Origin of the sequence: Citrobacter sp. CK180, assembly GCF_030333655.1 — a bacterium.
Lineage (GTDB): Bacteria > Pseudomonadota > Gammaproteobacteria > Enterobacterales > Enterobacteriaceae > Citrobacter_B > Citrobacter_B koseri.
This window is the reverse complement of sequence record NZ_JAOWFM010000044.1, coordinates 1-115,343: the sequence shown is the minus strand read 5'-3', so window position 1 is coordinate 115,343 and position 115,343 is coordinate 1. Positions and strand designations below refer to the sequence as shown.

The 115,343-nt window shown below is 54.2% G+C and carries 103 protein-coding genes, 1 tRNA gene, 4 pseudogenes and 1 riboswitch (1 of these 109 running past the window's edge); of the genes and pseudogenes, 53 read left to right on the top strand and 55 right to left on the bottom strand.

The features are described from left to right. The 4 genes from OGV50_RS09505 to ebgR all read right to left on the bottom strand — a co-directional run. Positions 1 to 49, bottom strand: the 5' end (the start) of a protein-coding gene (locus tag OGV50_RS09505; RefSeq protein WP_049009425.1) for an amino acid permease. The gene continues 1,385 nt to the left of window position 1, outside the view; 49 of the gene's 1,434 nt are visible here — the first part of the coding sequence; the start codon lies at positions 47 to 49; its stop codon lies off the left edge, out of view. Between the two features lie 67 nt (positions 50 to 116). Further along, entirely contained in the window at positions 117 to 566 is a 450-nt protein-coding gene (locus OGV50_RS09500; protein ID WP_058668135.1) for a beta-galactosidase subunit beta, read from the bottom strand. After that, positions 563 to 3,655, bottom strand: coding sequence for a beta-galactosidase subunit alpha (ebgA, locus tag OGV50_RS09495; protein ID WP_286488517.1), 3,093 nt, complete (start codon positions 3,653 to 3,655; stop codon positions 563 to 565). The genes OGV50_RS09500 and ebgA overlap by 4 nt, the downstream gene beginning before the upstream one ends. A 207-nt stretch (positions 3,656 to 3,862) precedes the next feature. Next, on the bottom strand, positions 3,863 to 4,846 hold the full coding sequence (gene ebgR, locus OGV50_RS09490) for a transcriptional regulator EbgR (RefSeq protein ID WP_049009429.1): 984 nt from the start codon (positions 4,844 to 4,846) through the stop codon (positions 3,863 to 3,865). A 219-nt stretch (positions 4,847 to 5,065) separates the two neighbouring features. Between ebgR and OGV50_RS09485 the strand changes: the two genes are divergently transcribed. Further along, the gene (locus tag OGV50_RS09485) at positions 5,066 to 5,398 is read left to right on the top strand and encodes a tRNA-binding protein (protein WP_049009430.1); all 333 of its coding nucleotides are present in this window, start codon (positions 5,066 to 5,068) and stop codon (positions 5,396 to 5,398) included. A gap of 283 nt (positions 5,399 to 5,681) precedes the next feature. Here OGV50_RS09485 and ygjG read toward each other — a convergent pair whose 3' ends face one another. Further along, positions 5,682 to 7,061, bottom strand: a complete 1,380-nt coding sequence (ygjG, locus tag OGV50_RS09480; protein ID WP_111925746.1) for a putrescine aminotransferase — start codon at positions 7,059 to 7,061, stop codon at positions 5,682 to 5,684. A gap of 431 nt (positions 7,062 to 7,492) precedes the next feature. Here ygjG and OGV50_RS09475 point away from each other — a divergent pair, with 431 nt between their 5' ends. Together OGV50_RS09475 and OGV50_RS09470 are read left to right on the top strand one after the other, a co-directional pair. Next, positions 7,493 to 9,013: a methyl-accepting chemotaxis protein gene (locus tag OGV50_RS09475; RefSeq protein WP_049010696.1), complete on the top strand. Its 1,521-nt coding sequence runs from the start codon at positions 7,493 to 7,495 to the stop codon at positions 9,011 to 9,013. A 327-nt stretch (positions 9,014 to 9,340) separates the two neighbouring features. Next, positions 9,341 to 10,906 (top strand): methyl-accepting chemotaxis protein, encoded by a 1,566-nt coding sequence (locus OGV50_RS09470; RefSeq protein WP_286488516.1) that lies wholly within the window; start codon positions 9,341 to 9,343, stop codon positions 10,904 to 10,906. Here OGV50_RS09470 and OGV50_RS09465 read toward each other — a convergent pair. Continuing rightward, positions 10,903 to 11,463 carry a PadR family transcriptional regulator gene (locus tag OGV50_RS09465; RefSeq protein ID WP_286488515.1) on the bottom strand — a complete coding sequence of 187 codons (561 nt, stop codon included), beginning with the start codon at positions 11,461 to 11,463 and terminating at the stop codon, positions 10,903 to 10,905. The genes OGV50_RS09470 and OGV50_RS09465 overlap by 4 nt on opposite strands. A gap of 239 nt (positions 11,464 to 11,702) precedes the next feature. On the opposite strand from OGV50_RS09465, the gene OGV50_RS09460 reads away from it, so the two are divergent. After that, positions 11,703 to 12,479 carry a siderophore-interacting protein gene (locus OGV50_RS09460; RefSeq protein ID WP_047463900.1) on the top strand — a complete coding sequence of 259 codons (777 nt, stop codon included), beginning with the start codon at positions 11,703 to 11,705 and terminating at the stop codon, positions 12,477 to 12,479. A 59-nt stretch (positions 12,480 to 12,538) separates the two neighbouring features. Here OGV50_RS09460 and OGV50_RS09455 read toward each other — a convergent pair whose 3' ends face one another. Next, entirely contained in the window at positions 12,539 to 14,197 is a 1,659-nt protein-coding gene (locus tag OGV50_RS09455; protein WP_286488514.1) for a glycerone kinase, read from the bottom strand. 594 nt (positions 14,198 to 14,791) lie between these two features. On the opposite strand from OGV50_RS09455, the gene OGV50_RS09450 reads away from it, so the two are divergent. After that, a complete protein-coding gene (locus OGV50_RS09450; RefSeq protein ID WP_024130968.1) occupies positions 14,792 to 15,889 on the top strand; it encodes a glycerol dehydrogenase in 1,098 nt (365 codons plus the stop codon). Between the two features lie 105 nt (positions 15,890 to 15,994). Beyond that, positions 15,995 to 17,920: a dihydroxyacetone kinase operon transcriptional regulator DhaR gene (gene dhaR / locus OGV50_RS09445; protein ID WP_012135209.1), complete on the top strand. Its 1,926-nt coding sequence runs from the start codon at positions 15,995 to 15,997 to the stop codon at positions 17,918 to 17,920. 54 nt (positions 17,921 to 17,974) lie between these two features. On the opposite strand, the pseudogene OGV50_RS09440 reads toward dhaR, so the two are convergent. Further along, positions 17,975 to 18,073: pseudogene (locus tag OGV50_RS09440) on the bottom strand (hypothetical protein); the annotation flags it as partial. Between the two features lie 588 nt (positions 18,074 to 18,661). Here OGV50_RS09440 and OGV50_RS09435 point away from each other — a divergent pair. Continuing rightward, a complete protein-coding gene (locus tag OGV50_RS09435) occupies positions 18,662 to 18,961 on the top strand; it encodes a DUF1889 family protein (protein ID WP_024130967.1) in 300 nt (99 codons plus the stop codon). 115 nt (positions 18,962 to 19,076) lie between these two features. On the opposite strand, the gene OGV50_RS09430 is transcribed toward OGV50_RS09435, so the two are convergent. After that, positions 19,077 to 19,152, bottom strand: a tRNA-Ile gene (locus tag OGV50_RS09430). Between the two features lie 125 nt (positions 19,153 to 19,277). On the opposite strand from OGV50_RS09430, the gene mug reads away from it, so the two are divergent. Then, positions 19,278 to 19,784, top strand: coding sequence for a G/U mismatch-specific DNA glycosylase (gene mug / locus OGV50_RS09425; RefSeq protein WP_012135205.1), 507 nt, complete (start codon positions 19,278 to 19,280; stop codon positions 19,782 to 19,784). Between the two features lie 50 nt (positions 19,785 to 19,834). Here mug and rpoD read toward each other — a convergent pair whose 3' ends face one another. From rpoD to rpsU, 3 genes are all read right to left on the bottom strand, one after another. Next, a complete protein-coding gene (gene rpoD / locus OGV50_RS09420; protein WP_256372597.1) occupies positions 19,835 to 21,709 on the bottom strand; it encodes an RNA polymerase sigma factor RpoD in 1,875 nt (624 codons plus the stop codon). 200 nt (positions 21,710 to 21,909) lie between these two features. Continuing rightward, on the bottom strand, positions 21,910 to 23,655 hold the full coding sequence (dnaG, locus tag OGV50_RS09415) for a DNA primase (protein ID WP_012135203.1): 1,746 nt from the start codon (positions 23,653 to 23,655) through the stop codon (positions 21,910 to 21,912). Positions 23,656 to 23,819: 164 nt separating this feature from the next. Continuing rightward, positions 23,820 to 24,035, bottom strand: coding sequence for a 30S ribosomal protein S21 (gene rpsU / locus OGV50_RS09410; RefSeq protein ID WP_001144069.1), 216 nt, complete (start codon positions 24,033 to 24,035; stop codon positions 23,820 to 23,822). A gap of 237 nt (positions 24,036 to 24,272) precedes the next feature. Between rpsU and tsaD the strand changes: the two genes are divergently transcribed. Continuing rightward, a complete protein-coding gene (tsaD, locus tag OGV50_RS09405; protein WP_200029825.1) occupies positions 24,273 to 25,286 on the top strand; it encodes a tRNA (adenosine(37)-N6)-threonylcarbamoyltransferase complex transferase subunit TsaD in 1,014 nt (337 codons plus the stop codon). An 86-nt stretch (positions 25,287 to 25,372) separates the two neighbouring features. Here the strand turns inward: tsaD and ureG are convergent, their stop codons facing one another. From ureG to ttdA, 10 genes and pseudogenes are all read right to left on the bottom strand, one after another. Continuing rightward, complete coding sequence (gene ureG, locus OGV50_RS09400) at positions 25,373 to 25,990, bottom strand: urease accessory protein UreG (protein WP_286488513.1); 618 nt, start codon at positions 25,988 to 25,990, stop codon at positions 25,373 to 25,375. 9 nt (positions 25,991 to 25,999) lie between these two features. Then, positions 26,000 to 26,674, bottom strand: a pseudogene (locus tag OGV50_RS09395) (urease accessory protein UreF). Then, positions 26,674 to 27,132 carry an urease accessory protein UreE gene (gene ureE / locus OGV50_RS09390; RefSeq protein ID WP_286488512.1) on the bottom strand — a complete coding sequence of 153 codons (459 nt, stop codon included), beginning with the start codon at positions 27,130 to 27,132 and terminating at the stop codon, positions 26,674 to 26,676. Before ureE ends, OGV50_RS09395 begins: the two are co-directional and overlap by 1 nt. A gap of 9 nt (positions 27,133 to 27,141) precedes the next feature. Next, positions 27,142 to 28,845, bottom strand: a complete 1,704-nt coding sequence (ureC, locus tag OGV50_RS09385; protein WP_200092908.1) for an urease subunit alpha — start codon at positions 28,843 to 28,845, stop codon at positions 27,142 to 27,144. Next, positions 28,838 to 29,158, bottom strand: coding sequence for an urease subunit beta (locus tag OGV50_RS09380; RefSeq protein WP_012135195.1), 321 nt, complete (start codon positions 29,156 to 29,158; stop codon positions 28,838 to 28,840). The genes ureC and OGV50_RS09380 overlap by 8 nt, the downstream gene beginning before the upstream one ends. A gap of 10 nt (positions 29,159 to 29,168) precedes the next feature. Continuing rightward, positions 29,169 to 29,471, bottom strand: a complete 303-nt coding sequence (locus OGV50_RS09375; protein ID WP_042289336.1) for an urease subunit gamma — start codon at positions 29,469 to 29,471, stop codon at positions 29,169 to 29,171. Between the two features lie 10 nt (positions 29,472 to 29,481). Beyond that, positions 29,482 to 30,339, bottom strand: a complete 858-nt coding sequence (locus OGV50_RS09370; RefSeq protein ID WP_200024197.1) for an urease accessory protein UreD — start codon at positions 30,337 to 30,339, stop codon at positions 29,482 to 29,484. A gap of 89 nt (positions 30,340 to 30,428) precedes the next feature. Continuing rightward, complete coding sequence (locus OGV50_RS09365; RefSeq protein WP_058668123.1) at positions 30,429 to 31,892, bottom strand: anion permease; 1,464 nt, start codon at positions 31,890 to 31,892, stop codon at positions 30,429 to 30,431. A 48-nt stretch (positions 31,893 to 31,940) separates the two neighbouring features. Beyond that, positions 31,941 to 32,546 (bottom strand): L(+)-tartrate dehydratase subunit beta, encoded by a 606-nt coding sequence (ttdB, locus tag OGV50_RS09360; protein ID WP_286488511.1) that lies wholly within the window; start codon positions 32,544 to 32,546, stop codon positions 31,941 to 31,943. Continuing rightward, a complete protein-coding gene (gene ttdA, locus OGV50_RS09355; RefSeq protein WP_012135190.1) occupies positions 32,543 to 33,454 on the bottom strand; it encodes a L(+)-tartrate dehydratase subunit alpha in 912 nt (303 codons plus the stop codon). Before ttdA ends, ttdB begins: the two co-directional genes overlap by 4 nt. A gap of 210 nt (positions 33,455 to 33,664) precedes the next feature. Here ttdA and ttdR point away from each other — a divergent pair, with 210 nt between their 5' ends. Then, entirely contained in the window at positions 33,665 to 34,600 is a 936-nt protein-coding gene (ttdR, locus tag OGV50_RS09350) for an L-tartrate utilization transcriptional activator TtdR (protein WP_071257837.1), read from the top strand. Between the two features lie 103 nt (positions 34,601 to 34,703). On the opposite strand, the gene plsY is transcribed toward ttdR, so the two are convergent. Beyond that, the gene (plsY, locus tag OGV50_RS09345; RefSeq protein ID WP_012135188.1) at positions 34,704 to 35,321 is read right to left on the bottom strand and encodes a glycerol-3-phosphate 1-O-acyltransferase PlsY; all 618 of its coding nucleotides are present in this window, start codon (positions 35,319 to 35,321) and stop codon (positions 34,704 to 34,706) included. Between the two features lie 106 nt (positions 35,322 to 35,427). Between plsY and folB the strand changes: the two genes are divergently transcribed. Next, entirely contained in the window at positions 35,428 to 35,796 is a 369-nt protein-coding gene (gene folB, locus OGV50_RS09340; RefSeq protein ID WP_012135187.1) for a bifunctional dihydroneopterin aldolase/7,8-dihydroneopterin epimerase, read from the top strand. Positions 35,797 to 35,886: 90 nt separating this feature from the next. Next, a complete protein-coding gene (gene bacA / locus OGV50_RS09335; RefSeq protein ID WP_012135186.1) occupies positions 35,887 to 36,705 on the top strand; it encodes an undecaprenyl-diphosphate phosphatase in 819 nt (272 codons plus the stop codon). Positions 36,706 to 36,991: 286 nt separating this feature from the next. Here bacA and OGV50_RS23635 read toward each other — a convergent pair. From OGV50_RS23635 to OGV50_RS09325, 3 genes and pseudogenes are all read right to left on the bottom strand, one after another. Next, positions 36,992 to 37,105: pseudogene (locus tag OGV50_RS23635) on the bottom strand (hypothetical protein); the annotation flags it as partial. Beyond that, positions 37,101 to 38,342, bottom strand: a complete 1,242-nt coding sequence (locus OGV50_RS09330; RefSeq protein ID WP_115625923.1) for a multifunctional CCA addition/repair protein — start codon at positions 38,340 to 38,342, stop codon at positions 37,101 to 37,103. The pseudogene OGV50_RS23635 and the gene OGV50_RS09330, both read right to left, overlap by 5 nt. Positions 38,343 to 38,406: 64 nt before the next feature. After that, positions 38,407 to 39,027, bottom strand: coding sequence for a TIGR04211 family SH3 domain-containing protein (locus OGV50_RS09325; RefSeq protein WP_012135182.1), 621 nt, complete (start codon positions 39,025 to 39,027; stop codon positions 38,407 to 38,409). Between the two features lie 241 nt (positions 39,028 to 39,268). On the opposite strand from OGV50_RS09325, the gene OGV50_RS09320 reads away from it, so the two are divergent. The 4 genes from OGV50_RS09320 to glgS all read left to right on the top strand — a co-directional run bounded on the left by OGV50_RS09320 (position 39,269) and on the right by glgS (position 45,516). Further along, positions 39,269 to 40,570 (top strand): CYTH domain-containing protein, encoded by a 1,302-nt coding sequence (locus OGV50_RS09320; RefSeq protein WP_248623063.1) that lies wholly within the window; start codon positions 39,269 to 39,271, stop codon positions 40,568 to 40,570. A gap of 228 nt (positions 40,571 to 40,798) precedes the next feature. After that, positions 40,799 to 43,639, top strand: a complete 2,841-nt coding sequence (glnE, locus tag OGV50_RS09315; protein WP_286488510.1) for a bifunctional [glutamate--ammonia ligase]-adenylyl-L-tyrosine phosphorylase/[glutamate--ammonia-ligase] adenylyltransferase — start codon at positions 40,799 to 40,801, stop codon at positions 43,637 to 43,639. Positions 43,640 to 43,698: 59 nt separating this feature from the next. After that, positions 43,699 to 45,132 carry a bifunctional D-glycero-beta-D-manno-heptose-7-phosphate kinase/D-glycero-beta-D-manno-heptose 1-phosphate adenylyltransferase HldE gene (hldE, locus tag OGV50_RS09310; RefSeq protein WP_286488509.1) on the top strand — a complete coding sequence of 478 codons (1,434 nt, stop codon included), beginning with the start codon at positions 43,699 to 43,701 and terminating at the stop codon, positions 45,130 to 45,132. A gap of 174 nt (positions 45,133 to 45,306) precedes the next feature. After that, entirely contained in the window at positions 45,307 to 45,516 is a 210-nt protein-coding gene (gene glgS / locus OGV50_RS09305) for a cell surface composition regulator GlgS (protein WP_012135175.1), read from the top strand. A gap of 34 nt (positions 45,517 to 45,550) precedes the next feature. On the opposite strand, the gene ubiK is transcribed toward glgS, so the two are convergent. Beyond that, entirely contained in the window at positions 45,551 to 45,847 is a 297-nt protein-coding gene (gene ubiK, locus OGV50_RS09300; RefSeq protein WP_024130961.1) for a ubiquinone biosynthesis accessory factor UbiK, read from the bottom strand. 132 nt (positions 45,848 to 45,979) lie between these two features. Next, positions 45,980 to 46,185, top strand: a riboswitch (FMN riboswitch). Positions 46,186 to 46,290: 105 nt separating this feature from the next. Here ubiK and ribB point away from each other — a divergent pair. Further along, a complete protein-coding gene (gene ribB / locus OGV50_RS09295; RefSeq protein ID WP_012135173.1) occupies positions 46,291 to 46,944 on the top strand; it encodes a 3,4-dihydroxy-2-butanone-4-phosphate synthase in 654 nt (217 codons plus the stop codon). A gap of 293 nt (positions 46,945 to 47,237) precedes the next feature. Next, entirely contained in the window at positions 47,238 to 47,414 is a 177-nt protein-coding gene (locus OGV50_RS09290) for a hypothetical protein (RefSeq protein WP_012135172.1), read from the top strand. 19 nt (positions 47,415 to 47,433) lie between these two features. Here the strand turns inward: OGV50_RS09290 and zupT are convergent, their stop codons facing one another. Next, the gene (zupT, locus tag OGV50_RS09285; RefSeq protein WP_024130960.1) at positions 47,434 to 48,207 is read right to left on the bottom strand and encodes a zinc transporter ZupT; all 774 of its coding nucleotides are present in this window, start codon (positions 48,205 to 48,207) and stop codon (positions 47,434 to 47,436) included. 141 nt (positions 48,208 to 48,348) lie between these two features. Between zupT and ygiD the strand changes: the two genes are divergently transcribed. Continuing rightward, a complete protein-coding gene (gene ygiD, locus OGV50_RS09280) occupies positions 48,349 to 49,137 on the top strand; it encodes a 4,5-DOPA-extradiol-dioxygenase (protein ID WP_286488508.1) in 789 nt (262 codons plus the stop codon). An 85-nt stretch (positions 49,138 to 49,222) separates the two neighbouring features. Here ygiD and OGV50_RS09275 read toward each other — a convergent pair whose 3' ends face one another. The 3 genes from OGV50_RS09275 to tolC form a co-directional block, all read right to left on the bottom strand. Then, positions 49,223 to 50,383 (bottom strand): glutathionylspermidine synthase family protein, encoded by a 1,161-nt coding sequence (locus OGV50_RS09275; protein ID WP_012135169.1) that lies wholly within the window; start codon positions 50,381 to 50,383, stop codon positions 49,223 to 49,225. 5 nt (positions 50,384 to 50,388) lie between these two features. Next, positions 50,389 to 51,057, bottom strand: coding sequence for a DUF1190 family protein (locus OGV50_RS09270; protein ID WP_214143711.1), 669 nt, complete (start codon positions 51,055 to 51,057; stop codon positions 50,389 to 50,391). A 215-nt stretch (positions 51,058 to 51,272) separates the two neighbouring features. Continuing rightward, positions 51,273 to 52,742 (bottom strand): outer membrane channel protein TolC, encoded by a 1,470-nt coding sequence (tolC, locus tag OGV50_RS09265; protein WP_115608831.1) that lies wholly within the window; start codon positions 52,740 to 52,742, stop codon positions 51,273 to 51,275. Between the two features lie 205 nt (positions 52,743 to 52,947). Between tolC and nudF the strand changes: the two genes are divergently transcribed. The 5 genes from nudF to parE are packed head-to-tail and all read left to right on the top strand — an operon-like array spanning position 52,948 to position 57,353. Further along, on the top strand, positions 52,948 to 53,580 hold the full coding sequence (nudF, locus tag OGV50_RS09260) for an ADP-ribose diphosphatase (protein ID WP_024130957.1): 633 nt from the start codon (positions 52,948 to 52,950) through the stop codon (positions 53,578 to 53,580). After that, a complete protein-coding gene (locus OGV50_RS09255) occupies positions 53,577 to 53,999 on the top strand; it encodes a DUF1249 family protein (protein WP_012135164.1) in 423 nt (140 codons plus the stop codon). Before nudF ends, OGV50_RS09255 begins: the two co-directional genes overlap by 4 nt. A 24-nt stretch (positions 54,000 to 54,023) precedes the next feature. Beyond that, on the top strand, positions 54,024 to 54,851 hold the full coding sequence (cpdA, locus tag OGV50_RS09250; protein ID WP_286488507.1) for a 3',5'-cyclic-AMP phosphodiesterase: 828 nt from the start codon (positions 54,024 to 54,026) through the stop codon (positions 54,849 to 54,851). Then, entirely contained in the window at positions 54,851 to 55,432 is a 582-nt protein-coding gene (yqiA, locus tag OGV50_RS09245) for an esterase YqiA (RefSeq protein ID WP_012135162.1), read from the top strand. The genes cpdA and yqiA overlap by 1 nt, the downstream gene beginning before the upstream one ends. Before the next feature lie 28 nt (positions 55,433 to 55,460). Continuing rightward, positions 55,461 to 57,353 carry a DNA topoisomerase IV subunit B gene (gene parE / locus OGV50_RS09240; RefSeq protein WP_012135161.1) on the top strand — a complete coding sequence of 631 codons (1,893 nt, stop codon included), beginning with the start codon at positions 55,461 to 55,463 and terminating at the stop codon, positions 57,351 to 57,353. Between the two features lie 75 nt (positions 57,354 to 57,428). Here the strand turns inward: parE and OGV50_RS09235 are convergent, their stop codons facing one another. Beyond that, complete coding sequence (locus OGV50_RS09235; RefSeq protein ID WP_012135160.1) at positions 57,429 to 58,280, bottom strand: helix-turn-helix transcriptional regulator; 852 nt, start codon at positions 58,278 to 58,280, stop codon at positions 57,429 to 57,431. A 165-nt stretch (positions 58,281 to 58,445) separates the two neighbouring features. On the opposite strand from OGV50_RS09235, the gene OGV50_RS09230 reads away from it, so the two are divergent. The 3 genes from OGV50_RS09230 to OGV50_RS09220 are packed head-to-tail and all read left to right on the top strand — an operon-like array spanning position 58,446 to position 62,792. Further along, a complete protein-coding gene (locus OGV50_RS09230) occupies positions 58,446 to 60,266 on the top strand; it encodes a DUF2264 domain-containing protein (RefSeq protein WP_286488506.1) in 1,821 nt (606 codons plus the stop codon). Between the two features lie 32 nt (positions 60,267 to 60,298). After that, the gene (locus OGV50_RS09225; RefSeq protein WP_012135158.1) at positions 60,299 to 61,567 is read left to right on the top strand and encodes an oligosaccharide MFS transporter; all 1,269 of its coding nucleotides are present in this window, start codon (positions 60,299 to 60,301) and stop codon (positions 61,565 to 61,567) included. Between the two features lie 34 nt (positions 61,568 to 61,601). Next, entirely contained in the window at positions 61,602 to 62,792 is a 1,191-nt protein-coding gene (locus OGV50_RS09220) for a glycoside hydrolase family 88 protein (protein ID WP_047461167.1), read from the top strand. 117 nt (positions 62,793 to 62,909) lie between these two features. On the opposite strand, the gene OGV50_RS09215 is transcribed toward OGV50_RS09220, so the two are convergent. The 4 genes from OGV50_RS09215 to qseB all read right to left on the bottom strand — a co-directional run bounded on the left by OGV50_RS09215 (position 62,910) and on the right by qseB (position 65,951). After that, a complete protein-coding gene (locus tag OGV50_RS09215; protein ID WP_012135156.1) occupies positions 62,910 to 63,224 on the bottom strand; it encodes a putative quinol monooxygenase in 315 nt (104 codons plus the stop codon). A 30-nt stretch (positions 63,225 to 63,254) separates the two neighbouring features. Further along, entirely contained in the window at positions 63,255 to 63,836 is a 582-nt protein-coding gene (locus OGV50_RS09210) for an NAD(P)H-dependent oxidoreductase (RefSeq protein WP_047461170.1), read from the bottom strand. 109 nt (positions 63,837 to 63,945) lie between these two features. Next, positions 63,946 to 65,295 (bottom strand): quorum sensing histidine kinase QseC, encoded by a 1,350-nt coding sequence (gene qseC / locus OGV50_RS09205; RefSeq protein WP_049009955.1) that lies wholly within the window; start codon positions 65,293 to 65,295, stop codon positions 63,946 to 63,948. Next, a complete protein-coding gene (qseB, locus tag OGV50_RS09200) occupies positions 65,292 to 65,951 on the bottom strand; it encodes a quorum sensing response regulator transcription factor QseB (RefSeq protein ID WP_049009957.1) in 660 nt (219 codons plus the stop codon). Before qseB ends, qseC begins: the two co-directional genes overlap by 4 nt. Before the next feature lie 153 nt (positions 65,952 to 66,104). Between qseB and OGV50_RS09195 the strand changes: the two genes are divergently transcribed. From OGV50_RS09195 to OGV50_RS09175, 5 genes are all read left to right on the top strand, one after another. Next, positions 66,105 to 66,497, top strand: a complete 393-nt coding sequence (locus OGV50_RS09195) for a YgiW/YdeI family stress tolerance OB fold protein (protein WP_012135152.1) — start codon at positions 66,105 to 66,107, stop codon at positions 66,495 to 66,497. A 131-nt stretch (positions 66,498 to 66,628) separates the two neighbouring features. Then, complete coding sequence (gene parC / locus OGV50_RS09190; protein WP_286488505.1) at positions 66,629 to 68,887, top strand: DNA topoisomerase IV subunit A; 2,259 nt, start codon at positions 66,629 to 66,631, stop codon at positions 68,885 to 68,887. Positions 68,888 to 69,127: 240 nt separating this feature from the next. Beyond that, positions 69,128 to 69,865 carry a 1-acylglycerol-3-phosphate O-acyltransferase gene (gene plsC, locus OGV50_RS09185; protein WP_047461176.1) on the top strand — a complete coding sequence of 246 codons (738 nt, stop codon included), beginning with the start codon at positions 69,128 to 69,130 and terminating at the stop codon, positions 69,863 to 69,865. Between the two features lie 70 nt (positions 69,866 to 69,935). Beyond that, positions 69,936 to 71,348 (top strand): cell division protein FtsP, encoded by a 1,413-nt coding sequence (gene ftsP / locus OGV50_RS09180; RefSeq protein WP_012135149.1) that lies wholly within the window; start codon positions 69,936 to 69,938, stop codon positions 71,346 to 71,348. A gap of 104 nt (positions 71,349 to 71,452) precedes the next feature. Beyond that, complete coding sequence (locus OGV50_RS09175; RefSeq protein WP_012135148.1) at positions 71,453 to 73,624, top strand: YgiQ family radical SAM protein; 2,172 nt, start codon at positions 71,453 to 71,455, stop codon at positions 73,622 to 73,624. 57 nt (positions 73,625 to 73,681) lie between these two features. On the opposite strand, the gene OGV50_RS09170 is transcribed toward OGV50_RS09175, so the two are convergent. The 3 genes from OGV50_RS09170 to yqhD form a co-directional block, all read right to left on the bottom strand. Then, positions 73,682 to 74,143 carry an HIT family protein gene (locus tag OGV50_RS09170; protein ID WP_049009960.1) on the bottom strand — a complete coding sequence of 154 codons (462 nt, stop codon included), beginning with the start codon at positions 74,141 to 74,143 and terminating at the stop codon, positions 73,682 to 73,684. A 114-nt stretch (positions 74,144 to 74,257) separates the two neighbouring features. Next, the gene (dkgA, locus tag OGV50_RS09165; protein ID WP_012135146.1) at positions 74,258 to 75,085 is read right to left on the bottom strand and encodes a 2,5-didehydrogluconate reductase DkgA; all 828 of its coding nucleotides are present in this window, start codon (positions 75,083 to 75,085) and stop codon (positions 74,258 to 74,260) included. 103 nt (positions 75,086 to 75,188) lie between these two features. Further along, the gene (yqhD, locus tag OGV50_RS09160; RefSeq protein WP_286488504.1) at positions 75,189 to 76,352 is read right to left on the bottom strand and encodes an alcohol dehydrogenase; all 1,164 of its coding nucleotides are present in this window, start codon (positions 76,350 to 76,352) and stop codon (positions 75,189 to 75,191) included. Positions 76,353 to 76,523: 171 nt separating this feature from the next. Between yqhD and OGV50_RS09155 the strand changes: the two genes are divergently transcribed. After that, positions 76,524 to 77,423, top strand: a complete 900-nt coding sequence (locus tag OGV50_RS09155; protein ID WP_137675730.1) for an AraC family transcriptional regulator — start codon at positions 76,524 to 76,526, stop codon at positions 77,421 to 77,423. 47 nt (positions 77,424 to 77,470) lie between these two features. On the opposite strand, the gene yghB is transcribed toward OGV50_RS09155, so the two are convergent. Both yghB and metC read right to left on the bottom strand, forming a co-directional pair. Beyond that, complete coding sequence (yghB, locus tag OGV50_RS09150) at positions 77,471 to 78,130, bottom strand: DedA family general envelope maintenance protein YghB (protein WP_012135142.1); 660 nt, start codon at positions 78,128 to 78,130, stop codon at positions 77,471 to 77,473. 131 nt (positions 78,131 to 78,261) lie between these two features. Next, positions 78,262 to 79,449 (bottom strand): cystathionine beta-lyase, encoded by a 1,188-nt coding sequence (gene metC / locus OGV50_RS09145; protein ID WP_024130955.1) that lies wholly within the window; start codon positions 79,447 to 79,449, stop codon positions 78,262 to 78,264. A gap of 251 nt (positions 79,450 to 79,700) precedes the next feature. Between metC and exbB the strand changes: the two genes are divergently transcribed. Both exbB and exbD read left to right on the top strand, forming a co-directional pair. Next, positions 79,701 to 80,435, top strand: coding sequence for a tol-pal system-associated acyl-CoA thioesterase (gene exbB, locus OGV50_RS09140; RefSeq protein ID WP_024130953.1), 735 nt, complete (start codon positions 79,701 to 79,703; stop codon positions 80,433 to 80,435). Between the two features lie 6 nt (positions 80,436 to 80,441). Then, a complete protein-coding gene (gene exbD / locus OGV50_RS09135) occupies positions 80,442 to 80,867 on the top strand; it encodes a TonB system transport protein ExbD (protein WP_012135139.1) in 426 nt (141 codons plus the stop codon). A 122-nt stretch (positions 80,868 to 80,989) separates the two neighbouring features. Here exbD and OGV50_RS09130 read toward each other — a convergent pair whose 3' ends face one another. Further along, on the bottom strand, positions 80,990 to 81,412 hold the full coding sequence (locus tag OGV50_RS09130) for a hypothetical protein (protein ID WP_047461188.1): 423 nt from the start codon (positions 81,410 to 81,412) through the stop codon (positions 80,990 to 80,992). Between the two features lies 1 nt (position 81,413). Then, on the bottom strand, positions 81,414 to 81,818 hold the full coding sequence (locus tag OGV50_RS09125; RefSeq protein ID WP_012135137.1) for a hypothetical protein: 405 nt from the start codon (positions 81,816 to 81,818) through the stop codon (positions 81,414 to 81,416). 104 nt (positions 81,819 to 81,922) lie between these two features. On the opposite strand from OGV50_RS09125, the gene OGV50_RS09120 reads away from it, so the two are divergent. Continuing rightward, the gene (locus OGV50_RS09120) at positions 81,923 to 82,426 is read left to right on the top strand and encodes an ESA_00282 family adhesion-associated protein (RefSeq protein WP_012135136.1); all 504 of its coding nucleotides are present in this window, start codon (positions 81,923 to 81,925) and stop codon (positions 82,424 to 82,426) included. 63 nt (positions 82,427 to 82,489) lie between these two features. Here OGV50_RS09120 and OGV50_RS09115 read toward each other — a convergent pair whose 3' ends face one another. Continuing rightward, the gene (locus OGV50_RS09115) at positions 82,490 to 83,530 is read right to left on the bottom strand and encodes an aldo/keto reductase (RefSeq protein WP_286488503.1); all 1,041 of its coding nucleotides are present in this window, start codon (positions 83,528 to 83,530) and stop codon (positions 82,490 to 82,492) included. 156 nt (positions 83,531 to 83,686) lie between these two features. On the opposite strand from OGV50_RS09115, the gene yghX reads away from it, so the two are divergent. The 13 genes from yghX (at position 83,687) to OGV50_RS09050 (ending at position 95,358) form a co-directional block, all read left to right on the top strand. Further along, positions 83,687 to 84,574, top strand: a complete 888-nt coding sequence (yghX, locus tag OGV50_RS09110) for a YghX family hydrolase (protein ID WP_286488502.1) — start codon at positions 83,687 to 83,689, stop codon at positions 84,572 to 84,574. Positions 84,575 to 84,790: 216 nt separating this feature from the next. Next, the gene (locus OGV50_RS09105; protein ID WP_199976910.1) at positions 84,791 to 86,431 is read left to right on the top strand and encodes a methyl-accepting chemotaxis protein; all 1,641 of its coding nucleotides are present in this window, start codon (positions 84,791 to 84,793) and stop codon (positions 86,429 to 86,431) included. An 83-nt stretch (positions 86,432 to 86,514) separates the two neighbouring features. Continuing rightward, a complete protein-coding gene (locus tag OGV50_RS09100; RefSeq protein WP_012135131.1) occupies positions 86,515 to 86,802 on the top strand; it encodes a DUF2623 family protein in 288 nt (95 codons plus the stop codon). A 187-nt stretch (positions 86,803 to 86,989) separates the two neighbouring features. Further along, complete coding sequence (gene hybO, locus OGV50_RS09095; protein ID WP_012135130.1) at positions 86,990 to 88,108, top strand: hydrogenase 2 small subunit; 1,119 nt, start codon at positions 86,990 to 86,992, stop codon at positions 88,106 to 88,108. A 2-nt stretch (positions 88,109 to 88,110) separates the two neighbouring features. Next, positions 88,111 to 89,097 (top strand): hydrogenase 2 operon protein HybA, encoded by a 987-nt coding sequence (gene hybA, locus OGV50_RS09090; RefSeq protein ID WP_024130950.1) that lies wholly within the window; start codon positions 88,111 to 88,113, stop codon positions 89,095 to 89,097. Next, positions 89,087 to 90,265 (top strand): Ni/Fe-hydrogenase cytochrome b subunit, encoded by a 1,179-nt coding sequence (gene hybB, locus OGV50_RS09085; RefSeq protein WP_012135128.1) that lies wholly within the window; start codon positions 89,087 to 89,089, stop codon positions 90,263 to 90,265. The genes hybA and hybB overlap by 11 nt, the downstream gene beginning before the upstream one ends. Continuing rightward, the gene (gene hybC, locus OGV50_RS09080) at positions 90,262 to 91,965 is read left to right on the top strand and encodes a hydrogenase 2 large subunit (RefSeq protein ID WP_012135127.1); all 1,704 of its coding nucleotides are present in this window, start codon (positions 90,262 to 90,264) and stop codon (positions 91,963 to 91,965) included. Before hybB ends, hybC begins: the two co-directional genes overlap by 4 nt. Beyond that, the gene (locus tag OGV50_RS09075) at positions 91,965 to 92,459 is read left to right on the top strand and encodes a HyaD/HybD family hydrogenase maturation endopeptidase (RefSeq protein ID WP_012135126.1); all 495 of its coding nucleotides are present in this window, start codon (positions 91,965 to 91,967) and stop codon (positions 92,457 to 92,459) included. Before hybC ends, OGV50_RS09075 begins: the two co-directional genes overlap by 1 nt. Continuing rightward, entirely contained in the window at positions 92,452 to 92,943 is a 492-nt protein-coding gene (gene hybE / locus OGV50_RS09070) for a hydrogenase-2 assembly chaperone (RefSeq protein ID WP_114848337.1), read from the top strand. Before OGV50_RS09075 ends, hybE begins: the two co-directional genes overlap by 8 nt. Then, positions 92,936 to 93,277, top strand: coding sequence for a hydrogenase maturation nickel metallochaperone HypA (gene hypA / locus OGV50_RS09065; protein WP_012135124.1), 342 nt, complete (start codon positions 92,936 to 92,938; stop codon positions 93,275 to 93,277). The genes hybE and hypA overlap by 8 nt, the downstream gene beginning before the upstream one ends. 17 nt (positions 93,278 to 93,294) lie before the next feature. Continuing rightward, positions 93,295 to 93,543 carry a hydrogenase maturation factor HybG gene (gene hybG, locus OGV50_RS09060; protein ID WP_012135123.1) on the top strand — a complete coding sequence of 83 codons (249 nt, stop codon included), beginning with the start codon at positions 93,295 to 93,297 and terminating at the stop codon, positions 93,541 to 93,543. Positions 93,544 to 93,622: 79 nt separating this feature from the next. Beyond that, on the top strand, positions 93,623 to 94,675 hold the full coding sequence (locus OGV50_RS09055; RefSeq protein WP_104868186.1) for an ABC transporter substrate-binding protein: 1,053 nt from the start codon (positions 93,623 to 93,625) through the stop codon (positions 94,673 to 94,675). Next, complete coding sequence (locus OGV50_RS09050) at positions 94,675 to 95,358, top strand: molybdate ABC transporter substrate-binding protein (protein ID WP_200073968.1); 684 nt, start codon at positions 94,675 to 94,677, stop codon at positions 95,356 to 95,358. Before OGV50_RS09055 ends, OGV50_RS09050 begins: the two co-directional genes overlap by 1 nt. A gap of 97 nt (positions 95,359 to 95,455) precedes the next feature. Here OGV50_RS09050 and yghU read toward each other — a convergent pair whose 3' ends face one another. Continuing rightward, positions 95,456 to 96,325 (bottom strand): glutathione-dependent disulfide-bond oxidoreductase, encoded by an 870-nt coding sequence (yghU, locus tag OGV50_RS09045; RefSeq protein ID WP_049011849.1) that lies wholly within the window; start codon positions 96,323 to 96,325, stop codon positions 95,456 to 95,458. Between the two features lie 221 nt (positions 96,326 to 96,546). On the opposite strand from yghU, the gene OGV50_RS09040 reads away from it, so the two are divergent. From OGV50_RS09040 to OGV50_RS09030, 3 genes are all read left to right on the top strand, one after another. Continuing rightward, positions 96,547 to 98,847, top strand: a complete 2,301-nt coding sequence (locus OGV50_RS09040) for an FdhF/YdeP family oxidoreductase (RefSeq protein ID WP_200092867.1) — start codon at positions 96,547 to 96,549, stop codon at positions 98,845 to 98,847. A gap of 141 nt (positions 98,848 to 98,988) precedes the next feature. Then, positions 98,989 to 100,851, top strand: a complete 1,863-nt coding sequence (gene gss, locus OGV50_RS09035; protein ID WP_115625912.1) for a bifunctional glutathionylspermidine amidase/synthase — start codon at positions 98,989 to 98,991, stop codon at positions 100,849 to 100,851. A gap of 182 nt (positions 100,852 to 101,033) precedes the next feature. Continuing rightward, on the top strand, positions 101,034 to 102,089 hold the full coding sequence (locus tag OGV50_RS09030; RefSeq protein WP_012135116.1) for an NAD(P)-dependent alcohol dehydrogenase: 1,056 nt from the start codon (positions 101,034 to 101,036) through the stop codon (positions 102,087 to 102,089). A 51-nt stretch (positions 102,090 to 102,140) separates the two neighbouring features. Here OGV50_RS09030 and OGV50_RS09025 read toward each other — a convergent pair whose 3' ends face one another. Beyond that, entirely contained in the window at positions 102,141 to 103,118 is a 978-nt protein-coding gene (locus OGV50_RS09025) for an AraC family transcriptional regulator (protein WP_286488501.1), read from the bottom strand. 107 nt (positions 103,119 to 103,225) lie between these two features. Then, positions 103,226 to 104,056 (bottom strand): alpha/beta fold hydrolase, encoded by an 831-nt coding sequence (locus OGV50_RS09020; RefSeq protein ID WP_012135114.1) that lies wholly within the window; start codon positions 104,054 to 104,056, stop codon positions 103,226 to 103,228. Positions 104,057 to 104,244: 188 nt separating this feature from the next. On the opposite strand from OGV50_RS09020, the gene OGV50_RS09015 reads away from it, so the two are divergent. Continuing rightward, a complete protein-coding gene (locus OGV50_RS09015; RefSeq protein WP_112001555.1) occupies positions 104,245 to 104,670 on the top strand; it encodes a MerR family transcriptional regulator in 426 nt (141 codons plus the stop codon). A 54-nt stretch (positions 104,671 to 104,724) separates the two neighbouring features. Here the strand turns inward: OGV50_RS09015 and OGV50_RS09010 are convergent, their stop codons facing one another. The 8 genes and pseudogenes from OGV50_RS09010 to evgA form a co-directional block, all read right to left on the bottom strand. Continuing rightward, positions 104,725 to 105,765, bottom strand: coding sequence for a fimbrial protein (locus tag OGV50_RS09010; protein ID WP_012135112.1), 1,041 nt, complete (start codon positions 105,763 to 105,765; stop codon positions 104,725 to 104,727). After that, positions 105,756 to 105,983: a FimD/PapC C-terminal domain-containing protein gene (locus OGV50_RS09005; protein WP_286488532.1), complete on the bottom strand. Its 228-nt coding sequence runs from the start codon at positions 105,981 to 105,983 to the stop codon at positions 105,756 to 105,758. The genes OGV50_RS09010 and OGV50_RS09005 overlap by 10 nt, the downstream gene beginning before the upstream one ends. 42 nt (positions 105,984 to 106,025) lie before the next feature. After that, a pseudogene (locus OGV50_RS09000) lies at positions 106,026 to 108,257 on the bottom strand (fimbria/pilus outer membrane usher protein); the annotation flags it as partial. Between the two features lie 11 nt (positions 108,258 to 108,268). Beyond that, complete coding sequence (locus OGV50_RS08995) at positions 108,269 to 108,946, bottom strand: fimbrial biogenesis chaperone (RefSeq protein WP_115614417.1); 678 nt, start codon at positions 108,944 to 108,946, stop codon at positions 108,269 to 108,271. Between the two features lie 46 nt (positions 108,947 to 108,992). Further along, the gene (locus OGV50_RS08990; RefSeq protein ID WP_012135109.1) at positions 108,993 to 109,511 is read right to left on the bottom strand and encodes a fimbrial protein; all 519 of its coding nucleotides are present in this window, start codon (positions 109,509 to 109,511) and stop codon (positions 108,993 to 108,995) included. Between the two features lie 72 nt (positions 109,512 to 109,583). After that, the gene (locus OGV50_RS08985; protein ID WP_286488500.1) at positions 109,584 to 110,156 is read right to left on the bottom strand and encodes a helix-turn-helix transcriptional regulator; all 573 of its coding nucleotides are present in this window, start codon (positions 110,154 to 110,156) and stop codon (positions 109,584 to 109,586) included. Positions 110,157 to 110,612: 456 nt separating this feature from the next. Further along, complete coding sequence (locus OGV50_RS08980) at positions 110,613 to 113,771, bottom strand: response regulator (RefSeq protein ID WP_286488499.1); 3,159 nt, start codon at positions 113,769 to 113,771, stop codon at positions 110,613 to 110,615. 23 nt (positions 113,772 to 113,794) lie between these two features. Beyond that, the gene (gene evgA / locus OGV50_RS08975) at positions 113,795 to 114,418 is read right to left on the bottom strand and encodes an acid-sensing system DNA-binding response regulator EvgA (protein ID WP_369701093.1); all 624 of its coding nucleotides are present in this window, start codon (positions 114,416 to 114,418) and stop codon (positions 113,795 to 113,797) included. Between the last annotated feature and the right edge of the window lie 925 nt (positions 114,419 to 115,343).

Here is a 115,343-nt window from a genome sequence, read left to right as displayed (position 1 = left end):
GCGAGAGTAAGCCGAATTTGCCGATTGTATTACGTTTGGTATCAGACATAACACATCTCCGATTCCTGATTTTTGTAGGGTAGTCAGCGGCACATCACAGGTGCCGCCCGTTATTTTTATTTGTTATGAAAATAACCATCTTCAATGGTCACTTTGAGTACGACTTTTTTTACAGCGTGATTACAGATAAAACGGTAGGCTTCATGGTTGTCGCAAATCACCATCTGTCCTTCGTGAACCTCTACGGTGTTTCCGCAACCTTTCAGATATTCGCGATCGGTTTCATCGCGATAATATTCAACGACCTGCAACGTATCTTTGGCAGCATATTCAATTTTTTGTCGCCCTTGCAGGTAGTAATGCACTTCAACGTAACGGCGATGCCCGGTAAACAGCGCATCAGCGGCAGAGTTGGTTTCCACGCGATACGTCAGAGAATCCCCGATGGAGTGAGCGACGCCGGGCTGAATGTTGTCTATATTTTCAATCGCTTCAACGCAGCGCTGCCATTTCCGACCAGAGGCGTAGACCTGCCGGAATTGTTCTAAGTTATCGAGGAGCCTCATTTTTCATTCTCGCTATGCAAATTTGTGGAAAAGAAATCCGTGCCGAAGGCATGACTGGCGATAGCCTGGGCGGTCGCTTCGCCGCCGGACACCGGTAGCAACGTAAAGCCATAACGGAATGACCGGAACCAGACGCGCCAGGAATCGAGCACTTCGCTTCCCCAGGAGTTGGAACCCAGCCCAAGCAACTGATGATCCAGATTCAGGGTGATGTCGTCGCAGCGCTGCAACTCATTGCAGTGCTGCGCGGCAAAGAGGTTTTCTGGCGTGTAATGCCAGGCGCTGAAGTTGATGGGGCGTTGCGGCACCACCAGCAGGCCGTTGCCGTGGCGGTTGGTTAGCGTCGCCCAGCGTACATGCTGGCGATTACCGTTGTTCTGCGGGAACGGATAATTCTCAAACATGTCATCCACGGTGGAGCGCCAGATGTCGATGATGTTGGCCTGCTGACTGTCGGCATAGTTTTCTCCCGGGCCGCGACCATACCAGGCAACCTGATCGAAGGCGCCATTGATTCCCATCGTGAAGCCAATACACGGAATAATGTGCGGATATTCGCCGTAGGGTTCGCCGGAAAGCGCGACGTTTACCTGACCATCCATCGCAATGCGCCAGCGATACGTACAGCGCATGCCGAAATCAAATACCGGCGGAGCAACAAGGGTGTGGCTGGTAATCAGCACCGCATCTTCCGTTTGCTCGACGGTAAACGCCCGCAGATGCTCCTGCATGATGTGCAGATGGTTTGGTTGCCAGAGCCCGTCGAACTCCTGCTTGTGGTTATCAATTGTCGGCTTAAAGAAATTGATTTTTGGCGCGCGGGTCAGCAGCGCTTCACCATTAACGTTCCAGGCGGTTGGCTTCCCGTTCAGTTTTGAGAACGTCAGATGGAAGTTGTAGCCGCGCACGGTGCAACTCAGACGATCGTCTTCCAGCGTCAACGCGCGCGCGTTTGGCTGGCTAAACGGTACAGGAGGCGCCGTTCTGGCCTTCAGCGGGAACTGACAGGCGGCGATATGATGCCCTGCGTCGCTGTAGAGTGTGGGGGAGTCTTTGGTCACGGTGACGTTAAGAAACGTTTCTCGCCCATCCAGCGCTGGCAACGTGCAGTGCAGTAACGCCTCGCTATTCGGCGCGACGTCGCGCAGTTTGATCTGCTGCGTGGAGAGCGTCTCCCCTTCGGCACGAACGTCAATATGCAGGGTATAGTCGTCAAGGGAGGTGAACCACAGCTTGTTTTCTACTTTCAGTTCGCCACGTTCCAGATCCTGCGCGTGGATTTTTACAGGTGCAATGACCTGCTTGTACTCCTTCAGACCCGGGCCCGGCGTCTGGTCAGGGTAAATCAGACCATCAAGACAGAAGTTGTAGTTATTCGGGTAGTCGCCGTAATCGCCGCCAAATTTGTACCACACGTTGCCATCGTCGTCTTTCGCCTGAATACCGTGATCGCACCATTCCCAGACGTAGTGCCCCTGAATGCAGTCGTGCTGGTAAAAGACATTTTGATATTCGGTTAGCCCGCCGGGGCCGTTGCCCATCGCGTGGGCGTATTCGCAGATGATGCGCGGCTTCGGATGCGGGTACTCACCAAACTCGTTCATCAGCGGCACGCGGGTATACATGGTGGAGATGATATCCACCACTTCGGCGTCGCGGTCTTCTTCGTAGTGAATCAGGCGCGTGTCATCCAGCGCTTTGGCGGCGTGGTACATCGCGCGAATATTACAGCCGTACCCGGATTCGTTGCCCAGCGACCAGATGATGATAGAAGGGTGGTTTTTCTGCGCATGGATATGGCGCACGATGCGCTCGACGTAGACCGTTTCCCACGTCGGGTCGTCGGTGATGCGGCTGATATCGCCGATGTTAGCGAATCCGTGTGACTCGACGTCAGTTTCCGCCATCACAAACAGGCCGTAGATATCGCAGAGCTCGTAGAAACGTGGATCGTTAGGGTAGTGCGCGGTTCGTACCGAGTTGATGTTGTGTTGTTTCATTAACCGCAGATCTTTTTCAACGCGATCCATGCCGACAGCCCGACCTTTAAGATGATCGTTATCGTGGCGGTTGACGCCGTGCAGCATCACGTAGCGGTTGTTGATGTAAAACAGCCCGTCGCGAACCTGAATATCGCGAAAGCCCACGCGTTGCGGCACCACTTCAAGAGTATTGCCGTTAGCGTCTTTCAGGGTCATCACCAGGTGGTAGAGATACGGCGACTCAGAGGACCACTGGTGCGGAGCGTGAACGCCAACAGTAAAGTCGGTGCTGATGCGCTGGTCAATGGTCAGTGCGTTGATGGCGCCTGCATGTACAACATCCTCACCGTCAAACAGCGCATACTCCAGAGAAGCGATTGCCGGGTCGGCGGTCAGGTTTTCCAGAACCAGCTGACAGGAGAGGGTGGCATTGCGATAATCGTCGTCAAAATCGGTGCGAACGGTGAAGTCCTGAATGTGGACGGTGTGTTTACCAACCAGATAAACGTCGCGGAAGATGCCCGCCGACCACCACATATCCTGGTCTTCAACATAGGTGGAATCTGCCCATTGCATCACGCGGACGCATAACAGGTTGTCGCCCGTCTTCGAGACTGCGCTGATGTCGAACTCTGCCGTCAGGCGGCTACCTTTGCTGAATCCCACATAATGGCCGTTCACATAAACTTCGAAATACGTTTCGACGCCGTCGAATTTAATCAGCGTTTGCTTTCCTTGCCAGCCTTCGCTCAGCGTGAAAATGCGTTGATAAGCGCCGGTGGGGTTATCGCTGGGGACGTACGGCACATCGATCGGAAACGGGAAGCCTTCGTCGGTATATTGCAGCTTGCCGTGGCCTTCCATTTGCCACATCCCTGGAACGGTAATTGTTCCCCAGTCACGCATATACTCTGAGGTAAAGGCTTCCGGCACCTGAAGCGGGTGGTCGAAGAACTGAAAGTTCCACTGACCGCTTAGCGGCAAAAAATAGCTGCTGGTTTCGCGGGCGAATGTGCGAGCCTGAGCTATTGAGTCATAAGAAAAAAAGTAGGCGCGTGGCGCCAGTCTGTTTTCGTGGGTCAGCTGAATGTTTTCCCAGCGATTCATAATGCCTCCCTGTGGAGCGAAGTCGGAACCCTTCAAGGCGATGGTAAGTGTGCGTTATGGGAAATGATTTTAGTAAAATATTTACTAAAATGTAGTGGGTAAAATGATTTACTTTAACTGGATCACGAAAATAAGCAGTGAGAAGAAAAACGGCGAAAAGCGGAATGCGCCCGGCTATCAGGAAAACCGGGCGGTGGAAAAGGGGAGTTAGCGGCTGGTGCCGCGCAGTTTAAGTTTACTGGGAACGAAGACCAGCAGCGGCAGTGCACGCCCGTCACGGGCTTTTTCGTACACCAGATTTACGCCCTGGCTGCCCATCATTTCGGAATGAATGCGCACCGTGGAAAGCGGTGGGAAGGTGAATCGCGCCGTCGGAATGTCATTCACGCTTATCAGGGAGATGTCGCGTGGGATTTCAAGGCCATGCTCATGGATTGCGCGTAACACGCCAATGGCTATCGAGTCGGAGGCGACAAACAGCGCGCGCGGATAATCCGCTTTAGCCAGCATTTGTTTCGCCAGTTCGTAACCTGATGAACTGGAAAAACCACCGCGCCAGATATCGTCTTCACGCACGACCTGCTTCAGGCGGCCATATTCGACAAACGCGGCTTCGCGGATATCGGCTTTGCCGGGCTCATCCTCCCCGCCAATAAAACCAATACGGGTTGCGCCCTGAGCAATGAAAAAGTCGATGATCTCTTTGCTGATGCGGGACAAATCGATATCGACGGCATCGTATTCACTGCCTGATTCGTGAAAGTCGATAAAGCAGATATTGTCAGTCAGCGCGGCGGCGGCGTCGCGTAAGGCGGCTGAGGGCTTGCCGACAATGAGAATGCCGGTGATATTTTTAAGATCCGGCAACCCGCTGTGTTCGTAGCAGTTGGTCAGTTCAATCCCCAGTTTTTCACACTGTGTCTCAATCCCGTGGCGGATTGCCAGATAGTAGGGATCGTTAATTTCCAGCTCTTGCTGATAACTGTAGATGGCAAGAATGTGTTGCAGGCTGACCGTACTATTCTGGCTCTTACGGGCGCTGCTGGTTTTGTACTCCAGCTTTTCCGCGATTTCCAGAATGCGGTGTTTGGTCTCTTCTTTGACATTCAGCGTGGGGTCGTCGTTTAAGACCCGCGACACTGTCGCCAGGGATACGCCAGCTTCAATTGCGATATCTTTAAGTGTTGCCATGATTACCTTTTTCGACTTTCCCCTGAGTAGCCTTTTCATTGTAAAGGAAGTGCTTATCTATGCATCTGTTTTCAGTAAATAAAGCGCGTTTATTTGACGTGCCAGGGGTAAATTTCAGCTTAAAGAGTGTGATAAACGCAGCATTTCCCCTTTTTTAAGAACAGTGCCTGGAAAAATTATTGCTATGATTTAGTAAAATTTTACCAAAAGGAGAAAAAGATGGAGACGGTGGCCTTTGCGGATTTTGCCCGACTGGAGCTGCGTGTTGGAAAGATTGTACAGGTAAAGCGTCATGATAATGCCGATAAGCTTTACATTGTGCAGGTGGATGTGGGCGAGCGTACGCTGCAAACGGTAACCAGCCTCGTACCTTATTACCGAGAGGATGCGCTGATGGGGAAAACGGTGGTGGTACTGTGCAATCTGCAAAAAGCCAAAATGCGTGGTGAAACGTCAGAGTGCATGTTGCTGTGCGCCGAAACCGATGACGGCAGTGAAAGCGTATTGCTGACGCCGGAACGCGTAATGCCTGCGGGCGTGCGGGTTGTGTGAACTTGCCGGATGGCGATGCTTGCGCATCTTATCTGGCCTACAGGCGGGTATGCGGGCTGTGTGAACTTGCTGGATGGCGATGCTGGCGCGTCTTATCCGGCCTACAGGCGGGTGTGTGGGCTGTGTGAATATTGCTGGATGGCGATGCTGGCGCATCTTATCCGGTCTACAGGCGGGCGTGCGGGTTGTGTGAACTTGCCGGATGGCGATGCTGGCGCATCTTATCCGGCCTACGGATCGGATTCCTGTAGGCCGGATAAGCGTAGCGCCATCCGGCGATGTGTTATGTTTCCTCCACGCTCACCCGTAACGCCGCCAGAGCCTTGCGGGTCGCCTTTAACACCTGCTCACACTGCTCAATTGTTAATGTCAGCGGTGGTTCGATGCGAATCGTTTTCGAGTTGTTGAGCGTCCCGGCAACCAGTACCCGCTGGCGGAACATCTCGCTGGCGAAGTTGTAGCCGATTTCGTTGTCAACAAACTCAATCGCCATCAACATCCCTTTTCCGCGAGCGTCCTGCACCAGGTCAGGGTATTCCCTGGCAAGCTGGAGGAAGCCGTCCAGCAACATATCGCCTTTCTGCTCCGCCTGTGCCGGTAGATTCTGCTCCAGCAACACGTTAATGGTCGCTAATGCTGCCGCACAGGCCAGCGGGTTGCCGCCAAAGGTTGTGGTGTGCAGGAACGGATTATCGAACAGAACGGAGAACACCTCTTCGGTAGCGATGGTTGCCCCAACCGGCATCACGCCGCCGCCCAACGCTTTTGCCAGACATAAAATGTCAGGCTGCACGTTTTCATGTTCACAGGCGAACATCTTACCGGTGCGCCCCATGCCGGTCTGGACTTCATCCAGAATCATCAGGGCGCCAAACTCATCGCAGAGTTTACGCACGGCGGTCAGATAGCCCTGCGGCGGCAGGATCACGCCGCCCTCGCCCTGGATTGGTTCCAGAATGACGGCTGCTACATCGTCGCCGGTTTTTTTACACTCGCTAAGCGCAGTACGCATGGCCTCAATGTTGCCAAACGGTACATGGCGAAAGCCCGGCAGCAGCGGCATAAACGGCTTGCGGAACGTGGATTTCGCCGTGGCGGAAAGCGACCCCAGCGATTTACCGTGAAACGCGCCGCTGGTAGCGATAAAGGTAAACTTACCGCGCGGCGACTGATACGCCTTCGCCAGTTTCAGCGCCGCTTCTACCGATTCGGTGCCGCTGTTGCTGAAAAAACTGTACTTCAGTTTTCCAGGCGTAAGCGCTGCGAGCGTTTTAGCCAGCATGGCCCGGAGCGGGTCCAGTAACTCCTGGCTGTGCAGAGGTTGTTTTGCGAGTTGATTCTGTACGGCGGATACGACAACTGGATTACGGTGCCCCACGTTGAAAATGCCAAAACCACCCAGGCAATCAATAAACTCCTGTCCCTGGGTGTCGACAAGCGTATTCAGACTTCCCGCTTGCCACTCTACGGCTCCGTAATCCCCGCCAGCGGTCACAGATTTTCGATACTCTAAAAACCCCGGATTAACATGCTCTTTGAAGTAATCAATCACCTCTCGGTTCAGTGCTTTCATTTCCTCATGATCAAGCGTTCGCTTTTCAATGAGATTCAGTGCGTGTGCGCTACAGGCCAGGGCCGATGCGCTGGAAGGTAACCTGTTCAAAATATGCTCCCGGAACTCGCGTATCACATGATACTGAGTTAAGTATTGCAGGGATTGCGCCATATCGGCGCGGATCATGAAAATCGGGATAAACACCAGGGAAAATATCAAGTGTGCAATATTTAATCTCATTCATTAACAATTGGTGATGTTTTGCGCAGTGCGTGTGTGGGGACGCGGGGGCTGACGGGCGGGCCGTCGCACCAGAACAGTGCGGGCGGTGTGCGTATATGGGGCGGAAGTTATAGCAGAACTGAATAGTTACTTAACGAAAGTATTTTAAATCAATGAATTAGAAAACATACAAATATTACGGTTTAAACGCAAATTGCGATCTAAATCAAATTTAACAACTAAAGATAAACCAATTATCGCCGAAATAACATCTGACAGAAAAGTTAACATTCAAGTAACCTGCACAGGACGCAACCATGTCTTCTCATCCCTACGTCAGCCAGCATAATTATCCGCTGGATGATGATACAACCCTGATGTCCACAACTGACCTGCAAAGCTATATCACCCATGCAAATGATACCTTCGTTCAGGTAAGCGGCTTTACGCTGAATGAACTGCTTACGCAACCGCATAATCTGGTACGCCACCCGGACATGCCGAAAGCCGCGTTTGCGGATATGTGGTACACCCTCAGGCAGGGTGAGCCGTGGAGCGGCATCGTGAAAAACCGACGGAAGAATGGCGATCACTACTGGGTGCGGGCGAATGCGGTGCCGATGGTGCGGGAAGGGCGCGTGACCGGCTATATGTCGATTCGTACCCGCGCGACAGACGAAGAGATTGCTGCCGTTGAGCCTTTGTATAAGGCGCTGAATGAAGGCCGCAGCAACAAACGTATCCACAAAGGACTGGTGGTGCGTAAAGGCTGGCTGGGGAAACTGCCGGCAATCCCCATTCGCTGGCGTGTACGCAGCGTTATGGCGCTAACGGGCGTGGTGCTGATGGCGGCGATGGCGCAAATGGGCGTTGCGTGGCCAGCGCTATTCGTGAACGCCCTGCTGATGCTGGCGGGAACGGCGGTGTTTGAATGGCAGATTGTGCGTCCGATCGAAAATGTCGCCCGGCAGGCGTTGAAAGTCGCAACGGGCGAGCGTAATAGCGTATCGCATCTTAACCGTAGTGACGAACTGGGGCTGATGTTGCGCGCGGTAGGCCAGCTTGGGCTTATGTGCCGCTGGCTGATTAATGACGTCTCAAGCCAGGTCTCCAGCGTCAGAAACGGCAGCGAGACGCTAGCGAAAGGCAATGACGATCTGAATAAACACACCCGCCAGACGGTGGAGAATGTGCAGCAGACGGTGACGACCATGAACCAGATGGCGGAGTCCGTGAAGAAAAATTCCACCACCGCGTCCGCCGCCGATAAATTATCCAGCGCGGCCAGCAGTGCGGCGACGCAGGGCGGAGAGGCGATGGAAACCGTCATTAAAACGATGGATGACATCGCTGACAGCACGCAGCAGATTGGCACAATCACTACGCTGATTAACGACATTGCTTTCCAGACGAATATCCTGGCGCTGAACGCGGCGGTTGAAGCAGCGCGAGCGGGCGAGCAGGGTAAAGGATTTGCCGTTGTCGCCGGGGAGGTTCGCCATCTTGCCAGCCGAAGCGCCAGCGCGGCGAATGATATTCGTAAGCTCATTGACGCCAGCGCAAGCCGGGTACAGTCTGGTTCCGAACAGGTGCATGCGGCAGGACGCACGATGGATGATATTGTGGCCCAGGTGCAAAACGTCACTCAGCTTATTGCGCAAATCAGCCACTCGACGCTGGAACAGGCGGACGGACTCTCCAGCCTGACCCGCGCCGTGGATGAGTTAAACCATATCACGCAGAAAAATGCCGAGCTGGTGGAGGAGAGCGCTCAGGTTTCAGCGATGGTTAAACATCGCGCCAGCCGTCTGGAAGACGCGGTAACGGTTCTGCATTAAATCAAATTCCCTTTATTTCTGCCGACAAACGTTTATCGAAGCCGATAAGCGTTTTGTCATAATATTGGGCTAACAATGTTAAGCACATATTAAATATTTACCATTTCGAGCTATTTCCTTATTTAAACCCGCTGCGTTATTTTGTGTGATTCTTCATTTTCCCGAACCTGAAAAATGAATTGTACAACGATCGGTCTGCCGATATTCATCGTTGAAAACTATTTACTGTAATAACTTGAAATAAAAAACGATCAATATCATAAAGTTAGCGCAACCGTAACCGATAACGAACCCTGTATAGAGGAAAAACAATCTCCAGGGGGAAATATGCTTTTGCATAACATGAAGATCCGCTCGAAATTATTTATTGCGTTTGGTTTGTTTATTGTACTGATGATCGTGAGTTCTGGCCTTTCGTTGTTCAGCCTGGATCGAATGAATACCAGTATGCAGAACATCATTACTCACGATTATCCCACAACGGTGAAAGCCAACCTGCTGATCGATAATTTTCAGGATTTCGTTAGCACGCAGCAGCTGATGCTGCTGGATGAAGAAGGACGCTGGAGCCAGGAGTCGCAAAAGCAGCTGGATGCGATTAGCCAGCGCATTACGGTATTGCTCGATGAACTGTCCGCCAGCCGTCAGGACGAGGCTTCAAAGGCCATTATCGCCGGAATTCGCGATGTGCGTCAGCAGTATCTGGCCTCCCGGTTCCGTATTTTGCAGGAAATTCAGAACCATGATCGTCCGGCGGCGATACAGGAAATGATGACGACCACCGTCAACATACAGCAGGCGTATAAAGCCAAAGTACAGGAGCTGATCGCTATTGAAGATACGCTGATGCGTAATGCGGGCGCGTCGGTTGACCAGGATTTTCGCACCAACCGGGCACAGCTGATTCTCCTGGCGCTTATCAGCATTGCCGCCGGAGTGATAATGGGATGGTACATCGTACGTTCCATTACCCGACCGCTTAATGACGCCGTGCAGTTTGCCGGGGCGATTGCGGAGGGGGATTTGACCCGCACGATTCATATCGCGCAAAAGGATGAAACCGGCGTGCTGTTACAGGCGCTGATGGAGATGAAAAACCGTCTGTTGGTGATCGTGCAGGAAGTTCAGAACGGCTCTGAAAATATCTCCAGCGCGGCGGCGCAAATTGTCGCGGGCAACCAGGATCTGGCGGCGCGTACTGAAGAACAGGCCAGTTCTGTTGAGCAAACGGCGGCCTCTATGGAGCAGATTACCGCCACCGTCAAAAATACGGCGGACCACACCAGCGAAGCGACCCATCTTTCTGCCGATGCGGCCAGCGTGGTGAAAAATAACGGTGAGATGATGCGTCAGGTCACGCAAAAAATGCGCGTGATAAATGAGACCTCTAACCGCATGTCCGACATTATCAACCTGATTGATTCTATTGCCTTCCAGACCAACATTCTGGCGCTTAACGCCGCCGTGGAAGCCGCTCGCGCCGGGGAACACGGGCGTGGCTTCGCGGTCGTGGCGGGGGAAGTTCGTCAACTGGCGCAAAAAAGCGCGTCGTCGGCCAGTGAGATCCGCCACCTGATCGAAGACTCTACCAGCCAGACGCAAGAGGGGATGCAACTGGTGGAAAAAGCCAGTGCGTTGATTAATGGTATGGTGGATAACGTTGAAGAGATGGATGTGATTCTGCGTGAAATCGGCCAGGCCAGTCGCGAACAAACCGATGGGATTTCGCAAATCAACAGCGCGATTGGGCTGATTGACGCCACCACGCAACAGAACTCGTGTCTGGTTGAGGAGTCCGTTGCGGCAGCGGCGTCGCTGAATGAGCAGGCCCAGCACTTAAAAGAGATCGTGAAAGTATTCCGCATCCGTGCGGAGGACGTACTGCCTGCTTAATCCAGTTGGCTGATTTCCAGCGCCGCGCGATCGATAACGCCGATTATCTGCTTAAGCTGCGCGTCGCTGATCCCGCCCTGATTTACCCGCAGATCCAACACGGCTTTGAAGTTGTCCAGCGCCCGTTTCATCTGCGGGTTCTTACGCAGTTCAAAGCCGACGCAGCGCGCTTTCACTCGTTCGTGGATGTGCTCCAGGTGTTCACGGTTCTCTTCCAGCCACCGTTGCCCCTGCTCTGTAATGGTGATCTGCTTACGCCCGCCGTCCTCTTCTTTGATAGTGATAAATTCCTGATCCTGAAGAAAATCCAGCGTTGGGTAAATCACGCCTGGGCTTGGGGTGTAGTTGCCCAGCGTCAGGTTCTCGATGGCTTTAATCAATTCGTAACCGTGGCTGGCCTCGCGGGTTAAAATTTCCAGAATCACCAGGCGTAGTTCGCCGTGGCCAAAAAAGCGCTGGCGACGTCCGCCGCCGCTGCCCCGGCCATGACGGTGCTCGCAGCCATGTTCATGGCCGTGGTGATGTTCTCTCTCGCAACCTTCATGATGATGTCGCATGATGTACTCCTGTTTTATTTAGATATATCTAATTTATATCTAAAACTTGTAATCTTGCAAGTTGATCGATTTTTGTTTTATTTAATTTATTGATTTTAAAGTGATTAAAATTATTTTATATCGTGAGATATATCGAAGATTACTGTATCAAAAAAGTGCTTGCAATCTTCATAACTAACAATCATTATCATTTAAAATTTAATTTAGATATATCGTATTATCTGCATGAAGGCGAAAAAATGATAAATACATCCTCACGCTACCCACAGCGCGTTCGTAACGAACTGCGTTTTCGTGAACTTACCGTTCTGCGCGTCGAGCGTATTAGCGCCGGTTTTCAGCGCATTGTTCTTGGCGGTGAAGCGCTGGAAGGCTTTAGCTCGCGCGGCTTTGACGATCACACCAAAGTGTTTTTCCCTGAACCGGGCAGCCTGTTCGTTCCTCCGACGGTGACGGACGAAGGGATTGTCTGGGGAGAGGGCGTACGTCCTGCTTCCCGCGATTACACGCCCTTATATGATGAAGAGCGGCACGAGCTGGCGCTGGATTTCTTTATTCACGACGGCGGCGTGGCGAGCACATGGGCAGTAAACGCTCGCGAAGGCGACACGCTCACCATCGGTGGGCCGCGTGGATCGCTGGTGGTGCCGGAAGACTATGCATATCAGGTTTATGTCTGCGATGAGTCAGGGATGCCAGCGCTGCGCCGCCGCCTGGAAGCGCTCGATCGCTTGTCCGTTCGCCCGCATGTTACGGCGCTGGTCAGCGTACAGGATGCCGCATATCAGGATTATCTGGCGCATCTTGATGGCTTTGCCATTGAATGGGTGGTCGGACACGATGAGCAGGCGATTGATGAGCGACTGGCGCAATTAACGGTGCCGGAGGCGGATTATTTCATCTGGATCACGGGCGAAGGGAAAGTGGTTAAGCATCTGAGCCGTCGCTTTGAGACGGAACAGTTTGATCCGCAACGGGTGCGCGCCGCAGCATACTGGCATCGTAAGCCGGCTTAATCATTCCTTACAGGTGGAAGTTTAACCGGGCCACTGCGGGCCCGGTTTTCTGCTGACTATCAGGCGTTGTGACTTTCCGCCAGCGCTTTAAACACCATTGCCACGGCGTGTGCGCCAGGGTCCATATTGCCAAGCAGGCTTTCGCTGCTGAGGTAGGATGCGCGTCCGGCGTTGGCTTTGCTGGACTGACAGGTACGTTCTGCGCCATTTTGCGCGGCGGAAAAGGCCGCGTGCAGATCCTGTGGCTGCGCAAGCAGCGATGTCAGGGCCGGCTGTAAAGCGTCGATCATGGTACGATCGCCTTCATCCGCGCCACCGTAATACTTCATCTGCGCCAGACCGGTATTCAGCGCTTCCGCCACACTGGCGCCTTGCTCCAGTTTCTGCCCCGCAGCGGTAAAGAAAATGGACATCAGCACACCGCTGGAGCCACCCATGACGACGGTCAGGCGTTCGCCAATGAGTGCGAACAGCGTGGCGAGATGGTCGAGCGGCAACTGCTGGCGGTGTAGCAGGCCCGCGATTTCACGCGCGCCTGCCGCAAAGGTTGAGCCGGTATCGCCGTCGCCGACTTTGGCATCCAGCGCGTTAAGATCCATTTCCAGATCGGACAGCGTGCGGGTGACCAGCTCAACAATTCCGGCAACTAACGCGTTCTCTGAAGGCTGAAACTCTACCCGCGCGCTTTGCAGTGAGGATGGCATAGTGGTTATCTCACGCGGCGGCACCGGCGTTTGCCAACTGCTGGTTTCCACCCCGGAGAGCAACGCTTTTTCGATACTTTCTTCCAGCACCATTGCCGTCAGTGAAAAACCTTTCATATCCAGCGCAGTCACCAGTGAAGCCGGGCCGATAAGCCAGTCGATGCGTTTATGCAGCGGGCTGCGCGCCAGTTCACGCGTGATGATGGCCATTTCCGCGACGGAGACGCCGCCAAGGTTATTGACCATCACCGCCAGACGACCGGTTTCAGGCAGGGCGAAGAGGAGTTTGTCGGCCATCAGGCTCACAATCTGCGCGCTGTTTTGGGTATCAATGACTGATGCGCCGGGTTCACCGTGGATCCCCATGCCCAGCTCAGACTGATTAGGATGATGGCGTGGCGCGTTCTCCGTCTCCTGCGGCAGATGGCAACTGGAAATCGCAACGCCAAGACTCACGGTATTGTTGGCGGCGTACTGCGCTTCACGCAAGACGGTCGCCAGGTTGTAGCCGCGTTCGGCAAAATAGCCGGCGACTTTATGAACCAGAATGGTACCCGCGATACCACGTGGGTGCTTATTGTCTGGCAGCGAAATGTCATCCCCGACAATCAGCATTTCAACGTTGTAGCCCAGACGGCGCGCTTTCTCTGCCGCAAGGCCGAAGTTCAGACGATCGCCGGTATAGTTTTTTACGATTAACAGGCAGCCGGCGTCGCCAGTGACCGCCTGAATAGCGGTCAGCACTGCATCGACGCTGGGGGAGGCAAACAGATCGCCGCAGACGGCAGCGGTTAACATGCCTTTCCCGATGAAGCCAACGTGGGCAGGTTCGTGCCCGGAGCCGCCGCCGGAAATCACCGCGACGTTGTTACGGTTCAGATCGCGGCGAACCACGACACGAATCGCCGGATCGCTCTCCAGGCGCACCAGATTGTTCCACGGGCTGGAGATAATCGTTCCTTCAATGACGTCATTGACGAGATGGGGTCGCTGGTTAAAAAAGAATTGAGTCATAACGGTTCCTGGAGAGTGGGAAAAACACACCCCCGGCTGCACATTATGGTTGCGGAGGCGCTCATCATCGGGACGCTGCGGGGCAGGTCGGCGATGAGGAGATTCTGGCTGAGTTCATGAAGAAAAAAATTTGAGGAAAATGAGTTTCATTACGAAACGAAATTATTATTTTATGTTCCGTAATGAAACGTTTTCTGATGGAAAAAAGCCAAAATGCGAGCCGGAGCGCGCCTTTTTCCCGCTCATTCACGCAGAAAAGTTGGCCGGACAGAAAAATATTTTCCTGTCTTGTCGGCAATCGACGGCGAAAACCACGCATGATTCCCCTTTTTTCAGAGGCATTATGAGAAGGCTGAACGGATCGGGATCGCAATCCTGCCGTTTTTTAGGGTTTATTGTTCCACTATGAAACGTGATGAATTTTTCTGTGTTCCATTTCAGAACAAAAAGAGGAAAGATTTTTTTGGCGATGCCTCGTCCTACAGTGATTGCATCGCTCCGGTATCGCTCCGTTTTCGCCATTAACACAGGGCCAAACAGGATAACGCCAGGGCTCACCATGTAAATACATGCACTTATTTGAGGATGACAGGAATGCTAAAAGTTATTCAATCTCCAGCCAAATATCTCCAGGGACCTGATGCTTCTGTCTTATTCGGTCAATATGCCAAAGACCTGGCGGACAGCTTTTTCGTGATTGCAGATGACTTCGTCATGAAGCTGGCGGGAGAGAAGGTGCTGAATGGCCTGAATAGCCACGAAATCCGTTGCCACGCAGAACGTTTCAATGGCGAATGCAGCCATGTTGAAATCAACCGTCTGATGGCCATTTTGAAACAAAAAGGCTGCCGTGGCGTGGTGGGGATCGGCGGCGGGAAAACGCTTGATACGGCAAAAGCCATTGGTTACTACCAGAAACTGCCGGTCGTTATTATTCCGACTATTGCGTCCACCGATGCCCCGACCAGCGCATTGTCGGTTATCTATACCGAAGCGGGCGAGTTTGAAGAGTATCTGATCTACCCGAAAAACCCGGATATGGTGGTGATGGACACGGCAATCATCGCCAAAGCGCCGGTGCGTTTACTGGTGTCCGGGATGGGGGATGCGCTTTCCACCTGGTTTGAAGCGAAAGCCTGCTATGACGCCAGAGCGACCAGCATGGCGGGCGGGCAGTCTACGGCGGCGGCCTTGAGCCTGGCGCGCCTGTGTTATGATACATTGCTCGCAGAAGGTGAAAAAGCGCGTCTGGCGGCTCAGGCTGGCGTTGTGACTGATGCGCTGGAACGTATCGTTGAAGCCAACACCTATCTCAGCGGCATTGGCTTTGAGAGCAGCGGTCTGGCCGGGGCGCATGCGATTCACAACGGTTTCACTATTCTGGAAGAGTGCCACCATTTGTATCACGGCGAAAAAGTCGCGTTTGGCACGCTGGCGCAACTGGTATTACAGAACAGCCCGATGGAAGAGATCGAAACCGTTCTGGGGTTCTGCGAGAAAGTGGGGCTGCCGATTACCCTCGCGCAGATGGGCGTGAAAGACGGCATTGAAGGGAAAATTCAGGCGGTGGCGAAAGCGACCTGCGCGGAAGGCGAAACCATCCACAATATGCCGTTTGAGGTGACGCCGGACAGCGTTTATGCCGCGATTCTGACGGCGGATCTGTTAGGCCAGCAGTGGCTGGCGCGTTAATCCGCCTTTAGTTACGTTCTCTTCCCGAGATGAACAGGCAGTTTCTCCTCCCCTCTGACCGTTCCGGCCGGAGGGGTTGTCTATGGTAAAACAGCGGAAAAGGATATGACGGCTCAGACGCAGGACATCGGGAAGGAAGTATCTTCCGTCATCGCTCAGTCATGGCATCGTTGCAGCAAGTTTATGCAGCGAGAAACCTGGCAGACGCCGCACCAGGCGCAAGGGCTGACCTTTGAATCGATTTGCCGACGCAAAACGGCGTTGCTGACGATAGGCCAGGCTGCGCTGGAAGATGCCTGGGAGTTCATGGATGGACGACCTTGCGCGCTGTTTATCCTGGATGAATCCGCCTGTATCTTAAACCGCTGCGGCGACCCCGGGACGCTGGAGAAACTGGCGGAACTGGGCTTTCTCGACGGCAGCTACTGTGCGGAAAGCATCATCGGCAGCTGTGCGCTGTCGCTGGCAACCATGCCGGGGCAGCCAACCAAAACGGCCGGAGAGCAGCATTTTAAACAGGCGCTGCACCCGTGGTCATTCTGCTCAACCCCGGTATTTGATAATCACGGCCGCCTGTTTGGCTCCATTTCGCTCTGCTGTCTGGTGGAGCACCAGTCAGTCTCTGATTTATCGCTGACGCTGGCGATCGCCCGTGAAGTGGGAAATTCACTGTTAACCGATAGCCTGTTGGCCGAGTCTAATCGTCATCTGAATCAGATGTACGGGCTGCTGGAAAGCATGGATGATGGCGTTATGGCGTGGAACGAGCAGGGCGTGTTGCAGTTTCTCAACGCGCGGGCGGCCACGATGCTGCATCTGGATACGCAGGCCAGCCAGGGGAAAAACATCCATGATCTGGTCAATTTGCCTGCCTTGCTGCGTCGCGCCATTAAACACGCCCGCGGGTTGAGCCATGTCGAAGTGACTTTTGAAAGTCAGCATCAGTTTGTTGATGCCGTCATTACCCTGAAACCGATAGTTGAGGAGCAGGGCAACAGCTTTATTCTGCTGCTGCACCCGGTGGAGCAAATGCGCCAGTTGATGACCAGTCAACTGGGGAAAGTGAGCCATACCTTTGAACAGATGTCGACGGACGATCCAGAAACACGTCGGTTGATCCACTTTGGCCGCCAGGCGGCGAGGGGGAGCTTCCCGGTTCTGCTGTGTGGTGAAGAAGGGGTGGGCAAAGAGCTTCTCAGCCAGGCTATCCACAACGAAAGCGAGCGCGCGAGCGGGCCTTATATCGCCGTAAACTGCCAGCTCTATGCCAATAGCGTGCTGGGGCAGGATTTTATGGGCAGTGCGCCGACCGATGATGAAAATGGTCGTCTGAGTCGCCTTGAACTGGCGAGCGGTGGCACGCTGTTTCTGGAAAAAATTGAATATCTGGCGCCGGAGTTACAGTCTGCGCTGCTGCAAGTGATCAAGCAGGGCGTGTTAACCCGCCTTGACGCGCGACGTCTGATCCCGGTGGATGTGAAAGTGATCGCGACGACCACGGTTGATCTGGCGAATCTGGTCGAGCAGAACCGCTTTAGCCGTCAGCTTTACTATGCCCTGCATTCGTTTGAAATTATTATTCCTCCGCTGCGCGCGCGGCGTAACAGCATCCCTTCGCTGGTCTATAACCGGCTGAACGGCCTGAAAAAACGCTTTTCAACCAGCCTGAAGGTGGATGATGATGCGCTGGCGCAACTGGTGGCCTATTCCTGGCCGGGCAATGACTTTGAGCTGAACAGCGTCATCGAAAACATCGCTATCAGCAGCGATAACGGCCACATCCGCCTGAGTAATCTGCCGGAATATCTGTTTTCTGAACGCCCCGGCGTGGATACGACATCATCGCTGTTACCCGCCAGCCTGACGTTTACGGCTATCGAGAAAGAGGCGATTATCCATGCCGCCCGCGTCACCAGCGGACGGGTGCAGGAAATGTCTCATTTGCTGAACATTGGCCGCACTACGCTGTGGCGTAAGATGAAGCAGTACGACATCGACGCCAGCCAGTTCAAGCGCAAGCATCACGACTAGACCGGCTTTCGCCGGGGGCTCCCGGCGATATCCGCAAATTTTTCCGGGTTACAGCCCGCCCAACAGTTTGCAGCGTTCGCCCACAACCGAAATGGCATTGGGGCCGAAAAAGTTCACATTTGGCACCAGATAATCAAACATACGATAGCTCATAATAAGACCTTCCAGGGTTCGGATGAGCATTCAGAGAAACAGCGCAACGCAGTTTCTGCCAATAACATATCCTGCTACGACGTACAGGGCTGAGGCCGCGATGAATTATCGCGCGGTGGTAAATGTTTTATTTCGTGTTCTTTATTTTGTCGCTCTCAGGTATTAAGTCAACAGGATAAAAATTGCTCAATTGATAACGTAATTATCTTCCGAACGTATTCTTTGATTAATGTCATTCGACATGATCACACTTTTCTCTACAGACCATTATTTGTGTTTCATACTGAAACTCATATTTTTAGAGGCGTATCAAACTGGAGCGTAATTAATTTTGTTTTTTCTCTCGGTGAACCCGGCACTGACCGCCTCCTCACCAGGCGTCTAATCCCCCACACTTGCTGCGCTTGTTGTCTCCAGCCTTGCGGGCTATCTGGTTGATCTGTGGAGCAGAAGACGGATGGTGTTGTGACTCACCTCGAAACCTGGTTGAAAGAAAAGGATAAATTTAATGATTTCTTTGATATTAAGTTCAATCCAGGGGCATATTAGAGAGGTGTTTTTCAGATGGTTAATTTTAAGGATAAAAGTATGCCAGCAGTCATTGATAAAGCCTTAGATTTCATTAACGGTATGAATACATCTGCTTCAGTCCCACATCCAATGGATGAAAGTACAGCCAAGGGGATTTTTAAATATTTGAACGAGTTGGGGGTTCCGGCGAGAGCAGAAGATGTGGCAGCCCGAGGCGATCGGGAAGGGTGGAATGCCGGGTTTACGGAAAAATTGGTCGGGTGGGCTGAAAAAATTGCGTCAGGAGAACGGGTGCTTATTAAAAACCCTGAATATTTTTCTTTATATATGCGTGAGCAGCTTCGGGCACTGGTGTAAGCTGAGCGCGCACAAAAGATCTATCTGCCCCGATGCTCTCGCCTTCAATTCGGGAGCATCTATTCCGACCGCCCAGAAAAAAAGGACCTGCGATTTCTCGCAAGTCCTTGAAATTTGGTGGCCCCTGCTGGACTTGAACCAGCGACCAAGCGATTATGAGTCGCCTGCTCTAACCACTGAGCTAAGGGGCCGTGGCGGTGGATTATAAAGTAACTCCGTGTTGCAATCCAGCCATAACCGTACGGATGCTGTTTTTATAAACAACGTATTTTCAATCCGTTATACTTTCAGCCTGATGTATCGTTCAGGAGTTAATATGGTTAAGGACATACTGGCGCGGGAGCTGAGAGTGGTATTTTGCGGCATCAATCCCGGCCTCTCTTCTGCGGGGACAGGGTTCCCGTTCGCGCATCCTGCCAACCGTTTCTGGAAGGTAATCCACCTTGCCGGATTTACCGGGCGTCAACTGAAACCGGAAGAGGCGCAGCATCTGCTGGATTTCCGCTGTGGCGTTACCAAATTTGTCGACAGACCTACCGTACAGGCGAACGAAGTTAAGCTTCAGGAGATGCGTAGCGGCGGCCATAAGCTCATTGAGAAGATTGAGCACTATCAACCTGCGGCGTTGGCGATTCTGGGCAAGCAGGCGTTTGAGCAGGGATTTAGCCAGCGCGGCGCGCAGTGGGGAAAACAGACGATGACCATTGGCGATACGCAGATCTGGGTGTTGCCGAATCCCAGCGGCTTAAATCGCATCAGGACGGAAAAACTGGTGGAGGCGTATCGGGAACTTGATGAATCGCTGGTGGTTGATGGACTGTAAGCGGTAAAAAAACGCCACCTTGCGGTGGCGTTGATGCTTATGCGGCGAGATTAATCATCCAGGAAGCTACGCAGCACTTCAGAACGGCTCGGGTGACGCAGTTTACGCAGCGCCTTCGCTTCGATCTGACGGATACGTTCGCGGGTAACGTCAAACTGTTTACCCACTTCTTCCAGCGTATGGTCGGTGTTCATATCGATACCGAAACGCATACGCAGCACTTTTGCTTCACGCGCCGTCAGGCCAGCCAGCACGTCGTGCGTTGCGGCACGCAGGCTCTCGGTGGTGGCAGAGTCCAGCGGCAGCTCGAGGGTGGTATCCTCGATGAAATCCCCCAGATGCGAATCTTCATCGTCGCCGATCGGCGTTTCCATGGAGATAGGCTCTTTGGCGATCTTCAGCACTTTACGGATCTTGTCTTCCGGCATCAGCATGCGCTCGGCCAGCTCTTCTGGCGTCGGCTCGCGACCCATTTCTTGCAGCATCTGGCGGGAGATACGGTTGAGTTTGTTGATGGTCTCAATCATATGCACCGGAATACGGATGGTGCGCGCCTGATCCGCGATAGAGCGGGTGATCGCCTGACGAATCCACCAGGTGGCATAGGTGGAGAATTTGTAACCACGACGGTATTCGAACTTGTCTACCGCTTTCATCAGACCGATGTTGCCTTCCTGAATCAGATCCAGGAATTGCAGACCACGGTTGGTGTATTTTTTGGCGATAGAGATAACCAGACGCAAGTTCGCTTCAACCATCTCTTTCTTCGCACGGCGGGCTTTCGCTTCGCCGATGGACATGCGACGGTTGATGTCTTTTACCTGCTCGATGGTCAGGCCGGTTTCTTCTTCAATCTGTTGCAGTTTTTGCAGGCTGCGCTGAACGTCTTCAGTGACATCGTGCAGCTTTTCGGACCACGGCTTGTTCATCGCAATGGCGGCATTGAACCAGGTTTCGCTGGTTTCGTTGCCGGTGAACAGGGTGATGAAGTTTTTCTTCGGCATTTTGCACTGCTCAACACAGAGCTTCATGATCAGGCGTTCTTGCGTGCGAACGCGATCCATCATGACGCGCATGCTGTTCACCAGGTAGTCGAACTGCTTCGGCACCAGGCGGAACTGCTTAAACACTTCAGACAGCTTCAGAATTTCGGTCTGCGCATCGGCGTGGCTGCGACCTTTCGCTTTGATGGTGTCACGGGTGACTTCGTACTGCGTACGCAGCTCTGCGAATTTTTCGCGCGCCAGTTCCGGGTCGATGCTGTTGTCGTCATCGCTGCTGTCGTCGTCTTCTTCTTCGTCTTCATCATCGTCGTCGTCCATCTCTTCCTGAGAGAGTTCAGAACCGACGTGCGTGGCGGTAGGCGCCATATCTTCTTCAGCGTTCGGGTCAACAAAGCCGGTGATCAGATCTGACAGGCGAGCTTCTTCGGCTTCAACGCGATCGTACTGTTCAAGCAGATAAGTAATCGCTTCCGGGTATTCGGCAACGGAGCATTGAACCTGGTTGATCCCGTCTTCAATACGTTTAGCGATGTCGATTTCGCCTTCACGGGTTAACAGTTCAACCGTACCCATCTCACGCATGTACATGCGTACCGGGTCAGTGGTACGACCGATTTCAGATTCAACACTGGATAAAACTTGAGCAGCAGCTTCTTCCGCGTCTTCGTCGGTGTTGTTGGTGTTTTCAGCAAGCAGCAGATCATCGGCATCCGGTGCTTCTTCCATCACCTGAATACCCATGTCGTTGATCATTTGGATGATGTCTTCGATTTGATCTGAATCGACGATATCTTCCGGCAGATGGTCATTGACCTCGGCATAGGTCAGATAGCCTTGCTCCTTACCACGGGTGACAAGAAGCTTCAGCTGTGACTGCGGGTTTTGCTCCATAAGACGGTATCCACACTTATTTCGTTTGATTGGTGTCGGCGGTGTATCTGCCAACCTTTAAAGCGAGGGCGTACTTATATTTTTGCCGCTGCCTCTCAGTGCGGCTGTCGGGGGCTTCCCGATCGCTATTCGGCACTTAAGCCGTTAAATACGTCATCCTTCAAGTTGTCTCTGCGTTAGCTGCGTTCTCTTGCTGCCTTAATACAACTTGAATGGTTTTGTCTATCAATTCATTTTTTGGCCAGTTCCTGGTTCAGCGTCCAGAGTTCCCGGCGTTCTTCGTTGCTTAAACCGTGTGTGCGATCGCGAGCAATCAACTCTTCCTGGCGCAGCTTAAGCATCGAATCAAACATATGGTTGAGTGAGTCGGTGAAGGTTTTTTCAGCAATGTCCTTATCAGCTATATCGTCCCACATCGACAATTTTTCAAGGGTCGCAGCACTATTTGTGCCGCGATAATGTTCTAAAAGTTGGCCGGTGGTCAGACCTGGTTGAGACAAACAAGTGTTGACCAGTTCTTCAAATAAGCCAAGCCCGGGCAGCTTTTTTTGATCCAGACCGCCTAGCGGTGGTACTAACGGCGCCAAATCCGGGTTTTGTACCAGTAACCCTATAAGTATACGCATGGTCGTGCGTTTTAGCTGCGGAGCAGGGCGTACCGTGCCACTTTCTGCCTGTTTTGGCATTAAGCGGTCAAGCTGGCTATCGTCAAAGATGCCTAATTTCAGCCCCAGCATCTGTCGTAGCTGGATCCTGTGCGTATCTCCGGGAACCTGGTTAATCAGCGGCAGCGCCAGCGCGGCAAGCTGCGTACTTCCATCCGGTGTACTCAAATCAACCTGCGGCAAGAGGCTATTGAAGAGAAACAGAGAGAGCGGCAGAGCCTGCTCCATCCGTGCTTCGAATGCTTCTTTGCCCTCTTTACGCACCAGCGTATCCGGGTCTTCGCCATCAGGCAGGAACATAAAGCGCAACTGCCGTCCGTCGGTGATATAGGGCATTGCCGTTTCAAGCGCTCGCCATGCCGCATCGCGTCCGGCCCGATCGCCGTCATAACAGCAAATCACATTGTTAGTCGCCCGGAATAACATGTGGATATGGTCGGCTGTTGTCGATGTTCCCAACGATGCCACGGCGTAGTTAATGTCGTACTGCGCCAGCGCGACAACGTCCATATAGCCTTCAACAACAAGTAGTCGCTGCGGTTCAGCGTTATGTTGCTGAGCTTCATAAAGGCCATACAGCTGTCGACCTTTATGGAAAATATCGGTTTCCGGGGAGTTCAGGTATTTCGGCGTATCGTTACCGAGTACGCGACCACCAAAACCAATCACCCGTCCTCGTTTATCGCGAATCGGGAACATCACCCGATTACGGAAACGATCGTAGGTTCTGCCCTGGTCATTGTTGACCAGCATTCCGGCATCCAGTAACAGCGCTCTGTTGTCGCTATTATTACCGAAACGTTTTAATGCGTTATCCCAGCCTGGCGGAGCGAAACCAATCGCGAAGCGTTGAACGATTTCAGCGCTAAGGCCGCGTTTTTGCAAATATTGGCGCGCAGGCTCTGCTGTGGGGTGGGCGAGCGACTGTTGATAAAACGCATTCAGCCCGTCCATTAACTGATAGAGGTTTTGCCGTTGATGGCGCTCTATCTGGCTAAGACCTGTCCCTGCTTCGTAGGGAATTTCCAGGTTGTGCATTGCAGCCAGTTCTTCGACGGTTTCCACGAAATCGAGCTTGTCGTAGTTCATGAGGAAATCGATCGCGTTGCCGTGTGCGCCGCAGCCAAAGCAGTGGTAAAACTGTTTTTCACCGTTCACGGTGAAAGAGGGGGTTTTTTCGTTATGGAACGGACAGCACGCGTGAAAATTCTTGCCCTGCTTTTTCAGCTTCACCCGCGCATCGATCAGATCGATGATGTCGGTGCGTGCCAGCAGGTCATTGATAAATACGCGTGGGATTCGTCCAGCCATATGCCCCTTTTATACACTTCACCCTTCAGGCACCGCTTTGCCGCATCCTGAATGATTTTGTATATATGCCAATGCATAAACGAAAATAAGCCGCGCATTCCTTTCGGAAGCACGGCCTTACAACTACAACTCGGTCTGAATCGAGAGCTTACGCCCTCAACGCATTAGTACAGACGAGTGCGGCGTGCGTTTTCGCGAGCCAGTTTCTTCGCGTGACGTTTCACTGCTGAAGCTTTAGCGCGCTTACGTTCGGTAGTCGGTTTTTCATAGAACTCACGACGACGAACTTCCGCCAGAACACCTGCTTTCTCACAGGAACGCTTGAAGCGACGCAGAGCTACGTCGAACGGCTCGTTTTCACGTACTTTAATTACCGGCATGTGCCTCTCACCTTTGATTAAATCGGTTTGCCGCTGGCATCAGCGCCAGCTTATTTCAAAATGGTGCGGAATTTTACTGCAATTGCTGCTGCTTTGTAAAGCACCGACGCCTTTTTTGAAAGGGACTTTTATAAGGGTGAGGAGTATACACGAGGCTGTCGTCAGGGGCGAACAAAGTTTTACATCAACCCGCATTGGCCCTACACTGCGCGGTATCAGAGTGAGGTAAAACAAGTCATGCGTGTACTGGGTATTGAGACATCCTGCGATGAAACCGGCATCGCTATTTACGACGACGAAAAAGGTCTGTTAGCCAACCAATTGTATAGTCAGGTGAAATTGCACGCTGACTACGGCGGCGTAGTGCCTGAACTGGCCTCGCGCGACCACGTACGCAAGACCGTGCCGCTGATCCAGGCGGCGTTGAAAGAGTCGGGTCTGACGGCGAAAGAGATTGATGCCGTGGCCTATACCGCCGGGCCGGGTCTGGTGGGGGCGCTGCTGGTCGGCGCGACCGTTGGCCGTTCGCTGGCGTTTGCCTGGAATGTTCCGGCGATTCCGGTACACCATATGGAAGGGCACCTGCTGGCGCCGATGCTGGAAGACAATCCGCCGGAATTTCCGTTCGTGGCGCTGCTGGTCTCCGGCGGTCATACCCAACTTATCAGCGTGACCGGGATTGGTCAGTATGCGCTGTTAGGCGAATCCATTGACGATGCGGCCGGTGAAGCGTTTGATAAAACCGCCAAACTGCTGGGACTGGATTACCCTGGCGGCCCGATGCTGTCGAAAATGGCGGTGCAGGGCACCGCAGGGCGCTTTGTCTTCCCGCGTCCGATGACCGACCGTCCTGGGCTGGATTTCAGCTTCTCCGGGCTGAAAACGTTCGCCGCAAACACTATCCGCAGCAACGGTGATGATGAACAGACCCGCGCCGATATTGCCCGTGCGTTTGAAGATGCGGTGGTGGATACGCTGATGATCAAGTGTAAGCGAGCGCTGGATCAGACCGGCTTTAAGCGTCTGGTGATGGCGGGCGGGGTGAGCGCCAACCGCACGCTGCGTGCGAAGCTGGCGGAAATGATGCAAAAACGGCGTGGCGAAGTGTTCTACGCACGGCCAGAGTTTTGCACCGATAACGGCGCGATGATCGCCTACGCCGGTATGGTGCGCTTCAAAGCCGGCGCAACGGCGGATTTAGGCGTGAGCGTGCGTCCTCGCTGGCCGCTGGCGGAGTTGCCTGCGGCGTGATTTTTTGCCCGGTGGCGGCTTCGCTTACCGGGCTTACAATACCGTAGGCCGGGTCAGGCGAAGCCGCCTCCCGGCGATAAAAAACGCTATACCCGCAACATCCCTTTATCTTCCAGAAACGCAATAATCGTCGCCAGGCCGTCACCGGTTTTCAGGTTGGTAAACGCCCACGGCCGATCCCCGCGCATGCGCATTGTATCGCGCGCTATTACCTCCAGCGACGCGCCCACATACGGCGCCAGATCCGTTTTGTTGATCACCAGAAAATCGGATTTGGTAATCCCCGGCCCGCCTTTACGCGGGATCTTCTCGCCTTCGGCCACGTCGATCACATAGATCGTCAGATCGGCCAGCTCCGGGCTGAAGGTGGCGCTCAGGTTATCGCCGCCGCTCTCGACAAAGATCAGATCCAGGTTGCCGAATGTCTCGCTTAATGCTTCCACCGCCGCCAGGTTCATTGAGGCGTCTTCGCGAATGGCGGTATGCGGACAACCGCCGGTTTCCACGCCGACAATCCTTTCCGGCGCCAGCGCGCCCGCTTCGGTAAGAATGCGCTGATCCTCTTTGGTATAAATATCGTTAGTCACCACCGCCAGTTGATACGTATCGCGCATCGCTTTGCATAACGCTTCCAGCAGGGCGGTTTTACCGGAACCCACCGGACCGCCCACGCCGACGCGCAGGGGATGTTTATAGTCGTTCATCGTGTCTCCTCAGGAGCGAAATAATCGGCAATATTGTGTTTCGTGACGGGCAGAAGCGATGGCGGTCAGCGGCGTGGATGAGCCCAGATCCGCATCCGGGCGAGCCAGCGCCTGCGCCATACCCTGCGCGTAATGGTCGCAAAGTGAAAGAATGAGTTGCTGCGCCGCCTGTTGTCCGAAGGGCACCAGCTTCACCCCCGCCATCACCGCGCTTTCTAACCAGCTGTAGCCGAGGCTTAACGCCAGATCCGTCAGCGGGATGCGCTAGCGCACGCCCAGCCACGCCATACCGCAGAGCTGGCTGTCGGCAAAAAGCGGACGCCACGTCTGCGGGCAGTCCGGCACCCAGTCCACCACCAGGCGTGTAAACGCCGCCCCCCGGCTGCGCTCTTCTTCGCGCAGTTCCCGGGTTTCCCGACAGGCCAGCAGATATGCGCTCCAGCGGCGAGCGGCGGTAACGTCATTCCGTTCACAGGCGTGGTATAACCGGGCGAAAATCGGCAGGTCGACGGTAAAAAAGTTCTGCTCCAGCTGTTGCGTTTGCCAGTGCGCAAAGTCTTCCGCGTTTTTCACCCAGCCGATCTCCACCGCCCACTCCAGCCCCTGAGACCAGGTAAACGATCCCACCGGTAAACTGCTGCTGGCGAGCTGCATCAGGCGCAGCCGTTGTCTGGCGTCAGTCATCAGTGGGCGTGGCCGTGGTGATGGCCGTGAGATTCGCTGGCATATGCTCCCGCCTCCGGTTCAAAGGGCAGATGCGCGAAAGTCACCTCTAAGCTGAACTGGCGCAGCATGTCGTCGAGTACGTGATCGTGGTGATAGCGCAGTTCGTCAGGCAGAATTTGCAGCGGAACGTGGCGGTTGCCCAGGTGGTAGCAGGCTTTGGCGAGCAGGAACGGATCGGCGCAGCGCACGATCGAAACGGCTTCGTTTGCGGCGATGATCTCCACCACCTCTGCGCCATCTTCCGTACTCAGGCGATCGCCGCCGCGTAACAGCAAACCGCGCGGCAGCAGTAAACCGGCTTCGCGTCCGTCGCCCAGCACTACCTTCGCCCGGCTTTTGACGCGGACATCAATGGGGAGCGTCAGCGTTGCCGTGACGGCGGCGGGCGTTTCAATACGTTGCGTCAGATACAGCATGTCGTCTCCTCAAAATAAAAAATAACGCTGGGCCATCGGCAACACGTCTGCCGGTTCGCTGGTGATCGGCTCACCGTCAATGCGCACCTCGTAAGTCTGGGCGTCAACGGTGATGTTGGGTTGCAGGCTGTTGTGGATCATGTCGGCTTTTTTTACCGTCCGGCAGCCTTTCACGACGGCGGTGGCGCTGCGTAAGTTGAGCTGCTGCGCAATGCCGTTTTCAACCGCAGCCTGAGAAAGAAAGGTCAGGCGACAGTGATGACGCGCCGCGCTAAGCGCGCCAAACATCGGCCGGTAATGCACCGGTTGCGGGGTAGGAATCGAGGCGTTGATATCACCCATCGGCGCGCAGACAATCATCCCGCCTTTGATGAGTGTTGCGGGTTTTACGCCAAAAAAGGCCGGAGACCAGAGCACCAGATCCGCCAGCTTTCCGGCCTCAACAGAACCGACCTCATGGGCGATGCCGTGGGTTAGCGCCGGGTTTATCGTGTACTTGGCGATGTAGCGTTTTACGCGCTGGTTGTCGTTATCGCCCGTCTCCTCCGCTAACGGGCCGCGTTGTACTTTCATCCGGTGCGCCACCTGCCAGGTGCGCAGAATGACTTCGCCCACTCGTCCCATCGCCTGGGAATCCGATGAGGTCAGGGAAAAGGCGCCGAGATCGTGCAGCACATCTTCGGCGGCGATGGTTTCCCGACGAATACGCGACTCGGCAAACGCCACATCTTCGGCGATATCCGGGTCGAGATGGTGGCAGACCATCAGCATATCGAGGTGTTCGTCAATGGTGTTGACGGTATAAGGCAGCGTCGGGTTGGTGGAGGAGGGGAGAATATGGGGATGCGCGCAGGCGGTGATAATATCCGGGGCGTGACCGCCGCCCGCCCCTTCGGTATGAAAGGTATGGATCGTGCGATCGCCAATTGCCGCCAGCGTGTCCTCGACGAAACCGGACTCGTTTAACGTGTCGCTGTGCAGCGCGACCTGAATATCCATCTCTTCAGCCACGGTCAGCGCACAGTCGATCGCCGCAGGCGTCGCGCCCCAGTCCTCGTGGATCTTCAGGCCGATCGCGCCGGCGGCAATCTGCTCACGCAGCGCGTCCGGGTTCGAGCCATTCCCTTTGCCGAGAAAACCGATATTTACCGGCAGGCTGTCCGCCGCCTGCAACATACGGGCGATGTACCACGGGCCAGGCGTACAGGTGGTGGCATTGGTGCCCGCCGCCGGGCCGGTGCCGCCGCCAATCATGGTCGTCACGCCAGAGACCAGCGCCTCTTCCGCCTGCTGCGGGCAGATCCAGTGAATATGCGTGTCCACGCCGCCAGCGGTAACGATCTTTCCTTCACCGGCGATCGCCTCCGTGCCGACGCCAATCGGGATCGTCACGTTGGGCTGAATATCCGGGTTACCGGCTTTGCCGATGGCGAAGATCCTGCCGTCTTTGATGCCGATGTCCGCCTTGACGATCCCCCAGTGATCGACGATCAGCGCGTTGGTTATCACCAGATCCACACACGCGCGAGCACGCATTTGCCCCTGGCCCATACCGTCGCGGATCACTTTACCGCCGCCGAATTTCACCTCTTCGCCGTAGGTCGTGAGATCGTTTTCGACTTCGATCCACAGTTCGGTATCCGCCAGACGCACCCGGTCGCCGGTCGTCGGGCCAAACATGTCGGCATAAGCCTGCCGGGAAATCTCAGTCATTGTCTGCCTCCAGAGAGCCCATTACCTCGCCGCGAAAACCAAAAATACGCTGTGCCCCGGCGACGCGCACCAGTTCGACCTCGCGTTTTTGCCCCGGCTCAAAACGCACTGCCGTGCCTGCGGGGATGTTCAGGCGAAAACCGCGTGCGGCTTGCCTGTCAAAGCGTAATGCGGGATTGACCTCGTAAAAGTGATAGTGCGATCCGACCTGAACCGGGCGATCGCCATGATTCTCAACCACGATCGTGCAGGTTTCTCTGCCTGTATTGATCGCGATGTTTCCCGTGGAGATCCTGTATTCGCCTGGAATCATGGTTCCTCCTTTATACGATCGGGTTATGAACGGTGACCAGTTTCGAGCCGTCTGGAAAGGTGGCTTCAACCTGAATATCCGGGATCATTTCCGGCACGCCCTCCATCACCTGATCGCGGGTCAACACATGGCGACCGTCTTCCATCAGTGACGCCACGCTTTTGCCGTCGCGGGCGCCTTCCATAATGAAAGCGCTGATCAGCGCCACCGATTCCGGGTAGTTCAGCTTCAGTCCACGCGCCAGACGACGCTCCGCCACCAGCGCGGCGGTAAAGAGCAACAGCTTGTCTTTTTCTCTGGGAGTCAGTTCCATAGTGATTCTCTTATGTCTGCCAGATACGGGGCAGGAGTGGCGGTTTTTGGGTCAGTTGTGGTCGTAAGGATTGCCAGACGGCGCGCATAACGCGCTGGATAAGCAGGTTGTCGTGCCCGAGAAAGCGCAGGGCCAGCAGTGAATCAATCAGCGTCGCGCCAGCGTAGTCGCCGAGGGGGGCAATTTGCTCGCGTACGCCGTCCAGCATCTTTTCCGTGGCGGGATAACAGAGCAGCGTACCGCTCCAGGGATGTCTGGCGACGGTGTGCAGGTTTCCTCCCTCAAGGTGCAGCCTTTCTATTAATAGCGGCGTACCGTCCCGCCATACTTCCAGGCGGTTGCGCAGCGTGCCGTGGCTGAAAGTCTCCTGCATCACCGGTCGCCCCAGACAGAGCAGATCCCAGGCCAGCAGCCGGCTCTCTTGCGCCAGATGAAAGACCGACTGGATGTTAGCGTTCGCGCCGGGAAAAAGGATCGTATCCTGCGGCAGCCACTCCAGCGTGGCCTGCGGGGCGAGATAAAAATCCTGCCGCAACTGCGCCTGAGGGCCGCGACTGCGGTAAAACTTCCCTGCGCCAGGCTGGGTGATTAACGCATGGCTGTCTGTTGCAAGCGTGGCGGAAATCGTGAGTTCATCGCCCCCGACAATGCCGCCCGGCGGATGAAGCAAATAGAGGTGGCAAACGTCGTCTTCCGGGTAAAACGGACGCTGTACCGTCAGCGGGCCGACGTGTCGCGCCGAAGTGAGCACTGTTTTATGCGCGGCGCGGGTAAACCGCAGATCCAGTTCGGCCTGCCAGCCCCGTGTGAGAGTCTTGTGCGCAACGGTGTCCAGAGCGTTTCCCTTATCAGCGTGAGGGGAGTGCATACAAAAAAGTATGCCTCAGCGCATCGGGAAAACGGTCATACGAGAAGCTTATGGAAAAAAGAGGCGACGTCATGCCGCCCCAACGAGGTTTACAGCAAAACGAGAGGCATCCAGACAAGGCCGGTTATTACCAGCAGAACCAGGAAGATCAGGCCAAAAATAGCGCCCAACCGCCAGTAATCCACCGTCGGCAGATAACCGCTACCGTAGTAGATGGGGCTTGGGCCGGTCGCATAGGGGGTGAGAATGCTGCCCAGACCAATGGCGGCGCCGACCATCAGGCAAAACACCGGTAAGGGGATGTCCGGCATCGCCAGCGCGGCGGCAATCATCATCGGCGCCAGTGCGGAGGTATAAGCGGTGGCGCTGGCAAAAAAGTAGCGTAACAGATAAAACACCACGATGAGCGCGACCATCACCATCATCGGCGAATAGCCGCTTAGCCCGTTTGCCAGCAGTTTGCCAAACCAGGTGATAAAGCCAGTATTGTTCAGTCCGGTGGCGAGCGTAATCAGCGAAGCCAGCCAGAAGAAAACGTTCCATGCCGCTTTATTGCTGACGATGTCATCCCAGGAGATGATGCGTAATACCAGCATCAATGCCACCACGCTGTAACCGACCATTGCGGCATCAATGTAATCGCCGCCGAAGATCCACAGCACCAGCGCGCCGACCATCAGCACCAGCATCTTTTTCTCGCGTGAGCAGAGCGGGCCCATCTCCTTTAGCTCAGCTTCCGCCCAGCGCGGCACCTGGTCGCCCGATTTCAGCACCGGCGGATACAGCACGTAGGCCAGCCACGGAACCAGCAAGACCAGCAGAATGCTTAGCGGCAGCATTCCTGAGAACCAGTCGCCCCAGCTTAGCGCCGTATGGGATGCGCTTTTCATTAGGCCAATCAGCAACAGGTTAGGCGCCATCGCCGTCAGGAAAATGGCGCTGGTAACGCAGTCGGCGGTGATGCCCATCCACATAATATACGAGCCAATGGAGCGGGAACTGGCGTCGTTAGGCTGCGAGTTATAGAGCGGCGGCAGGTTGCGGATAATCGGGTAGATGATCCCGGCGCCGCGCGCGGAGTTAGACGGCGTGACCGGGGCGAGAATCAACTCGGAAAACATCACCGCATAGCCAAGAAACAGCGTGCGATGGCCCATCTTCTTCACCAGCATCAGCGCAATTCGCCGACCGAGACCGGTTTTTTCATAGCCGGTGCCAAACATAAAGGCGGCGAAAATCAGCCAGATAACCGAGTTAGAAAAACCAGACACCGCCCACGAGAGGGCTTTGGCGGTAAATTTGAAGCCTTCCTGCGCGAGCTGATCGGGGCTGAACAGCAGCCACGGCGACAGAACGGCAATGATCGAAATCCCGATCATCGCCACGACCGCGCCCGGTACAGGTTCCAGAATGAGTCCCACAATGACGCCGGTAAAGACCGCAAAATAGAGCCAGGTGTGGCTCTCAAGACCGGTGGGGACGGGCAAAACAGCAATAATGGCGATGACCACCAGTGGAGCCAGGTATCGCCACCAACCAGATAAAGGTGCCATTGTCGTATCCCTGAGAAAAGGGAGAGGCGCAGCGCCTCTCCTGAAGGGTTATTTGATGTAGTGCACGTGCTCGCAGATCTCGTCAACGATGGGACCGCGACGCTCGGCGAACTGTTTTTTGTTGTCGGCGATCAGGTTGTTGCCGTGGGTATCGATAGAGACAATCAGCGGCCCGAACTCTTTCACCCGGCAAACCCACAGCGATTCCGGCATGCCGAGTTCCGTCCAGTGCACCTCTTCTATCTCTTCGACCTGTGTCGCCGCCAGCACCGCGCAGCCAGCCGGGAAGATGACGTGCAGCGCTTTGAATTTCTGGCAGCCTTCTTCGGTCAGCGGCCCCATCCCGCCTTTTCCGACCACCAGCTTCACGCCGGTCTGCTCAATGAACTCTTTTTCAAAGGCTTCCATACGCATGCTGGTGGTCGGGCCGACGGAGACCATCTCCCATTTATCACCGTTTTTACGCACAATCGGCCCGGCGTGGAAAATCGCTTTGCCATTGAGATCGTAAGGAATAGGGCGCTTGAGTTCGATCAGGCGGCGGTGACAAACGTCGCGACAGGTCACCAGCGTTCCGGTCAGGTAGATCACATCGCCAACGCGGATATCTTCCAGGTCTTCGGCTTTGATCGGGGTAGTGAGGATCTTTTTCATAACGCGCTCCGGGTGTGGGACAGGTTTTCGAAGGAGAGGTCAGAATGAACCAGCAGCGTACCGCGACGGTGCGCCCAGCAGCCGGTGGAGACGGCCACGCCAATGGTTGACGGATGACGGGCGGCGGATTCGATGTGTACGCCCATCACCGAGCTGTTGCCGGTCAGCCCTTGTGGGCCGATTCCCAGGCGGTTTAGCCCTTCTTCCAGCCGCAGCTCAAGCTCTGCCGCCTTTGGATTCGGATGACGGGTGCCTATCGGGCGCAGAATCGCTTTGCGGGAAAGCACGGCGGCGGTTTCGACGGAGGTTGCGATGCCCACGCCGACCAGTACCGGCGGACAGGCATTGACCGCCAGCGTGGAGATGTTTTCAAAGACGAATTTCACCACGCCTTCGTAGCCTTCGGAAGGCATCAGCACTTTGGAACGCCCCGGCAGCGTGCAACCGCCGCCCGCCATATAAACTTCAATTTCCGCATCGTCGCCATCGGGAATAATCTCCCAGGTGACCCACGGCACGCCGCTGCCGGTGTTTTTGCCGGTATTCACTTCGTCGAAAATTTCGACCGCGTTATGGCGTAGCGGCGCTTTTACGGTGGCGTCTTCCACGGCCTGCTTAAGAATACTTTGCAGCTCGCCCAGCAGCGGGAAGCGGGAACCGACCTTCACGAAGAACATAATTTCGCCCGTGTCCTGGCAGGCCGGGCGGTTCAGGTCGATTGCTTTCTGCATGTTATCGAACATCGTGTGGTAGATAATGTTTCCCATCGATGAGGTTTCGGCATCACGCAGCTGTTTTAATTTATCGACGACGTCATCGGGCATTCGGGTGGAGATCATGGCGGTAAAATTAGCGACAATATCCGTCAACGTAGTAACCGCATTTTGGTTATTTTGATTGCTCATCATATCAACTCCAGTTCTTTTATTAATCTGGAAATAAATTCTCTGGAGTAAACTACCACTAAATGTGTGGTTTTATATTTTTTGTCACTGTGTATATGCAATTAACAGTTCGTGAATCACACCACAGAAAGGTGATGAAAATTGAGCAAAGGCAGGGTTTAACGACGTTAAGAGATTTACACTGCGCGTATTAAAATCACGGATAACCGACAGATGCTGAACAACTATCCCTTAGCCAAAGACCTACAGGTTTTGGTTGAAATTGTCCATACGGGAAGCTTTAGCGCGGCAGCGGCGGCGCTGGGGCAAACGCCCGCGTTCGTGACGAAACGGGTTCAGATTCTTGAGACAACCCTTGCCACCACGCTGCTGAACCGCTCGGCAAGAGGTGTTGCGCTGACGGAAAGCGGGCAACGCTGCTATGAACATGCGCTGAAGCTCCTCACGCACTATCAGCGGCTGGTGGATGAGGTGACGCAAATTAAAACGCGCCCGGAGGGAATGATTCGCATTGGCTGTAGTTTTGGTTTTGGCCGCAGTTATATTGCACCTGCCATTACCGACCTGATGCGCAATTATCCTGAATTACAGGTTCACTTTGAACTCTTCGATCGGCAAATTGATTTGGTACAGGATAATATCGATCTGGATATTCGGATTAACGATGAAATTCCTGATTATTATATTGCGCATTTGTTAACAAAGAATAAAAGAATATTATGCGCGTCTCCCGCATATCTCCAGAAATATCCTGAGCCGAAAACCTTACAAGAATTAAGCGGTCATGATTGTCTGGTGACAAAAGAACGTGATATGACCCACGGCATATGGGAACTGGGGAACGGGCAAGAGAAAAAATCAGTGAAAGTAACCGGACACCTCTCTTCCAATAGCGGTGAAATTGTTTTGCAGTGGGCGCTGGAGGGCAAAGGGATCATGCTGCGTTCAGAGTGGGATGTGCAGCCGTTTCTGGCGAGCGGTAAACTGGTGAGGGTATTGCCGGAGTATGCGCAGAGCGCCAATATCTGGGCGGTCTATCAGGAACCGCTGTATCGCAGCGTAAAGTTACGGGTATGTGTGGAGTTTCTGGCGGCATGGTGCCAGAAGCGACTCGGCAAGCCAGACGAGGGATATCAGGTGGCGTGGTGAACCAATCTGTAGGCCGGATAAGACGCTTTGCGTCGCCATCCGGCGATGCGTATGTGCCTGATGGCGGCTTCGCCTTACCTGGCCTACGGCGTGGTGTAAAAAGCTACTGCGGATCTTTCTCGCGCTTCTTCTTGAGTTTCGTCCAGATCTTCGTCTCCTGACGACGCCACAGGCGCTGGATGTTGTCATGGTGGCGCAGCAAAATCAGGCAAGACAGCATAGAGACCGGGAAGGTGAACTGGGGTTTAAACCACCACACGTAGAATGGCGCAATCAGCGCGCTGACGATCGCGCCCAATGACGAGTAACCGCTCAGTAAGACGGTCAGCAGCCAGGTACCCGCCATCACGCCAGTTAAGTCCCAGCCGATGGGCGCGATCGCGCCGAATGCGGTCGCGACGCCTTTTCCGCCTTTGAAGCCAAAAAAGACCGGCCAGATGTGCCCCAGACAGGCGGCGATGGCAATCAGGCCCAACCAGAAAGGGGTTACACCTAATGCATAAGCGCCCCAGACCGGCAGCATGCCTTTGAGGACGTCGAAAATCAGTACCGCTACGGCTGCTCCCTTGCCCCCTATGCGTAACACATTGGTCGCGCCAGGGTTACCGGAGCCACTCTGACGCGGGTCGGGTAAACCTGCAATGCGGCAGACCAGAATGGCACTGGAAATTGAGCCGCAGAGGTACGCGAAGAGGATCATTCCAGGCGCGATTGCACTCATAAGCTGTTCCGTTTTGAAAATGTCGTGTTAAACGCTACTTCTGTGGATAATACGCATATTTCGCCGGAAGTGGTATCCGGGTTAGCCAAAAAGCAGGCAGGTCGTGATGGATATTGTATTTATAGAGCAACTTTCGGTAATCACCACTATCGGTGTTTATGACTGGGAGCAAACTATCGAACAGAAACTGGTGTTCGATATCGAAATGGCGTGGGACAACCGTAAGTCAGCCAGAAGCGACGACGTTGCGGATTGTCTGAGCTACGCCGACATTGCCGATACGGTAGTCAGCCATGTGGAGGGCGGCCGTTTTGCGTTAGTCGAACGCGTAGCGGAAGAGGTGGCGGATCTGCTGCTCAGCCGCTTTAACTCTCCGTGGGTGCGCATCAAGCTCAGTAAGCCCGGCGCCGTAGCGCGTGCGGCGAATGTTGGCGTTATCATTGAGCGTGGCAATAATCTGAAAGAAAATAATTAACTTCATAGTTTTTAAACCAAACGGCGATATATGGGTCTTAAAGCTGGAGTCATAACTGCTGTTCGTTTTTTTTGATTTAGGGGTTTATTGATGAGCGATATACACTCGCTGCTGGTGGCGGCAATTTTGGGTGTGGTCGAAGGATTGACGGAGTTTTTGCCCGTCTCCAGCACGGGCCATATGATCATTGTCGGTCACCTGTTGGGTTTTGAAGGCGATACGGCAGAGACGTTTGAGGTGGTAATTCAGCTGGGATCGATCCTGGCGGTGGTGGTGATGTTCTGGCGGCGTTTGTTCGGCCTGATCGGCATTCACTTTGGCAAACAACCGCATGAGGGCACCGGAAAAGGGCGCCTGACGTTAGGGCATATTGTGCTGGGGATGATCCCGGCCGTGGTGTTGGGCCTGGTGTTCCATGACACCATTAAGTCTTTGTTTAATCCCGTCAACGTGATGTATGCGCTGGTCGTGGGTGGTCTGCTGCTGATTGCCGCGGAATGCCTGAAGCCGAAAGAGCCGCGCGCGCCGGGCCTGGACGATATGACGTATCGTCAGGCGTTTATGATTGGCTGCTTCCAGTGTCTGGCGCTGTGGCCGGGCTTTTCCCGTTCCGGCGCGACCATTTCCGGTGGGATGTTGATGGGGGTGAGCCGCTATGCCGCATCGGAATTCTCATTCCTGCTGGCCGTTCCGATGATGATGGGCGCGACGGCGTTGGATCTCTACAAGAGCTGGTCGTTCCTGACGGTGGAAGATATCCCCATGTTCGCCGTGGGATTTGTGACTGCGTTCATTGTGGCGCTGATCGCCATCAAAACCTTCCTGCAATTGATTAAGCGTATCTCGTTCATTCCGTTTGCGATTTACCGCTTTATCGTGGCTGCTGCGGTCTACGTTGTTTTCTTCTGATAACGCTTGATGCCGGATGGCGGCGTTTACGCCTTATCCGGCCTACGGTTCGATTTTGTTGCCGGATGGGGGGTAAATGCCTTATCCGGCCTACGGTTCGATTTTGTTGCCGGATGGCGGCGCAAATGCCTTATCCGGCCTACGGTTCGATTTTGTTGCCGGATGGCGGCGCAAATGCCTTATCCGGCCTACGGTTCGATTTTGTTGCCGGATGGCGGCGTAAATGCCTTATCCGGCCTACGGTTCTATTTTGATGCCGGATGGCGGCGTAAATGCCTTATCCGGCCTACGGTTCGATTTTGATGCTGGATGGGGGTGTAAATGCCTTATCCGGCCTACGGTTCGATTTTGTAGGCCGGATAAGCGGAGCGCCATCCGGCAACAAAACGGTGAGCTTACGCCTCGGGTTTCGGGCAACGCCGTTCTTTCCAGTTAGCCACCGCTGCAATTCGCCGTCTGGTGAGTTCTTCGCGGATCTCCGCGCCTTTAAAGCCTGCCTCCAGCACCTCTTTTGTCGGCACCGCCTGCGCGACCTGCCACGCTTCGCGCAGCCAGCGGCCTTGCGGATAGTCAGACGCCTCAAAACCGGTACGACCGCGCACGTCGGCCTCGCTGGTCAGGGCGATTTGCTCTACGCGCTGCGGCTTACGCCAGGCGTCAATCGAATCGAACAGCTTCACGATCGTTTTCGGTTGCAAAATCGGGAAGGTATGGATGAGATCGTGGAATTCCGCCACCAGTTTGGCTAAATCCCGAATCTCATTCGGCACACGCAGACGCTGGCATAACTGCTCGACCAGCTTTACGCCTGCCGGGCCGTGACCATGATGGCGCGGCCAGAGCGCTTTGGGCGTCAACCCTTTGCCAAGGTCGTGACAGAGCGTGGCGAAACGCACATCAACGTTCGGGCTGAGCATGGCGGCCATTGATAACGTCATTAATGTGTGGATGCCGGTATCGATTTCCGGGTGCCACTTTGCCGGAGCCGGAACGCCAAACAGCGCGTCCACTTCCGGGAACAGAACGTGTAGCGCGCCGCAGTCGCGCAGCACCTGAAAGAAAACCTGCGGATTGCGCGTGGTTAAGGCGTTCTCGGTCTCCTTCCATACGCGCTCCGGCGTGAGGTGTTCCAGTTCGCCTGCGGCGGTCATGTCGCGCATCAACGCCAGGGTTTCATCAGCGATGCGGAAACTGAGGTGCGCGTAGCGGGCGGCAAAACGCGCCACGCGCAACACGCGCAGCGGATCTTCGCTAAAGGCGGGGGAAACATGGCGCAGCAGGCGATTGTCCAGATCGCGACGCCCCTGATAGGGATCGACGATATGGCCGTCGTCATCCTGCGCGAGGGCATTAATGGTGAGGTCGCGACGTTGCAGGTCTTCTTCCAGCGTCACGTCCGGCGCGGCATAGCAGGTAAAGCCGGTATAGCCTGAACCGGATTTACGCTCGGTGCGCGCCAGCGCATACTCTTCACGCGTTTGCGGATGAAGAAACACGGGAAAATCGCGGCCTACCTGCTGGTAGCCCGCGTCAAGCATCTCCTGCGGCGTGGCGCCAACCACCACCCAATCTTTATCTTTGACCGGTAGCCCTAACAACGCATCCCGAACAGCACCACCGACCAGATAAATCTTCACGCCACTTTCCCTTCCTGAAAAAAATCATCCCTTAATCATATGTCAGTGCGGCAGAGAAGGCGATTTAGTTCATCCAGCGGTCTTTGCGTTTACGGCTTGGGATCATGTGCGGGAGAACCAGACCGAGCAGCAGGCCGAGCCCCAGCACGCCGCCGCCATACATGAACCACTGCATAATGATGGTGCGCTGCTTGTCATCAAGTTGCAGATTGGCGGCGCTGACTTTCTTCTGCGCCACGATCAGCTCGTTTTTCAGCTTCTGGTTTTCTTCTTTCAACCCGTTAATCACGCTGTCGCTCTGCGACACTTTTTGCTGCATGTCGGCCGTGCGCTGATTCCAGGTGGTATCAATATTGTTCAGCTTGTCGGTCAGCGTCTTAACCTGATTTTCCAGATCCGGTACGCGGATACGCAGGCTGGGCGAGCTGTTCAGCTCTTTCATCGGGATCCAGGCAGTACGACCTGTACTGTCTTTCACCTGAGCGTAATTCGTGTTGGCGTCAGTCTGTAATAATGTCACTTCCTCGCCGGCATTCACCGTACCCACGAGGCGATAATTATCTCCCGGACCGCTGCGGACCCAGGTATTCAGTTCGTCAGAGACATAGCGCTTCTCTTCTGCGTGGGAGACGGCAGTGGCGCTAAGTGCAAGTAAAGTTAATCCAATCAGGCGTAATTTTGGCATCAGGCTGTCGTTTTTGTCATAAAAAGTGGAACGATAGTAGTGGCATCAGTGTCTCTACGCAAAGCATTCGACATCAATCGGAATCATCTGTGTCATCTTTGCCACTGTTTTAAACTTTTACGCCCGTCAAATTGCTCGTTGCATGGCAATTTGGCGCAAAATACTATCTACTGACAAAAAAGAACGCGTTAAGTTCGCCGTCATTCTTCCCATATGTGACATAACCCATAAGTACAAGGCAATGGCTCAGGAAATCGAATTAAAGTTTATCGTTAATCACGACGCTGTAGACGCGTTGCGTGACCATCTGCAAACACTCGGCGGCGAGCACCATGCGCCCAGCCAGTTACAGAACATTTACTACGAAACGCCGGACAAGTGGTTGCGTGGCCATGATATGGGTCTGCGCATCCGTGGCGAGAATGGTCGTTATGAAATGACCATGAAAATCGCCGGTCGGGTTACGGGGGGCCTGCATCAACGGCCGGAATACAATGTTGCGCTGAGCGAGCCGACGTTGGATCTCGCACAGCTCCCGCAGGAGGTCTGGCCGAACGGCGAGCTGCCTGCGGATCTCGCTTCACGCGTGCAGCCGCTGTTCAGTACCGATTTTTACCGTGAGAAATGGCTGGTGGACGTTGACGGCAGCCGTATTGAAATCGCGCTCGATCTTGGCGAAGTGAAGGCCGGAGAATGTGCCGAGCCAATTTGCGAGCTGGAGCTGGAACTGTTAAGCGGCGAGACCCGTGCGGTGTTGAAACTGGCAAACCAACTGGTGTCGCAAGCGGGTCTGCGTCAGGGCAGCCTGAGCAAGGCCGCACGGGGATATCATCTGGCGCAGGGGAATGCTCCGCGTGGGATCAGACCTACTGCGGTGCTGAAAGCGCCAGCCAAAGCCAGCATTGAGCAGGGGCTGGAAGCGGCGCTGGAGCTGGCATTGTCGCAATGGCAGTACCATGAAGAGCTGTGGGTGCGTGGAAATGACGCCGCCAAAGCGGATGTACTGGCGGCGATGGGGCTGGTTCGCCATGCGCTGATGCTGTTTGGCGGCATTGTACCGCGTAAAGCAAGCGCTCACTTACGCGATTTGCTGACGCAGTCGGAAGCGACCCTTGTCTCTGAGGTTTCAGCCATTACGGCTATCTATAGCACGCAAACGGCGATGGCTAAACTGGCGCTGACCGAATGGCTGGTCACCAAAGCCTGGCAACCGTTCCTCGACGCCAAAGCGCAGGCGAAAATGGCCGATTCTTTCAAACGCTTTGCCGATATTCACCTGTCGCGTCACGCGGCAGAGCTGAAAGCGACTTTTGGGCAGCCGTTGGGCGATCGGTATCGCGATCAGCTTCCGCGCCTGACCCGCGATATTGACAGCATTTTGCTGCTGGCAGGTTATTACGACGCGAATGCGGTACAGGCCTGGCTGGAGAACTGGCAGGGCCTGCGCCACGCGATTGTGACAGGGCAGCGCATTGAAGTTGAACACTTCCGCAATGAGGCGATCTTTCAGGAACCGTTCTGGCTGCATAGCGGAAAACGATAACCAGTAACGCCTGATGGCGATGCTGCGCATCTTATCAGGCCTACGACGCACAGGTTTTGTAGGTCGGATAAGACGTTACGCCGCCATCCGGCAATGTCAGCGCCAGATGGCGATGCTGCGCATCTTATCAGGCCTACGGCGCACAGGTTTTGTAGGCCGGATAAGGCGTTACGCCGCCATCCGGCAACACTCATCGGGATTAGTTAGCCATCTGAGGACACGCCTTAAATGAAGCCGCTTTCTTCACCGTTACAGCAGCACTGGCAGACCGTGGTTGAGCGGTTACCAGAAATCCTGGCTGAAGCCACGCTTAGCGTTCAGGCGAAGTCAGTACTTACATTTAGTGACTTTGTGCAGGACAGCGTGATTGCGCATCCCGAGTGGCTGACTGAGCTGGAAAGCGCGCCGCCGCAGGCCGATGAGTGGCGGCATTATGCCGCGTGGCTACAGGACGCGTTGGCGCAGGTGACTGATGAAGCGGCGCTGATGTGCGAGCTTCGCATATTCCGTCGCCGCATCATGGTACGTATCGCCTGGGCGCAGGCGCTGTCGCTGGTGGAAGAAGAAAACATTCTGCAACAGCTAAGCCATCTGGCGGAAACGTTGATCGTCGCCGCGCGCGACTGGTTGTATGACGCCTGCTGTCGCGAATGGGGGACGCCCTGCAACCATGATGGCGTACCTCAACCGTTGCTGATTCTGGGGATGGGAAAACTGGGCGGCGGCGAGCTGAATTTCTCCTCGGATATCGATCTGATCTTCGCTTGGCCGGAGCACGGTTCCACCCGGGGCGGTCGGCGCGAGCTGGATAACGCGCAGTTCTTTACCCGCATGGGGCAGCGTTTGATCAAAGTGCTGGACCAGCCGACGATGGACGGCTTTGTGTACCGGGTGGATATGCGTCTGCGCCCGTTTGGCGACAGTGGCCCGCTGGTGCTGAGTTTTGCCGCGCTGGAAGATTATTACCAGGAACAAGGGCGCGACTGGGAGCGTTATGCGATGGTCAAAGCGCGCATTATGGGCTCTGCCGACAGTGCGTATGTCGATGAACTGCGCGCCATGTTGCGACCTTTCGTGTTCCGCCGCTATATCGATTTCAGCGTGATCCAGTCCCTGCGTAATATGAAAGGGATGATTGCCCGTGAAGTGCGTCGTCGCGGTCTGAAAGACAATATTAAGCTTGGCGCCGGCGGTATTCGTGAAATTGAGTTTATCGTGCAGGTGTTCCAGTTGATTCGCGGCGGACGGGAACCCTCGCTGCAATCGCGCTCGTTGCTGCCGACGCTGAGCGCGATTGATGCGCTGCACCTGTTGCCAGAAAATGACGCCGGACAGTTACGCGCGGCCTATCTCTTCCTGCGCCGTCTGGAAAACCTGCTGCAAAGCATCAATGATGAGCAGACCCAGACGCTGCCGGGCGATGAACTGAACCGGGCGCGCCTGGCCTGGGGAATGCGCACGGATGACTGGTCGCAGCTCACCGACATTCTGGCGGCGCACATGGCTAACGTGCGTCGGGTATTTAACGAACTGATTGGCGATGACGAAACTGATACCCAGGAAGATACGCTGTCGGAACACTGGCGCGAGCTGTGGCAGGATGCGCTACAGGAAGATGATACCACGCCGGTGCTGGCGCATCTGTCTGACGACGATCGCGGACGCGTGCTGGCGTTAATCGCCGACTTCCGTAAAGAGCTGGATAAGCGCACCATTGGCCCGCGCGGGCGGCAGGTGCTCGACCATCTGATGCCACATCTGCTTAGCGACGTGTGCTCGCGCGAAGATGCCTCTGTGCCGCTGTCGCGTATTACGCCGCTGCTGGTGGGGATCGTTACGCGTACCACCTACCTTGAATTACTGAGCGAATTTCCCGGCGCGCTGAAGCACCTGATTTCGCTGTGCGCCGCTTCGCCGATGGTGGCGAGCCAGCTGGCGCGTTATCCACTGTTGCTCGATGAACTACTGGACCCGAATACGCTGTATCAGCCAACGGCGACCGACGCTTATCGCGATGAGTTACGCCAGTATTTGCTGCGTGTGCCGGAAGATGACGAAGAGCAGCAGCTGGAAGCGCTGCGCCAGTTTAAACAAACGCAACTGTTGCGCATTGCGGCGGCGGATATCGCCGGTACGCTGCCAGTGATGAAGGTCAGCGATCACCTGACCTGGCTGGCGGAGGCCATTATCGACGCCGTTGTCCAGCAGGCGTGGGGGCAAATGGTGGCGCGCTATGGGCAGCCGACGCACCTTGCTGAGCGCACCGGACGCGGGTTTGCGGTGGTGGGTTATGGCAAGCTGGGCGGCTGGGAGCTGGGCTACAGCTCCGATCTTGATCTGATCTTTTTGCACGATTGCCCAATGGACGTGATGACCGACGGCGAGCGTGAAATCGACGGCCGCCAGTTCTACTTACGCCTGGCGCAGCGCATTATGCACCTGTTCAGCACTCGCACCTCTTCCGGTATCTTGTATGAAGTGGACGCGCGGCTGCGCCCGTCTGGCGCGGCGGGAATGCTGGTCACGTCGGCGGAAGCCTTTGCCGATTATCAGAAAAACGAAGCCTGGACATGGGAGCATCAGGCGCTGGTGCGCGCCCGTGTGGTTTATGGCGACCCGCAACTGACCTCGCAGTTTGACGCTGTGCGTCGCGATATCATGACCCTCGCTCGCGAAGGCAAAACGTTGCAGACCGAGGTGCGCGAAATGCGCGAGAAAATGCGCGCGCATCTGGGCAACAAGCATCGCGATCGTTTTGATATCAAAGCCGACGAAGGCGGGATCACCGATATTGAATTTATTACCCAATATCTGGTGCTGCGCTATGCGCATGAAAAGCCGAAGCTGACGCGCTGGTCCGATAACGTGCGCATTCTGGAACTGCTGGCGCAAAACGACATTATGGATGAACAGGAAGCGCAGGCGCTGACGCAGGCCTATACCACGCTGCGCGATGAGCTTCATCACCTTGCGCTACAGGAGCTTCCGGGGCATGTGGCGCAAGAGTGCTTCAGCAAGGAACGCGCGCTGGTACGGGCAAGCTGGCAGAAGTGGCTGGTTGCCGGGTGAAGTGTGCTATTATCGCGCGCAAATTTTAAGACCCTCAGAGAATCTCTCAGGAGACAGGAATGAAAGTAACGCTGCCAGAGTTTGAACGTGCAGGAGTCATGGTTGTTGGTGATGTGATGCTGGATCGCTACTGGTACGGGCCGACCAGCCGTATTTCCCCCGAAGCGCCGGTACCCGTTGTCAAAGTGGACACCATTGAAGAACGTCCGGGCGGCGCGGCGAACGTGGCGATGAACATCGCTTCTCTGGGCGCAAATTCGCGTCTGGTGGGTCTGACCGGTATTGACGATGCGGCGCGCGCGCTGAGCAAAACGCTGGCGGATGTGAATGTAAAATGCGACTTCGTTTCTGTGCCTACGCATCCGACGATTACCAAACTGCGTGTACTTTCCCGTAACCAGCAGCTGATTCGCCTGGATTTTGAAGAAGGCTTTGAAGGCGTCGATCCGCTGCCATTGCACGAGCGTATTAACCAGGCGCTGGGCTCAATTGGCGCGCTGGTGTTGTCTGATTACGCCAAAGGCGCGTTGGCCAGCGTTCAGCAGATGATTCAGCTTGCGCGTAAAGCGGGCGTTCCGGTGCTGATCGACCCGAAAGGCACCGATTTCGAACGTTATCGCGGCGCCACGCTGTTGACGCCGAACCTGTCCGAGTTCGAAGCGGTGGCGGGTAAATGTAAAAGTGAAGAAGAGATTGTTGAACGCGGCATGAAGCTGATTGCCGATTTCGAATTTTCTGCGCTGCTGGTGACCCGTTCCGAGCAGGGAATGACGCTGCTGCAACCGGGTAAAGCGCCGCTGCATATGCCGACCCAGGCGCAGGAAGTGTATGACGTTACCGGTGCCGGGGATACGGTGATCGGCGTACTGGCGGCCACATTAGCGGCGGGGAAATCCCTGGAAGAGGCCTGCTATTTCGCGAACGCGGCAGCAGGCGTTGTCGTCGGTAAACTGGGAACATCAACCGTTTCGCCAATCGAACTGGAAAATGCGGTGCGCGGTCGTGCGGACACCGGCTTCGGCGTGATGACGGAAGCCGAGCTGAAACAGGCCGTGGCCAGCGCGCGTAAACGCGGCGAGAAAGTGGTCATGACCAACGGCGTTTTCGACATTCTGCACGCCGGACATGTGTCTTACCTGGCGAACGCCCGCAAGCTGGGCGATCGCCTGATCGTCGCGGTGAACAGCGATGCCTCCACCAAACGTCTGAAAGGCGAAACTCGCCCTGTGAATCCGCTGGAACAGCGAATGATCGTGCTGGGTGCGCTGGAGTCCGTTGACTGGGTGGTTTCTTTCGATGAGGACACCCCGCAGCGGCTGATTGCTGGCGTGCTGCCGGATCTGCTGGTGAAAGGCGGTGACTATAAGCCAGAAGAGATTGCCGGTAGCGAAGAAGTCTGGGCCAACGGCGGCGAAGTGCTGGTGCTTAACTTCGAAGACGGTTGTTCGACCACCAATATCATCAAGAAAATCCAGAAAGACAGCGATAAATAACCGCTGAACAGACGGCCCGATACGCACAGCGCCATCGGGCATCTGGCTTGTTCCCAAAGTGTGATGTCAGGCAACTGATATGCGCACTTTTTGCACAACCGTTCAACACATATAAGAGAATACTGAAATTAGAAAAAGCATATGGCCTTAACAGATATTTGATAACTGGAGGGTATGCTGATGAACGACAAGAACGTATATTCGTTAAACAATTTTGATTTTCTGGCGCGCAGTTTCGCCAGGATGCAGGCTGAGGGCCATCCTGTTGATATCCAGGCCGTTACCGGAAATATGGATGAGGCGCACCGCAGCTGGTTTTGCAAACGCTATGCGCTTTACTGCCAACAGGCGACACAGGCTAAGAAGCTAGAACTCGAACACTGAAAATATCAACGGGCCTTACGGCCCGTTGTGGTTTTTACTCTTGCGGATCGACAGGCGGGATGGCGGGCGCAGGTTTAACATCTACAGGTTTCTCACGCGCTTCCAGCTCGCTGAGGCGTTGCTCCAGCAGCGCCAGCTTTTCGCGGGTGCGCAGTAAGACCTGAGTCTGCACGTCAAACTCTTCACGGCTCACCAGATCGAGACGCGTCAGCTGCGATTGCAGCGTCTGACGGATTTTCTTCTCGATATCTTCCCCGAACTCCCGAACCCCTTTCGGCATCGACTCGTGAACCTGACGAGCGAGTTGCTCAATTTTTTTCGGGTCAATCATTGTGGTTTCCCTGAACTGGTAAGTGTCAGAACACATTGTAGTGCGATATGCAGGCGTCATAAACCAGAATTGTGTGTCGTTTAGCGGAGTAAAGGCGTTGATGAAGGTAATCAATAGCGTTATAGTTAACTCGCTTATTCTCAGGGCGGGGCGAAATTCCCCACCGGCGGTAAATCAACGTATGGCCAAAAGATTTCGCGTTGCGGCAATGCAGCAGCGGCGTGAAAGATGAAGGACAGGTTGAAAGCCCGCGAGCGCTTCAGGTGCAAATCTGAAGGTCAGCAGATCCGGTGTAATTCCGGGGCCGACGGTTAAAGTCCGGATGGGAGAGAGTAACGATCCAGTCGGGCATGGGCCCGCTCACGTTATTTTTTTGCCGCTTGTCGGTACTCCTAAGACTGCCCTGATTCTGGTAACCATAATTTTAATGAGGTTTTTTTACCATGAATCAGACGCTACTTTCCTCTTTTGGTACGCCTTTTGAACGTGTGGAACATGCGCTATCCGCGCTGCGTGAAGGACGCGGTGTGATGGTGCTTGACGATGAAGATCGCGAAAACGAAGGCGATATGATTTTCCCGGCCGAAACCATGACCGTTGAGCAGATGGCGCTGACCATTCGCCACGGCAGCGGTATTGTTTGTCTGTGCATCACTGAAGATCGTCGCAAGCAGCTCGATCTGCCGATGATGGTGGAGAACAATACCAGCGCCTACGGCACCGGTTTTACCGTGACCATTGAAGCCGCAAAAGGCGTGACTACCGGCGTTTCTGCCGCAGACCGCGTAACGACCGTTCGCGCAGCCATTGCCGATGGCGCGAAACCTGCCGATCTGCACCGTCCAGGCCACGTTTTCCCGCTGCGCGCGCAGCCGGGCGGCGTTCTGACCCGTGGCGGCCATACTGAAGCCACCATCGATCTGGTGACGCTGGCCGGGTTCAAACCTGCTGGCGTACTGTGCGAGCTGACGAATGACGATGGCACAATGGCGCGCGCGCCGGAATGCATCGCGTTTGCCGGTAAACACAACATGGCAGTAGTGACGATCGAAGATCTGGTGGCTTACCGCCAGGCGCACGAGCGTAAAGCCAGCTAATTCTGTAGGCCTGATAAGCGAAGCGCCATCAGGCGATGAGATGATAATAAAAACCGAAGCCGGTTCGCAGGCTTCGGTTTTTTGTGTTTACAGAGGTCATTAATCCCGCCGTTTATCCCTTATATTTTACTTTTTTAAACATCCCATCTGTTAATAAAAGCCCAACCTTTTTCTCTATGATCAAAATCATATTCTCGATTTCATACTGTGCCAGTATATAGGGCTACCTCAATATAGGTAGAAAAGGTTTTAACGCTAATTGTTTGGTAATATTAGATTTTAAGGGTAAGAGGATGTTTATCGCCTGGTATTGGCTCGTCTTAATTTTTCTGGTGATCGTAGGGTATTTTTGCCATATGAAACGCTATTGTAAGGCGTTTCGGCAGGACAGAGATGCGCTGCTGGAAATCCGCAATAAATTACTTCGTCGCGATGATGAAGAACGCGTTATGACCAAAGAGCAGGAATAAGCGCTTCCTGCTGCCTCTGTTATCCGATTCCCATCGCCTGAAGCACGACAAGACTCAACCCCATCACCGACATTCCACACAGTACGCCGTAGCTGGGATTATTATTAGGGTCGATCTCTTTTGCCAGCGGCATCAGCTCATCAACGGATAATGCCACCATAATTCCCGCGACGGCGGCCATGATGGACGCCATAACGACCGGTGAGATCAGGCTGCCCAGAATAAGCCACGCCATCACACCGCCAAGAATTTCCGCCATCCCGGAGATACCGGCCCAGAAAATCGCAGTCCGTTTTGAACCGGTTGCGGCGTAGACTGGCCCGGCGACCGCTAATCCTTCAGGAATATTATGCAAGGCGACCGCCAGAGCAATGCCAAAACCCAATTCGAGGTTGCTGCTGGCGGTGACGAAGGTGGCGATACCTTCCGGGAAGTTGTGCAGGCTGATGCCCAGCGTCAGCAGGATGGCGGTGCGTTTTATCGAGCCGGGGAGAGGACGCGCGGTTTTTTGCACTAAATCTTGTGGGTGGGCGTGGGGAAGCAACCTGTCGAGACCGAAATAACCCAGCAAGCCGATAATAAACATACCGTAACCCAGCACCGGAGACATGCCATCCGCCGCCAGCGCGGCTGGCAGCATCTCCATCAGCGAGATCAACAGCATAATGCCTGCGGCGAATCCCAGTGAAAACGCCAGCACGCGGTTGGACGGTTTTTGCCCCAGCACGCCAAGAAACGCGCCAATAAAGGTGGCGGCGCCCGCCAGTAAGGTCAGAATTAAAGGTACTGACATCGACAACTCCTTATGATTCAACTGTCCGAACCTGACCTTCAAAATAACTGATGATCTTCATCATGGTTATCTGAGTTCTTCATCCATCGAAAAAGCGTATTGTGATGATATCAAAATGACTCCCTCAGTAAGGATATCATCATGTCTTCAACACGTATGCCAGCATTGTTTTTAGGTCACGGTAGCCCGATGAACGTTCTGGAAGATAATGTGTATACCCGCGCCTGGCGGCATCTGGGGGATACATTGCCGCGTCCAAAAGCGATTGTCGTTGTCTCGGCGCACTGGTTCACGCGAGGGACGGGCGTGACGGCGATGGAAGCGCCAAAGACGATCCATGATTTTGGCGGCTTTCCTCAGGCATTGTATGACACGCACTATCCTGCGCCCGGTTCGCCGGAACTGGCGCAACATCTGGTTGAGTTGCTGTCGCCGACGCCGGTCGCGCTGGATAAAGAGGCGTGGGGCTTTGATCACGGCTCCTGGGGCGTGTTGATCAAGATGTACCCGAATGCGGATATCCCGATGGTGCAGTTGAGCATCGACAGCACCAAACCGGCGGCCTGGCATTTTGAAACAGGGCGCAAACTGGCGGCGTTGCGGGACGAAGGCATTATGCTGGTCGCCAGTGGCAACGTGGTGCATAATCTGCGCACGGCGCGCTGGCATGGCGAGAATACGCCCTACCCGTGGGCAACGTCATTCAATGAGTATGTGAAAGCGAATCTGACACGGCAGGGGCCGGTAGAACAGCATCCGCTGGTTAATTACTTCGATCATGAAGGAGGATCGCTGTCGAACCCAACGCCGGATCACTATCTGCCGCTGCTGTATGTGTTAGGTGCATGGGATGGCAAAGAGCCGGTGACGATCCCGGTTGACGGCATCGAGATGGGCAGCCTGAGTATGCTGTCGGTACAGGTGGGATGATTAATGCCCGATGGCGCTACGCTTGTCGGGCCTACGGCACGAATTGTAGGCCGGGTAAGGCGGAGCCGCCACCCGGCACAAGAGACTATTCGACAAAGATATGCGGGTAGAAGCGGGACAGATCCTGGGTGATCAACGCTCTGTCTTCGCGAATACCGATCCCGGCGGGTTGATCGTTGATCAACCAGCTGCCAATCAGCATATAGCTGTCGCCAAACTTCGGCAGCGGGCAGAACTGCTGCACAATCATGCCTTCTTCGCCGTAAGGGCCTTCCACCGCTTCGATCGTTTTCCCGTTCTCAATGATGGAGACGTTAGCGCCTTCACGCGAGAAGATCGGTTTGACGACGAATTTTTCCATTTGCGGATAGTCATCTTCCGCAAAATAAGCCGGCAGCAGGTTAGGGTGATCCGGGAACATTTCCCATAACATTGGGAGCAGCGCTTTATTGGAGATAATGCTCTTCCAGGCCGGTTCCAGCCAGCGAACGCCAGCATCTTCCAGCTTGGTGGAGAACATTTCACGCAGCATAAATTCCCACGGATAGAGCTTAAACAGATTGGCAATCACCTGATCCTGCAAGTCCGAAAACTGACCTTTTTCACCCAGGCCGATATCTTCAATGTAGAGGAACTCGGTGGCGATTTCAGCTTCGGCGGCGCAGTCCTGTAGATACTGGATCGTCCCGCGATCTTCCACGGTGTCGCGACAGCAGGTGAGGTGCAGCAGTTGGAAGCCATACTGCTCACGCAGCTCGGCGAAGCGTTCGATCAGCTTTTCTTGCAGACTGTTAAACTGATCGCTGCCTTCCGGCAGGTTGCCCGCATTGAGCTGGTCTTCCAGCCAGATCCACTGGAAAAACGCGGCCTCATACAGTGAGGTCGGCGTATCGGCGTTATTTTCTAAAAGTTTAGGCTCACCCGTGCCATCCCACGCCAGATCGAGGCGGGAATAGAGCGACGGCTGCTGCGTTTGCCAGGACTGACGTACAAAGCCCCAGGTATGCTTAGGAATGCGAAACTTCGTCATCAGCTCGTCGCTGGCGATCACTTTCTCCACGACCTTAAGGCACATCTGGTGCAGTTCAGCGGTGACGTCTTCCAGCTTCTCAACCTGGTCGAGCGTCAGCTTGTAGTACGCGTCTTCACACCAGTACGGTTCCCCGTACATCGTGTGAAAATTAAAACCGTATTCGGTGGCTTTCTCGCGCCAGTCCGGGCGCTCAGTAATACTGATTCTTTCCATGCGTCTTAGCCGCCCATCGAACGATTCGAGGTGCCGGTGGCGCTACGCTGCATCGTGTTTTGTTTTGCCACTGACTCGCCAAAACCACCACGGGTAACGGTTGTGGTTGTGGCGGGCTTCGGCGCCATCGCGGTTTTCGGTACAGTCATGGTACGGCCAGGCTGTGCGGCGCCGTAGTTCTTGCCGCTGGCGTCGGTGTATTTACCGTAGGCCGGGCTGGCCGGGTTTTTTGAACTGAACAGTGGTTGCTGAGCAAAGCCCGCGCCGCCGCCCATCATTCGGCCCATCATGTAGCCCGCCATCAGCGGCATCCAGAAGCTGCCGCTGGATTGCGCCTGCGCCTGATTTTCCGGCGCCATGCCAGCCTGAGCCGGCGCCTGCTGGCACTGGCCTTCGCCGAATTCAGCCACGCAGTCTTCACGCGTCGCGTATTTCGGCGCGGTACGTTCCGCTTCTTTCAGGGCATTGTTGAATGCGGTCGTACATTCAGCGTTTTTGCCCGGATTCGCCGCCGAGCAGTCGTCGGCGTTTTGATACAGCGAAACCGTTTCGTCGCTTTTTTCACAGCCGGCCAGCATAAAGACAGCGGTAACCGCCAGAGCAACCGGAGTAAGATGACGTGCGCTCCAGTTTTTGCGGAACGAGGCGTGATGTATAGATTTTGTCCGTTTCATTTTTGTCTTCCAGGACCCAGTGGTAAACACAATAAATAATGCTCAGGATAGTGGATGGCTGGTCGAAATTGAAGCGAGAAGAGGCGAGAATGCGGCAGAATGGCGGGATCTTTACGTTGCCTTACGTTCAGACAAGGTTTAGCGCCCGGTGGCGCGACGCTTACCCTGCCTGCGATCAGGTAGGCTCAATAAGCGAAGCGCCATCGGGCAATTCATCAGTTACGGAACGGGTTGTTACCGTTGCTGCTGGTGGAACGTGCTGAAGCAGGCTGAACCGTACTGGCATTATAGCCATCCGCCGCTGCATCCTGCTGCGGGGTTTCCGGCGCGACGTTGTCCGGGGATGTCGAGATCGGTTTACCCAGCGCATTGTTCAGCGCCACCAGATCCTGCTCGTTCAACGTACCGAGAGCATTCTTGATGTTCAGCTGGTTAATCAGATAGTTATAACGCGCATTCGCCAGTTGTTGCTTCGCTTCATACAGCGCAGTGGTGGCATCCAGCACGTCAACAATGGTACGCGTACCCACGGAATAACCGGCTTCGTTTGCATCCAAAGAGCTTTGCGCGGAAACAACAGCCTGTTTGTAAGCGTTAATGCTGCTGATAGAAGCATTAATGTTGTTGAAGGAAGAGCGCACGGTCTGCACGACGCTGCGGTGCGCGCTTTCCAGCTGTTCGCTCGCGCCAACAAAGTTGTACTGCGCCTGTTTCACCTGAGAGTTGACCATCCCACCCTGATACAGCGGCAGCGAGAAGCTCAGGCCGATTTTGTTCTGGCCCATATTGCTGTCGTCATATTGGGAACCTGTTGCCCCATGGGTTTTGGAACCATTGTATGAGGTGTCAGACACGCCGGTAGAGGCGGTTAAATCCAGCGTTGGCAGATGGCCGTCCTGCGCCTGGCGGATTTGCTCGCGCGCCAGATCCTGGCTCAGACGCGCCTGCAACAGCGTCAGGTTACGGTTTTCGGCCTCTTTCAGCAGCGCGTTAACGGCCTGCGGCTTATCGGTTTTAAAGTTCGTGACATTCAGCGAAGCCAGTTCCGGGTAGTAGTTACCGGTGACCTGGCGCAGTTCTTCTACGGCGTTATCCAGATTGTTGCGGGCGGTGACTTCGTTCGCCAGCACGGTATCGTATTGTGCACGGGCGTTTTGCACGTCAGTGATAGCGACCAGGCCGACGTTAAAACGCTGGGTGGTTTGATCTAACTGACGATAAACGGCTTCTTTCTGCGCCTGCGTATAAGAGAGAACGTCAATGGCGTTCAGGACTTTAAAGTAGGCGCTCGCCGTATTGAGGATCAGCGTTTGCTGATCGGTCTGGAACGTGACGTCCTGGATACCTGCGGATTTTTCCTGCAACGTCAGCGCGCGCCATTTTGACATATCAAAAAGGGTCTGGGTTAATTGCAGAGAGGCGCTGGTGGCGTTGGAGTTGATGCCATTCGCATCACGATAGCCGTTGCTGTAGGTGTAATCGGCACCTAAACCCAGTTGCGGCAGTAAAGGACTACGCGCTTCGTTAATTTTTTCGAATGCAGCATCGCGATCGGCGGCGGATTTACGCAATTCCGGGTTGCTCAGGCGTGCTTGCTGATAAACTTGCATCAGGTTCTCTGCCTGGCTCAGTGTGCTGAACCCCGTCAGGCTCAGGCCGATAAGGATGGGGAGCAATTTCTTCATTTGCATTCCTTGTTGTGAAGCAGTATTTAGCGCTGATCAAATTGTAAAAATAATTGCTGATTCTAGCAGAATCCGCCACTGCAAAAAGTTGGCGTTACGTGCCATCCGGCGTTAATTTGCACCAATTTATCACAAGGTCGCTGAAACGGCAGTCAAACGCCCTTGAAATTCACATTTTAATCACTATTGGTACCAGGACAGCACAATGCATAAACCAGACAACTCGCCAATGACTTTCTCCAAAAACGATGTAGAAATTATTGCACGAGAAACGCTATATCGCGGTTTTTTTTCACTGGATCTCTATCGTTTCCGCCACCGCCTGTTCAACGGTGAAATGAGCGGTGAAGTGAAACGCGAAATTTTTGAGCGCGGCCACGCCGCAGTGTTGCTACCCTTTGACCCTGAGCGCGACGAAATTGTACTGGTCGAACAGATTCGTATCGCGGCGTATGACACCAGCGAGACGCCGTGGTTGCTGGAAATGGTCGCCGGGATGATCGAAGAGGGCGAAACCGTTGAGGAGGTCGCTCGTCGCGAAGCAATGGAAGAGGCCGGACTTGAGGTCAAACGGACGAAACCGGTCATGAGTTACCTGGCAAGCCCCGGCGGCACCAGCGAGCGTCTTTCTATTTTAGTGGGCGAAGTGGATGCCACGACCGCGAACGGGATTCATGGTCTGGCCGATGAAAACGAAGATATTCGTGTTCATGTGGTAAGTCGGGAGCAGGCTTACCAGTGGGTAGAAGAGGGGAAAATCGACAACGCGGCTTCTGTCATCGCTTTGCAATGGCTGCAACTGCACTATCAAGAGTTAAAACACGAGTGGAAAAAATGAAGCGTTACACACCTGACTTCCCTGAAATGATGCGCCTGTGCGAAACTAATTTTTCACAATTGCGCCGCCTGTTGCCGCGCAATGATGCACCCGGCGAAACAGTAAGCTATCAGGTGGCCAACGCGCAATATCGGTTAACGATCGTTGAATCGACCCGATACACTACGCTTGTTGCGATCGAGCAGACGGCGCCAGCCATTACGTACTGGAGCCTGCCGTCACTTACGGTGCGCCTGTACCATGACGCGATGGTGGCCGAAGTGTGTTCAAGTCAGCAGATCTTTCGCTTCAAAGCGCGGTATGATTATCCAAATAAAAAGTTGCATCAACGCGACGAAAAGCATCAAATTAATCAGTTTCTGGCCGACTGGCTGCGTTACTGTTTAGCACATGGAGCGATGGCGATTCCGGTTTATTAGCGTCGTGAAACCTAAGGACACCATTTGGAAAGCCTGTTAACCCTTCCTCTGGCTGGTGAGGCCAGAGTCAGGATCTTACAAATTACCGATACTCACCTGTTTGCCGAAAAACATGAAACGCTGCTGGGCGTGAATACCTGGGAAAGTTACCAGGCGGTGCTGGATGCGATTCATGCCGGGCAGCACGAATACGATCTGATCGTGGCGACAGGTGATTTAGCGCAGGATCAAACGGCTGCGGCCTATCAGCACTTTGCTGAAGGTATCGCAAGCTTTCGCGCGCCTTGCGTTTGGTTGCCGGGTAACCATGACTTTCAGCCCGCGATGTACAGCGCGTTGCAGGAAGCGGGGATCTCCCCGGCCAAACGCGTGTTTATCGGCGATCAATGGCAAATCTTGCTGCTGGATAGCCAGGTTTTTGGCGTACCGCATGGTGAATTGAGCGACTTTCAGCTTGAATGGCTGGAGCGCAAACTTGCCGATGCGCCGGAGCGCCACACCTTGCTGCTTCTGCATCACCATCCGTTGCCTTCGGGATGCAGCTGGCTGGATCAGCACAGCCTGCGTAACGCGGCCGAACTGGACAGCGTGCTGGCGAACTATCCTCGCGTCAAATACCTGCTGTGCGGTCATATTCATCAGGAGCTGGATCTTGACTGGAATGGCCGCCGCCTGCTGGCGACGCCGTCCACCTGCGTCCAGTTCAAGCCGCACTGCGCGAACTTCACGCTGGACACGATAGGGCCAGGCTGGCGGACGCTGGAACTGTACGCCGGGGGGGCTCTGGAAACGCAAGTGCATCGTCTGCCGGGGACTCAATTCCGACCCGATACCGCTTCGGAAGGATACTGATGTCTACGCTTCTTTATCTGCATGGGTTTAATAGCTCTCCGCGTTCGGCAAAGGCATGTCAGCTTAAAAGCTGGCTGGCGGAGCGCCACCCTCATGTTGAGATGATCGTGCCGCAACTGCCGCCGTATCCTGCCGATGCGGCAGAGTTGCTGGAATCTATCGTGCTTGAACACGGTGGAGCGCCGCTCGGCGTCGTTGGATCGTCGCTGGGCGGCTATTACGCCACCTGGCTGTCGCAGTGTTTTATGTTGCCTGCGGTGGTGGTGAACCCGGCGGTGCGGCCGTTTGAACTGTTGACCGACTACCTCGGTCAGAACGAGAACCCCTACACCGGGCAGCAATATGTGCTAGAGTCTCGCCATATTTACGATCTTAAAGTCATGCAGATTGACCCGCTGGAAGCGCCGGATTTGATCTGGTTGCTGCAACAGACGGGGGATGAAGTGTTGGACTACCGCCAGGCGGTGGCGTATTACGCCTCCTGCCGCCAGACCGTTATCGAGGGCGGAAACCATGCATTCACGGGCTTCGAAGATTATTTCAACCAGATTGTCGATTTCCTTGGACTGCACAGTTTCTGACAATCAATTCGAATTGCTAATTTAAATCATGACGCAAACTTATAACGCTGATGCCATTGAGGTACTCACTGGGCTAGAGCCGGTACGCCGCCGCCCGGGGATGTACACCGATACAACCCGCCCGAACCATCTTGGGCAGGAAGTGATTGATAACAGTGTGGATGAAGCACTGGCGGGTCACGCAAAACGCGTGGATGTGATTTTACATGCCGATCAGTCACTGGAAGTGATTGATGATGGCCGTGGGATGCCAGTGGATATCCACCCGGAAGAGGGCGTTCCGGCGGTTGAACTGATCCTCTGCCGACTGCATGCGGGCGGTAAGTTCTCCAACAAGAACTACCAGTTCTCCGGCGGTCTGCACGGGGTGGGGATTTCCGTCGTCAACGCCTTGTCAAAACGCGTGGAAGTCACCGTGCGTCGTGATGCTCAGGTCTATAGCATCGCCTTTGAAAACGGCGAGAAAGTGCAGGATCTTCAGGTTGTCGGGACATGCGGTAAACGTAATACCGGCACCAGCGTTCACTTCTGGCCGGATGAAACCTTTTTCGACAGCCCGCGTTTTTCCGTCTCTCGCTTAACCCATATCCTGAAAGCGAAAGCGGTGCTGTGCCCTGGCGTTGAAATCACCTTTAAAGATGAGGTCAACAATAGCGAGCAGCGCTGGTGCTATCAGGATGGCCTGAACGACTATCTGGGCGAAGCGGTTAACGGCTTGCCGACCCTTCCTGAAAAACCGTTTATCGGTAATTTTGCCGGTGATACGGAAGCCGTAGACTGGGCGCTGCTGTGGCTGCCGGAAGGCGGCGAGCTGCTGACAGAAAGCTACGTTAACCTGATTCCGACGATGCAGGGCGGCACTCATGTGAACGGGCTGCGCCAGGGTCTGCTGGACGCGATGCGTGAATTCTGCGAATACCGCAATATTCTGCCGCGCGGCGTGAAGCTGTCTGCGGAAGATATCTGGGATCGCTGCGCTTACGTGCTCTCGGTGAAGATGCAGGACCCGCAGTTCGCCGGGCAGACCAAAGAGCGTCTCTCTTCGCGCCAGTGTGCGGCGTTTGTGTCGGGCGTGGTGAAAGACGCCTTCAGCCTGTGGCTGAATCAGAACGTTCAGTCTGCGGAGCTGCTGGCGGAGATGGCCATTTCCAGCGCCCAGCGTCGACTGCGCGCGGCGAAGAAAGTGGTGCGCAAAAAGCTGACCAGCGGCCCGGCGCTGCCGGGTAAACTGGCGGACTGTACCGCGCAGGATCTCAATCGTACCGAACTGTTCCTCGTGGAAGGGGACTCGGCGGGCGGTTCCGCCAAGCAGGCGCGCGATCGTGAATATCAGGCGATCATGCCGCTGAAAGGTAAGATCCTCAACACCTGGGAGGTCTCTTCCGATGAAGTGCTGGCATCGCAGGAAGTACACGATATTTCTGTGGCGATCGGCATCGATCCAGACAGCGACGATCTGAGCCAGCTGCGTTACGGCAAGATCTGTATCCTGGCGGATGCGGACTCCGATGGTCTGCACATCGCCACGCTGCTCTGCGCCCTGTTTGTGAAGCACTTTCGCACGCTGGTGAAGCACGGGCACGTCTACGTTGCGCTGCCGCCGTTGTACCGTATCGATCTCGGCAAAGAGGTCTACTATGCGCTGACGGAAGAAGAGAAAGCGGGCGTTCTGGAACAGTTGAAGCGTAAGAAAGGCAAGCCGAACGTGCAGCGCTTTAAAGGTCTGGGTGAAATGAACCCGATGCAGTTGCGCGAAACCACGCTCGATCCGAACACCCGTCGCCTGGTGCAGCTCACTATCAGCGACGAAGACGATCAGCGTACCAACGCCATGATGGATATGCTGCTGGCGAAGAAACGCTCCGAAGACCGCCGCAACTGGTTGCAGGAAAAAGGCGATATGGCGGATCTCGACGCGTAATCGACCATTGAATGCCTTATCCGGCCTACGCTCGCATTGTGCCCGTAGGCCGGATAAGCGAAGCGTCATCCGGCGTTACTGCCTATGCCGCTTGCGATACTGTAACGGCGTTTCGCCAATCCCTTTGCCAAAGGCGCTAATAAAGTACGTCACGTCTGAAAACCCCACCTGTCGGGCAATCTCCCGCACACTCTCCTCACTGTGTAACAACGCTTCACAGGCTTTGCGTAACCGAAGGGTATTGAGGTAATTGAGGATGCTTTCACCGGTTTCAAAATGAAAGCGCCGGGAAATGTAGCTTTTTGATTTTCCTGACTCTTCTGCCAGCTCGCTGAGGCTGAATTTACGGGTGTAATTCTCATCCAGCCAGAACATCACCTGGCTTGCTATTCCGGTGCCAATCTCCGTCATATTGACGTTATCTTCGGGCAACAGGCTAAATAAACTCAATAACAGGCAGGAAATCTGTTCGGCGTTAAGCGGCTTGAGCGCTGCCATTTTCTCGTAACGGCTGAAGAGAAAATCAACGTGCGGGTGAATATCCGCCACATCGAATACTCTGGCCTCGCCGCCACGTACGGTCAGACTTTGCAGACGTTGTTGATTAAGCGGAAAATCGCGCAGCACTTTCAGTACCGCATGCTGATCGAGGTGAATAATGGTTCGGCGGTAGTGGTCTTGCGCCTGCTCATCCACCATGATTTTATGCAGGGTAAAGGGTGGGAAAAAGAACAATCGACCTGGCCGCATGGTGTATTGCTGGTGATCGACGATCACCACGCCAAATCCTTCCTCCACATACAGCACCTCCAGACACTGATGCCAGTGGTGATAGCGAACCGAGTTAGCAAATAATCGACTAAATGACGCAATGGCGTCATTGAGCGCGATCAGCTCCAGATGTTCCTGAGATGAGGGTGCATTCATAGTGCAACAGATTTAAATTTTTGCCGCTGAATTCTGGTTTATAAACCTTGTTTTTAAATTTTTTCAATCACTGTTTTATTTTAATTCTATTGGTGTGATTGAGATAACATTTCCGCTTGTCGGCGATTCACTATCCTTTAGCCACTTAATTCAGAGGGGCAGAGTATGTGGTCGGCAACTGAAGAAAAATCAAATCCATTGTCATTCCGTGAAGACGTAATCAGCGCCGTCACAACGATGCTGAGCGCGCTGGATAAACAGTTTCCCGCAGGAGCGGCGCAGTTTTCACTGGGTGACACCTGCGCGCACTACAGTGTGGATATCGCCTGCATGGAAGGGCTCTCCAGAGCGTTATGGGGTCTGTTTCCTCTGATGGCTGGCGGCGCTGAGGTGCCGTTTGCTGATAAGTATATTCAGGCGATTAAACTCGGCACCGATCCACTCAGTCCGCACTACTGGGGCGATACCGACCCTTACGATCAGCGTCTGGTTGAGATGGCCGTCTACGGTCTCGGCCTGGCGTTGCTGCAAACGCGTTTAACTGACAAGTTCAGCGAAACGGAACTGGCGAATCTTCATCGCTGGCTAAACCAGATCACCGATGCGCAAATGCCGGACAGCAACTGGAACTACTTTGCGATTATCGTCCAGTTGGGTTTCAAACGTGCCGGGCTGCCGTTCGATCAGGCGGCGATCGACCGCCGTTTTACGATGATGGAAGCGTACTACCTGGGTGACGGCTGGTATGCTGATGGCCCCGGTCGCCCAAAAGATTACTACATCTCGATGGCTTTCCATTTTTACGGACTGCTGTACGCCACACTGAACCCGGAAGATGCTGCCCGTGCCGCCACCCTGCGCGAACGCGCTCGCCTGTTTGCCGCTGATTTTATCTACATGTCGGCAGCAGATGGCGCATCCGTACCGTTTGGCCGCAGTCTGACCTATCGCTTTGCGATGGTCGCGTTCTGGAGCGCGGCGGCGTTTGCTGAGCTGGATGTCTTCTCGCCGGGCGTGATTAAAGGGGTGATCCTGCGGCATCTGCGCTGGTGGCAACAGCAGCCGATTGTCGATCGTGACGGCATTCTGACGCTGGGGTTTGCTTATCCGAATCTGGCGATGTGTGAAGATTACAACTCGCCGGGCTCCCCTTACTGGGCGCTGAAGGTCTTTTTGATCCTCGCCTTGCCGGACGATCACGCCTTCTGGCAGGCCGAAGAACTCCCGCTGCCGCAATGTGCAGAAAAACACGTTATTCCCCATGCCGCACAAATTTTGCAGCACAGCGAAAATTCAGACCATGTCACGATGCTGACTTCGGGCCAGCTTGAACTGAATAACTACGTTAACACCGAAGCGAAATACACGAAGTTTGCCTACTCCAGCCGTTTTGGTTTCACCATTGAGCGTGGACGCTATGGCCTTAAACATGCGGCGTGCGACTCCATGCTGCTGCTGGCGGATGGCGACAACTATTTCCGTGGTCGCCGTCGCTGCGATGAAGTGCGGGTCGATGAGAACTTTATTTTTTCCCGCTGGTCTCCGTGGCATGACGTCACTGTCGAGACCTGGCTGGCGCCCTTCGGCGAGTGGCATCTTCGCTTGCACCGCATCCACAGCGCGCGAACGTTGCAAACCGTGGAAGGCGGCTTTGCGGTGATGAAAGCGGCGCATCAGCTCAGTGAGCGCGGATGCTACCTGGCGGCGGAAAACGGATGCAGCACGATCGTCGATCTGTCGCCCGCGCTGGCCCGCCAGCCGGACAGCATTATTACGCCGCCGAACAGCAGCATTATGTTTGCACAATGCGCCGCGATTCCACTGCTTACCGCAGAGATTGCACAGGGCGAAAGCTGGCTGTGTTGCGCGGTTTCTGCTTCCGGGCAACAGAAAAAATATACGGCAATTCCGCAACTGCAAATAAACGATAACCAGGTGGTTATTCGCGAACCAGAAAGCGCACGCCAGTTATCGTTCTTTTTATAAAACTCTGGCCCCTACACGTTGGCGAGGATGGTATGAAAAATTGTTCAACAAATAACAGAACTGAATATTATAAAATCAGTAGCTTTATATTCCTCTATTTCTTTACCTGGTCTGCCAGTATTGGTTTACTGGCCATCTGGCTGGGGCAGAAAGCACAGCTAAGCGGCACGGTTATTGGTACGGTGTTTGCAGTAAACGGTATTTTTGCGGTCATTCTGAAGCCCATTTATGGCTACATTCTCGATAAAATCGGCATGAGCAAATACCTGCTCTATTTTGTTGTGATGATGTCGGCACTAATGGCGCCATTCTTTATTTATGTTTATCAGCCATTATTGCTTTCAAACACCATGCTGGGCATTGTTATCGGCGCGATTTACCTGAGCTTTGCCTGGTATGCTGGCGTGGCGGCTTGTGAATCCTACTCTGACCGCTTCAGCCGTCTTAACGGCATGGAGTTTGGCCAAATCCGCATGTGGGGCTCGCTGGGGTGGGCGGTGGCGTCGTCGTTTTCCGGCCTGCTGTTTAACCTCTCTCCGGCGTATAACTTCATTATGGGCAGCGTGGCGTCGGTAGTGATGCTGGTGGTACTGCTGAGTCTGAAAGTGAATGTGAATGCGGCAAACGCAGCGGACGTGCTGACAAAAGAGAAAATCGTCCCGGCGGATGTCTACGCGCTGTTGCGCAGCCGTAAGTTCTGGGCGTTCTGTCTGTATGTCGCCGGCGTGGCGTGGATGATGTTTATCGCGGAGCAGCAGTTCTCCCGCTACTTTGTCACCTTCTTCTCTGACGTACATGAAGGCAACGCGGTGTTTGGCTATCTGGGAACCGTGCAGTCGGGAATGGAATTTGTCATGTATATGGTGGTTCCATTATTTGTTAACGCGATCGGCGCTAAACGCGGTTTGTTGATTGTGGGGGCGCTGGTTGGCGCGCGTCTGATTATTTCCGGGCTGTGTGATTCACACCTGCTCATCTCCGTACTGAAGCCGCTGTATGGTCTGGAAATCTGTCTGCTGTTGGTTTCGGTCTTTAAATACATTGCTGAACACTTTGATAAACGCGTCAATGCGACCATGTATTTATTGGGCTATCAGGCGATGTTGTATGTCGGCAATGTGGTGATCTCTTCACCTGCCGGATTAATGTATGACCGAATTGGTTTTGAGAAAACGTATATCATCATGGGGATTATTGCGCTGACCTTTACGCTTATTTCGGCATTTACCTTATCGGCATGTCAGAGTAAATCCCGCCATCGTACTGCTATTGAGATCGCCGAAAATAATACGGCGCATTAAATTTCATTGGGTTTAATTTAGAAGGAACCGAAATATGTTAAATCATATCGTTGAGGAAACGTTACGCGCATTTCCTGGCAGCCCGGTTGACGCCGGAACTTTTCAGGATGAAATGATCGGCGCGCGTGAACATGTCCTCGAACTGATTAGCCGTCATTTAACGGAATTCGGTGAAAAATTTCCTGCCGAAACCTGCGTTAAAGGTTATTACCCGTTAACTGACAACGTTGAGTGGACCACCAGCTTCTGGACCGGGCAACTGTGGCTGGCGTGGGAGATGAGCGGCGAGGCGAAATATCGTGAACTGGCAGAAAAACATGTGCGTTCTTTTGGCCTGCGTATTGCCGGACGCCACGACACCAACACCCACGATCTGGGGTTCCTTTATACCCTGTCCTGCGTCGCAGCCTGGCGACTGACGGGCAACCGCGATGCGCGTGGTTTTTCGCTGATGGCGGCAGAAGCGCTACTGGAGCGTTTCCATGAAAAGGCGCAGATTATCCAGGCGTGGGGCGATCTTAACGATCCCGAACAGGCCGGGCGGATGATCATCGACTGCAACATGAACCTGCCGCTGCTGTACTGGGCGAGCGAGCAGACGGGCGATCCGCGTTTTGCCGAGGCGGCAAAAGCCCATGTGGCGCAGGCCGCGAAATACCTGATTCGTGAAGATGCGTCCACCTTCCATACTTACTACATGGATGTGAAAACCGGCGCGCCGCGTTACGGCAACACCCAGCAGGGTTATGCGGATGATTCATGTTGGTCGCGCGGTCAGGCGTGGGGGATTTATGGCTTCCTGCTGAGCTATATCTACACGGGCGACAAAGAGATGGTGGCGCTGTCGAAAAAGCTGGCGAACTATTTCCTTAATCGCCTGCCGGAAGACGCGGTCTGCCATTGGGATCTGGCGCTGGTGGGGACAGACGCGCTGCGTGACGCCTCGTCGGCGGCGATTGCCGTGTGCGGCCTGCTGGAGTTGATCAAACACCTGCCCGTGACCGATCCGGATCGTGAGCGTTATCAGCAGTGGGCGATGGGAATCATGTCATCGCTAACGAAGCGCTATCTGATGGCGAAAAATGAGAAGGGGAACGGGCTGTTGAAACATTCGGTGTACCACCTTTCGAGCAACAAAGGGGTCGATGAGTGTGCTAGCTGGGGGGATTATTTCTACGTGGAAGCGTTAACGCGTTTTACCCAGTGCTGGAAGCTGTACTGGTAACCATATTGCCCGGAATTGCCTGGAATTGCCCGGTGGCACTGCGTTTACCGGGCCTACATTCGGGGAATGCGCTGTAGGCCGGATAAGCGAAGCGCCATCCGGCATTTAGCGCAAAACTTAAACGCCTGACTCCAGAATACGGATACTTGTTTCCAGCACGTCGCCTTTAACGGCTTCGGCGTAGGCTTTCATATGCGGGGTTTGCAAATGCGCTTCGAGATGCGCAACGCTTTCCCACTGTTCAACCATCACGATTGAGTCAGGTGCGGTCGTCTGAAAGGCCACGCCCGCAGCGTGATCGACCATCGGCGCGTAGCCGTGGCAACCCTCTTCTTTCAGCACGGTCGGAATGATTTTGGCAAACTGATCCAGTACCGCCTGACGGTGATGTTGACCTGGACGGGTACGGATTTCAGCAATGACAGTAAGCATGGTTAACTCCTTCTAATTCCAGGCTACTAGTTAACCAAAAATCTCGCTCAGATGCTTGCGATATTCTGCGATATAACGCGGGACATCCGGCATTTTGATGACGTCATTGGTGATAAAGGTCGGCAGCGCTTCCATTCCGAGGAACTGATTGGCCTTGTGGAACGGCAGGTATACGCCATCCACGCCAACGCCGTGGAAGAACTGATCGTTGTCGGTGAAAGCCTCCATCGGTGCGTTCCAGGTCAGAGAAAGCATGTATTTTTTCCCCTGAATCAGACCGCCGGAGCCGTATTTTTTTGACGCGTCCGAACGGGTGCGGCCATCGCTGGCGTACAGCGTACCGTGGCCTTCGGTAAAGACGTCATCCATGTATTTTTTTACGGTCCACGGCGCGCCCATCCACCAGCCAGGCATCTGCCAGATAACCACGTCAGCCCAGACGAAGTGCTGTACTTCGGCTTTGACATCGTAATCACTTTCAGCGCGGACGATTTTGACATCATGCCCGAGGTCGCGCAGAAGGCCATCCGCCACTTCGGTCAGGGTGTCGTTCAACTGACCATTGGAGTGCGCAAATTTTTTCGCCCCGTTGATAATCAGAATGTTGCTCATTATTTGTCCTCTCAGGAATGCGTTTGAAACAGATTTTACGCAGATGAGCGGCCCGGCGAAATGAGCAAAATGTGCAAAGTCTTTTGCTCATCGCGCAATAATCTTGCGATCACCAGGTTACTACGGCTTCAAAGCCTCCTTCCGGCGCATTGCCAAACGAGACGCTCATCCCATGCAGCGAGGCGATGCGGCGGACAATCGACAAACCCAGACCACTGCCGGTGACGCTCTGACCTGGCGGGCGATAGAATCGTTCGCCGATACGCGCCAGCACCGCCGGCGAAACGCCGGGGCCATTATCCCGGACGGTAAAATACCGGGCATTCAGCGTCACGTTCACCACGCTGCCCTGTGGGCTGTAACGAATGGCGTTATCCAGCAAATTGCGCACCAGCAGGCTGAGCAGCAGCGGTTGGCCCGTGCGCGTGACGTTGTGGGCGTTAACGTGCAGACGCACGTCAATATGCGCCTGCTGGGCCGGTTGCCAGATATCCATTACGGCGGATTGCAATAGCGCCTCCAGCGAGACTTCCGCGACATCTTGCAGGTTATCGAGCGAGTCGAGCCGTGAAAGGGTTAAGAGCTGGTCCACCAGGCGCGTGGCGCGCTCAATCCCCGTATGCAGTTGCATGAGCGCTTTTTGACGCGCCTGCGGGTCGTCGTCCGAGAGTTGCGCCACCTCGGTTTGTACTTTCAGCGCAGTGAGCGGGCTGCGTAACTCATGCGCCGCGTCCGACGTGAATTGCCGTTCGCGCACCATCATCGAATGCGTACGGGCAAATAACTGGTTGAGCGCGCCGACTAACGGACGAACCTCACTCGGCACACCCTTATCGTCAAGCGGCTCTTCCGATTCCGGGGAGCGCAAACGTAGCGCCTGGGCGAGCTTTTTCAGCGGCCTGAGCTCCCGGCTAAGCAGCACAATCAGGATGAGCAGCATCAGCGGAAGCGCGATCAGCCACGGCGTTAGCTGCGCGGTGACAATCGCCAGCGCCATATCCTCGCGGTACTCCAGCTCCTGAGCGACGACGATACGGTACTTGCCATCCGCAGAGGTCAGCCAGACAAAACGCCATTTATCATCATCGCCATTCAGGTATCCGTCATCAAAACCTTCCCGACGATAGCTGTAGGGAATATCCCGGCCATTATCGCCATCGTTCAGCACCATTCTGCCGTCGGCGGTATACACCGCAAAGGCCAGCACATCGTCATCGACATGACCATGCTTCAATTTTTTCGGCGTCTGCGCCATCCGTTCAGGCGCCGAGATTTCGTTGACATCCAGAGTAATAAGGCGCTTCGCAAATAGCATGAGCTGGGTATCAAACAGCTCGTCGACGTTGTCGGTCGTCTGTTTCCAGGCCACGAAGCTGGAGGCCACCCAGGTGATGGCGGCCAGGATCAGAAAAATAAGCGTGAGCCTGACGCGCAGGCTGAGACGTTGTGTGAGTTTCATGGGTTGCCCAGGGTGTAGCCGATCCCGTGTACGGTGCGGATAAAATCACTGCCCAGCTTACGGCGTAAGTGATGAACATGTACCTCAATGGTATTGCTGGAGACATCTTCGTCCCAGGTATACAGCTTCTCTTCGATGAGCTTACGCGGCAACACGCGCCCGACGTTGCGCATCAGCAGCTCCAGCAGGGCAAACTCTTTCGGCTTCAGGGGCAGCGGCTCACCTGCCAGCGTCGCGACCAGATTACCGGGATTGAGCGTAACCTGGCCGTGGCGTAGTTCGTTGCTCACCTGGCCGTTAGCGCGGCGTAACAGCGCTTCCAGGCGGGCGGCGACTTCAATCAGCGCGAAAGGTTTGCACAGATAGTCGTCCGCTCCCAGACGCAGCCCCTCCACGCGTTCCGCCAGCGCATCGCGCGCCGTCAGAATCAGTACGGGTTCGCGTTTTCCCTGTTCACGCCATTCGCGCAGGATATCCCGCCCGTCCATCCCCGGTAGCGTAAGGTCGAGGATCACCGCATCATAAGGCGCGCTGTAGAGCGCTTCTTTACCCTGACGACCTTCGGTGAACCAGTCGACGCTGAATCCCATTTTGCTTAAACCCGCCTTGATGCCGTCGCCAATCAGCGCGTCATCTTCTACCAGTAAAATACGCATATGTTCATCCCTGCGGTGACTCTTTCTCTCGCCAGTAAACCCTGTCGCGGCGCGCGTTGTACAGAAAAAAAAGTATCTTTTTTTGCCTTAAGAAGTTGTTAAGGATTACCTTATTTAATTGAGACGAAACAGCGTAAAAAGGGAGAGAGAGTCATGAAAAAATTGGCTGCAATGGTTGCCGTAATGGCGTTGTGTTCCGCTCCGGTTCTGGCGGCTCAGCAAGGTGGGTTTTCTGGCCCGACGGCGACGCAAAGTCAGGGCGGCGGGTTTGTTGGCCCGAACGGGAGTAATACGACCGTAGAAAGCGCGAAATCAATGCGTGATGACGCCTGGGTCACCCTGCGCGGTAACATCGTTGAGCGTATCTCCGACGATCTGTATCTGTTCAAGGACGCCACCGGGACGGTGAATGTCGATATTGACCACAAACGCTGGAACGGCGTTACCGTAACGCCGCAGGACCTGGTTGAAATCCAGGGCGAAGTGGATAAAGACTGGAATTCCGTTGAAATCGACGTGAAGCAAATCACCAAAGTCGCCAAATAAACCCCATCAGGGCCGCACTCGCGGCCCTTTTTCTTTGTGACTCAACGCGCCAGATAAGGTAGTATCTGCGGCAATATTGCCTGACGGATACTGGGTTATTGTTCAGGCTAACAGTTGAGGAACCACGATTAATGAGCGATATGGCAGAGCGCCTTGCGCTGCATGAATTCACGGAAAACGCCTATCTGAACTACTCCATGTACGTCATCATGGACAGGGCGTTGCCGTTTATTGGTGACGGACTGAAGCCGGTTCAGCGTCGCATCGTGTACGCGATGTCTGAACTGGGGCTGAATGCCAGCGCCAAATTTAAAAAATCCGCCCGTACCGTCGGCGACGTGCTGGGTAAATACCATCCGCACGGCGACAGCGCCTGTTATGAAGCGATGGTGCTGATGGCGCAGCCGTTCTCTTACCGTTACCCGCTGGTTGACGGGCAGGGGAACTGGGGCGCGCCGGACGATCCGAAATCCTTCGCGGCGATGCGTTATACCGAATCCCGTCTGTCGAAATACGCGGAAGTCCTGCTGAGCGAACTCGGTCAGGGGACGGCGGACTGGGTGCCGAACTTTGACGGCACCCTGCAAGAGCCGAAGATGCTGCCTGCGCGTCTGCCCAATATTCTGCTCAACGGCACCACCGGCATCGCCGTTGGGATGGCGACAGACATTCCGCCGCATAACCTGCGCGAAGTGGCGAAAGCCGCGATCACCCTGATTGAGCAGCCGAAAACAACGCTTGAGCAGGTGCTGGATATCGTGCAGGGGCCGGACTACCCGACCGAAGCGGAAATCATCACTTCCCGTGCGGAAATCCGTAAGATTTACGAAAATGGTCGCGGCTCCGTGCGTATGCGCGCGGTATGGAAAAAAGAAGATGGCGCGGTGGTGATTACCGCGCTGCCGCACCAGGTGTCCGGCGCTCGCGTACTGGAGCAGATCGCCGCCCAGATGCGGAACAAAAAGCTGCCGATGGTTGACGATCTGCGCGACGAGTCCGATCACGAAAATCCGACCCGTCTGGTGATCGTGCCGCGTTCCAACCGCGTGGATATGGAGCAGGTGATGAACCACCTGTTTGCGACCACGGACCTGGAAAAGAGCTACCGCATCAACCTGAACATGATCGGTCTGGACGGTCGCCCGGCGGTGAAAAACCTGCTGGAGATCCTGACCGAATGGCTGGCGTTCCGTCGCGATACCGTGCGCCGCCGCCTGAACTATCGTCTGGAGAAAGTCCTCAAGCGCCTGCATATTCTGGAAGGTTTGCTGGTGGCGTTTCTCAATATCGACGAAGTGATTGAGATAATCCGCCATGAGGATGAACCGAAACCGGCGCTGATGTCGCGTTTTGGCATCACGGAAACTCAGGCCGAAGCCATCCTCGAACTGAAACTGCGCCATCTCGCCAAACTGGAAGAGATGAAGATTCGCGGCGAACAGGATGAGCTGGCGAAAGAACGCGATCAATTGCAGGGCATTCTGGCCTCCGAGCGCAAAATGAACACCCTGCTGAAGAAAGAGTTGCAGGCGGATTCAGACGCGTATGGCGACGATCGCCGCTCCCCACTACGCGAGCGTGAAGAAGCTAAAGCGATGAGCGAGCATGACATGCTGCCGTCTGAACCGGTGACGATCGTGCTGTCGCAGATGGGCTGGGTGCGTAGCGCCAAAGGCCATGATATTGACGCGCAGGGTCTGAACTATAAATCGGGCGACAGCTGGAAAGCCTCGGCGAAAGGCAAGAGCAACCAGCCGGTGGTGTTTATCGACACGACCGGGCGCAGCTACGCCATCGACCCGATTACGCTGCCGTCGGCGCGTGGTCAGGGCGAGCCGTTGACCGGCAAGCTGACGCTGCCGCCGGGCGCGACCGTAGAGCATATGCTGATGGAAGGGGATGAGCAGAAACTGCTGATGGCCTCGGACGCCGGCTATGGTTTCGTCTGTACCTTTAACGATCTGGTGGCCCGCAACCGCGCGGGTAAAGCGCTGATCACGTTGCCGGAAAACGCGCACGTTATGCCGCCGGTGGTGATTGAAGATGAAACCGATATGCTGCTGGCGATCACCGCCGCCGGGCGTATGTTGATGTTCCCGGTCAGCGATCTGCCGCAGTTGTCGAAGGGGAAAGGGAACAAGATCATCAACATTCCGTCTGCGGAAGCGGCCAGAGGCGACGATACGCTGGCCCAGCTCTACGTTCTGCCGCCGCAAAGCACGCTCACGATTCATGTCGGCAAGCGCAAAATCAAACTGCGCCCTGAAGAGCTGCAAAAAGTGACCGGCGAGCGCGGTCGTCGCGGTACGCTGATGCGCGGTTTGCAGCGCATCGATCGTATTGAGGTTGACTCGCCACGACGCGCCCGCGACGGCGACAGCGAAGAATAAGGCGATTTTAAGCGCCATCAGGCCATCTCATTGTGCCGGATGGCGGCGTAAACGCCTTGTCCGGCCTGCGGTTTTAACGATGCTGTCAGGCCGGATTAACAATAAAATTTCCCGTAAAACCGTTGTTTATTCGCGCATTGCGATTAACAATACGCTTTTCCAGAGAGCCGCTCTTAACAAAGCCCTAACCTGATATCAGGTGACGTAGAATGCGACGCTCTTAGGCCTTCAGAGGTTGTTATGCTATATATCTTTCGTCTAATCATTACCGTTATTTACTGCATTCTTGTCTGCATTTTCGGTTCGATCTACTGCCTTTTCAGCCCGCGTAACCCGAAGCACGTCGCGACGTTTGGCCATATGTTTGGCCGTCTGGCGCCGCTTTATGGCCTGAAGGTGGAGTGCCGTAAGCCTGCTGATGCCGAAAGCTATGGCAACGCTATCTATATCGCTAACCATCAGAACAACTACGATATGGTGACGGCAGCAAACATTGTGCAACCGCCTACGGTGACGGTCGGCAAAAAGAGCCTGGTCTGGATCCCGTTTTTTGGCCAGCTGTACTGGTTAACCGGTAACTTGTTGATTGACCGAAATAATCGTGCCAAAGCGCACGGCACAATCGCGGAAGTGGTGAGCCATTTTAAAAAGCGCCGTATCTCTATCTGGATGTTCCCGGAAGGAACGCGCAGCCGTGGCCGTGGCCTGCTGCCGTTTAAAACCGGTGCCTTTCATGCCGCTATCGCCGCCGGTGTTCCGGTGATTCCGGTGTGTGTTTCCAATACATCGAATAAAATTAAGCTTAACCGACTGAATAACGGTCTGGTGATTGTAGAGATGCTGCCGCCGGTGGACATCAGCCAGTTTGGTAAGGATCAGGTTCGTGAACTGGCGGCGCATTGCCGCTCGTTGATGGAACAAAAAATTGCAGAACTCGATCAGGAAATTGCAGAGCGCGAAGCGACCGGCAAAGTCTGAATCAGTGTGATCGCGTTTTTGTGGGAAACGACTTCCTGCGCACTCTTTGTCTGTTTTAAATGGAGCTTATATGTCACTCAGTCGGCGTCAGTTCATTCAGGCTTCGGGGATCGCACTGTGTGCCGGTGCCGTTCCGCTGAAGGCTAATGCAGCCGGTCAGCAGCAGCCTCTGCCCGTTCCGCCGCTGCTGGAGTCCCGTCGCGGGCAGCCGTTGTTTATGACGTTGCAGCGCGCGCACTGGTCCTTTACGCAGGGTACGCGCGCGCCCGTCTGGGGGATTAACGGGCGTTACCTGGGGCCGACGATTCGCGTCTGGAAAGGGGATGACGTTAAGCTCATCTACAGCAACCGTCTGACTGAAAATGTCTCCATGACCGTCAGCGGATTGCAGGTGCCGGGGCCGCTGATGGGCGGCCCTGCGCGGATGATGTCGCCCAACGCTGACTGGGCGCCGGTATTGCCGATTCGTCAGAACGCCGCCGTGCTGTGGTATCACGCCAATACGCCAAACCGTACCGCGCAGCAGGTCTATAACGGCCTTGCCGGGATGTGGCTGATCGAGGATGAGGTCAGCAAATCGCTGCCGATCCCCAATCATTACGGCGTGGATGATTTCCCGATCATTATCCAGGATAAGCGGCTGGATAATTTCGGTACGCCGGAGTACAGCGAACCGGGCAGCGGCGGGTTTGTTGGCGATACGCTGCTGGTCAACGGCGCGCAAAGTCCTTACGTGGAAGTTTCCCGCGGCTGGGTACGCCTGCGCTTGCTGAATGCGTCAAACTCTCGCCGTTACCAGTTGCAAATGAGCGACGGTCGCGCGCTGCATGTTATTTCTGGCGATCAGGGCCTTTTACCCGCGCCGGTGTCCGTCAAACAACTGTCGCTGGCGCCCGGTGAACGCCGGGAAATTCTGGTCGATATGACCAATGGCGATGAGGTGTCGATCACCTGCGGGGAAGCGGCCAGTATTGTCGATCGCATCCGTGGCTTCTTTGAACCTTCCAGCATTCTGGTCTCTACGCTGGTGCTGACCTTACGGCCAACCGGGCTGCTGCCGCTGGTGACTGACAGCCTGCCGATGCGTTTATTGCCAACGGAGATTGTCAGCGGCGCGCCGATTCGCAGCCGGGATATCAGCCTCGGGGACGATCCCGGCATCAACGGGCAATTGTGGGACGTCAACCGCATTGATATCACCGCCCAGCAAGGTTCCTGGGAGCGCTGGACCGTTCGCGCCGATATGCCGCAGCCCTTCCATATTGAGGGTGTCTCTTTCCTGATCCGCAACGTCAATGGCGCCATGCCGTTCCCGGAAGATCGGGGCTGGAAAGATACGGTATGGGTGGACGGACAGGTGGAATTGCTGGTTTATTACGGACAGCCTTCCTGGGCGCACTTCCCGTTCTACTTCAACAGCCAGACGCTGGAAATGGCCGACCGGGGGTCTATCGGACAAATGCTGGTGAACCCGGCGCCGTAAATCTTCCCTCGCCCGCAAGGGCGAGAAGTGAATACCTTTCTCTTTCGTTCCGGCATATAATCCCCGGCCTTTGATTATTTTTTTACCATTTTTTTGGAAGCATTATGAGCGCAATATCCCTGATCCAGCCAGACAGAGATCTTTTCTCCTGGCCTCAATACTGGGCGGCCTGTTTTGGTCCCGCGCCTTTTTTGCCGATGTCACGCGACGAAATGGATCAACTTGGCTGGGATAGCTGCGACATTATTCTGGTTACCGGTGATGCGTATGTCGATCATCCGAGCTTTGGGATGGCGATTTGCGGTCGTATGCTGGAAGCGCAGGGTTTCCGTGTCGGCATCATCGCCCAGCCGGACTGGAACAGCAAAGATGATTTTATGCGTCTGGGGAAACCGAATCTGTTTTTCGGCGTCACAGCGGGCAACATGGACTCGATGATCAACCGTTATACCGCCGATCGCCGACTGCGCCATGACGACGCCTATACGCCGGATAACGTGGCGGGCAAGCGCCCGGATCGTGCGACGCTGGTCTATACCCAGCGCTGTAAAGAGGCCTGGAAAGACGTGCCGGTGATCCTCGGCGGTATTGAAGCCAGTCTGCGTCGTACCGCGCACTATGATTACTGGTCTGATACCGTACGCCGCTCGGTGCTGGTGGATGCGAAAGCCGATATGCTGATGTTCGGCAACGGCGAGCGCCCGCTGGTTGAAGTTGCGCACCGCCTGGCAATGGGGGAGCCGATCGGCCAGATCCGCGATGTGCGTAACACCGCGATTATTGTTAAAGAAGCCCTGCCGGGCTGGAGTGGGGTTGATTCCACGCGTCTGGATACGCCGGGGAAAATTGATCCGATCCCCCATCCGTATGGCGAAGATCTGCCGTGCGCGGATAACAAACCGGTTGCGCCGAAAAAGCAGGAAGCCAAAGCCGTGACCGTTCAGCCGCCGCGTCCGAAGCCGTGGGAGAAAACCTACGTGCTGCTGCCGTCCTTTGAGAAGGTGAAGGGCGATAAGGTGCTGTATGCGCACGCGTCGCGTATTCTGCATCACGAAACCAACCCTGGCTGCGCGCGTGCGCTGATGCAAAAGCATGGCGATCGCTATATCTGGATCAACCCGCCCGCCATTCCGCTCTCTACCGAAGAGATGGACAGCGTTTTTGCGCTGCCGTATAAGCGCGTGCCGCATCCGGCATACGGTGACAGCCGCATTCCGGCTTACGAAATGATCCGCTTCTCGATTAACATCATGCGCGGGTGTTTCGGCGGCTGCTCGTTCTGCTCGATTACCGAACACGAAGGCCGCATTATTCAGAGCCGTTCAGAAGATTCGATCATCAATGAGATCGAAGCGATCCGCGATACCGTACCGGGCTTTACCGGCGTGATTTCCGATCTCGGCGGGCCGACGGCCAACATGTATATGCTGCGCTGTAAGTCGCCGCGCGCGGAACAAACCTGCCGCCGCCTGTCGTGCGTGTACCCGGATATCTGCTCGCATATGGATACCAACCATGAGCCGACGATCAACCTCTATCGCCGCGCCCGCGATCTGAAAGGCATCAAGAAGATCCTGATCGCCTCCGGCGTGCGTTACGACATTGCCGTTGAAGATCCGCGTTATATCAAAGAACTGGCGAGCCATCATGTGGGCGGCTATCTGAAGATTGCGCCGGAGCATACCGAAGAAGGGCCGCTGTCGAAGATGATGAAGCCGGGCATGGGCAGCTATGATCGCTTCAAAGAACTGTTCGACCTTTACTCAAAACAGGCCGGGAAAGAGCAGTACCTGATCCCGTATTTTATCTCTGCGCACCCCGGTACGCGGGACGAAGATATGGTGAATCTGGCGCTGTGGTTGAAACGCCATCGCTTCCGTCTGGATCAGGTGCAGAACTTCTATCCGTCGCCGCTGGCGAACTCAACGACCATGTATTACACCGGGAAAAACCCGCTGGGTAAAATTGGCTATAAGAGTGAAGACGTGGTGGTGCCGAGAGGCGACAAACAGCGTCGTCTGCATAAAGCGCTGCTGCGTTACCACGATCCGGCGAACTGGCCGCTGATTCGCCAGGCGCTGGAAGAGATGGGGAAAAAGCATCTGATTGGCAGTCGTCGCGAGTGTCTGGTTCCGGCGCCTACGCTGGACGAGATGCGTGAAGCCCGTCGTCAGAACCGCAATACGCGCCCGGCGTTGACTAAGCATACGCCAGTGGCGCATCAGCGTCAGACGCCTGCAAGCAATAAAAAACGCAGCAAGGTAGCCGGACGTTAAACCCGTTAGCTGTTTGCCGGATAAGGTGCCTGCACCGCTATCCGGCAAACGGACGGATTACGCGTTCGCTTCACGAATTCTGGCGGCCAGCGCTGCCAGTTTTTCGTCATCCGCTCGCTCGTGGTCATGCGATGACAAATAGCCTTCGTACTGTTCAAAGAATTTCGCCTGCCGCGATTCAATAGGCTTCCATTCGTTCAGGTTAGCGGTGCCGTGCATGGGGCTGAGCTTGCTGTGCACATGATCCACGCCAAATCCTTCAAAAAACATTCCCGTACGTCCCACGTCCGGGAAGGCGTTATCCAGCTTTTTCGCCACTTTTTGGGTGGCAAGCATCAGATCGGCCAGCGCCTGCGGCGGCAAGTCGAACGCATAGCTGGGATAATGCTTCTTCGGGATCACCACCGTAAAACCGTCGGTGTTAGGGAAGATGGAGAGGAAGGCCAGATGATGCTCGTCTTCCCAGATCTTATGGCAGGGGGCTTTACCCTCAACGATTTGGCAAAAAATACAGCTCATTCCTTTTCTCCGTTGCTGAGTTCACAATTTGCGTCGCGTACAGACTCAACACTTTCTACCAAACCCGCCTGGTAGTCAAAAAGCCCGACAGAAATGTCGGGCCGGAAAGGAAGGTTAGCCGCCGAACTGATCCGGGTCCGGCCCCAGGCGTTTACCCTGGTCAAGTTTGGCCACTTCGCTTAATTCGTCTTTGTCGAGACGGAAATCCCAGACGTCGAAGTTTTCCGCAATACGTGAAGGGGTGACGGATTTAGGGATCACCACCAGCCCGTTATCCAGATGCCAGCGGATCACAATTTGCGCCGGAGATTTACCGTACTTATCCGCCAGATCGCGAATGATTTTCTGATCGAAAACGCCTGCGCCGCCTTGCGCCAGCGGGCTCCAGGACTCGGTCTGGATCTTGTGCGTCGCATTCCAGGCATGCAGCTGACGCTGTTGCATCAGCGGATGCAATTCGATCTGGTTGATCACCGGTGTAACGCCGGTTTCATCGATCAGACGCTGGAGGTGGTTTACCTGGAAGTTACACACGCCGATGCTTTTCACCAGCCCCTCTCTTTGCAGTTCAATCATCCCTTCCCAGGCGTCAACATAATGGTCGATAGCCGGAACGGGCCAGTGCATCAGATAGAGATCGAGGTGATCCAACTGGAGCTTATCCAGGCTTTCCTGCAAGGCTTCTCGAGGGCGTTTCTGATCGTCATTCCACAGTTTGGTGGTAATAAACAGCTCTTCCCGGTCGATACCGGCATCTTTTAACGCTTTTCCGACGCCTTCTTCATTTTTGTACGCCGCAGCGGTATCAATGGAGCGATATCCCACTTCCAGCGCCTTATGAATGGCGGAAATTGCTTCCTCATTGCTTGCCTTCCAGACTCCCAGGCCCAGTTGTGGCATTACGTTGCCATCCTGTAGCTTGATAACGGTTGGATTAGCCATGCGTTCCTCCTTTATGCGATCTCACCGGAGCAAACTCCGGTGAGGTTGTGTGACTTAAGTCTGGACGAAATGTCCAAAAACGAAAGCCAGAGGCGAAAAAACCTTAGCGAGCCGCTTCGTAAATCCGACGGCTGACATCCAGCGTAATGTCCTGATGTTCACCCAGATTTGTACCGCCGTGCGCTTCCAGTTTTGCCAGCAATGCCGGAATGGAACTGCCGTCCAGACCGTAATCAGACAGGCGAGTCGGTACGCCCATTTGTTCAAAGAAGCGGCGGGTGGCGGCGATGGCGGCATCAATACGCGCATCGTCGGAACCGTCGGTGATATTCCAGACTTGCTCTGCGTACTGCAACAGTTTGGCGCGTTTGGTATCGCGTTTTTCATTCCACAGCGCAGGCAGGACGATAGCCAGCGTCTGCGCGTGATCAAGGCCGTGCATCGCCGTCAGCTCATGACCCAGCATATGCGTTGCCCAGTCCTGCGGGACGCCCGCGCCGATCAGACCGTTCAGCGCCTGAGTGGCCGCCCACATTACGTTGGCGCGGACATCGTAGTTTTCCGGCTCTTTCAGCGCTTTCGGGCCTTCTTCGACAAGCGTCAGCAGGATACCTTCGGCGAAGCGATCCTGAATTTTTCCGTCAACCGGGTAAGTGACATACTGCTCAACGGTGTGAACGAATGCATCCACAACGCCGTTAGCAACCTGGCGCGGCGGCAGGGTGTAGGTATAAACCGGATCGAGCACCGCAAACACGGGTTGGACGAACGGCGTCATAAAGGCCAGCTTATCGCCGGTGGTTTTACGGGAAATTACCGCCCCGGAGTTAGATTCTGAACCCGTTGCCGGCAACGTCAGCACCGATCCCATCGGTACGGCGCTTTTCACGTCGTTGCCGCGGGTTTCCAGAATGCGCCACGGGTCCACGCCTTCGTCATATTGCGCCGCCGCCGCGATAAATTTAGTGCCATCCAGCACGGAACCGCCGCCGACCGCCAGCAGGAACGTCACTTTCTCATCACGTACAATGTTGACGGCGTTCATCAGCGTTTCATAAGACGGGTTTGGCTCGATGCCGCCAAATTCCAGCACGTCCAGACCTTTCAGCGCGTCATGTACCTGATCCAGTACGCCGGTCTTTTTCACGCTGCCGCCGCCGTAGGTGATCAATACGCGGGCGCCCTGAGGGATTTGATCGCGCAGATCGGCAATCGCGCCTTTACCAAACAGAATGCGGGTTGGGGTATGCAGATTAAAGTTGTTCATTGCTCGTTCCCTTATGTGGGTAAAAAAGTGGGCAGGCGAATGTCTGCCTGATGGTGAACATTTCAATGCTCATTTCTGCCAATGTCTTGCCCATTTCTCCAGAGCGCTGGAGAAAAAAGATAAATTTGCGCACAATCAACGCGTCGTAAACCGATGAGAAAAAAGCGCGCCATGAACCGTGAAGCCATCTGCCTGTTGCTGACAGATAAAATTAAGCAGCTGATAAACAATCAAAATAACCTGAACGACTGCCTGCCCGACGTGCGTCTGCTCTACGGCACGGAGCCGGGGTTGCGCACACCTGTGATGTATCAGCCTGGCATCATATTTCTCTTTTCGGGGCATAAGATCGGTTATATCAATGAACGCGTATTTCAGTACGATGCCAATGAATATCTGCTGCTGACAGTACCTTTACCCTTTGAATGTGAAACTTATGCGACGCCGGAAGTACCGCTCGCGGGGATTCGTCTGAATGTTGATATCCTGCAATTGCAGGAGTTGCTGATGGACATTGGCGAGGACGATCTGTTTCAACCGTCGATGGCGGCAAGCGGGATTAACTCCGCCACGCTGTCGGATGACATTCTTTGTGCGGCGGAACGCCTGTTAGATGTGATGGAAAGGCCGCTGGATGCGCGCATTCTGGGGAAACAGATTATTCGCGAAATTCTGTATCACGTTCTGATGGGGCCGCGTGGCGGCGCGCTGCTGGCGCTGGTCAGCCGTCAGACCCATTTCAGCCTGATTAGCCGGGTGCTGAAGCGGATTGAAACCAAATACACCGAGAACCTGAACGTTGAGCAACTGGCGGCGGAAGCCAACATGAGCGTCTCGGCGTTCCATCATAATTTTAAATCCGTTACCAGTACCTCGCCGTTGCAGTACCTGAAAACCTATCGTCTGCATAAAGCGCGGATGATGATCATTCACGACGGGATGAAAGCCAGCGCCGCTGCGATGCGCGTCGGCTACGAGAGCGCGTCGCAGTTCAGTCGGGAGTTCAAACGCTATTTTGGCGTAACGCCGGGGGAGGATGCGGCACGAATGAGAATGATGCAGGGAAGCTAATCATGTGTAAGCCGGATAAGCGTAAGCGCCATCCGGCAATCAGCAAATCAGGCGCTGCAATACTTCTTCTTGATCACGACGAATAATGTGCCGATCAAACCGGCGGCCAGCAGGGCAATCGGCAGGATCATCAAAAACGTCATCACCTGATCCTCATGACGTTTCACGAACGGGATCATGCTGAGCGCGTAGCCGAAACTGGTCACCACGCCGACCCACAGCAGCCCACTCAGCCAGTTAAAAAACTGAAACCGGCGACTGGACAACCCTGAAATCCCCGCCATTGTGGGCAGCAGGGTGCGCACAAACGCCAGAAAGCGCCCGGCAAGCAGCGCCAGCAGGCCGTGCCGGTCGAACATACAGGTCGCGCGCTGATGGTATTTAACGGGAAGCTGCGCCAGCCAGCCTTTCACCGTTTGCGTATTTCCCAGCCAGCGCCCCTGAATATAGCTCAGCCAGCAGCCGAGACTGGCGGCTGTCGTCAGAATAAGGATCGTGGGGACAAAGTCCATGACACCTTGTGCAACCAGCGCGCCTGCCAGTAAGAGCAGGCTGTCTCCGGGTAAAAAAGAGGCCGGGAGCAGGCCATTTTCTAAAAATAGCGTGGCAAACATCACAAAGTAGACAACGCTAACAACGTGTGGGTCCGCCAGCGCGGCAAAATCGTGTTGCCAGAGCGCAGCGATAATATCTTGAATGACAGCCATGGACTTTCCTGTGGAACCGCGTTTATGGGGCTATTGTACTCCTGAATTGCCCGGGATGCCTTGATCCCGGACGCAACAAATGCAGACTTTTCTGCCCGGAGTGTCTGCAATTCTGTCCATGACCGGAAACTTTACACAATACGCGTGAATCCTGCGGCTAAATCTGCAATCAGATCGTCAACATTCTCTAAACCGATGTGCAAACGGATCAGCGTGCCGGTGAAATCAACGTCGCCTTCGGGACGAATGGCGGCGATATGTTCCGGCTGGTTAGGCAGAATTAAGGATTCAAAGCCGCCCCAGGAGTAGGCCATGCTGAACAAGCTGAAATTATCCAGATAAGCGGAAAGCGCCTCATTGCTCAGCCTTTTATTCAGCACAAACGAGAACAACCCGCTGCTGCCCGTGAAATCGCGCTTCCAGAATTCGTGGCCTTTGCTGCCAGGAAGGGCGGGATGATTAACGCGGGCGACCTGAGGGTGATTCGCCAGCCACTCGGCGACTTTCAGGCTGCTTTCATGATGCTGGCGCAAGCGCACGCCCAGCGTACGTAGCCCACGGCTGGTCATATAAGCGGTATCCGCGTCCAGCATTTGCCCCATCAGATAGGCGTTTTCGCGTAATTGCTCCCAACAACGCGCATTAGACACGGCTGTGCCGACCATCGCATCCGAGTGACCAATCAGGTATTTCGTTCCTGCCTGGATGGAGATATCGATCCCGAAATCCAGCGCTTTAAACAGCACGCCCGCCGCCCAGGTGTTATCAATCATAATGACGGCGTCTGGCGCAACGCGTCTCACCGCGCCGACAATCGCCGGGATGTCATGCACTTCCATCGTGATGGAGCCAGGGGATTCGAGAAACACTACTTTCGTATTGGGCTGAATATGCTTCACGATATCCGCGCCGACCAGCGGATCAAACCAGCCGGTCGTCACGCCGAGTCTGGCGAGAACTTTGGTGCAAAAATCCTGACTGGGTTCGTAAGCGGTGTTGGTCATCAGGACGTGATCGCCCTGTTCCACAAAGGCCAGAATCGTGTTGGCGACAGCCGCCGCGCCGCAGGGGAAGAGCGCGCATCCGGCGCCGCCTTCCAGTTCGCACATGGCTTCCTGTAGCGAAAAATGGGTTAGCGTTCCGCGACGGCCATAGAAAAGTTCGCCATTGGCGCGGTTGCGGGTGGCGTGCTTTTTGGCTTCTACGGTGTCAAATACCAGCGAGGAGGCGCGCTGAATGACGCTGTTCACCGATCCCAGCGTGTATTTTTTGCTGCGTCCTGCGCTCACCAGTTTGGTTTCAAGATGTTTTTCTGCCATGTTGGAGTACCCATTTTTATACGTCTGGATGTCTAAACTATCATGAATGATGAGTGACGCATCCTGAAGAATCGGCATAAAGCAGAAAATTTTCTCAAAATGACATCTGGTGACTTTTTTACTGCGTAAGCGCAAGGAAAAGAAACCAAAGGTGCGGCACTATGTAAATAGTAATGAGAACGACTATCAATTCGACGTCGTTTTGATATTATTACGCTCAGAATTTGTGATTTGCGTCCTGGAGATACAGAGTGGGTAATAATTTGATGCAGACGGATCTCTCCGTCTGGGGTATGTATCAGCACGCCGACATCGTGGTTAAGTGCGTGATGATTGGTCTGATTCTGGCGTCAGTAGTCACCTGGGCTATCTTCTTCAGTAAGAGTCTTGAGTTCTTTACGCAGAAGCGTCGGCTCAAGCGTGAACAACAGCAGCTGGCTGAAGCGCGTTCTTTAGACCAGGCCAGCAATATTGCCTCCGCATTCGCGGCAAAAAGTTTAAGCTCACAGCTGCTCTATGAAGCGCAGAACGAGCTGGAACTGTCGGAAGGCAGTGAAGACAACGAAGGTATTAAAGAGCGTACCGGGTTCCGCCTGGAGCGTCGCGTAGCGGCGGTTGGCCGTCATATGGGACGCGGTAATGGCTACCTGGCGACCATCGGCGCTATCTCTCCGTTTGTCGGTCTGTTTGGTACGGTATGGGGCATCATGAACAGCTTCATCGGCATCGCGCAAACCCAGACCACCAACCTCGCGGTTGTCGCGCCGGGTATCGCGGAAGCGTTGCTGGCTACGGCAATCGGCCTGGTCGCGGCAATTCCTGCGGTTGTGATTTACAACATTTTCGCACGTCAGATCGGCAGCTACAAAGCGACGCTGGGCGACGTGGCAGCACAGATTCTGTTGCTGCAAAGCCGCGATCTGGATCTGAACGCGAGCGCTTCCGCTCAGCCGGTACGTACCGCGCAGAAATTACGTGTAGGATAATGTTCCATGGCAATGCGTCTTAATGAAAATCTGGACGATAACGGTGAAATGCATGAAATCAACGTGACGCCGTTTATCGACGTCATGCTGGTTCTGCTGATTATCTTTATGGTGGCCGCGCCGCTGGCAACGGTGGACGTGAAGGTGAATCTTCCTGCGTCCACCAGCACCCCGCAGCCGCGCCCGGAAAAACCGGTTTATCTGTCCGTGAAGGCCGACAACAGCATGTTTATCGGCAACGATCAGGTAACGGATGAAACCATGATCGGCGAGCTGAACGCGTTAACCGAAGGGAAGAAAGACACGACGATCTTCTTCCGTGCGGATAAAACCGTTGATTATGAAACAATGATGAAAGTGATGGATACGCTGCACCAGGCGGGTTACCTGAAAATTGGTCTCGTGGGTGAAGAGGTCGCAAAAGCGAAGTAATCGTTGTTGCTGATGGGCTGACAGACAGGCCGGGTAGGGCGCAAGCCGTACCCGGCTTTTTTATTGCCTGATGGCGCTGCGCTTACCAGGCCTGCATGATGCGGTATCGCTGACTCGCCAGATTACTTCGTCGTGGGAAAACGTTTTTCATTCAGCGCGACGGTGGTGATATTGGTCGTTCGGTAATCGCCATCGGATAGCTTACGGGTCAGGCGCAGGGTCGCCGTTTCTCGCGCCAGTAAGTGCTGATATGTGCTCTCCAGGCGCGCCATGATTTTGTCCCGCATCTCGGGATGTTGCTCAATAATCGTATTGATAACCGAACCGTAGATCTCTTCTTTGACCTGGAGCGCATAGATTTCGCGGCGATTTTGCCATTTCAGCCGCACTAACGCGGCGGGAATCGACACGATCTCCTGCGCCACCTGTTCGAGGGTCGCGTTTTTATTGGCGATAAGCGCTTTAAGATTTTGCTTTAAGATAAATTCATCGCTTTTATTATTATCTAAAGCTAAATAAACATTATTATCTTCAACGTCTTTCATATTATTTCTCTTCCAGAGAATAAAAAACGGGAGAGTTTTTCTCTCTGGTTATGAGATTAAGCCAAATTTCATTGCCGTGATCGTTTATTTTTGTTGTGGCATCTGCCAGAATTTTACTTAATGCCTGAGCATCAACATCGCCTTCCGCCTGTAGGCTATTAATAAGACGAGCAAACGTCTCAATTTTAGCTACGCGATAAAGCCGGTCTTTTAAATGACGGTCACGTTCTTCAAGTAACATGTTTTTAGATTGACCAGTCGGTGTGGCGCTAATTAAAATATCTGGCTCGTAATCGCTCAGCGTTTTCTTTCCCTGAGTCAAATTTTCACTATTTTCTACGGTCTCAGCATCGCCTGGCGAGGCAGATAAATGAAAACGAGTCGGCACAAGATGCTCGGGAAGCATGTTGGAATGTCCTTTACTATCAATAGTATATTGTTTTTTATAAGGCAGGTCTCGTTGACAATAGCATGGTGTAATTTTAAAATCAAAAAAAATGGAGTCGACATATGAACAGCATTTTTTATTCTATTATCACTCTGCTATTACTCACTGGTGGCGTGCTTTTCTTGATGCACGAATTTAATAAACAGCGCTCTGCTGAGGCGTCTAATCCAGTAAATCAAGCGGAACCCTTGTCCAAAGAGGAGGGCGAAGATCATTTTTCGTCGCTCATGAATACTATTACACCGGTATGGTACTGGCGAGTCAATCACGAATATATTGATTTTCTTCACGCAACGATAAAGCGGATGACGATGGCGGAACTAAACGGCACGCCGGGGTTATTTGATGCGCAGCGCCGTTGCAGCGATCTCAACTCTGCGGTCTATAAATATTATGACAACATTAAAAAGCGTTGTCTGAACGGGGAAAAGGTTCCGCATTCCGATCTGGATGTACTTAACTTGCGGCAATGTTTCCGGGAATTTAGCCTGGAGGCGTATCCCTCCCTGGTTGCTCTGGTGTGGCCTGAATATCAGCGGCCGCTAATCAAACCGGAAGAGGTTTAATAAACGCGCCTGACGTTGGCCGGGTAAGGCGAAACCGCCACCCGGCGCGCGTGCCCGAAAGCGTTATTTATCCGATGAGGCTTGCCAGAGGTTCAGCTCGCCGTCCGCGACATGTTTATCGATTTGCGCTAACTCGTCAGTGCTGAATGTCAGGTTCGACAATGCCTGCACATTTTCTTCCAGCTGCTCTGGTCGACTGGCGCCGATCAGCACCGACGTCACGCGATTATCTTTCAACAGCCAGCTAAGCGCCATCTGCGCCATTGACTGGCCGCGACGTTGCGCCATCTCATTGAGTAAACGCAGGCTGTTCAGATTCGCTTCCGTCAGCATATTCTCCGTCAGACCGCGAACTTTTTTCCCTTCACGCTGCATACGTGAACCTTCCGGGATACCGTTTAAGTATTTTCCGGTTAACAATCCCTGAGCCAGCGGTGTGAACGCAATGCAACCCATGCCGTTGGCCGCCAGCGTATCCAGCAGGCCGCTTTTATCCACCCAGCGGTTGAGCAGGTTGTAGGAAGGCTGATGAATCAGCAGCGGGATTTTCCATTCGCGCAGCAGTTCCGCCATTCGTTGAGTTCGCTCAGGCGAATAGGAGGAGATGCCGACGTAAAGCGCCTTACCGCTTTGTACCGCCTGCGCCAGCGCGGATGCGGTCTCTTCCATCGGCGTGTTTTCATCGACACGGTGGGAATAGAAGATATCGACATAGTCCAGCCCCATCCGCTTCAGGCTCTGATCGAGGCTGGCGAGCAGGTACTTACGCGACCCGCCGGAGCCGTATGGCCCAGGCCACATGTCATAACCCGCTTTGGTGGAAACGATCAGCTCATCGCGATACGGCGCAAAATCTTCCCGCAGCAAACGGCCAAAGTTCTCTTCTGCGCTTCCCGGCGGCGGGCCGTAGTTATTGGCTAAATCAAAATGGGTGATGCCTGAATCAAAGGCTTTACGCAGCAGCGCACGCTGTGAATCCAGCGCCTGAACGTGGCCGAAACTGTGCCACAAACCCAGCGATAGCGCGGGTAAACGCAAACCGCTTTTACCGCAGTAGCGATAAAGCATCTGCTCATAACGTTCGGGGTTGGCTAACCAGGCCATGTCATCTCCTTAGAGAAAGTGAATTTCAAAACAACGTTTCTATTCTAGCGGCTCAACGGGGTTTATCCCGTTCGTCAGGTCACATTGATGCGAAAAATTGGGCAAAAACACGTCGTTATGCTTTGCTTAAAAAAACATCAATTCAGGAGTGAAACTATGCCGCGTCTGACTGCCAAAGACTTTCCGCAGGAGTTGCTCGATTACTATGACTACTATGCACATGGAAAAATCTCTAAACGCGAGTTTCTTAACCTCGCGGCAAAGTATGCCGTCGGCGGCGTGACCGCGCTTGCGCTGTTTAATCTCATGAAGCCGAATTACGCGCTGGCGGTGCAGGTGGACTTTACCGACCCGGACATTTTGCCGGAATACATTACGTATCCGTCACCGAACGGGCATGGCGAGGTGCGCGGCTATCTGGTGAAACCGGCGAAGGCGACGGGGAAAACGCCTGCGGTCGTGGTCGTACACGAGAACAGGGGGCTGAATCCCTATATTGAGGATGTCGCACGACGCGTGGCGAAAGCGGGTTATATTGCGCTGGCGCCTGATGGATTAAGCTCGGTAGGCGGATACCCCGGTAATGACGATAAGGGCCGGGAATTACAACAGCAGGTTGATCCCACAAAATTAATGAATGATTTCTTTGCCGCGATTGAGTTTATGCAGCGTCATCCGGCGGCCAGCGGAAAAGTGGCTATTACGGGATTCTGCTATGGCGGCGGCGTATCAAATGCGGCGGCGGTGGCCTATCCAGAACTGGCGTGCGCCGTTCCTTTTTATGGTCGTCAGGCTCCGGCGTCAGATGTACCTAAAATTAATGCGCCTTTATTATTACATTACGCCGAGTTAGATACCTCAATTAATGAAGGCTGGCCTGCCTACGAAACGGCGCTGAAGGCGAATAATAAAGTCTATGAAGCGTATATCTATCCTGGGGTGAATCATGGTTTTCATAATGATTCGACTCCCCGCTATGATAAGGCCGCAGCGGATCTGGCCTGGGCGCGCACTCTGGCCTGGTTTGAGAAATATTTACAATGAAAAACAAACGATTATTTCAGGTGCGGCATATTGCTTTGCGGCATAATAATGCCGTTATGCTTTATAAGCATTCACAGGAATAGCGTGATGACGATGATTCGTATACTTAGTTAAGTAAAAAAACAATAAAGAAAGTATATATTCTGCATTCTCTGCCGATAACGAGGATAAGTGTCGCCTGATGGCGAATCCCTCAAGTATGGCAAGGAAATTCTTATGCGTTTGCTGCAAAACTTCACTATTCGTATTGTCATGCTGACAATATTGGGGCTCTTCTGTCTTCTTTGGTCGGGCGTTGGTTTATTCAGCGTCCATGCATTATCTAAAGTGGCGGAAGGGAATGATATCGATCGTCATATTGTGCGTCAGATGACGGTGCTAAGTCAGGGGAACGATCAGTATTTTCGTTTTGTCACGCGTTTAAGCCGTGCGATGGACGTTAAAATCGGCGGCGGTACGCCCGATTTTGTACCAGTACAGCAGGCGCTGGACAATATGAGCAAAAAGCTGGAAGAGATGAAAACGCTCTCTCCAGGGCCGATGGACCCGGAGATCGCCGCTGCGGTATTGGCAAACTGGCAGGCGTTGCTTGATAAGGGCGTCGCGCCGCAGATGCAACTGGCGCAGCAGGGTACGCTCACCGAATTTGCAGAACAGGCGAATAATGTCACCCCCGCCCTGAGCCGCGCCTTCGGCGCCAGCGCAGAACGTTTTAACAGCGCGGCCGGCACGATGCTGGACAGCACCCGCGTGATGGTGGACGGCAAAACGTCAATTATCCGCACCCTGATTATCACCGCCGTTATTCTGGGAATTGTGATTCTCTTCTTTACCGACCGTTACCTGGTCACGATGTTAGTGAAACCGCTGGCGCGCATTCGCCAACAGTTCCGCCAGATTGCGCAAGGCGATCTGAGCCAGCCGATTGAAGAGTTTGGCCGTAACTGTGTCGGTCGTCTGGTGCCGCTACTGAGCGCGATGCAGGATAGTCTGCGAGAAGCGGTCAGCTCGATTCGTTCAGGCAGTGACAATATCTGGCGCGGCGCGACAGAGATCTCCAGCGGTAACAACGATCTCTCTTCCCGTACGGAAGAGCAGGCGGCGGCGCTGGAAGAGACCGCTGCAAGCATGGAACAGCTCACCGCGACGGTGAAATTGAATGCGGATAATGCGCGCCAGGCCAGTCAGCTTGCTGATGCCGCTTCCGCGACGGCCGGAAAAGGCGGCACGCTGGTTTCTGAGGTGGTCGAGACGATGGACGGTATTTCAGCCAGCTCCAGACAGATCGCCGAAATTACGAATGTCATCAACAGTATTGCCTTCCAGACCAATATTCTGGCGCTGAACGCCGCCGTTGAAGCCGCCAGAGCCGGTGAACAAGGGCGTGGGTTTGCGGTCGTCGCCGGTGAAGTGCGTAATCTTGCCAGCCGTAGCGCCGGGGCCGCCAAAGAGATTGAAACGCTGATCGCTGAATCCGTGCGTCGTGTCGAGCAGGGCGCGCAGCTGGTGCAGGAGACGGGCGCGACGATGGAGGCCATTCTGCGCGGAGTAACTGAAGTCACCACCATCATGAAGCAGATCGCTGCCGCTTCTGAGGAACAAAGCAAAGGGATCTCTCAGGTTGGCGTGGCGATAACCCAGATGGACAGCGTGACCCAACAAAACGCCGCGCTGGTGGAGCAAGTTTCTGCGGCAGCGGCGGCGCTGGAACGGCAAACGGAAGAGCTGCAACGCTCTGTGCAACAGTTCCGGCTTTCTCATAATGACGCGCAAATCAGCCCGGCGAAAACGGTCTCTCCAGCCAGTCCGCGTGGGGCGTCTGCCGAGAAGTCAGGCGATGAATGGGTCGCCTTCTGATCCGGTAAAAAAAAGTATGTGATACCTCTGGCGTTCGCTTAAAAAATCGCTATATAATTTGTTATATAGCGATTGGAGGTATCATGGACAATCATTTTGGTAAGGGCCTGATGGCCGGATTAAACGCAACGTGTGCCGATAGCGCGCGTAACGTGGCGGGTTTTTGTTCTGATTATAAGCGCGGATTTGTATTAGGATTTTCGCATCGCATGTTTGAAAAAACCGGCGATCGGCAATTAAGCGCCTGGGAAGCGGGGATTCTGACGCGCCGTTATGGCCTGGACAAAGATATGGTGATGGACTTCTTTCGGGAGAATCAATCGAATACGACTATCCGGTTCTTTATGGCGGGTTATCGTCTCGAAAATTGATCCGAAGGGGGTATTACCCCGGTTTAATTAATTACACTATTGTCTTACTCCTTCGTTTTGTTGTTCCGTCAAAGTATCATGGTTCAATAACCATAAAGAAAGTGTGGTAAATGGCGCGCCGATCGCAATAAGTTATTTGTGAACGGTGCAAAATAGAGCCAGGTCTTTGCAACGGAATAACAATAAAATGACTGGAGATAATACTCTCATCACTTCTCACGGCGTTAATCGTCGTGATTTCATGAAGCTTTGTGCAGCACTGGCCGCAACCATGGGGCTCAGTAGCAAAGCCGCCGCAGAAATGGCCGAATCGGTTTCCCGTCCGCAGCGCCCGCCCGTCGTCTGGATCGGCGCTCAGGAATGTACGGGATGTACCGAATCGCTCCTTCGCGCGACCCACCCAACGGTAGAAAACCTCGTTCTGGAAACGATCTCTCTGGAGTACCACGAGGTCCTCTCCGCCGCCTTCGGCCATCAGGTTGAAGAGAACAAGCATAACGCTCTGGAGAAGTATAAAGGGCAGTATGTGTTGGTTGTCGATGGTTCCATCCCATTAAAAGATAACGGTATTTACTGCATGGTTGCCGGCGAGCCGATTGTGGATCACATCCGCAAGGCGGCGGAAGGCGCGGCGGCGATTATCGCGATCGGCTCCTGTTCCGCGTGGGGCGGCGTCGCTGCCGCTGGCGTAAACCCGACCGGCGCCGTCGGGTTGCAGGAAGTCCTGCCGGGCAAAACCGTTATCAATATCCCGGGCTGCCCGCCGAACCCGCATAACTTCCTGGCAACGGTTGCCCACATCATCACTTACGGTAAACCGCCGAAGCTGGATGCCAAAAACCGTCCAACCTTCGCCTATGGCCGTCTGATTCACGAACACTGCGAACGCCGCCCGCATTTTGATGCCGGTCGCTTCGCCAAAGAGTTCGGCGATGAAGGCCACCGTGAAGGCTGGTGCCTCTACCATCTGGGCTGTAAAGGGCCTGAAACCTACGGCAACTGTTCGACGTTGCAGTTCTGCGATGTCGGCGGAGTATGGCCGGTGGCGATTGGACACCCCTGCTACGGCTGTAACGAGGAAGGCGTTGGCTTTCATAAAGGCATCCACCAACTCGCCCATGTGGAAAATCAAACCCCGCGTTCCGAGAAGCCGGATGTCAACCTGAAAGAGGGCGGCCACATTTCCGCAGGTGCCGTCGGGCTGCTTGGCGGCGTGGTTGGGCTGGTTGCCGGTGTCAGTGTGATGGCAGTACGTGAACTGGGGCGTCAGCAGAAGAAAGATAACGCTGACTCACGGGGAGAATAACCGTGAACAGACGTAACTTTATTAAAGCAGCCTCTGGCGGGGCATTGCTGCTGGGCGCGTCGCCGTCCATCAGCCATGCGGCTGCGGAAAACCGTCCGCCCATCCCGGGTTCCCTGGGGATGCTGTATGACTCGACGCTGTGCGTGGGCTGTCAGGCGTGTGTGACCAAATGCCAGGATATCAACTTCCCGGCGCGTAACCCGGAAGGGGCGCAAACCTGGTCGAATAACGACAAGCTGTCGCCTTACACCAATAACATCATTCAGGTGTGGCATAGCGGAAGTGGCGTCAATAAAGATCAGACAGAGAACGGCTACGCGTACATTAAGAAACAGTGTATGCACTGCGTTGACCCTAACTGCGTCTCCGTTTGCCCGGTATCCGCGTTGAAGAAAGATCCGAAAACCGGCATCGTTCATTACAACAAAGACGTCTGTACTGGCTGTCGCTACTGCATGGTCGCCTGCCCGTACAACGTGCCGAAATACGACTACAACAACCCGTTTGGCGCGCTGCACAAGTGTGAACTGTGCAACCAGAAGGGCGTTGAACGCCTGGACAAAGGCGGTCTGCCGGGGTGCGTTGAGGTATGTCCGGCGGGCGCGGTGATTTTTGGTACGCGAGAAGAGCTAATGGCGGAGGCGCAAAAACGCCTGGCGCTGAAGCCTGGCAGCGAATACCACTATCCGCGCCAGACGTTGCAGACTGGCGATACGTATCTGCATACCGTACCGAAGTATTACCCGCATCTGTACGGTGAAAAAGAGGGCGGCGGCACGCAGGTGCTGGTGCTGACCGGCGTTCCTTACCAGAATCTGGATCTCCCTCAACTGGCCGATCTGTCAACTGGCGCGCGTTCTGAACACATTCAACACACCCTGTATAAAGGCATGATGCTGCCACTGGCTGTGCTGGCGGGCTTAACCGTGATGGTTCGTCGTAATACGAAAAACGAGCATCACGACGGAGGAGACGATCATGAGTCATGATCCTAAACCGCTGGGCGGGAAAATAATCAGTAAACCGATCATCATCTTCGGGCCGCTTGTCGTCCTGTGCATGCTTCTCATTGTGAAACGTCTGGTCTTCGGGCTGGGATCGGTCTCCGATCTGAACGGCGGCTTCCCCTGGGGCGTGTGGATCGCTTTTGACCTGCTGATCGGCACCGGCTTCGCATGCGGCGGTTGGGCGCTGGCGTGGGCGGTGTATGTCTTCAACCGGGGGCAATACCATCCACTGGTGCGCCCGGCGCTGCTGGCAAGCCTGTTCGGTTACTCTTTGGGCGGGCTGTCGATCACCATTGACGTTGGTCGTTACTGGAACCTGCCGTATTTCTACATCCCAGGGCACTTCAATGTGAACTCGGTGCTGTTTGAAACGGCGGTCTGTATGACCATCTACATCGGCGTGATGGCGCTGGAGTTTGCCCCCGCGTTGTTTGAACGCCTGGGCTGGAAAGTCTCGCTTAAGCGTCTGAACAAAGTGATGTTCTTTGTTATCGCTCTCGGGGCGTTGCTGCCGACCATGCACCAGTCGTCAATGGGATCGTTGATGATTGCCGCCGGTATTAAAGTACATCCGCTGTGGCAGAGCTATGAAATGCTGCCGTTGTTCTCATTGTTCACCGCTTTCATCATGGGTTTCTCCATCGTTATTTTTGAAGGCTCTCTGGTGCAGAGCGGCTTAAAAGGCAACGGCCCGGATGAGAAAAGTTTGTTTATCAAGCTGACTGGTACTATCAGCGTTTTCATCGCGCTGTTCCTCGTGTGCCGTTTTGGTGAACTGATTTACCGCGACAAGCTCTCTTATGCGTTTGCCGGTGACTACTACTCCTTACTGTTCTGGGTTGAAGTCCTGCTGATGGTCTTCCCGCTGGTGGTGCTCCGTCTGCCGAAACTGCGCGGCGACTCGCGGATGTTGTATCTGTCCGCCCTTAGTATGCTGCTGGGCTGCGCAACGTGGCGTATGTCCTACTCGCTGGTGGCGTTCAATCCCGGCGGCGGCTACCACTACTTCCCCACCTGGGAAGAACTGCTGATTTCTATTGGTTTTGTGGCTATTGAGATTTGTGCATACATCTTACTCATTCGTCTACTGCCGATACTTCCTCCATTAAAACAAAACGATCACAATCGTCATGAGGCGAGCAAAGCATGAGCCAGAGAATTACTATTGATCCGGTAACCCGTATTGAGGGTCATTTACGCATCGACTGCGAAATCGAAAACGGTGTGGTGTCAAAAGCATGGGCATCCGGCACCATGTGGCGCGGCATGGAAGAGATCGTGAAGAATCGCGATCCGCGCGATGCCTGGATGATTGTGCAGCGTATCTGTGGCGTATGCACCACGACCCACGCGATCTCTTCCGTTCGTGCGGCGGAGAGCGCGCTGAAGATTGACGTTCCGGTCAATGCGCAGTACATCCGTAACATCATTCTGGCGGCGCATACTACCCATGACCATATTGTGCACTTCTACCAGCTTTCTGCGCTGGACTGGGTGGATATCACCTCTGCGCTGAAAGCCGATCCGGCGAAAGCATCGGCGCTGTTGAACGGCGTGTCGAGCTGGCACCTGAATAGCGCTGAAGAGTTCACGAAGGTGCAGAACAAGATCAAAGACCTCGTTGCCAGCGGCCAGTTAGGGATTTTCGCTAACGGCTACTGGGGACACCCGGCGATGAAACTGCCGCCGGAAGTGAACCTGATTGCGGTCGCGCACTATCTGCAAGCGCTGGAATGCCAGCGTGACGCCAACCGCGTGGTGGCGCTGCTGGGCGGTAAAACGCCGCACATCCAGAACCTGGCGGTGGGCGGGGTGGCGAACCCGATCAACCTCGACGGTCTCGGCGTGCTGAACCTTGAACGCCTGATGTACATCAAGTCCTTCATCGACAAGCTGAGCGACTTTGTTGAGCAGGTTTACAAGGTGGATACGGCGGTAATCGCGGCGTTCTATCCAGAATGGCTGGAGCGCGGAAAAGGCGCGGTTAACTATCTGAGCGCGCCGGAATTTCCGACCGACGGTAAAAACGGCAGCTTCCTGTTCCCTGGCGGCTATATCCAGAATGCGGATCTGTCGACGTATCGCCCGATCGCCTCGCATTCCGATGAATACCTGATTAAAGGGATTCAGGAGAGCGCGAAGCACGCCTGGTACAAAGACGAAGCGCCGCAGGAACCGTGGGAAGGGACTACCGTCCCGGAATACACCGGTTGGTCTGATGACGGTAAATACTCGTGGGTTAAGTCCCCGACCTTCTACGGCAAAACCGTTGAAGTGGGGCCGCTGGCCAATATGCTGGTTAAACTGGCGGCGGGACGCGAGTCCACGAAGGCCAAACTGAATGAAATCATCGCGATCTACCAGAAACTGACCGGTAAAACGCTGGAAGTGGCGCAACTGCACTCCACGCTGGGGCGTATCATTGGCCGCACCGTTCACTGCTGCGAGTTGCAGGGTATTCTGCAAAACCAGTACAGCGCGCTGATCGCCAATATCGGGAAAGGCGACCACACCACGTTCGTTAAACCGGATATCCCGGCGACGGGTGAGTTTAAAGGGGTGGGCTTCCTTGAGGCGCCGCGCGGTATGCTTTCTCACTGGATGGTCATTAAAGACGGCATTATCAGCAACTACCAGGCGGTGGTTCCGTCCACCTGGAACTCCGGTCCGCGTAACTTTAACGATGAAGTGGGGCCGTACGAGCAGTCGCTGGTGGGGACGCCGATCGCCGATCCAGAAAAACCGCTGGAAGTGGTGCGTACCATTCACTCCTTCGACCCTTGCATGGCGTGCGCGGTGCACGTAGTGGACGCTGACGGGAACGAAGTCGTCTCAGTTAAGGTTCTGTAATGCGGATTTTAGTGTTAGGGGTCGGCAATATTTTGCTGACCGATGAAGCCATCGGGGTGCGTATCGTTGAAGCGTTAGAACAGCGTTACATCCTGCCGGATTTCGTGGAGATCCTTGATGGCGGCACGGCGGGAATGGAGCTTCTTGGCGATATGGCGGACAGAGATCACCTGATCATCGCGGACGCCATTGTGTCGAGAAAGAACACGCCGGGAACCCTTATGATCCTGCGTGATGATGAGGTGCCTGCGCTGTTCACCAACAAAATCTCACCGCATCAGCTTGGCCTGGCCGACGTTCTGTCGGCCCTGCGCTTCACTGGCGAGTTTCCGAAAAAGCTGACGCTGATCGGCGTGATCCCGGAATCGCTGGAGCCGCATATCGGCCTGACGCCAACGGTTGAAGCGATGATTGAACCTGCTATGGCGCAGGTTCTTGCCGCGCTGCGCGAGTCAGGCGTTGAGGCTATTCCACGGGAGGCTGCGCATGTCTGAGGAAATTTCAGGGTTCCCGTCCTCCCCGAGAATGCAGGTTCAGGCGGCGTTTGAAGAGATTGCCCGACGCTCAATGCACGATCTCTCGTTTTTGCACCCGAATATGCCGGTGTATGTCTCTGACTTCACCCTGTTTGAAGGGCAGTGGACGGGCTGCGTGATCGCGCCGTGGATGCTGAGCGCGCTGATTTTCCCCGGCCCCGATCAGCTCTGGCCGGTACGCAAAGTCAGTGAAAAACTCGGATTGCGTCTGCCGTATGGCGCAATGACCTTTACCGTTGGTGAACTGGACGGAGTTTCGCAATACCTCTCCTGCTCGCTGATGTCGCCGCTCAATCACGGTATGTCGGCACAAGAGGGGATGCGTCTGGCGGACGACTGCGCGCGGATGCTGCTGTCGCTGCCGGTCAGCGATCCCGATGCGCCGCAGCTGGCAGGGCGTCGTGCGCTGCTGTTTGGACGCCGGAGCGGCGAGCATGCATGAGCTGTCCCTGTGCCAGAGCGCGGTTGAGATTATCCAGCAGCAGGCGGAACAGCATGGCGTGACGCGAGTCACCGGCGTATGGCTGGAAATTGGCGCGCTCTCGTGCGTAGAAGAGAGCGCCGTGCGCTTCAGCTTTGATATCGTTTGCCAGGGTACGCTCGCGCAGGGGTGTGCGTTGCACATCGACTATAAACCCGCTCAGGCGTGGTGCTGGGATTGCAGCCAGGCGGTTGAAATCACGCAGCATGACGCGCAGTGCCCACACTGTCAGGGCGATCGTCTGCGGGTGGATACCGGCGACTCGCTGAAAGTGAAAAGTATTGAAGTGGAATAACGTCCAGGTGGTTAACTATGTGTATTGGAGTCCCGGGGCAGGTTCTGTCCGTTGGTGAAGATATTCACCAGCTTGCGCAGGTTGAAGTGTGCGGCATCAAGCGTGATGTGAATATTGCCCTGATCTGCGAAGACAGCCCTGCAACGCTGGTGGGGCAGTGGGTGCTGGTGCATGTGGGATTTGCCATGAGCATCATTGATGAAGAGGAAGCCAAAGCCACATTAGACGCGCTACGCCGAATGGAGTATGACGTTACCAGCGCCTGATAATCCCTGAAGGCAATCTATCAAGCGGCCTTGCAATCGTTGTATACTAATATATATATCGATTGTGAGGACATCTCCCATGTTTAAATCCTTACGCCAGCTCTCCCTGCTGGCGTTGCTTTTTTCCCTGCCGTTTATGGCTCAGGCCGAGCGTACGTTTACCGATCAGATTGGTCGCCAGGTTACCGTCCCGGATACGGTGGATCGCGTGGTGGTACTCCAGCATCAGACGCTGAATTTGCTGGTGCAGATGAACGCCACCGACAAAATTGTTGGCGTGATGGCGAACTGGAAACAACAGCTTGGCGACGGTTATGCCCGCCTGGCGCCGGAGCTGACAACGAAAGCCGCGTTGGGTGATTTAACCCACGTTGATGCGGAAAAACTGGTCGCGCTGCATCCGCAGGTGGTGTTTGTCACTAACTATGCGCCGCAGGAAATGATCGACAAAATCAGCAGCCTGGGCATTTCGGTGGTGGCGATTTCTCTGCGCCATGATGCGGCGGGCGAACAGGCTAAAATGAACCCGACAATGACGGATGAAGAGCAGGCTTACGATCAAGGGCTGCGTGAAGGGATCACGCTGATTGGCGATATCGTCAATAAACCTGACGAAGCAAAAGCGCTGATTGCCGCAACGGATAAGGGGCGCAAGATGGTGAGCGATCGCCTGAAAGACATCCCGGAAGATCAACGCGTTCGCGCCTATATGGCGAACCCGGAACTGACCACCTACGGCTCCGGTAAATATACTGGCCTGATGATGGCGCACGCGGGGGCGTTGAACGTGGCGGCATCGACCATCAAAGGCTTTAAGCAGGTCGCAATGGAGCAGGTTATCGCCTGGAATCCGCAGGTGATTTTTGTTCAGGATCGCTATCCGAAAGTGGTGGATGAGATCCTGCAAAGCCCGCAGTGGCAGGTGATTGATGCGGTGAAAAATCATCGCGTCTATCTGATGCCGGACTACGCGAAGGCCTGGGGCTATCCGATGCCGGAAGCGATGGGCATTGGCGAGCTGTGGATGGCGAAAAAACTCTATCCGCAGAAATTCCAGGATATTGATATGCGCAAGGTCGCGAATGACTGGTATCAGCGTTTTTATCGCACTGACTATCAGGGCGTTGACTGATGAAAATCCTTGCCGCAGGCAGTCTGCGTGCCGTCTGGCAACCGCTAATGGCCTGTTTTCAGGCAGAGACGATCCGCTGTGATTTCGGCCCGGCGGGATTGCTGCGTGAACGGATTGAAGCCGGTGAGCCGTGCGACTTTTTCGCCTCGGCTAATGTGGCGCATCCGCAGGCGCTGCTGGCGAGCGGGCGGGCGCTGTCGGTTTCGTCCTTTGCGCTGAATCGCCTCTGCCTGACCGTGCGTGCTGACGTTATGCGGGAGGGCGACGACTGGCGGTCGTTGCTGATGCGCGAGGATCTGCGAATTGGCACATCAACGCCGGGCTGCGATCCTTCCGGTGATTACACGCAACAGCTTTTTTCGCGAATGGGAGCCGTCGGCGAGGCGATCCGCTCGCGTGCTGTGGCGCTGGTCGGCGGCCGGGATTCTTTGCTGCTTCCCGCCGGAGCGCTGGCGGCGCAATGGTTAATCGACCACGATCACACGGATGTTTTTATTGGTTATGCCAGCTATGCCCCCAGACTGCGGCAAATCAGTACCCTGCGCGTGGTTGATATTCCTGAACCGTATAATCCGATCGCTGAGTACGCGTTTGCCTGTCTGACGGCGCGCGGAAAACCGCTTGCCGAATTTCTGCTTTCCACTCCGGCAGGACTGATTCTCGTGCAACATGGGTTTAATTAAACGCCGACTATCACAAACCCGTGGGCCTGATAAGCGAAGCGCCATCAGGCAATATAACGCCTGATGGCGACATTAAAATCTCATCCGGCGTCACGGTTTAGCTCTGACGCTTATCTTCGGTTTGTGTGTCGAAGTCGCTGGCGTCGTGACGCTCATGAAGCTGCTCGTTGAGCGGCCCGTTGGTGCGGTTCACAATGCGCCCGCGTTTGACCGCCGGACGTTCCGCAATCTCTTTCGCCCAGCGCTGTACGTGCTTATAGCTTCCCGCATCCAGAAATTCTGCGGCGTCATACACGTTGCCGAGCACGACATTGCCAAACCACGGCCAGACAGCCATATCGGCAATGGTGTACTCATCGCCCGCCACATACGGATGACGCGCCAGCTGCTTATCCAGCACGTCCAGCAGACGCTTGGCTTCCATCGTAAAACGGTTGATCGCGTACTCTATTTTCACCGGCGCGTAGTTGTAGAAGTGACCAAAGCCGCCGCCGAGGAACGGCGCCGCCCCCTGGAGCCAGAATAACCAGTTCAGGGTTTCGGTACGTTTAGCGAGATCCTGCGGCAGGAAATAACCAAATTTTTCCGCCAGGTAGAGCAGGATTGCGCCGGACTCAAAGACACGCAGCGGCGGGTTTTGCGAGTGGTCGCGCAGCGCCGGGATTTTTGAGTTTGGGTTCACATCGACAAAACCGCTGGAGAACTGATCGCCGTCGCCAATGCGAATCAGCCAGGCGTCATACTCTGCGCCCGTCACGCCCTGCGCCAGCAACTCCTCCAGCATGATGGTCACTTTCTGGCCGTTTGGCGTTCCCAGGGAGTAGAGCTGTAGCGGATGCTTGCCGACGGGCAACGTCTTGTCGTGAGTCGGGCCAGAAACGGGACGGTTGATATTGGCGAATGCGCCGCCGCCTGCGGATTTATCCCACGTCCATACTTTCGCGGGTTGATAAGTATTCTCTGACATGTTGACCTGCCTTCTGGGTTGGTGTGTTGAAGCAGTGTAGCAGTCGGAGGCCATGCGGTTTAACAGATTGGGACATTAAGCGCCGGTTTTTTCGCTGGAAGGGGAACACAATATAACTCGTTAATTGTAGCCCGCCTGTACTCCATCAAGAGGAAATCAATATCAGACGGAAATTGTTACCGTACTCGCCATTAAAAATTGGCAGTGAATAAGCAGTAACAATGAAAAATGGTGTTCCAGGAGTAAGCGGTTATCAGGGCCCGGCGGGCGGCTGGGGAGCCGTGAAGGCGGTCTCTGCGTCGGTGTTTTCCCAAAAGGCCGTCACGCGCGATATTATCGCGATGTTCAAAATGAATCAGGTCAAAGGCTTTGACTGCCCTGGCTGCGCATGGCCTGACCCTGGCCATCGGGCGCCGATGGAACTTTGTGAGAATGGCGTCAAAGCGGTCTCCTGGGAAACCACCAGCAAGAAAGCCTCACCGGCGTTTTTCCGTCGTCATCCGGTGTCCACCTTATGGCAGTACAGTGATTACGAGCTGGAAAATATTGGCCGCCTGACGCACCCGATGAAATATGATGCCGTAACCGATACCTGGCAAGCCGTGGAATGGGACATCGCGTTTCAGGAAATAGGCGAACGCCTGCGCAGCTACGATTCCCCGGAACAGGTAGAGTTTTATACCTCCGGTAGAACCTCGAATGAAGCGGCGTTCCTGTATCAGCTGTTTGCCCGCGAATACGGCAGCAACAACTTCCCGGACTGTTCCAATATGTGCCACGGCCCGACCAGCGCAGGGCTGACGCGCGCTATTGGTCTGGGGAAAGGCACCGTTGAACTGGCGGATTTTGACCACTGCGATCTGGTGATTTGCATCGGGCATAATCCGGGAACCAACCATCCTCGTATGCTGACCACGCTGCGCGATGTGGCAAAGCGCGGCGCCAAAATTATCGCCATCAATCCGCTGGCGGAGAGAGGCCTTGAACGCTTTAGCTTCCCGCAAAGCCCTAAAGAGATGCTCACCGGCCAGGCGACCGAACTCAGCAGCAGCTACTACCAGGTGAAAATGGGCGGCGATGCGTCGCTGCTCAAAGGCATGATGAAGGCGCTGATTGAAATGGATGAGGCGCGGGTGCTGCTAAACCAGCAGCCTTGCCTCGATCATGAGTTTATTGCTGCGCATACCGCCGGTTATCAGGCGCTGTATGATGACCTGCGCCAGTGCAACTGGGCGGAACTGGAGGCAGATTCAGGTCTGACGCGCAGCCAGATGGAAGATTTAGCGCACAGCTACAATAAATCGCGCGCCACCATCATTTGCTACGGCCTGGGGATCACCCAGCATAAAAACGGCACCGGGAATGTGCAGCAGCTGGTTAACCTGCTGTTGCTGAAAGGCAATATCGGAAAGCCGGGCGCGGGTATCTGCCCGTTGCGTGGGCATTCCAATGTGCAGGGCGACCGTTCGGTTGGGATTAACGAAGCGGCGTCGGACGCCTTCCTGCAACGCCTTGAAGCGCGTTTTGCCATTACCGTTCCTCGTCAACATGGCCGCGCCAGCGTGGAGAGCATTCGGGCGATAGAGCGGGGCGAGGCTAAGGCGTTAATCTGCATGGGCGGCAATCTGGCCGTGGCGATGCCGCAGCCGCAGCGGACGTTTGCGGCGATGCAAAAGCTGGATATGCAGGTGCATGTGGCAACCAAACTGAACCGCTCGCACCTGCTGCTGGCGAAGCATAACTATCTGCTGCCCGCGTTGGGCAGAACGGAGCGCGACCTTCAGGCGACGGGGATTCAGTCCGTCACCGTCGAGGATTCGATGTCGATGGTGCACGCCTCCTGCGGCTCTCTGAAACCGGCTTCGCCGTGGCTGAAATCGGAACCTGCAATTGTGGCGGGAATGGCACGCGCCACGCTTACGCGCTCGCCGGTGAACTGGGAAGAGATGGTGGGAAACTATGCTCTGATCCGCGACGCCATTGAAGCCGTTATTCCGGCGTTTCATGACTACAATGCCCGCATTGCCGCGCCGGGCGGATTTCGCATGGACACGCCTGCCTCGCGCCGTGAGTGGCATACCGGGAATGGCAAAGCCAACTTTGTCGTTAGCCAGCAGCGCGCCGTTGAGCGTCAGCAGCAACCCGCTGATGCGCTGGTGCTGGCAACGCTGCGCAGCCACGATCAGTACAACACCACCATTTATGGTCTGAATGACCGTTATCGCGGCATTACCGGCCGCCGTGACGTCGTGTTTTTAAATGCGGCGGAAGCCAGGGCGCGCGGGCTGGCGCAGGGCGATGTGGTGACCATTCAGGCGCTGGACGATCATGGCCGCCCTTGTGAGGATCGCGCGATGCGCGGGCTGACGGTCGTGATCTACAACATGGCGGCAGGATCGATTGGCGCCTATCTGCCGGAAGCGAATGTGCTGTTGTCTCTGGATGCGGTCGATAGCGAAAGCCTGACGCCAGCCTATAAGAGCGTGCCGGTGGTTATCAATAAAGCATCGTTCCCGCTATGAATTTTTTGTCTCTGTGCGCCGTCTGGCCGGGTAGAGGTGTATGATGAATCGACCTCTGTCCGGTTAGTGTTATTGAGCAGGTAAGCAGAGCGAAAAATTCACGCCATACTGCTCAGGCTGTATTGTTTTGAGGTAAGGTGCATGAGCAAAGGAACGACCCGTCAGGATGCCCCATTCGGGACATTATTGGGCTACGCCCCCGGTGGCGTAGCAATCTACTCTTCAGATTACAGCTCCCTCGACCCACGGGAATACAGCGATGATGCCGCGTTTCGCAGCTATATCGGCAACGAGTATATGGGCCATAAATGGCAGTGCGTTGAGTTCGCCCGCCGCTTTCTCTTTCTCAATTATGGGGTTGTGTTCACGGATGTCGGCATGGCGTGGGAGATCTTCTCGCTGCGTTTCCTGCGCGAAGTGGTGAACGACAACATCCTGCCGTTACAGGCGTTCCCCAATGGTTCGCCCCGCGCGCCGGTCGCTGGCGCGCTGCTTATCTGGCAAAACGGCGGCGAGTTTAAAGATACCGGCCATGTGGCGATCATTACCCAGTTGCTGGATAACAAGATCCGTATCGCCGAACAGAATGTGATCCACACGCCGCTGCCCCCAGGGCAACAGTGGACCCGCGAGCTGGATATGGTGGTGGAAAACGGCTGCTATACCCTGCGCGATACCTTTGACGACACCACGATCCTCGGCTGGATGATTCAGACCGAGGACACGCAGTACAGCCTGCCTCAACCAGACATCTCCAATGATTCACTGAAGATTCGCGGCGCGCGGCTGGAAGAGAAAGGGCAGTTTGACGGCAAATGGCTGGATGAGCGGGACCCGCTGCAAAAAGCCTATGTGCTGGCGAACGGACATGTGATTAATCAGGACCCGCATCAGTATTTCACCATTACGGAAAGCGCCGAGCAGGAGCTGATTAAAGCCACCAACGAGCTGCATCTGATGTACCTGCATGCCACCGACAAGGTGCTGAAAGACGATAACCTGCTGGCGCTGTTCGACATTCCGAAAATCCTCTGGCCGCGTTTGCGCCTCTCCTGGCAGCGTCGTCGCCACCATATGATCACCGGTCGTATGGATTTCTGTATGGATGAACGCGGCCTGAAGGTGTACGAGTACAACGCCGATTCCGCATCATGCCATACCGAAGCGGGGCTGATCCTCGAACGCTGGGCCGAAAAGGGCTACACCGGGAAGGGGCATAATCCGGCGGAAGGGTTGATCAACGAACTGGCGGGCGCATGGAAACACAGCCTCGCGCGTCCTTTCGTCCACATCATGCAGGATAAGGACATTGAGGAGAACTATCACGCCCAGTTTATGCAGCAGGCGCTGCGCCAGGCCGGGTTTGAAAGCAAAATTCTCCGGGGACTGGATGCGCTGCGTTGGGACGATGCCGGTCAGCTGATTGACGGCGATGGCCGCCTGGTGAACTGCGTCTGGAAAACCTGGGCGTGGGAAACCGCAATTGAACAGGTGCGTGAAGTCAGCGAGACGGAATACGCCGCCGTGCCGATTCGTACCGGCCATCCTGAAAATGAAGTGCGGTTGATTGATGTGCTATTGCGACCGGAAGTGCTGGTGTTTGAACCGCTGTGGACGGTGATCCCCGGCAATAAGGCTATTTTGCCTATCCTGTGGTCGCTCTTCCCGCATCACCGCTATTTGCTGGATACCGATTTCACGGTTAATGACGAACTGGCGCGCACCGGTTATGCGGTGAAACCGATCGCCGGGCGCTGCGGCAGCAATATCGATCTGGTGAGCCATCAGGAAGAGTTACTCGATAAAACCAGTGGGAAATTTGCCGCGCAGAAAAACATTTACCAGCAGTTGTGGTGCCTGCCAAACGTGGCCGGGAAGTATATTCAGGTCTGCACTTTCACCGTTGGCGGCAACTATGGCGGTACGTGTCTGCGTGGCGATGATTCGCTGGTTATCAAAAAAGAGAGCGATATCGAGCCGTTAATTGTGGAAAAAGGGGAATAGCCTCTTCTGAAAAAGAGCCCGGGGCGTGATGCGCCAGCGTCCGCCCTGGCCATTCAATGACAGGGGATTCGTAACAGACGTTCTGTCGGGAGTATCAGGCAATCATCCGGCAGGATTAGGCTCACTCTGCCATTCATCAAACCGCTACAGTTTCAGGTGGAAAACAAACAACTGGAGCTGCTATGAAAACCATCGGTTATGCTGCATTAAACGCGACTACGCCACTGGCCCCTTTTACGTTTGAACGACGCGCATTGCGTGCCAATGATGTGGCGATTGAGATCCTGTGGTCAGGCGTCTGCCACAGCGATCTGCATCAAACCCGCGACGACTGGAAAGAGTGGGGCGCGACGATTTACCCCTGTATTCCCGGACACGAAATTATTGGCCGGGTGATTGATGTCGGCAGTAAAGTGACGCGTTATCAGGTCGGGCAACAGGTGGCGGTCGGAACCCTTGTCGATAGCTGTCAGGAGTGCGATCAGTGCCGCAGGCACGAAGAGCAAATGTGCCGTGAGTTTCCGACGGTGACCTATAACGGGCGTGACCGCATCTCAGGAGACGTCACTTACGGCGGTTACTCGAAACATATCGTGGTTCGCGAGGAGTTTGTCCTGAATCTGCCGGAAGGCCTTGATCCGGCCAGAGCGGCGCCGTTGCTCTGCGCGGGCATCACCGTTTACTCGCCGCTGCGGACCTGGAACGTTGGCCCCGGCTCGCGCGTAGGGGTGATTGGCATCGGTGGCCTGGGGCACCTTGCGGTTCGTCTGGCGGCCGCTTTGGGCGCAGAGGTGACGGTTATCACCCGCAGTGAGTCAAAAGCGAAAGAGGCGCATGAGCTGGGCGCCGAACACGTTCTGCTCTCGACCTCCGCAGAGGCGATGAATAACGCGGCGTCCTCTTTTGATGTGATTATTGACACCATCCCGACGCGCCATGATGTTTCGCCCTACGTTCAGCTACTTGATGTGGAAGGGGCGCTGGTTATTGTCGGTAATCTGGGGAATATGGAAGGGTTCAGCACCTTGCCGCTGATTCTGGGGCGTCGTCGCATCACGGGTTCACCGTCTGGCGGAATTGCACAAACGCAGGAGATGCTGGATTTCTGTGCCCGTAAAGGTGTGTACCCGGAGTGTGAGATCATCGATATCCAGCAGATTAATCAGGCTTTTGAGCGTATGGAGCGGGGTGATGTGAAATACCGCTTTGTGATTGATATGGCTTCACTGTCGAACTGACGGTAAGCAACGCATATCGGATCGACTGTTTTGCGGTCCGATATGCGTGTATCAGCGCGGTATCCCGGTCAACGTTCCCGCTTCCCGGACGCGTTCTGCGCCTTTCAGCGACTGCACTTTATCGCCGATTGGCGTGATGCCGAACAGGCGTTTGTACTCCCTGTGAAACTGACTGACGCTTTCATAACCCACTCTGATGGCCGCTGTCGAGGCATCCACATTATCTGACAACAACAGGCGTCTGGCTTCATGGAGCCGTAATTGCTTCTGGTACTGCAACGGACTCATGTTGGTCATGCGACGAAAGTGGTGATGCAGCGTCGAAACGCCCATTCCTGCAATCCCGGCCAGATCCTCCACTTTTAACGGTTGGGAATAGTGCGTGCGTAACCAGTTGATTGCGGAAGATATCCTCTGGCTGCTCGATCCCGTCAGTACGGTTTCCCGCAGCGTCATACCTGCCGGGCTGGTTAAAATGCGATACAGAATTTCCCGCTGAATCAGGTTGCCGATATACCCTTTATCCTGCGGGTGTTCTGCGAGCGTGATGTAGCGCAGTATGGCGTCAAACAAAAAGCGGTCGGCATGGCTGAGCGAGAGTCCTTCGCCTGCGAATCCCACGTCATTGCCGTGCTGTTCCATATCAACCAATACTTCGCGCGCAACAGATAAATCCAGTTCCAGCAACAGCGATATAAAAGGACGCTCGGCGCTGGCCTGCATCACTTCGGCGACGGTTGGCAGATTGACCGCCGTCAGAAGAAAACGGGATTCGTTGTACACATAGGCCGTATCGCCTAACGTGACGCGCTTTTCTCCCCGGAGGATCAGCGACACGCTGGGCTGGTAAATATAAGAAAGCGGCGGCATTGGGCCGTGGAGTTCAGCAACGCTCAGACCGGGGAACGGGCAGACGACCCGTTCCTGATGTTCGGTATATGTTCTGACTTTTGCGGTTATTTCGTGGCGCAGCGATGCGGTGTCCTGCCGCAGGCGATCATCCTGTGAGTTCGGGCGGTGATCCAGCATGGTCAGACTCCTCAACATAGGTTCGTATGTTTTAAACTGGAATGCAGCCGCCCGCGACTCCTTTTTTTGCTAATTGACTTGCCAGCCCATCCGTCGTGGTTGGTATATCAGCTATTCACAAAGGCCAGCAGGTCGGCGTTAACCCGATCTGCATGCGTGGTGGGGATGCCGTGCGGGGCTCCCTTGTACGTATTCAGCGTACCGTTTTTGAGCAGCCCGGCTGAAAGTACGCCGGAATCATGGTAGGGAACGACCTGATCGTCATCGCCGTGGATAACCAGAACCGGGATAGTGATACGCTTGAGATCTTCCGTGAAATCCGTCTGCGAGAACGCGACGATACCGTCGTAGTGCGCTTTGGCTCCCCCCATCATTCCCTGACGCCACCAGTTCCAGATGACCGCCTCAGACGGACTGGAACCCGGACGGTTGTAGCCATAGAAAGGACCCGCAGGGATATCGTAATAGAACTGCGCTCGACTGGCGGCCAGCTGTGCCTGGAAGTCGTCAAACACCGACCGGGGCGTACCCTGCGGATTGCTGTCGGTTTTTACCATCAATGGCGGAACTGCGCTGATCAGCACGGCCCTGGAGACGTTATCTTCGCCGTGACGCACGATATAGCGCACGACCTCGCCACCGCCGGTTGAATGCCCGACGTGCATTGCGCCCTGGACGCCTAAATGCTTAACGACTGCGGCAACGTCATCGGCATAATGATCCATGTCATGACCGTCCCACACCTGGCTGGAACGTCCATGACCACGCCTGTCGTGCGCGACGACCCTGAACCCCTTGTCCACGAAAAACAGCATCTGAGCATCCCAGTCGTCGCTGGAGAGCGGCCAGCCGTGGTGGAAGAAGATCACTTTTCCCTCTTTCGGCCCCCAGTCCTTATAGAAAATGTCAACGCCATCGCTGGTTGTTACGTAACCCATATCGTTTCTCCGGTTCAGTAAGTTGTTAAAAGGAGAGACTTGTCTTGCACGTAGCGCCAGGACGTTGGCTCCCGGAAAAAGGAGAAACGTCAGGGCCTGCGCGCGCGTCCGGCAACGATCTTCTGTTGACCGTTTAGAGAGTATAAGTTTAAAGTTAACTTTAAGGTCAAGAGAGGTCTGTAAACGGTATGAAGATTGGTGAACTGGCAAAAGTAACGGGGCTTACGCCCTCCCGTATTCGGTTTTACGAAGCAGAAAGGCTGATCAGTCCTCCTCAGCGTCAGAGCAACGGGTATCGTAATTATTCGGCGGAGGTGGCGAATCTGCTGAAGATTATTGATAACGCTCAGCGTGCCGGTTTTTCACTTGAGCAGATCCGCTGCTTTTTACCGCAGGAGCAGAAAAAGTGGGATCATGAGGGGCTGATACAATCCCTGGAGAAGCGTATCGCGGAGATCGAACTCATGCAGAAGCAACTTGAAGAGAGCAAGAGCGAGTTGCTGAGTCTGATCGCCAGTATTGCAAACCGGCCTGACGGGATTTCCTGTGAGGACAACATGCAGCGGCTGATAGGGCAATTGCGTAATCCGGCGACCGCCACGGAAAACCGGTAAAATAAATGACGAGGGGACGTGGTTCAGCTTCGGTCTTGCCGCCCCCTCACTGTCTTATTGGTATGTCATGGTAAATGACAAAACGCCATTTGCTGCACCGGTCGTGATGGTGTCTCCGGTCTGGTAATAACGCGCTTTCAGCGGCACCGTGAATCCGCCGCCGGAGGATGAAGTGCCAACGGCGACATCAGAACCCAGCGCCATCGGCTGATTGTTATAAAGTAATTGGATTCCCACGCCCGTGGCGGCATTATTTCCGCCAATGGTTTTCAGCACGCCTTTGCTCGCATCAAAAATATCGCCTTCCATCTTAACGCTGACCTTTGTTCCGGCATTACAAACCATCGGCAGATCGAAAGACTGCGTGTGCGCGTCTCCCGGCGTGGTGCCTTTGCCATTAAAGGCTTGTTTATCCACGTCCTGCATATTCACGGGGATAAACGTCGTTTGTAGATTACAGGCTGGCGTGGTAACCGTGAACGCGTTGATATTGACGGAAGATTCGGGTGAATGCCACAGCAGCGCGTTATTTAACATAACCAGCGATCCCACGGTTCTTGCCGTTATGGTTCCAGACCCGGTTTCGGCTGCCGTCTTATAAAACGTCACGATAACCACGCCATCCAAATTGCTGTTTACCATCCCCGCCATATTTTCACAGAGCTTAGCGGTATTTATGTCTCCCCGTATGGTATTGCTTCCCGTAACGGTCACGATGCCTGCGGCACATTTTGTCGTTGCGGCGGACAGGGAATACCCCACGCCGCTAATGTTCGTTTTATATATCTGACGCCCGTTGAGTGACGAATCGAATGTGCCAATGGCTCTGATACCAAAAATCTGCCTGGATATAACGCCCTCAGCGGAGTCCCAACAGTTAAAGGCATTAATTGTCGGTGTAATAACCTGTGTTCCTATTATCGAGCCTACAGGGAGATCCCGCGAGATAGTTATATTCTGCGGCGAGATCGTTGTTGTTGACGTAACCGTAGTGCAGTTCCACGCCAGGGCGGTGTGTGAAAATAATCCTAGCGAGGTAAAAATTAAGCTGATTAAAATTCGATACATTTTTCTTTCTCTCCAGATCAGTGGCATTGCGCGATGACTGTTTGCGGTTTGTCAGCGATCTGCGTTATCTGATACGTTGCCTGACAACTTCCCTCGGCCCAGTTAACGATCACGGTTCCGTTTTCCGGTACGCCGTTGAGCCAGACGCGTTTGCGATCGTCAACCATTCCTTCTGGAATGTTGTCGTGATTTTTAATACGGGTCGTCGCGCCAAACGGAATCTCTTTCCCGGTGAACTGAAGCATGACCTTATAACCGGTGACGGTAGGATAATCAGCCAGCGCCAGCGCGCCTTTGGTCGGTACAACGGTGTAGGTGTCATTCAGCACATCGGTATGCGGGTTCAGCGATGCGGTATCCAATGACAGACTGTTCTGCCGATACGGCGTGACATACGGCAACACGGCAAAACCTCTGCTGTCGGTGTAAATCCCGCTGTTATTCGCCACTTTTACATCCGCCGCGTTGTCCGCTTTCACCAGTGCCATAGTTTCGCCAAGAGGCTGCGTGGCCGAGACGCCGTAAGGGTGAACCACAATGCCGCCCATCGCCCCAACCGACATCTGGCGGTTATCGCGAGAGTAGTTGTAACCAAGCTGATACTCGCCATGACGGCCTTTGTAATTGACGGAAGCGCTTCCCATCGCATCCGAGCCTTTGCTGTTGTAGCCCTGCTGCACATTCCAGCTCAGGTTTTTATCTTCCAGCGCTGAACCGGATAACCCCACCTGCGAAGTCGTATCGCCTTTTTTGTTGCTGTTCCCGGATACCGTCATCCAGCTGTCTGGCAGGAAACGTGAGAGCGGAATCTGCATCGTCAGAGAGACGATATGATCGTTTTCATTGTGCCAGGGGCCGCGTGAATAGCTGTAGTTCAGGCCGTAGTTGATATTGTTTATGCTGGTGTTGTAACCCACGTTAACGCTGCGCTCGGTGTCGCCGCCCCAGTAATCCTGTTGCCAGGCGGAGAGGTTTATATTTCCCCAGTCGCCAAGTCGCTGGTTCAGCGTCACCTGCGCCTTGCTGCGTTTGTTCCGTTCATAGCGCCAGCTGTTGCCTTCACGTATTGTGTCGCTCCCCATTCGAAAGGTATTCACGTCCCCGTTCGCTTCCTGGAAATCACGAAAACCTGATGAGGAATAGCGATAGCCCATCAAACTGAATGAGGTGCCTGTCGAAGCAAAGTCTTTGGCGTATTGCGCGCGTAGCGACACGCCTTCTTCTGTCTTACCGGGCAGTTGCGTACGGGCGAAAGTGGCGTCAAAAGAGAGCGATCCGAATTCACCGAACCCTTTTCCGATCCCCAGTGCTCCGGCCCAGTAATCTGCGGATGCCAGCGTGCCGCCATATATCGTGCTATCCTAGGGTAAACCGTAGCTCAGCGTGCCCTGTAGAAATTCCGGCTCTTTATCTTTGCTGTTTGCCGCGCGATATTTCCCTGCTGCCAGCGCATATTTGAACTGACCTTCGCGTTGCATCACCGGCACCGCGGAAAATGGCTGAATAAACTGATGCACCGATCCATCCGCCTCACGTACCGCCACTTCCAGATCGCCGCTGGCGGTGGTCGGGTACAGATCGTCAATCGCGAACGGGCCTGGCGGCACATAAGATTGCCAGATAACGTTGCCACCCTGACGAATGGTGACCTGCGCGTTGGTCTGTGCAATACCGCGTACCACGGGAGCAAAACCACGGACGCTTTCCGGCATCATGCTGTCATCTGAATAAAGCTGCGCGCCGCGAAAATTCACGCTGTCGAACACACCGGCCTGCGTATAACCATCGCCTATGCTGAACTGACTTTTCAGAGCCTTAATGTCACGCTCCAGCGATGTGCCAAGGGTGTTCCAGTGACCAGCGCCATCGTTGTTGTTATAAGTGGCGTAATGACGCAATCGCCAGGGCCCAACGTTAATACCGCTACGCAGGTTCAAATAGCTGTCGTTACTCGACTTGCCGCTGCCATGCGTGTTAGCGCCTGAGAAGTTGTAGTTCAGGAACAGCATATTCAGTCCATCATCCCACCGCTCAGGCGATACCGACCCCCGGGGATCGCGCTGTAGATACTCCTGCGGTACGGAGAGATCCAGGCGCATCCCGTCAAACTGGAAAATAAGCTGGCTGCCGGGAAGCAGTTTGCTGAGGTGTTCAACGTTCGCGGTATCTGCCATGTGCATCCATTCAGGTTGTGCATTGCGCTTAACGCCCCATTGCACCAGATCTGCACGAGTCAACACCGGTATTAACCCACTCTTACTGTCAATAAATGAAATATCCTGTGATGCCAGATAATTTCCATTTACATAGACATCAACGTGATAGACGCCAGGCACCTGCCCGTCAGCTTCATTAAAACGAGAAATATCAATATCACGCGGGATATTTCCACGGGTTTCAATAAAATCTGGAGAGAAATAATCGCCAGCCAGTACAGCAGGAGTATGCGTACACAGATAAATAAGTGTGGATAACCGAGTTAATTTAGCAAAACCCGAAACTGCATTGACATGAAACATGGCTTTGTAACCTACATTTTAAATTTATGTTCAGCCGTAATGCCTCCGAAGTCATTAATCGCACGCCACGATACTTCACCACCCGTTACCGCCGACTGAGGTAGCGATACCGTTTGAAATGGTAAAACCATTGGAGGTTTTGCTAGTTGTTTCCCATTCACCTTGATGTCGTATAGCGACACGCTATACGGCGAGGGGTTATGCACACTTAACTTTCCACCCACGCTTGAAAACGTTAGCTGCTGATACGCAAGCGAAGGGTCGCCTTTTAATCCTGCCGGACGATAAAACAGCTTCATTTTACTTTTGACCGCAATCAATAATTCATTTTTAGCATCCGGTGATGACGAAGGGATTGCTTTAATATTCAACCAGTAAACACTTTCTCTGTCCGTAGGGAGTGTGTCGCCTGATAACATAACGCGTACTGAATTCTGCGCCTGCGAATTTAATTTGAACAAAGGCGGTGTGGTGATGAATGCATTGTCACTGTCGTCGCCATTTTCACTTTTGCTTACCCATGACTGAATTAAATACGGCTTGTTATCTGGATTGTTAACGCTGATTGCCGCCTGATTGCCACTGCCGTTATAAATAAGCCGGGTGCCGCCTATTTCCACACCGCTTATTGCCGTTGCGGAGATAAACAAAAGACCAGCGGCAATCTTTTTATAGACTTTCTGAAACATGAAGAGATCCTGAGTGAATTACTCAGGGCCGCGAAGGGCCCTGCTTTTACTGGTAAATAACGGTAAACGCGGTTGAAGAGTTTGCCGTACCCGCGCCAACAGCGCCGGTTGCCATATATTTGGCAAAGTAAGTCAGTGTGTTATCAACATCTTCTTCCAGCGCTACGCTGGAGGATGCGGAACCCACAGGGATCAGCGTTGAGTTGTCCTGCTCATAAATCGCGACACCAACATTCGATGCTGTCTGCCCATTGCTCAGTGCTAAAATAGAAGGGTTAATCGTGTCGGTGATGCCATCAAAACGAATACTGGCGTTGGAAATGCTGGCCGGGCAGGATTTCAGCACAATATTAAAACGCTTCGCCGCCGCCGTTGCTCCGCTACCGCCTGAGAATGCGGTTGTCGCGACAGTCCCCAGGTTGACAGGCTGCGCAATCGCAGAGGTATCCACAACACAGGCCGTACCGGTGATGCTGCCAGTAAAACTAATTACGCCGTCAGCAGCATTTGCTGCCTGAAATACAGAGAGCGATAAAATCGCGGAAATCAGTGCAATCTTTTTCATATAAGATCCAGTTAGTTAAGTTAATATTTAAGAAATAATATACTGATGCTTTAAATGTTAATTAATAATGTGCTAATTCCCTCCAGTGAAATACTTATCTGACGAATGATATTGTCTGATTAACGAAATACTGTGTTCGCAGGTGTCCTGCTTATAACTTTCTACTCGTGCGATAGTTCGGTACAAAGATATACGATTGCCGACCTGAAGTTTAAAAACCAAACTGCGCCGGTGGGCATAAAATGTCTTAACCGTCATACCTAATTGTTTACCAATCTCATTCGCATCAAGCCCTTTTTGCATACATGAGAGCACTTCGCTTTCTCGCATTGAAAGCGTGTACTTCACCCGATAAATATATCGGGAATCATTGACAAACAGGCAGGACAGAATTTCATTAAGTCGGCTTCGCTTATCAACAAACGTAATACTCCGTAGATGTTTTAATGCATAGTAGTCAAGATCATTGCTTATAAACGCAATAATCTTCCTGTCTGCAAAAAAATGCTCTTTAACCTGCAGGAGGTTTGTTGTCTCAACATCTACTATGTAGTAATTTTCATCAATCAACTCCGATGTTAACAGCGTACTGATACCGACGATAAAAAAATAATCATCAGAAAAAACGGAGTTTGACAAATCCATAAAACTTCCCTTTTTGGCATGCCCTCTTTGGTTATTTAACGCCAGAAATTCACCTCATGTTTCTTTGTGAAATTTACAGAAAATAAAATCAGATGACACCACAAAAATAATGGATTTCGAATATAATCAGAAAAACGATCGTTTCTTCTATTTGTTCCCTTTCAAAAGAACAACGATCCAGTGATTGCTGTCTTTATTGAAATAAAAAACTATTTATGTGCCATAAAGATGAAATTTAACACTATCACTATTGATAGGTGTGGTTTAATGGTTTGATGTCATTTGATAGTTGAAACTTGAAATGACGGTAAAAATGGATTTTTCTTAGGAAATATCCCAGGTTTAATTAACGAAATATATTCCGTCAGAACAAGGCTAATTTTACCTGGTTAACAACGGGACAACATCAGCGGCACCTTATTTTTCTGTCAGGCGCCGCCTACGCGTGTAGGAAGGTTATGGAATGAATGTTGCGATAGCCTGATCTAATTCATCAAGTAAGGCGTCGATGCGATCAAGGTCTGTGGCAAGGTCTGCGGCGGAAATGGCGTCAGGTAGTTTATCTTCCAGCGACTGCGCTACCTTCATCAATGCCTTAACGCCCAGCAGTTGGGCAGTCCCGTTAATGCGATGAATATGGCGCTTCACGGTCAGATAATCTTCAGTATGCGCCGCTTGTCGGGCGGCGACTAAATCACGGCGGTTCTCCTGCTGTGCATCTTTTAACGCTGTAAGCATGAGCGCCCGGTTGCCTTGTGCCAGCATACCCAGCATTTCGATATCAAACATTGTATTGGCTGTCTCACACATTCCTGAAAGGAAGTGCGAGATTTGCGATAACGTAATCGGCTTGAAAATACAGGCATTCATGCCTGCCGCAAGACAGCGTTCGCGTTCATGTTCTTGCGCTGAGGCGGTCAACCCCCAGATGGTGAGGTCGCGATTAAATTTCCGTACCTGACGGGTAAGTTCAATGCCGTCCATTGCGGGCATATTGAGGTCGGTAATAAGCAAATCATAATGTTGTTGCTGAAGGTGTTGTAAGGCCCCTTCGCCGTTTTCGGCTTCATCCGCAACAATACCTGACGTTGCAAGCTGGCGTTTCAGGAGCAGTCGACTGGAGGGATGATCGTCAACGATTAATACCCGCAGCGTCCCCTGAATAACGGGAGGGGGCGGGGGCGCGTCAATAGATACCGGCGTGATATCACGCGAGGTTTGCACGGGCAGGTTCAGCGTCAGGGTGGTTCCACGGTTTATTTCGCTTTGCAGCGCGATGGTTCCCCCCATTTGCGTCATCAATGCCCGGCTGATCGCTAACCCCAGGCCCGAACCGCGATGATGCTTACCCGCTTTCCCCTGACTAAAGGCGGTGAATAAACGGTTCTGTTCTTCAGTGCTAATACCCGGACCGGAGTCACTTACCGAGAGCGCCAGCATCGCGTTGGACTTTGTCGCCGAAATCCTGACATACCCTTGCTGCGTAAATTTAACCGCGTTGCCAATGAGGTTGGTGAGTACCTGCCCCAGCAACTGGGGGTCCAGATGCATCGCCTCTTGCGGGTCCAGCTGCGAGTCATAACGCAGGTCGATCCCTTTTTGGGCCGCCAGTGCGCTAAACAGCGTCATTTTTTCTTTTATCAGAGCATCAACATTTACCCACTGCGGAACGGTGTCTAAGAGTCCTGATTCAATCTTTTCCAGATCGAGGATCTCGCCAATCAGTTTTAACAATGATCGCGAGGCCTGGGCGGCCTGATCCACCGATGCTTTATCCTCAGGGCTGAAGCGAGCGGGGGAGAGCTGCAAGAGTTCCAGAAATCCCATAATTGCACTGACCGGCGTTCGGATCTCGTGGCTCATATGGGAAAGAAACTCCCGCTTCTCTTCATTGGCTTGCTGTGCCTTGTTTCGTTCCGCTTCCAGTAAGCGTTGAGAACGCTTCCTTTGGCGGACTTTCCGCGACAGGTAAACGGCCCACAGCAAGCTGCTCACCACCAGCAACGTCGCCAGTATCGCCACCAGATAGAACGGTCTGTTATACAACTCCCAGGTATCAATTTTGACGTCCGGCAGGCGTATCCATTTACTGACGATCTGGAAAATCTCTTTTTGCGGAATATCATCCAGGGCTTTGTCCAGGATCTGCCGAAGTTCCGGTTCGGAACGGGGAACGGCAAAACTGATTGCCGCCGGCGCTTCACCGGCAATCGGGAGCCAGGCGAGCTGATCGGGATAATAATGCTCGCTCATATAACGGGCCGTCAGCTGATTTGAAATGGCCGCGTCCACCTTTCCCGTCGCCACGAGATTCAAGGCTACGCTGGAGTTTTCCACCTCTTTCCATTGGATGCCGGGGTGTTGGGCTTTAAGCTTTGCCAGTAACGCGTGGTCGGCGCCGATCGCCACACTCATCCCCGCCCGTAGCGTGGTCTCCTGCGTATTCTCTTTTCTGACAACGGTGACGAATTGGGTGGTAATAAAGGGATGGGTAAAGGAGAGCGCGTTTTCACGGCTCAAGTCGTAGGTTGCGGCCTGCACAATATGCCAGTTGTTTTTCTTCATTTCAGAAACCATTTCTTCATTCGATTTGACGACAATGGTTTCAAACTGCATACCGGTTTGCAGACCGATCAGATTCAGGATATCCCCCACCACGCCCCGCGTTTCCTGGTTACTGTCGACCATAGTGTAAGGCGCAAACCACGGGTTAATGATGACACGCAGTGTGTTATGACTTTTCAGCCACTGTTTCTCTCGGTTGGTCAGGTTAAGCGGCTCTAACAGAAAGGACAGATTGCCTTTATCGATCATTGACTGGGCTATTTGCCCATGTACATTTTCATCGATGGCGCTGAGCGTGTTATTCACAATTGTCAGCAGACGTTCCTGCGTTGGCAAAAATAAAAAGGCGCTTTTTTTCTGTGGTTCAGGCCAGTATTTCACCGTCGTCAACGCGAGGCTAAATTCCTGCGATAGCCAGGTGCTGGTTGTCAGTGAGTCGCCAACAAACCAGGCGTTTTGCCCATGCGCGACGGAGCTGAGCGCTTCCTGATAGGTGGGGTAATTGATGATCTCTGCGTTAGGAAATGACTGCTGAATAAACCCCTCATCAGGATAGTGATTCACAGTAGCGACCCGGGTGCTTTGCGCACTCTGCAAGGGAACCATGACATTGGCTAACGACGTCACTAAATTTGGCCAGGAATGTACCAGCGGCAGCGAGGACAGAATGCCTTCTTCGGTGAAAGGGCGACTCTCCAGACCGGTCAATACCATATCGACTTCGCCCGCTTTCAGCGCATGAATTGCCGATTCCTGATTTTTCCAGGCCGTCACGCTGATGTGGGTGTTGAGTGAATGCTGAATCAGCGCAAGATAATCGGCATTCATCCCACGGTAACGTCCTGTAAGCGTGGTCTGCACGAGGGGCGATTGCTCTGGTTGATAAACCGCAACCTTAAGCGTTTTTTTCTGCTTCAGCCAGCGCTTGTCATCCTCACTCAGATAAACAGGAACCGGCGTAATGTAATTGTAGCCCGACAACTCCAGCTCAACGGGTAGCTCATCCTGGGCATGAACGCCACGTCCGGTAATCGATAAAACAATGAGCACGAATATGAGCCATTTATTCATCATCAGGTCAGCTTATTTTGGTGGGCAAATGAGAGCAGTTCAATTAATGATTTGCAGCCTAACTTTTCCATTAACCGCGTTTTATAGGTGCTGACCGTTTTGCTGCTGATATGCATTGCATCGCCAATTTGTGAATTATCAAGACCATTAAGCATATAGCCCATCACCTTCATCTCCTGTGCCGAGAGGGATTCCAGGCGTTGTGCATCGGTTAACGCAACTGAGGGGGCCTCAAGGAAAAAAGGAAAATAGCTATAACCATTTTGCGCTGCATTAATGGCGGCCAGAATGTTTTCCATATCCTGTTTTTTACTGATGAAAGCGTTAGCGCCCACCTGAGCGCAACGTTTGCTGTAGTAACGATCGTTTTTCGCGGACACGACGATCAGCACGCCGGTGAATTGTCGTGCTCTGAGCTTTTCTACCAGTTCGACGCCATTCACTCCGGGGATCTCGACATCCACGACAACAATATCCGCAGCCGTTTTTGTTAACGCTTCCAGCGCAGTCGTCCCGTCTTCATATTCGTTGATTACAGTAATGCGCTGTTTCTCCAGCACTCCACGGATAGCCAGACGCGCGAGGGGATGATCATCCACGATAATTGCAGTGCGTAACTTACTCATATTCATCCTGAAAGTTGTCATTCTGAATACAATATATACTAACGATAATAGCCTAAACGAGACGGGAGATGGATTTATATCGCGATGACTCAGGTGGTCATTGGCTACCAGACATACTGCCGTAATCGACGGGTCGGTAGCGGACCTGGGGCTCTGCCGGGCGTTGGTGCAGCCACATCTGCAATGGATGTGCTGTCAAAAGATGAGTAGATGAATTTGATCATACTGTTCGAGCCTTCCTGAGCTAGCTACAGCTAACCGGTTTTATCACTTTCTACAGTTTTTTATAAAAAATATAACACTATATATGATGTGATTTTTGGGTGTACCTACTGATGCTTTCGCTGATTTTAACTATAAAAAGTGATTTTTACCTGTAATGTCAGATGAAAGTACTATTTAGCTATGGTGGGCTATTCTGGTCGAACCAGCACCCTAAAATAGCAGTTAAGGGCTTTTCGTGAGAAATAAAATCCTGGTCATGACAGGAAAATGGGGTAAATGATCGATGTATTGCTGCAATATAAATATTTCAAACTGTTAAATCTTGTTTCAGCAGGCAAATCTAGTGAGAAGTGATTCTCATTTAAGTATACAGACCAAAATACCGTTTTATTTAATGTCGATGGAAAGAAAGTAAAAACAAAGGGAATGGATCTGATTTGAACGATGTTCTCCGCCCCAAACCGATTGCCACTATTGAGGTAACCACTAAGGGTAGTTGCGGCTAATTTTTATTAGTGGGCATTCAGAGCGATGGCTGTATCTCATTATTAATATTGCAATAAACACCTTTTATGTTGAGAACTCTTAGGGAAGGTGCGAACAAGTTCCTGATATGAGAACATCATATTCATCCGGAGCGCATCCCAGAGGGACATCATGAGCCATCAACTCACCTTCGCCGATAGTGAATTCAGCACTA

Bases quoted from the DNA above. Each gene is read 5' to 3' on its own strand.
- OGV50_RS09500 (WP_058668135.1), bottom strand. From the start codon at position 566: ATGAGGCTCCTCGATAACTTAGAACAATTCCGGCAGGTCTACGCCTCT.
- ebgA (WP_286488517.1), bottom strand. From the start codon at position 3,655: ATGAATCGCTGGGAAAACATTCAGCTGACCCACGAAAACAGACTGGCG.
- ebgR (WP_049009429.1), bottom strand. From the start codon at position 4,846: ATGGCAACACTTAAAGATATCGCAATTGAAGCTGGCGTATCCCTGGCG.
- OGV50_RS09485 (WP_049009430.1), top strand. From the start codon at position 5,066: ATGGAGACGGTGGCCTTTGCGGATTTTGCCCGACTGGAGCTGCGTGTT.
- OGV50_RS09475 (WP_049010696.1), top strand. From the start codon at position 7,493: ATGTCTTCTCATCCCTACGTCAGCCAGCATAATTATCCGCTGGATGAT.
- OGV50_RS09470 (WP_286488516.1), top strand. From the start codon at position 9,341: ATGCTTTTGCATAACATGAAGATCCGCTCGAAATTATTTATTGCGTTT.
- OGV50_RS09465 (WP_286488515.1), bottom strand. From the start codon at position 11,463: ATGCGACATCATCATGAAGGTTGCGAGAGAGAACATCACCACGGCCAT.
- OGV50_RS09460 (WP_047463900.1), top strand. From the start codon at position 11,703: ATGATAAATACATCCTCACGCTACCCACAGCGCGTTCGTAACGAACTG.
- OGV50_RS09455 (WP_286488514.1), bottom strand. From the start codon at position 14,197: ATGACTCAATTCTTTTTTAACCAGCGACCCCATCTCGTCAATGACGTC.
- OGV50_RS09450 (WP_024130968.1), top strand. From the start codon at position 14,792: ATGCTAAAAGTTATTCAATCTCCAGCCAAATATCTCCAGGGACCTGAT.
- dhaR (WP_012135209.1), top strand. From the start codon at position 15,995: ATGACGGCTCAGACGCAGGACATCGGGAAGGAAGTATCTTCCGTCATC.
- OGV50_RS09435 (WP_024130967.1), top strand. From the start codon at position 18,662: ATGCCAGCAGTCATTGATAAAGCCTTAGATTTCATTAACGGTATGAAT.
- mug (WP_012135205.1), top strand. From the start codon at position 19,278: ATGGTTAAGGACATACTGGCGCGGGAGCTGAGAGTGGTATTTTGCGGC.
- dnaG (WP_012135203.1), bottom strand. From the start codon at position 23,655: ATGGCTGGACGAATCCCACGCGTATTTATCAATGACCTGCTGGCACGC.
- rpsU (WP_001144069.1), bottom strand. From the start codon at position 24,035: ATGCCGGTAATTAAAGTACGTGAAAACGAGCCGTTCGACGTAGCTCTG.
- tsaD (WP_200029825.1), top strand. From the start codon at position 24,273: ATGCGTGTACTGGGTATTGAGACATCCTGCGATGAAACCGGCATCGCT.
- ureG (WP_286488513.1), bottom strand. From the start codon at position 25,990: ATGAACGACTATAAACATCCCCTGCGCGTCGGCGTGGGCGGTCCGGTG.
- ureE (WP_286488512.1), bottom strand. From the start codon at position 27,132: ATGCTGTATCTGACGCAACGTATTGAAACGCCCGCCGCCGTCACGGCA.
- ureC (WP_200092908.1), bottom strand. From the start codon at position 28,845: ATGACTGAGATTTCCCGGCAGGCTTATGCCGACATGTTTGGCCCGACG.
- OGV50_RS09380 (WP_012135195.1), bottom strand. From the start codon at position 29,158: ATGATTCCAGGCGAATACAGGATCTCCACGGGAAACATCGCGATCAAT.
- OGV50_RS09375 (WP_042289336.1), bottom strand. From the start codon at position 29,471: ATGGAACTGACTCCCAGAGAAAAAGACAAGCTGTTGCTCTTTACCGCC.
- OGV50_RS09370 (WP_200024197.1), bottom strand. From the start codon at position 30,339: ATGCACTCCCCTCACGCTGATAAGGGAAACGCTCTGGACACCGTTGCG.
- OGV50_RS09365 (WP_058668123.1), bottom strand. From the start codon at position 31,892: ATGGCACCTTTATCTGGTTGGTGGCGATACCTGGCTCCACTGGTGGTC.
- ttdB (WP_286488511.1), bottom strand. From the start codon at position 32,546: ATGAAAAAGATCCTCACTACCCCGATCAAAGCCGAAGACCTGGAAGAT.
- ttdA (WP_012135190.1), bottom strand. From the start codon at position 33,454: ATGATGAGCAATCAAAATAACCAAAATGCGGTTACTACGTTGACGGAT.
- ttdR (WP_071257837.1), top strand. From the start codon at position 33,665: ATGCTGAACAACTATCCCTTAGCCAAAGACCTACAGGTTTTGGTTGAA.
- plsY (WP_012135188.1), bottom strand. From the start codon at position 35,321: ATGAGTGCAATCGCGCCTGGAATGATCCTCTTCGCGTACCTCTGCGGC.
- folB (WP_012135187.1), top strand. From the start codon at position 35,428: ATGGATATTGTATTTATAGAGCAACTTTCGGTAATCACCACTATCGGT.
- bacA (WP_012135186.1), top strand. From the start codon at position 35,887: ATGAGCGATATACACTCGCTGCTGGTGGCGGCAATTTTGGGTGTGGTC.
- OGV50_RS09325 (WP_012135182.1), bottom strand. From the start codon at position 39,027: ATGCCAAAATTACGCCTGATTGGATTAACTTTACTTGCACTTAGCGCC.
- OGV50_RS09320 (WP_248623063.1), top strand. From the start codon at position 39,269: ATGGCTCAGGAAATCGAATTAAAGTTTATCGTTAATCACGACGCTGTA.
- glnE (WP_286488510.1), top strand. From the start codon at position 40,799: ATGAAGCCGCTTTCTTCACCGTTACAGCAGCACTGGCAGACCGTGGTT.
- hldE (WP_286488509.1), top strand. From the start codon at position 43,699: ATGAAAGTAACGCTGCCAGAGTTTGAACGTGCAGGAGTCATGGTTGTT.
- glgS (WP_012135175.1), top strand. From the start codon at position 45,307: ATGCTGATGAACGACAAGAACGTATATTCGTTAAACAATTTTGATTTT.
- ubiK (WP_024130961.1), bottom strand. From the start codon at position 45,847: ATGATTGACCCGAAAAAAATTGAGCAACTCGCTCGTCAGGTTCACGAG.
- ribB (WP_012135173.1), top strand. From the start codon at position 46,291: ATGAATCAGACGCTACTTTCCTCTTTTGGTACGCCTTTTGAACGTGTG.
- OGV50_RS09290 (WP_012135172.1), top strand. From the start codon at position 47,238: ATGTTTATCGCCTGGTATTGGCTCGTCTTAATTTTTCTGGTGATCGTA.
- zupT (WP_024130960.1), bottom strand. From the start codon at position 48,207: ATGTCAGTACCTTTAATTCTGACCTTACTGGCGGGCGCCGCCACCTTT.
- ygiD (WP_286488508.1), top strand. From the start codon at position 48,349: ATGTCTTCAACACGTATGCCAGCATTGTTTTTAGGTCACGGTAGCCCG.
- OGV50_RS09275 (WP_012135169.1), bottom strand. From the start codon at position 50,383: ATGGAAAGAATCAGTATTACTGAGCGCCCGGACTGGCGCGAGAAAGCC.
- OGV50_RS09270 (WP_214143711.1), bottom strand. From the start codon at position 51,057: ATGAAACGGACAAAATCTATACATCACGCCTCGTTCCGCAAAAACTGG.
- tolC (WP_115608831.1), bottom strand. From the start codon at position 52,742: ATGAAGAAATTGCTCCCCATCCTTATCGGCCTGAGCCTGACGGGGTTC.
- nudF (WP_024130957.1), top strand. From the start codon at position 52,948: ATGCATAAACCAGACAACTCGCCAATGACTTTCTCCAAAAACGATGTA.
- OGV50_RS09255 (WP_012135164.1), top strand. From the start codon at position 53,577: ATGAAGCGTTACACACCTGACTTCCCTGAAATGATGCGCCTGTGCGAA.
- yqiA (WP_012135162.1), top strand. From the start codon at position 54,851: ATGTCTACGCTTCTTTATCTGCATGGGTTTAATAGCTCTCCGCGTTCG.
- parE (WP_012135161.1), top strand. From the start codon at position 55,461: ATGACGCAAACTTATAACGCTGATGCCATTGAGGTACTCACTGGGCTA.
- OGV50_RS09235 (WP_012135160.1), bottom strand. From the start codon at position 58,280: ATGAATGCACCCTCATCTCAGGAACATCTGGAGCTGATCGCGCTCAAT.
- OGV50_RS09230 (WP_286488506.1), top strand. From the start codon at position 58,446: ATGTGGTCGGCAACTGAAGAAAAATCAAATCCATTGTCATTCCGTGAA.
- OGV50_RS09225 (WP_012135158.1), top strand. From the start codon at position 60,299: ATGAAAAATTGTTCAACAAATAACAGAACTGAATATTATAAAATCAGT.
- OGV50_RS09220 (WP_047461167.1), top strand. From the start codon at position 61,602: ATGTTAAATCATATCGTTGAGGAAACGTTACGCGCATTTCCTGGCAGC.
- OGV50_RS09215 (WP_012135156.1), bottom strand. From the start codon at position 63,224: ATGCTTACTGTCATTGCTGAAATCCGTACCCGTCCAGGTCAACATCAC.
- OGV50_RS09210 (WP_047461170.1), bottom strand. From the start codon at position 63,836: ATGAGCAACATTCTGATTATCAACGGGGCGAAAAAATTTGCGCACTCC.
- qseC (WP_049009955.1), bottom strand. From the start codon at position 65,295: ATGAAACTCACACAACGTCTCAGCCTGCGCGTCAGGCTCACGCTTATT.
- qseB (WP_049009957.1), bottom strand. From the start codon at position 65,951: ATGCGTATTTTACTGGTAGAAGATGACGCGCTGATTGGCGACGGCATC.
- OGV50_RS09195 (WP_012135152.1), top strand. From the start codon at position 66,105: ATGAAAAAATTGGCTGCAATGGTTGCCGTAATGGCGTTGTGTTCCGCT.
- parC (WP_286488505.1), top strand. From the start codon at position 66,629: ATGAGCGATATGGCAGAGCGCCTTGCGCTGCATGAATTCACGGAAAAC.
- plsC (WP_047461176.1), top strand. From the start codon at position 69,128: ATGCTATATATCTTTCGTCTAATCATTACCGTTATTTACTGCATTCTT.
- ftsP (WP_012135149.1), top strand. From the start codon at position 69,936: ATGTCACTCAGTCGGCGTCAGTTCATTCAGGCTTCGGGGATCGCACTG.
- OGV50_RS09175 (WP_012135148.1), top strand. From the start codon at position 71,453: ATGAGCGCAATATCCCTGATCCAGCCAGACAGAGATCTTTTCTCCTGG.
- OGV50_RS09170 (WP_049009960.1), bottom strand. From the start codon at position 74,143: ATGAGCTGTATTTTTTGCCAAATCGTTGAGGGTAAAGCCCCCTGCCAT.
- dkgA (WP_012135146.1), bottom strand. From the start codon at position 75,085: ATGGCTAATCCAACCGTTATCAAGCTACAGGATGGCAACGTAATGCCA.
- yqhD (WP_286488504.1), bottom strand. From the start codon at position 76,352: ATGAACAACTTTAATCTGCATACCCCAACCCGCATTCTGTTTGGTAAA.
- OGV50_RS09155 (WP_137675730.1), top strand. From the start codon at position 76,524: ATGAACCGTGAAGCCATCTGCCTGTTGCTGACAGATAAAATTAAGCAG.
- yghB (WP_012135142.1), bottom strand. From the start codon at position 78,130: ATGGCTGTCATTCAAGATATTATCGCTGCGCTCTGGCAACACGATTTT.
- metC (WP_024130955.1), bottom strand. From the start codon at position 79,449: ATGGCAGAAAAACATCTTGAAACCAAACTGGTGAGCGCAGGACGCAGC.
- exbD (WP_012135139.1), top strand. From the start codon at position 80,442: ATGGCAATGCGTCTTAATGAAAATCTGGACGATAACGGTGAAATGCAT.
- OGV50_RS09130 (WP_047461188.1), bottom strand. From the start codon at position 81,412: ATGAAAGACGTTGAAGATAATAATGTTTATTTAGCTTTAGATAATAAT.
- OGV50_RS09125 (WP_012135137.1), bottom strand. From the start codon at position 81,818: ATGCTTCCCGAGCATCTTGTGCCGACTCGTTTTCATTTATCTGCCTCG.
- OGV50_RS09120 (WP_012135136.1), top strand. From the start codon at position 81,923: ATGAACAGCATTTTTTATTCTATTATCACTCTGCTATTACTCACTGGT.
- OGV50_RS09115 (WP_286488503.1), bottom strand. From the start codon at position 83,530: ATGGCCTGGTTAGCCAACCCCGAACGTTATGAGCAGATGCTTTATCGC.
- yghX (WP_286488502.1), top strand. From the start codon at position 83,687: ATGCCGCGTCTGACTGCCAAAGACTTTCCGCAGGAGTTGCTCGATTAC.
- OGV50_RS09105 (WP_199976910.1), top strand. From the start codon at position 84,791: ATGCGTTTGCTGCAAAACTTCACTATTCGTATTGTCATGCTGACAATA.
- OGV50_RS09100 (WP_012135131.1), top strand. From the start codon at position 86,515: ATGGACAATCATTTTGGTAAGGGCCTGATGGCCGGATTAAACGCAACG.
- hybO (WP_012135130.1), top strand. From the start codon at position 86,990: ATGACTGGAGATAATACTCTCATCACTTCTCACGGCGTTAATCGTCGT.
- hybB (WP_012135128.1), top strand. From the start codon at position 89,087: ATGAGTCATGATCCTAAACCGCTGGGCGGGAAAATAATCAGTAAACCG.
- hybC (WP_012135127.1), top strand. From the start codon at position 90,262: ATGAGCCAGAGAATTACTATTGATCCGGTAACCCGTATTGAGGGTCAT.
- OGV50_RS09075 (WP_012135126.1), top strand. From the start codon at position 91,965: ATGCGGATTTTAGTGTTAGGGGTCGGCAATATTTTGCTGACCGATGAA.
- hybE (WP_114848337.1), top strand. From the start codon at position 92,452: ATGTCTGAGGAAATTTCAGGGTTCCCGTCCTCCCCGAGAATGCAGGTT.
- hypA (WP_012135124.1), top strand. From the start codon at position 92,936: ATGCATGAGCTGTCCCTGTGCCAGAGCGCGGTTGAGATTATCCAGCAG.
- hybG (WP_012135123.1), top strand. From the start codon at position 93,295: ATGTGTATTGGAGTCCCGGGGCAGGTTCTGTCCGTTGGTGAAGATATT.
- OGV50_RS09055 (WP_104868186.1), top strand. From the start codon at position 93,623: ATGTTTAAATCCTTACGCCAGCTCTCCCTGCTGGCGTTGCTTTTTTCC.
- OGV50_RS09050 (WP_200073968.1), top strand. From the start codon at position 94,675: ATGAAAATCCTTGCCGCAGGCAGTCTGCGTGCCGTCTGGCAACCGCTA.
- yghU (WP_049011849.1), bottom strand. From the start codon at position 96,325: ATGTCAGAGAATACTTATCAACCCGCGAAAGTATGGACGTGGGATAAA.
- OGV50_RS09040 (WP_200092867.1), top strand. From the start codon at position 96,547: ATGAAAAATGGTGTTCCAGGAGTAAGCGGTTATCAGGGCCCGGCGGGC.
- gss (WP_115625912.1), top strand. From the start codon at position 98,989: ATGAGCAAAGGAACGACCCGTCAGGATGCCCCATTCGGGACATTATTG.
- OGV50_RS09030 (WP_012135116.1), top strand. From the start codon at position 101,034: ATGAAAACCATCGGTTATGCTGCATTAAACGCGACTACGCCACTGGCC.
- OGV50_RS09025 (WP_286488501.1), bottom strand. From the start codon at position 103,118: ATGCTGGATCACCGCCCGAACTCACAGGATGATCGCCTGCGGCAGGAC.
- OGV50_RS09020 (WP_012135114.1), bottom strand. From the start codon at position 104,056: ATGGGTTACGTAACAACCAGCGATGGCGTTGACATTTTCTATAAGGAC.
- OGV50_RS09015 (WP_112001555.1), top strand. From the start codon at position 104,245: ATGAAGATTGGTGAACTGGCAAAAGTAACGGGGCTTACGCCCTCCCGT.
- OGV50_RS09010 (WP_012135112.1), bottom strand. From the start codon at position 105,765: ATGCCACTGATCTGGAGAGAAAGAAAAATGTATCGAATTTTAATCAGC.
- OGV50_RS09005 (WP_286488532.1), bottom strand. From the start codon at position 105,983: ATGCTTCAGTTCACCGGGAAAGAGATTCCGTTTGGCGCGACGACCCGT.
- OGV50_RS08995 (WP_115614417.1), bottom strand. From the start codon at position 108,946: ATGTTTCAGAAAGTCTATAAAAAGATTGCCGCTGGTCTTTTGTTTATC.
- OGV50_RS08990 (WP_012135109.1), bottom strand. From the start codon at position 109,511: ATGAAAAAGATTGCACTGATTTCCGCGATTTTATCGCTCTCTGTATTT.
- OGV50_RS08985 (WP_286488500.1), bottom strand. From the start codon at position 110,156: ATGGATTTGTCAAACTCCGTTTTTTCTGATGATTATTTTTTTATCGTC.
- evgA (WP_369701093.1), bottom strand. From the start codon at position 114,418: ATGAGTAAGTTACGCACTGCAATTATCGTGGATGATCATCCCCTCGCG.